Genomic DNA, 111861 nt, shown 5'->3' with positions numbered 1-111861 from the left:
TCGGAGATGAGCCAAAGATCGTGCTGGCGGCAAAGTTCGGCAATGCCTTCGAGGCATTGGCGCGAATAGACCGCACCGGTGGGGTTGTTGGGCGTGTTGATCAAGACGGCGCGCGTGTTGTCCCTGAGCGCGGCTGAGATCGCGTCGGCACGCGGCTCAAAGCCGTCGTCAGCGCGCGCCTCGACAACGGTGAACTCGGCGCCGGCGGCGCGAAAGGTGCCGGGATAGGTCGCGTAGTAGGGGGAGATCATGACCGCGTGGTCGCCCGGGTCGAGTGTGGCCTGCACGGCGGCGAACAGTGCGAGTTGGCCGCCCGGCGTGGCGATCACCTCGTCAGCAGTCGTCGCAATACCGGCGGCCTCTCCAGCCACCCGGGCCATCGCCGCGCGCAGGCTCGGCAGGCCGGCAAGCTGGGTATAATGATGATGGCCGGCGCGGGCGGCGGCGATGCAGGCCTCGACCGTGGCCGACGGGGTGTCGAAATCGTGGTCACCGACCGACAGCATGAGGATGTCGTCACCGGCCTGCCTGCGGGCCATGGCGGCGAAATGGATCTCCCAGCCGTCCTTGCCATGGGGGGTGATACCGGAGATGCGGGCTGAAGGATGGGGCATGACGGGTCTTTCCGGGCTTCGATCGGTCGGGCTCCGATCTTTCGATGGCCGCGACGAGGCACGGCCATATTGCAGCAGCATGCCGAGCGTAATCGTTTTGTCGAGTCGGGGATCGCGACATGCTGACGCGACCCGACAAGGCGCTTCAGATGCAACGGGTGCTGGCTTATCGAACTGCCGGGCGCGACGACAGTCTGAAACAACACCGCCTGTCATCAAAAGTTCAAACGCGATTGCGCGGATTGTGCTAGGAAGCCGCGCTTCGTGCGCTTCGATGTGGGGAAGCAGGCCGGATTCGACCCGCGGCGCGCAATATGCGATGGAATATCCGGGAGTTGAGCGGGGCCTGCGACCAGATTTGCCATGTCTCGGTCCGCGCTGGTAACGGTTGGTTCGCCGCCTTCGGGCTGGCGGTCGCGTAAGAGGTAGGATGGCGGGATGTTGGCGCCGGACAAGCAGAACGAGACAATACAGGACTGCGACATCGTCGACGAGGCGATCGTCTCGCGCCGTTCGGTGCGCGCCTTTCTTCCCGATCCGGTCGATGACGAGACGATCCGCGACATTCTCAGGGTCGCCAGCCGCGCGCCCTCCGGCACCAACATGCAGCCCTGGAAGGTCTATGTGACCACCGGGGAGAAGAAGCGCGAGCTTGGCGACGCGATTCTCAACTCCGGCATCCGCGCCGAAAAGGCGAAGTGGGACGAATACCGCTATTACCCGGACCAGTTTTTCGAGCCCTATCTGTCGCGGCGCCGCGCGGTCGGCTTCGCGCTCTATGGCCATCTCGGTATCGGCCGGCGCGACGTCGACCAGATGCGGGCCCAGCATGACCGCAACTTCGTCTTTTTCGACGCGCCGGTGGGCATGATCTTCACCATCGACCGGCGGCTTAACCAGGGCTCGTGGGTCGATTGCGGCATGTTCCTGCAGAACGTCATGGTGGCGGCGCGGGGCCGGGGGCTGCACACCTGCCCGCAGGCAGCGTTTGCGCCTTACCACCGCCAGATCAGGCCGGTGCTCGGCATTCCCGACGAGGAGGTCGTGATCTGCGGCATGGCGCTTGGCTACGAGGACGAAAGCAAGCCGGAAAACAAGCTGCGCACAGAGCGCGCCGCGCTCGAGGAGTTCGTCACTTTCGTCGACTGAGAAGCGCCGCGCTGCGCCGGCTAGGCATCAGGCCGGCTATGCCGGCCCATTCTCCGGCTCTGTCAGTCCCTCCCAGGCGGCCATCGCGCCATTGGCAACCGCCAGCAGGGCATCGCGACCGGCTCCGTCGCGAGCCTGAATCGACATGCCCTGCTGCACGGTGGCGTAAAAGCGCGCGATCGCCCCGCAGTCTACGGCGGGAGCAAGTTCGCCCTCGGCCACGGCGCGTTCGAGCCGGTTGCGAAGCATCGTGACGTTGTCGGCGCGGTAGCGCTGCAGCATCGCGCAGACCTCGGCGTTGCTGTCGTCGGCGTGCAGAGACCCCAGAACAATAAGGCACCCGGCCGGCTTGCCGGGGCGCGAGAAGGAAAGGGCGGTCAGGCGCAGAAAGTCGGCGATGGCCTGCCGCGCCGTCGCGGCTGCAGGAACCGCGTCCCAGATCTCGTTGCCCTCGCAGCGGGCGTAGAGCGCGAGCGCCTCCTCGAAAAGCTTCTCCTTGGAGCCGAACGCGGCGTAGAGGCTCGGCGCATTGATGCCCATAGCGGATGTCAGTTCCGCCAGCGACGCGCCGTCATAGCCCCTGGCCCAGAACAGTTCCATGGCGCTCTTCAGCGCCTCGTCGCGATCAAACCCTCTCGGGCGGCCCCTAGCCGGCATGGTCTTACCTTAATGTATTGAACGATACATAAATCGCTTGACGGCTTTGGGCAAGGCTGCCATGGAATAATGTATCAATCATTACATAATGGAGATACGACATGTCCCGACTGGAAGGGAAGGTGGCGCTGGTCACCGGCGGAAGCCGCGGCATCGGCGCGGCCACGGCGAAAAAGCTGGCCGACGAGGGTGCGGACGTGGCCTTCACCTATGCGCGTTCGCCCGAGCGCGCGGCGGAGGTGGCCCGGGTGATAGAAGCCAAGGGTCGCCGGGCTCTGCCAATTGCCGCCGACAATCGCGATGCCGCCGCCGTGGAGGCGGCGGTCGAGAGGACGGTCGCCACGCTCGGCCGTCTCGACATCCTCGTCAACAATGCCGGCATCTTCGTCGTCGGACCGGTTGACAAGCTGACCGTGGCCGATTTCGACGAGACCGTCGCAGTCAATGTCAGGGCGGCGTTCGCAGCATCGCGGGCGGCGGCCGGCCATCTCGGCGATGGCGGGCGAATCATCTCGATCGGCAGCAACCTTGCCGTGCGCATGCCGGGCGAGGGCCTCGGCCTTTATGCGATGAGCAAGGCTGCGGTCGTCGGCATGAGCAAGGCGCTCGCGCGCGACCTCGGCGCGCGTGGCATCACCGTCAACGTGGTACATCCCGGCTCGACGGACACAGAGATGAACCCGGCGGGCGGGCCCGGCGCGAGGGAACAAATCGACCTGATGGCGATTCCGCGCTTTGGTCAACCTGAAGACGTGGCCGGCCTCGTCGCCTGGATCGCGGGTCCGGAAGGGCGAAACGTGACGGGTGCCGAGTTTACCATCGATGGTGGCGCCAACATCTGACCGGCCCTGAACCGCGGTTTGGCACTCTGCAGGTGGAACGTCCGCTGCCGCAAGGCGTTCATCGCGTGGGGGGCAGACACGGACCCGTACATCATGCTTTTGCGAATGCTGCAGTTCTTCTCCATCATTTTCATCGCCGTCTACATGGTGCCGCAGGCGGCGCACCTGATCGAATATCCGGCCAAGATGGCGATGGAGCGTGAGGCCTATTTCACGGTCCAGCAGATATATGCCGGCTGGTCCTATTCCGCCTTCGCGCTCATCGGGGCATTGATCGCCACGCTGGCGCTCGCCTTCTTCAGCCGCATCAGGGTGCTGCCGGCGCTGCTTGCCTCGGCCGCCTTCGTGCTGATGGCGTCGGTGCTGATCGTCTTCATGCTGCGCGTGGCTCCGATGAACACGGTGACGGAGCAGTGGACGACGTTGCCGCAGGCGTGGGAACCCGTTCGAGCGCAATGGGAAACCGGCCACGTGATCAATGCCGTCATCACATTCGGCGCTCTGGTCTGCGCCACGCTGTCCGCCCTGGCATGGCCACGGTCTGCCGGGAGCGCTAGCTGATCTCGTAGCCGACTTCCTCACTCGCGTGGCAGAGCGCCGACCAGAAGGCGCGCGCGAAGGAGCGGAAGACATAGAGGTCGAACTGCTCCGGCCCCGTTCGCTGGATCAGTGCAAAGATGTCGTGATGGGCCGTCGAACGGCCGGCCCCGACCGGAAAGGCGGTCAGCGAAAAGTCGATGGCGAAGAATTTCGCCAGCACCCACTCCGCCCTGGCGCCGGCTATGCGGATCGCGGTGCGGCCGTGCGAGAGGTCAGTGACCGTGCCGGTTTCGGCCTTGACCGCGGCGGCCAGTGTGTCGCCGAGCCCTTCCTTCTGGTCCACGACGAGAAAACGGCCCGGCGCGAAACCGAAGGCTGCCTTGTTGTCCTTGAACACCCCGGCGCCGGCGCCGTCGGCCAGCGCAAGGCCCGAGACCTTCCCGATCGCGGCGATCAGCGCCTTTTCCTCGCCGCGCCAGGCGGCCGCCTGCACGATCGAGCCCGGGCGCGTCTCGGAAAGCGCGACGCCGGTGACACCGGCAGCGTTGGCATATGAGCCGGGTTTCCAGGCTGCGCCGAGGGGAGAGACCGGTTCAACCATGCATGCGGCTCCCTTCGGGGTCGAAGAAATGGTGACTGACGATCTCGACCGGACCGAAGCGCTTGCGCAACGGGTCGGAGACATAGGCGCGGCTGCCGTGGCGCTTCTTGCCGCCCCTGATCAGCGCAAGGCCGATATATTTGCCGAGTGCGGGGGAATAGCAGGTCGCTGTGATGTGGCCGATCGAGTCGCGGAATTCGGCCGGATCGTTGTATTCCACGATGTGGGCGCCGCCGCCGAGCGGACGGTCGTCGAGGGCGACGACGCCGACAAGACGCGCGCGGTCCTCGCCTGCGAGTCCCTCGCGGTCCATCATCATCGACCCGACGAAGGGCTTCTTCTGCGACAGCATCCAGTCGAGATAGAGGTCGCGCGCCGTGGTGCGGCCGTCGATCTCAGCGCCGGTGACGTGGCCCTTTTCGATGCGCAGCGTGCCGAGCGCCTCGAGCCCGTAGGGCACGATGCCGAAGCGCTTGCCAGCCGCCATCAGGGCCTCCCAGACGTGCACTCCGTGGCCGGCGCCGCAATAGACCTCGTAGGCGAGTTCGCCGGAGAAGGAGAGACGGCAGATCAGCACCGGCACGCTGTCGATCTCGCCGCGGACGATACCCATGAACGGCAAGGTTTCGTTGTCGACGGCGGTGCCTTTGACACAGGCGGTCAATACGTCGCGTGATTTCGGCCCGGAGACAGCCGCGCCGGCCCATTCGTCCGAGACGGAGGTCAGCGTCACCTTCAGGTCCGGCCAGACGATGTCGAGAAGGTATTCGAGATTCTGCATGACCTTGCCAGCATTGGCCGTTGTCGTGGTCATGAGGAAATCGTTCTCCGCCAGACGCCATGTGGTGCCGTCGTCATAGGCGATGCCGTCTTCACGCAGCATCAGCCCGTAGCGCGCTTTCATTACCGGCAGGGTGGAAAACTTGTTGGTGTAAACCCGGTCGAGGAAGTCGGCCGCGTCCGGGCCCTGGACCATGATCTTGCCTAGCGTGGAGACGTCGACGATCCCGACGGAGTCACGCACGGCGCGCGCCTCGCGCACATAGGCCTGTTCGACGGTCTCGCCGCGCCCGCCATAGATCATCGGTCGGTACCAGAGGCCGGCGGAATACATGGTGGCGCCGTTTTCGAGGTGCCAGTCGTGCATCGGCGTCAGGCGGTCGGGCTTGAGTTCGCCGTAGCGCTCGGCAGCCAGCGCCCCCAGCGAGACGGCGGTGAAGGGCGGGCGGAAGCGGGTCGTGCCGACCTCGGGGATGGCGACGCCGCGCGCCTCGGCCATGATGGCGAGCCCCGGCACGTTGGAGGTCTTGCCCTGATCGGTGGCCATGCCGAGCGTGGTGTAGCGCTTCAGATGCTCGACCGAGACGAAACCTTCATGATGGGCAAGGCGCACGTCTTCGGCGTTGACGTCGTGCTGGAAGTCGACAAAGGCCTTGCCGGGCTTGCCGGGCGGGTGGATCTCGAACACCGGCGCAGGCGCGATGTCGAGTTCGCCAGCCTCGACGGCGGGCGTTGCCGATTTGCGCGGCGCCTTGCCGCCGACGGCCCTGGCGCCGACCGCAAGCCCGTCGGCAAGCGCCTGGGCGGTGGTGAAATGGCCGAGAAAGGCGCCGGCGCCGAACCATTTCTGCGCCGGTTCCGGCGGCAGGAACGCCTGCAGCCTGTCATCCCATTTCGGCGCGGCCCCGGCCTGGCTGGCGAGATGGATCGCCGGCGAGAAACCTCCCGACACCAGAAGGCAGTCGGTTGAGACCGAGCGCGGCTGGCCGGTGATCTCGCCCTCGCGCAGGCGCTGGACGGAGATGCCGGCAAGCGCCTTGCCGCCCGCGGTCGCGGTGACGGCGTGGCCAGGCAGGAGTTCGCCGCCTGCCTTCGTTGCCAGTGCGCGTGCCTCTCCCGAGATTTCGGACCGTACGTCGACGATCGCGGCAACGGTCGCGCCCGCCTCGGCGAGCGCGGCGGCGGCACGGTAGGCGCTGTCGTTGTTGGTGAAGACGGTCACGGTCGAACCGCAGGCAACGCCGAACTCGCGTGCATAACGCACCGCGGCGTCGGCGAGCATGATGCCGGGGCGGTCATTGCCGGGAAAGACGATCGGCCGTTCGAAGGCGCCGGTCGCGAGGACGACAGCGCCGGCCCGGATGGTCCAGTGGCGGTGGCGCGGCTCGCCCTTGTCGGCAGCCGGCTTGTGATCTGCTACCCGCTCGAGAGCGGCCAGCGTGTTGCCGTCATAATAGCCCCATACGGTGGTGCGCGGCAGCAACCGGACATTCGCCATCGCCGCCAGGGCCTCGGTCACCTCTTTCGCCCATTCGGCGGCGGGCTTGCCGTCGATCGCTTCGCCTGACCATTTGGCCGAGCCGCCAAATTCGGGCTCGAGGTCGGCGATGATGACGCGCGCGCCGGATTCGGCGGCCTGCCGCGCCGCCATCAGTCCGGCCGGGCCGCCACCGGCGACCAGCACATCGCAGAAGGCATTCATGCGCTCGTAGCGGTCGGGATCGGCCACGTAGCCGGCACGACCGAGACCGGCAGCGCGGCGAATGAAATGTTCGCAGAACATCCAGAAGCGGGTGCCCTTGAGCGGACCGACGACCGGGCCCATGAAGGTCTTGTAGTAGAAGCCGGCCGAAAACACGCCGCCGGCCAACTGGTTGGCGGTCGCCACGTCGTAGTCGAGCGAGGGGAACCGGTTCTGGCTCTCGGCAACGAGGCCTTCGAAAATCTCGACCTGTGTCGCCGGAATGTTGGGTTCGCGGATGTCGCCTCTCAGCAGCGTGACCAGCGCATTGGGCTCGTCGACGCCGGCCGCAATGACCCCGCGCGGGCGATGGTATTTGAACGAGCGGCCGAACAGGGTCACGCCATTGGCCAGAAGGGCCGAGGCGAGCGTGTCGCCGGCATGGCCGGAAAAATCCTTGCCGTCGAAGCGGAAGCGTATCGGGCGCGCGCGGTCAATGCGGCCGCCCTGCGGCATGCGGCGCGGGCTCATGCGCCGGCTCCCTTGCTGCTGCCGCGCCGGCGCGAACGGGCGGGCGACGGCGTCTTGTCGTGGACGAAGCCCACGCTGGTGATCTCGTGGGTCAGGGTCGAACGCACGACCAACAGATGGCTCCGGCAGCCGCCGGCGTGTTGCCAGTATTCACGGTGCTCGCCGGCCGGATTGGTGCGGTCGTACACATAGGCGTTCCAGACCTGCTGGTCGGTCGAGGCGGGATCGGGCCGGGTGCGATTGGCATCGCCCTGATAGGCAAATTCGGCAAGGTCTCGCGGACCGCAATAGGGACAGGTGATTTGCATGAACGGCTCTAATGCAGCTTGGGGGTCGCGCCCTGGCCCTTCTCGTCGATGATGGCGCCGCGGTGGAAGCGGTCGAGCGTGAAGGGAGCGTTGATCTCGTGCGGGGTGTTCTTGGCGATCGTCCAGGCAAACAGCCAGCCGGATGCCGGCGTCGCCTTGAAGCCGCCGTAACACCAGCCGGTGTTGAGATACATGCCGGGCAGCGGGCCGGTGGTGATGATCGGCGTACCGTCCATCGACATGTCCATGACGCCGCCCCAGGAGCGCAAAAGCCGTACCCGGGCGAGAGACGGGAACATGGCGACCATCTCGCTCATCACCTCCTCCACAACCGGCAGATTGCCGCGCTGGGCGTAGGAATTGTAGCCGTCGAGGTCGCCGCCGAAGACGAGACTGCCCTTGTCGGACTGCGACATGTAGAGATGGCCGCCGCCGAAGGTGACGACCGTGTCGACGAAGGGTTTCAGCGATTCGGTGACGAAGGCCTGCAGGACATGGCTTTCGATCGGCAGCCTGTCGATGCCGGCGAGCCTCATGACCCGGCCGGTCGAGCCGGCGACCGCGACGGCGACCTTCTTCGCCCTGATCTCGCCGCGCGACGTCTTCACCCCGGTGACGTTATCGCCGTCACGCAGGAAGCCGGTGACCTCGCAATTCTCGATAATGTCGACGCCGCGCCGGTCCGCGCCTCGGGCAAAACCCCAGGCAACCGCGTCGTGGCGCGCCGTGCCGGCGCGCGGCTGCAGCAGGCCGCCGACGACCGGGAAGCGCGCGTTCTGGCTCAGATCGACGCCCGGCACCTTTTTCGCGATCTCGGCCGGGGTCAGCCAGACGCCATCGCCGCCGCCATGGCGCATGGCATTGCCGCGGCGGATGTAGTCGTCGGCCTGCGCGGGCGAATGCGCGAGGTTGAGGATACCGCGCTGCGAGAACATGACGTTGTAGTTGAGCTCGTGCGACAGGTTCTCCCAGAGCTTCACGGAGAAATCGTAGAAGCGGATCGATTCGGGCAGCAGGTAGTTGGAGCGCACGATGGTGGTGTTGCGGCCGATATTGCCGGAGCCGAGCCAGCCCTTCTCGAGTACGGCGACATTGGTGATGCCGTGCTCCTTGGCGAGGTAGAAGGCGGTTGCCAGGCCGTGGCCGCCGCCGCCGACGATGATGACGTCATATTCGGGCTTCGGGTCGGGCTTGCGCCACGCGGGTTTCCAGTCGCGGTTTCCCGACCATGCGTTCTTCAGAAGTGAAAGAAGGGAATATTCGGCCATCCTCGCCCGTCCGCTGCCTGTCGCGGGCGAGACTATAGCCCGACGGCGAGCGCAAAGGCCAAGAATGCGCCGTCGCTTTTCGACCAGCCGACCTCGGGCCGCTGCGCTTGCCCCACGGCAATCGCCTTACTATTGATGGCGGCGACAGTTCATCGGGCGGATCGAACGCGTGCAGTCAATTCTGGTCCACATCTTCCGCGTCGTGGCGCTCGTCGCCGTCCTTGCCGCGGTCCCGTCCTTGCCTGGCGGGCATTCCGCCGTAGCGCAGGAGGCGGCGCCGAAGACCGACAATGCTTCAACGCTGCTCGAAAAGCAGAAAGCGTTGATCGAAGGCCTGTCCAAGCAGGCCGAAGAGCTGGCCCGAAAGGTCGAGGAGAATGCCGCCAACGACGCCCGGCTGGTGGAACTGCGGATCGCGCTCGAGGAGCTGGCGGTCAAGTTCCTGCAGGCGGGCGTGCAGTTCCGGCCGCGTCTCAACGAGATCAACCTGAGGCTGGAGGCGCTCGGCCCGGCGCCGGAGGAAGGCCAGCCGGCTGAACCGGAAGTGGTTGCGCAGGAGCGCGCGGCGCTGGTGCAGGAGAAGGCGCAGATCAACTCGCTGCTGGGCCTGGCCGAAAGCGAGTCGCTGAAGGTCAACCGGCTCATCGACATGATCTCGACCATGCGGCGGGACCTGTTCACCGACACGTTGTCGAAACGCTACGACATCCTGTCGGCGCTGAGTCCGGAAACCTTTACCGATCTGGTCAGGGAGGCTGAAGACCTCTACCGGGCGGTGTGGTCGTGGCTGCGCTTCGTCGTCGCCTTCAAGCTGCAATCTGCCCTGATCGCGACTTTCCTGGCGCTGGCCGCCGCCGGGCTGCTGCTGTTCGGCGGGCGGCACATCTTCGCGGAGATGATGGACGCGGAGGAAATCCGCGAGGCCCCGTCCTACCTCTCGCGGCTCTCGGTCGCATTCTGGTCGACGTTGCTGCCATCGGCCGCGCTCGCCGTGTTCCTTGGCGCAAGCTTCTATTTCTTCGACTATTTCAAGATACTGCGGCCCGACATCAGCGCGATGCTTTCGGCGCTGTTCGAGGTCATGATCATCGTCTTTTTCGTGAACCGCCTGGCGCGCGCGGCGCTGTCGCCCAGATACCCGAACTGGCGCCTGATCCCCGTCGATTCGAAATCCGCCTTCCGCCTGTTCTGGCTTGCCTGGCTGACGGCGGTGACGACCGGCCTCGACGTGATCATGAACAAGATCAATCACGTGATGGGCTCGCCACTGTCGCTGACGATCGCCAAGAGCCTGATCGCGACGGTGATCGTCGGCATTCTGGTGATCCTGATCGGACTGGTGCGACCTTCGAGGACCGAGACGGCGGAGGAGGAGGACGCGGGCGATCATCCGGCGCGGCTGAGCTGGCTGAACTATTTCTTCCTGCTTGCCGGGAGCGTCAACATCGTGGCGGCGGTTCTCGGCTATATCGGCTTCGCCCGGTTCCTTTCGTCGCAGATCGTGGTGACCGGTGCGATCGCGGCGACGATGTATCTCGGTTTCCTGTCGGCCAATGCGATTTCCAAGGAGGGCGGTTTCGTCAACACCGCGCTCGGGCGCTACCTGCGGCGCGCGTTCCGGCTGGAAGACAGCGCGCTCGACCAACTCGGCCTGGTGGCGAGCGTAATCACCAACGTGCTCATCGTCGGGATCGGCGTACCGCTGATCCTGCTGCAATGGGGGTTCCAGTGGGGTGACATCACCAGCTGGACCTACCGGCTCGCCAACGAGATCACGATCGGCTCGTTCTCGTTCTCGCTGATCGGCATCCTGAGCGGCGTGCTGGTGTTCATGATCGGCTATTTCCTGACCCGCGGCTTCCAGGGCTGGCTCGACGGCTCGGTGCTGGCGCGTGGCCGCGTCGATGTCGGCGTGCGCAACTCGATCCGCACCGCGGTCGGCTACGCCGGCATCGCGATAGCGGCGCTGTTCGGCATCTCGGCCGCCGGCATCAGCCTCTCCAACCTGGCGCTGGTTGCCGGCGCCCTGTCGCTGGGTATCGGCTTCGGCCTGCAAAACATCGTCTCGAACTTCGTCTCGGGGCTGATCCTGCTTGCCGAGCGACCTTTCAAGGCCGGCGACTGGATCGAGGCCGGCGGCGTCACCGGCACGGTGAAGCGCATCAGCGTGCGGGCGACCGAGATCGAGACCTTCCAGCGCAAGACGGTGATCCTGCCCAATTCGGAACTGATCAATGCCGCGGTCGGCAACTGGACCCACAAGAACAAGCTCGGCCGGGTCGAGATCAAGATCGGCGTCGCCTACGGCTCCGACGTCAAGCGCGTCCACGATATCCTGCTGGAAATCGGCAAAAGCCATCCGCTGGTGCTGAAAAATCCCGAACCTTTCGTCTATTTCGCGGATTTCGGGGCGTCATCGCTCGATTTCGAGCTGCGACTCTATCTTTCCGATATCCTGAGCGGCCTGACGGTGCAGAACGAGATGCGCTTTGCGATCGTCGAGGCACTGGAGCGCGAGGGCATCGAGATTCCTTTCCCGCAGCGCGATATCCACATTCGCAGCGGCCCGCCGGAACTGGTTCCAGGAGCGGCGAAGGAGCCGCAGCCGGCCGAACCGCCGGTTGTTGCGGAGCCGGCCGGCGACAAGACGGCAAGCGAGGTGCCTACGGCGGAGCCGGCAAAGCCGAGGCGCCGACGCAAGCGTATCGATCCGGACGATTGAGCCCGCCGCCGTTCAGTTGCCGTTCAGCATCCAAGTCCTATAAGCTTGGCCAAACGGGCAAATGTGCCCGACCAGTCAACCAGAGGCGGTGGAAACACCGAACATGTCGATGAAGAGAGCGATCATGACGGCGATTGCCGTCGTCGCGGCGAGCGCACCGGCCTTCGCGGCCAGCATCGTGAACAGGGATTCCGAGCCGCGTACGATCATCGTTACCGAAGGCGGTTCGCAAAGCGAACTGGCGCTGGGCGCCGGCGAGACCGTGCAGTTCTGCCCCAGCGGCTGCTTCGTGACGATGCCCAACGGCGACCGCGAGGCGCTGACCGGCAACGAGACGATCGAAATCTCGGGTGGCCGCGGCCGCATCCGCTGATTGCATTCGAAATGAAACGCACCAAGGCCGGGCCCGTTGCCCGGCCTTTTACTTTTTGTTCTAACCCATTGTTAAGCCTGCGGTTCGAAATGCCCGCCCGGAGCCCAGGCCAGGGGCGGCGATTCAACCTTCCGTAGGGCAATCTCGTCTATGCACTGCCGCAACGGCGCCATGCCCGGTGGCGCGAGAAGATGAAGGTTGCCGGCAATGGACGCCAGGACGGACCGCAACGCCATTCCCCTTGCCGTCGATCTCGACGGCACACTGATTGCGACCGACCTTCTGTGGGAAGGGCTGTTCCTGCTTCTTCGCAAGCAGCCGCTGGCGATCTTTCTGGTGCCGTTCTGGCTGCTCAAGGGACCGGCGCGGCTCAAGGCGGAGATCGCGGCGCGCGTCGACATCGACGCGGCGTCGCTGCCCTATCGCGGCGAACTGGTCGACAGGTTGCGCAAGGAGCGCGAGGCCGGCCGGCGCATCATTCTGGCGACGGGTACGCCGCGCAAGTTTGCCGAGGCGATCGCCGCCCATCTCGGGGTTTTCGATGACGTTCTGGCGACCGAAAACGGTGTGAACCTGACCTCGTCGAAAAAGCGCGCGAAGCTGGTGGAAGTCTTCGGCGACGGCGGTTTCGACTATGCAGGCAACAGCCGGCATGACGTTCAGGTCTTCGGTGCTGCGCGCGTGGCGATCGTGGTCGCGCCGGACCGTTCCGCCACGCGCTGGCAGGCAAGACACGGTTGCGAGCTGGTCGCAGGCGAGCGTCCCGACCTGCGCACGGTCGTCAAGATGCTGCGTGTCCACCAGTGGCTCAAGAACACGCTGATCGCGGTGCCGATGGTGCTGTCGCACGAATATCTCAACCTGGAGATGGTCGTCGCCTGCATCCTTGCGTTCTTCTCCTTCAGCGCCGCCGCCTCGGCGATCTATATCGTCAACGATTTCTTCGATCTGACGCTCGACCGCCGGCATCCGACCAAGCGCAACCGTCCGTTCGCCTCGGGCAAGCTGTCGATCCGCTTCGGCATCGCCAGCGCCGGCATACTCCTTTGTGTGAGCGCCGGCCTGGCCGCCTTCCTCGATCCCGAGTTCTGGGCCGTGCTGGCGGGTTATCTGGTGATCACCACGGCCTATTCGCTGGCGCTGAAGCGCATGCTTCTGATCGACGTGCTGACGCTCGCCGGGCTCTACACCATGCGCATCCTCGGCGGCGCCACGGCGACCGGGACCGAGGTGTCATTCTGGCTGCTCGCCTTCTCGATCTTCTTCTTCCTGTCGCTGGCGCTGGTGAAACGCTTCGTCGAACTCGACGATGGCGAATTGCAGCGCGGCGTGCGCATTGCCGGGCGCGGCTATCGCGCCGAGGACATCGAAATCATCGGCCAGGCCGGCGTTGCGTCGGGCTTCGCGGCGGCGCTGGTGCTGGCGCTTTACATCGACTCCGGCAGCGTGCGCGAACTCTATGCCGAACCCTGGATGGTGTGGCCGCTGGCGCCGATCGTGCTCTACATCATCCTGCGCATCTGGGTGCTGGCGCGGCGCGGCGAAATGCACGAAGACCCGGTCGTCTTCATCATTCGCGACTGGCGCAGCCAGTTGGTCGCCGGCTTGGGCGCGGTGCTCCTCGTGATTGCGAGCATGTGATGGGGCCTGTGCTGGAAAGCTTCGGGCGCACCTTTGCCGGCCAAGGGCGGTTGCTGTCGGGCGAGCGCGCGGCCGGTCTTCTGGCTCGTGGCGAGGCCAAGCCCGCAAGCCTGCTTGGCTATGGCAACGGGCGCAGCTATGGCGACAGCTGCCTCAACGCCGAGGGCAGCCTGATCGATATGCGCGGCATGGCGCGCATCCTGTCATTCGATCCGGCTACCGGCCTTTTGGAAGCCGAGGCGGGGGCGCAGCTTTCCGACATCATCGCGCATGCCGCCCCGCATGGATATCTGCCCGCCGTGCTGCCGGGCACGCAATGGGTGACGCTGGGCGGCGCAATCGCCAACGACATTCACGGTAAGAACCATCACCGCCGCGGCACGTTCGGCGCCCATGTCGAACGCCTTACCTTGCTCAGATCCGATGGCCGAGCGCTCGACTGCAGCCCGTCGCAGAACAGTAGCCTCTTTCGTGCCACGATCGGCGGTCTGGGTCTCACCGGGCTGATCAGCCGCGCAACGGTCAGGCTGATGCGTGTGCCTTCGCTCGACATCGCACAGGGCGTGACGCCCTTTGCCGACCTTGACGCATATTTCGATCTGGCCGAAAGGGCCGACGCGGAAAACGAATACGCCGTCGCCTGGATCGACCAACTGGCCGAGGGCCGCCACGCGGGCCGGGGGCTGCTCTTGACGGGCAACCATGCCGAGGCCGGGGCGCGGAGCTACGACGCGCGGCCGGGCTGGCTTTCGGTGCCGTTGCAGCCGCCCTTCAGCCTGCTCAGCCGGCCTGCGTTGAAGCTTTTCAACGCGGCCTACCGCTACAGGACGGCGCGCAGCGCCGGTGTTGTCGGCGCGCGCGGCTTCTTTTTCCCGCTCGACGGGGTGTCGCACTGGAACCGGCTTTACGGTCCGCGCGGGTTGCACCAGCACCAGAGCGTCATCCCGCTCGAGGCGGCGCGGGAAGCGATCCCCGCGCTGCTGGCTGCGACGCGAAAGGCCGGGCAGGGCTCGTTCCTGACGGTGCTGAAGCGGTTCGGCGACAGGCCGTCGCCGGCCGCGATGTCATTTCCGCGTCCCGGCTACACCCTGACGCTCGACTTTCCCGCCCTCGGCGAACGGACGCTGGCGCTTCTGTCCGAGCTTGACCGCATCACTGTCGACGCCGGTGGCGCGGTCAACCCGTACAAGGATGCGCGCATGAGCGCGGAGGTGTTCGCCGCCTCCTTTCCGACGTGGCGGGCCGTGGAGCAATGGCGCGACCCGGCCTTCATGTCGGACTTCTGGCGCCGCACGGCGATGCGCCTTGCGGCCGATGAAGTGCCGCGGGCAGCCGCAGAGTAGATAAGATACAAAATATTAATGGTTAATGCGTGGTGTAAATCATATTTCTTCAATTTTTCAGATCAAATTCACAGATATTTCGCCATTTGATAGTATCACAAGCTCGGATGCGGTGAGGACATGAAGTATATCGTTTTCATACTGTTCACGGTGATGACCAACGCCGCGGCGCAGCTCATGCTGAAATACGGCATGATGTCGATGGGTCCGTTGTCGTTCGCGGGCGTCAATCCGCTCGTCAAGGTTCTGCAGATCGTGTTCAGCCCCTGGATATTCCTCGGACTGGCGACCTTCGTCATCTCGATGGCGTCGCACCTTTACGTACTGTCGAAAGTGGAACTGTCCTTCGCCTATCCCTTCCTGAGCCTTGCCTATGTGGCGGTCGCCGTCTTCGCCTACTTCGTCTTCCGCGAGGATTTGAACGCCTACAGGATCGCGGGCATTGCCTTCATATGCGTCGGCACGGTGCTGATCGCCCAGAGCGGTCGCAGCCACGACGAGGCTTCGCCTGTTGCCCCCCAGTCCGTACAGACCAGCGAGTTGACCCGATGAGACATGTAATTTTCGGCGGCGACGGATTTGTCGGCCGTCACCTGGCCCCCAAGCTCGTCGCCGAAGGCGAAGAGGTTATCGTTGCCGACATTTCCCGCAGCGATCTCGCCCATTATGCGAAAGCCACCTTCGTCCACTGCGACGTGACGGACAAGGCCTCGGTTGCCGCCGTCGGCATCAAGGCCGACGACATGGTCTACAACCTATCGGCCAAGATGCTGTCGCCGATCCAGGTGAGGGCCAAGCGGCACGACTTCTTCTGGCCGGTCAATTATCACGGCACCGAAAACATCATCCAGGAGATGGATGTTCGCGGCGCCATGCGGCTCGTCCATTTCACCACCGACATGATCTACGGCCACACATTCGTCTGGCCACAAACCGAGGACCATCCGGCGAATCCGCTTGGCGAATACGGTCTTTCCAAACTCAAGACCGAGGAACTGGCGGCGGAGTGGCGCAAGCGCGGCATGAAGATTTCGCTGTTCCGGCCGCGGCTGATCATCGGCCCGGGCCGGCTCGGCATCCTGGAAAAGCTGTTCAAGCTGATCGACCACAACCTGCCGGTGCCGATGATCGGCTCGGGCAGGAACCCATACCAGTTCATCTCGGTTTTCGACTGCGCCGAAGCGGCGCGGCTGGCCTGGAAGGCGGGCGTTCCGAACGAGGCCTACAATCTCGGCTCGCTCAACCCGCCGCCGGTGCGCCAGCTTCTGGGCGACCTGATCAAGCATGCCGGTTCGAGGTCGTTCCTGCTGCCGACGCCGGGATGGGCGGTCAAGCGGACGCTCGACTTCCTCGACCTGATCAACCTGCCGATCATGGACCCCGAGCAATATCTGATCGCCGACGAGATGTGCGTGCTCGACGTTTCCAAGGGCGAGCGCGAGCTCGGCTGGGTGCCGGAATACAATGACGGCGACATGCTGATCGCCGCCTATGACGAATACCGCGCCAAGCGGGAAGGGCGCCTCGCGCCCGCGGCCCTGCAGCCTGCGGAATGAGGGACAGACAGATGACCGTGATGACCAAACCCGAGATGAAGGATGCGCGCACCGTGATCGAGGCGCCGGAACTCTCGCCCGCCAGCCTGCCGAAGCCGGGGCTCTTGTCGGTGGAGGACGCCAAGGCGCTCGACCTGCCGCGCATGACGGAGCTGTTCAAGGCGCATCTCAACCCGGGCCAGCTGCATTTCATGAAGCTGCTCGGCTTCCACAAGGTGAAGGTCGAGCGCGCCGAGGGGATGCACTATATCGACCAGAACGGGCGCAAGATTCTAGATTTCTTCGGCGGCTTCGGGTCGCTGGCCTTCGGCCACAACCACCCGAAGCTTCTGGAGGCGCGCAAGAAGTTCCAGGACGAGCAGCGGCACGAGATCGCCATCGCCTTCATGTCGCAATATGCGGCCGCACTCGCGCACAATCTCGCGCAATGCTCGCCCGGCGACCTCGACATGGTGTTTCTCGGCTCATCGGGCTCGGAGGCGATGGAGGCGGCGCTGAAGCTCGCCGAGCGCGCCGCCGGGCCGAAAAGGCGGAAGTTCGTCTATGCGGAGAATTCCTTCCACGGCAAGACCAAGGGCGTACTGGCCGTCACCGACGGCCAGCTCTATCGCGCCGATTTCAAGCTGCCGGGCGAAAACGTGCGTGTGCCCTTCGGCGACATCGACGCGATCGAGGCCGCGTTCCGCGCCGATCCGGAGATCGGCACGATCGTGCTCGAAACCGTCCAGGGCGGTGGCGGCATCATCGAGGCGCCGGCGGAGTTCTGGCGCAAGCTGCGCGAGCTCTGCGACCGCTACGGCGTGATCTGGGTTGCCGACGAGGTGCAGTGCGGCTTCGGGCGCACCGGCCGCTTCTACGCCTTCGAACATTACGGCGTGGTGCCCGATATCACCGCGCTGGCGAAGTCTCTCGGTGGCGGCAAGACGGCGATGGCGGCGATGATCGCGCGCCGCGAAATCTACATGAAGGCCTATGGCACGCCGAAGACGGCGATGATCCATGCCGCCGCAACCTTCGGCGGCATGGGCGAGGCCTCGATCACCTCGATCGAGGCGATCAACCTGCTCTATGACGAGAACCTGATCGACAACTCCGCGGAGACCGGCGCCTACCTTCTCGAGCGTCTGAAGACGCTGCAGGCGAAATATCCCAAGATCATCAAGGATGTGCGCGGCAAGGGCCTGATGGTCGGGCTGGAGTTCCAGGATTTCTCGCAAACGTTGCCCGTAGTGCTGCGGCCGATCGTCGGCGTCCTCGACGACAAGCTCAAGGGGTCGCTGTCGGGCTTCGTCGGCGCGCTGCTTCTGCGCGACCACGACGTGCTGGTGGCGTTTACCGAATACAACCGCAACGTCATCCGGCTCGAGCCGCCGCTGATCTGCAGCCGGGCTGATGTCGACACCTTTGTAGACGCACTCGACCGGCTGCTTGGGCGCGGCATCATCGCGATCGTTCGGGATTTCGTGAAAAGCCAGGTGTCCTGACGCAAGGCGCACTACACAGGGCAGGGGAGTTTCGGGGATGAGCGGAGCTGAACGGGCGGAGCGCTCGATGGTCGACTGGGCGTTGGCGACGCCGGTCGCCGGTGCGGTGTTGCGCAACGTTGCCACCAAGCGGGTCTTCGACCGCATCGCGGCAATCTTCATGGTGCTCGTCATCCTGGGCACCGCGACCTATGCCTGGGTGCGGCCAGACTACAATTGGGACATGGTCGCCTATGTCGCCTCGGCGCTGGAAAACCGCCACGCCGACCCGGTGGAGTTGCACCGCGAAACGTGGGCGCGGATCGAACCGGGCGCGCGCGAATCTCAACTCTATCACCTGAAATTCTCGAATCCCTACAATCTGCACCAGTGGGAAAATCCGGAAGACTTCCAGTCACAGCTCTCGATGTACCGCGTGAAGGTCGCCTATGTCGCGTTGCTGCGCTGGATGGAGCCGGTCTTCGGGCTGGCCCGGGGCTCGATCCTGCTTTCGATCCTGCCCGCCGTGCTGCTGGGCCTGCTGGCGCTGTGGTGGCTGCGGCGTGAGGATGCGCTGCAGGCGGCCGTCCTTGTCACGCCGTTCCTGATGCTGGCCGACTACGCGCACATGACGACGGGGGTCTCGCCGGACATGTTGCTGGCGCTGGTTTCAGTGGGTGCGGTCCTGCTTCTTGCGAAGGGGCGCGATCTCGCCGCCTGTGCGCTATTGCTGGTGTCGGTCCTGATCCGGCCCGACAACATCGTCTTCATCTTCGCCCTGCTGATCGCCGCGACGCTGTTCCGCTGGCGGCTGTGGCCGATCCTGGCGACGTTCGTGGTCGGCTTCGCGCTCTGCCTGCTGGTGCAGAGGCAGGGCGGTCACCCGGGCTGGTGGGCGCATTTCTATTTCTCCTGCGTGACGATCCAGCACTCGATGACCGGCTTTTCGCCCGACTTCTCGCTGATCGACTTCGCGCGCGGCTATGCACGCGGCGTGGTCGTGGCGCTGGTGGACAATGACTGGCCGGCGCTGCTCCTGGGGCTGTCGGCGGCCTGGGCCTTGCTGGCGCGCACCGGCCGCATCGACATGCGCACCCACGCGCTGCTTTTTGCGCTGGCAATCGGCATGCTGGGCAAGTTCGCAAGCTTCCCGCTGCCCGATGACCGGTTTTACTTCGTCTTCACGGCCGGGATGATCCTGCTCCTGGCGACAAGCTGGAAGCCGCGCTTCGACCTCTCGCGCTGACCCAGGCGTCGTGGCGCGAGGTTACGGCGCGCCCGCCTTAACCTTCCGCTAGGCGAACTGCGTCATGATGCATTCGACCGCGCAGCATTCAGGTTCTGGCGTATTGCCTTGACGCGGCAATGAAAAAGGATCGGGCCGGAAGCCCGGTCACGCCGGTTGCCTTGCTGCGCGACAACGTAACCCGAAAGGGGGTCAAGCGATGGCCGTGCTTGTCACCGGCGGCGCCGGTTATATCGGCAGCCACATGGTGTGGGAACTTCTCGACCGCGACGAGGAGGTCGTTGTCGTCGACAATCTGTCGTCCGGGTTCGAATGGGCGGTCGCCCCGGAAGCGCGCCTCTGCCGCGGAGACGTGGCCGACAAGGGGCTGATCTGCCGCATCGTCGAGGAACACGGCGTCGACGCCATCATCCATTTCGCGGGTTCGGTGGTGGTGCCGGAATCGGTCGCAAGGCCGCTCTCCTATTACGAGAACAACACTTGCCGCTCACGGGCGCTGATCGAGGCTGCGGTCGAAAGCGGGGTCAAGAGTTTCATCTTTTCGTCCACCGCGGCCGTCTATGCCGGAGGTGGGGCGGCGCCGCTCGACGAGGAGGCGGTGGTCGCGCCGCAAACCCCTTACGGCATGTCCAAGCTGATGGTGGAGCAGATCCTGCGCGACGTCTCGGTCGCGCATCCGCTGAGTTTCGCGGCGCTGCGCTATTTCAACGTTGCCGGCGCCGACCCCAAGGGACGAACCGGGCAGTCGACGGCGGGCGCAACGCACCTGATCAAGGTGGTGAGCGAGGCAACGCTTGGCAAGCGCAGCCATGTCGACATCTACGGTACAGATTACGATACGCCGGATGGCACCGGCGTGCGCGATTTCATCCATGTCAGCGACCTGGTCGGCGCGCATTACCTGGCCTTGCAACGCCTGCGCGCAGGCGGCGGCAATCTGGTTGCCAATTGCGGTTACGGCCACGGATATTCGGTGCGCGAGGTGATCGCCAGCGCGCGCAAGGTCTCGGGCCGTGAGGTGCCGGTGCGCGAGGCGCCGCGGCGCCCAGGCGACCTTGCCAGCGTGATTGCCGACGCCGGACGGGCACGCAAGGAACTGAAGTGGGCGCCGAGCTTCGATGATCTCGACGGCATCGTGGAGACCTCGCTTGCCTGGGAAGACCGGCTGACACGCAAGAACTCGGCGGCCTGACGACGGGGAGTGCTGCCGGGCAGTCGCACCCATTCGCTGCGTCGCGTGGCTGGCCCATTCTTTTGGCGCCTGCCGGGCACAGAAAAGCCTCGCAGACGATGTCTTGATTCCGTAGGTTGCGGCGAGCGGAATCGAGGAGCTATGCCTTCATGCGCGCGCGTTTTCTGATTCTTGTGGCCATCGGCATGATCGCGGCCGGCTGCACGGTCACGTCCACCCTGCCAGAGCAATGCAACACCAAGGGGCCGACGGGCCGGGGCTATGGGGCCGACAAGCAGCTTCCTCCGCCATGGTGCCCGATCGGGCGCTGAGTCGCGAGCGGACCCCGACTGAGTTTCGCTGCCGCACTATGCGGCGCCGCGCGCTGCAATGCGCGTTCTTTTCGGTGGACGTTGACGAAGGCCTTGAAGCTGGTGCTGCCGGTGAGGATTGAACTCACGGCCTCTCCCTTACCAAGGGAGTGCTCTACCACTGAGCTACGGCAGCAACGGGCGCCTGAATAGACGCGATCGCCTTGCAGCGCAAGGCCATTTGCGGCCCGGTGACACACGTCTGCCACAGCGCTTTCCCTGGCGCCGATACGATGTAACCGGCATAGGGCAGTGTGTGGCTTGGAGGTTCGCCGGCGACGCGCTATCAAGGCGCGATGGATTGTTTCGAGTGGATCATCAATTGAGTGCCGGCAACAAGGACAACCACGGCCAGAGCGACATCCGAAAGGGCAGGCTGGCCGAGCAGCTGCGGGCCAATCTGGCGCGGCGCAAGGCGCAGGCCAGGGCACGGCGCGCCGGGGCGGCCGACGAGCGGCCGGACGGGCTCGATCCGATGCAGGGCGGGGGTGAGCCCGACGCGGAAACGGTGGATGGTTCTTCGGACGCCTGATTTCCGCCTTGTTGCGTGCTAGACCGGATGTTTGCCTTTCTTGCGCCGATCGCTCGGTTGACTTAGAGGGCCTTTGCAATCGAACCGGACGGGGCGCGGTCGCGCCGAAAGTGGCATCATGGACAGAATCAGGATCGTCGGCGGCAACCAGCTCAAGGGCGCCATCCCCATTTCCGGCGCCAAGAACGCGGCCTTGCCGCTGATGATCGCATCGCTTTTGACCGACGACACGCTGACGCTCGACAACGTTCCGCATCTGGCCGATGTCGAGCAGCTGATCCGCATCCTCGGAAACCACGGCGTCGACTATTCGGTGAACGGCAGGCGTGAAAGCCAGGGCGACGGCTATTCGCGCACCATCCACTTCACCGCCCGCAACATCGTCAACTCCACCGCGCCCTACGAACTGGTCTCGAAGATGCGGGCGAGCTTCTGGGTGATCGGGCCACTTCTGGCACGTACCGGCGAGGCGCGGGTTTCGCTGCCAGGCGGCTGCGCCATCGGCACACGGCCGGTCGATCTGTTCATCGACGGCCTGAAGGCGCTCGGCGCGGAGATCGAGATCGACAATGGTTATGTGGTGGCGCGGGCGCCGAAGGGCCTGGCGGGAGGCCGCTATGCGTTCCCGAAAGTCTCGGTCGGCGCCACCCATGTCCTGATGATGGCGGCCTCGTTGGCCAAGGGCGACACGGTGCTCGAGAATGCCGCGCGCGAGCCGGAAATCGTGAACCTCGCCGACTGCCTCAACGCCATGGGTGCGCGCATTTCGGGCGCCGGTACCCATACCATCACGATCGAGGGCGTGGCCGCGCTTTCCGGCGCACGGCATCGGGTGATTCCGGACCGTATCGAGACCGGCACCTATGCGATGGCGGTGGCAATGACCGGTGGCGACGTGATGCTGGAGGGCGCGCGGCCGGATCTGCTCGAAAACGCGCTGGACGTGATCTCGCGCGCCGGCGCCGAGATCCAGCCGACCAATGAAGGCATCAGGGTGACCCGCAACGGCGCCGGCATCGCGCCGGTGGAAGTAACCACCGAGCCGTTTCCGGGCTTTCCGACCGATCTGCAGGCCCAACTCATGGGGCTGATGACGATGGCGAAAGGCCGTTCGCGGATTACCGAGACGATCTTCGAAAACCGCTTCATGCATGTCCAGGAACTGGCCCGGCTCGGCGCCGACATCAGCCTTTCCGGCCAGACCGCGATCGTGGAGGGGGTGTCGAAGCTCAAGGGCGCGCCGGTGATGGCGACCGATCTGCGCGCCTCGGTGTCGCTGGTCATCGCCGGGCTGGCGGCCGACGGCGAAACCACCGTCAACCGGGTCTATCACCTCGACCGCGGCTTCGAGCGGCTCGAGGAAAAGCTGTCGCGCTGCGGCGCCGCGATCGAGCGCATCTCCGGATAGAGCCCCGTGCGGGAGGCGCGCGCATTGCGCTTGCGGGCAAGACCGCATAACACAGGCGCGACGCGCGACCCGACCGGAAACGAGCCAATATCAATGACATCCCTGAAACTCGTGGCGCTGGACGCCGAAGACCTTCAGGTTCTGTCCGCACATGTTCAGGATGCCGTCCTGAAGGTGGGTGACATCGACTATCGCCCGCGCGAAAGCCGGCTGCTCCTGGCTATGAACCGCTTCGTGTGGGAGGCGCCGAAAAAGCTGATGGTGCCGCACAATGAGCGTCGCAACTGCGTGCTGCATTTCGACCGGGTGCAGTCGGTCAAGACGCAGGCGATCGCGCGGGACAAGAAGGAGGAGGTGCTGTCGCTGCTGGCGATCGGGTTCACCGAGACGCAGGCGCCCGGCGGCACGGTCGAACTCACCTTTGCCGGTGGTGCGACGATGCGCATCGAGGTCGAATGTATCGAGGCCCGGCTGGCCGATCTCGGCGGCGCCTGGGAGGCCAGTTCACGGCCTCGCCACGACATCTGAGGCCGGCGCCATGGCGATCACCCTCGACAGCACGGCGCCGGATTTCGACGAGCGGTTTGCCGCCTTCCTCGAGACGAAACGAGAGGTCTCCGAGGATGTCGACAAGGTCGTGCGCGAGATCATCGCCAGGGTTCGCGAGGAGGGCGATGCCGCCCTTGTCGCGTACACCAACCGGCTGGACCGCAACGACCTCACCGCTGCGACGCTGAGGGTCGGGGCCGAGGCGTTCGAGGAAGCGCTGGCGGCCGCGGACCCGGCGACCGTCGAAGCGCTTGAACTGGCCCGCGACCGCATCGCGTCGCACCACAAGCGCCAACTGCCCGCCGACGACCGCTATCAGGACGCACTGGGGGTCGAACTCGGCTCGCGCTGGACAGCGATCGAGTCGGTAGGGCTCTACGTTCCGGGGGGCACGGCCAGCTATCCGAGTTCCGTGCTGATGAATGCGGTACCGGCGAAGGTTGCCGGCGTCGAGCGCATCGTGATCGCGGTGCCCGCACCGGACGGCATCCTCAATCCGCTGGTGCTGGTGGCGGCGCGGCTGGCCGGTGTGACGGAGGTCTACCGGGTTGGCGGCGCCCAGGCCGTGGCGGCGCTTGCCTACGGCACCGAAACGGTGGCGCCGGTCGCAAAGATCGTCGGACCCGGCAACGCCTATGTGGCAGCCGCCAAGCGCCAGGTGTTCGGCAAGGTCGGGATCGACATGGTCGCGGGCCCGTCCGAGGTTCTGGTGATCGCCGACGGTGACAACGATCCGGACTGGATCGCGGCCGATCTGCTCGCCCAGGCCGAGCACGACACCGCGGCGCAATCGATCCTGATTACCGACGATGGCGGTTTCGGCGAGGCGGTGGCGGCCGCGGTGGATCGTCAGCTCAAGCAATTGCCGCGCGCCGAGACTGCCTCGGCGAGCTGGCGCGACTACGGCGCGGTGATCGTGGTGCCCGAACTCGCCGACGCCGTCCGGCTCGCCGACCGCATCGCGCCGGAACATCTCGAACTCGCCTTCGATGCCGCCGAAGAGGTGGCGGCGAAGGTGCGCAATGCCGGTGCGATCTTCATCGGCCGCCACACGCCCGAGGTGATCGGCGACTATGTCGGCGGTTCCAACCACGTGCTGCCGACCGCACGGTCGGCGCGTTTTTCGTCGGGCCTGTCGGTGCTCGATTTCGTCAAGCGGACGTCGATCCTGAAGCTCGGCACCGAACAATTGCGGGCGCTCGGGCCGGCCGCGATCGCACTTGCCGAAGCCGAGGGGCTCGGCGCGCATGCGCGCTCGGTCGCCGTCCGGCTCAATCTCTGAGGCTTGCGGGTGTCGGGCGGCGAAAACAGTTCCCGGCTGATCGACGTCGTCCTCGACGAGTCGATCGGACGTTCGACGCCCGATGTCGAGCATGAACGCGCTGTCGCGATCTTCGACCTGATCGAGGAAAACGCCTTTCACCCGGTCGGGGACGAAGGCGGCGGGCCTTACCGGCTGAACCTGTCGCTGGCCGACTCGCGGCTTGTCCTGAAAGTGACGCGCGAGGACGGGGGAGATGTTGTCACACACATCCTTTCGCTGACGCCGTTCCGTCGCATCGTGAAGGACTATTTCCTGATCTGCGAAAGCTATTACCAGGCAATCCGCAGTGCCACGCCGTCGCAGATCGAGGCGATCGACATGGGCCGCCGCGGTCTCCACAATGAAGGATCGCAGACGCTGATGGACCGTCTGTCGGGCAAGATCGAGGTCGACTTCGATACCGCCCGGCGGCTGTTCACGCTGGTCTGCGTCCTGCACTGGCGTGGATGAGGGGCGCTTGATCGGGGTGGCGTCCGATCCAGAGCGCGGCGCGCCGGGGCAGGGAAGCTTACCCAACTCGGTTCTGTTCGTCTGCGGCATGAACGCGATCCGCTCCCCGATGGCCGAGCGGATCGCGCGCTCGCTGCTGCCCGCCAATGTCTACCTTGCCTCGGCGGGGGTGAGGGCCGGCGAACGCGATCCGTTCGTGGACGCGGTGCTGGCGGAGGCAGGACTGGGGACCGCGGCGCGGGCGCCGCGCACGCTCGATGATCTGGAGGACGACTATTTCGACCTGATCATCACGTTGGCCCCCGAGGCGCATCACGCCGCGCTTGAGCTGACGCGGACGATGTCCGTGGATGTCGAATACTGGCCGATGCCCGACCCTTCGACCGCGTCGGGCACACGCGAGCAGATTCTATCCGCCTATCGCGAGGTGCGAGACCGGCTCTCCGAGCGCATCCGGCGGCGTTTCGGCGTGACCGCCGCCAGCTAACAAGCGTGTTCACAAGGCGCGGATAATCATATAGGTTCCGCGCGATCTGCGGCCCGCCACGATGCCGGCCGCCTTTGTCCTCAAGAAAAGGTACCGAATGTCGAAGGAAGAAGTCCTCGAATTTCCGGGCACCGTCACGGAACTGCTGCCGAATGCGATGTTCCGGGTCAAGCTCGAAAACGATCACGAAATCATCGCCCATACCGCCGGCCGCATGCGCAAAAACCGCATCCGGGTTCTGACCGGTGACAAGGTTCTGGTGGAAATGACCCCCTACGACCTGACGAAGGGCCGCATCACCTACCGCTTCAAGTAAGGCATCTTCCGCACGGAGCGGCGCGCCCCTTGCCGACATCCACAACACCATGAGCGTTTTTCAGAAGCTGGTGCTTGCCTCGGGCTCGCCGCGCCGCATCGAGCTCCTGCAGCAGGCGGGCGCCGAGCCCGACCGGGTGTTTCCGGCCGACGTCGACGAGACGCCGGCCAGGGCCGAACACCCGCGCTCGCTCGCCAAACGGCTTTCCAAGACCAAGGCGGAAAAGGCGCTGGCAGCACTGTCGGAAGAGGAAGGGTTTGAGGGCGCCTTCATCCTGGCCGCCGATACCGTGGTGGCCGTCGGCCGGCGCATCCTGCCGAAGACCGAACTCCTCGACGAAGCCTCGAACTGCCTGCGGCTGCTTTCGGGGCGCACGCACCGGGTCTACACCGGCATCTGCCTGGTGACGCCGTCGGGGAAGCTGCGCCAGCGGCTTGTCGAGACCAAGGTCCGCTTCAAGCGTCTGTCACGCGAGGAACTGGAGAGCTATCTCGCCTCGGGGGAGTGGCGCGGCAAGGCCGGCGGCTACGCCATCCAGGGGCTGGCCGGCACCTTCGTGGTCAAGCTGGTGGGTTCCTATTCCAACGTCGTCGGCCTGCCGCTCTACGAAACGGTCAGCCTGCTGTCAGGTGAAGGCTACAAGGTCCACTTCGGCTGGCTCTCCGCCGCTCGCACGGCGTAGGCCGCGTTCTTCGCCGCCTATATCGTCTCCGAGATCGTCGCCGCGATGGCCGCGGAGGCCGCGGACATGGTCAGCGCGATCGGCAGCCATTTGCGTGGCGGTGCCGGATCGATGGCAAAGAAGTTGAGCGGGAAGAGATGTCGGTGCGCGGCCGGCTTCTGCGCAGCCCTCGGCGCCTCCATGAAGCACTCCTCGTCGAACCAGGCCCAGTCGTCGGCCCAGGTCCAGCAGCCGGCGTTCTTGTAGACGGCAGCGATCTCCTCCGCGTAGCTCTTGTCCGTGGCGAGGCGAACATAGCCGCCCGGCGCGTCGGCGAAGTAACGCATGGCCAGCGGCATGGCGCGCTCGGTACAATAGTTCGACATCCACAGCCTGAAGCCGATCCTGTCGCGTAGCTGTTCCAGAACGCGATAGACCTGGATGTGCTCCTCGTGGCCGTATTCACCCCATGGATTGTGGGAAAAGACGTTCATGCCGGGCTTGAGCCGGCTTTCGAGCGCTTCAAGGATGACCGCGTGGTTTTCCTGGTAGCTGCGGGCGACGCTGGCAGCGGCGACGCGGTCGGAATTGATGGCGCGCACCGCCGACAGTGACTTGCGTGCAATCCGCGTTGCCTCGCGCCGGCTGGCCTCGGCCGAAAAGCCGATGCCGAACTCGGTCAGTGTCGGGTCGTTCCAGTCGGCGCAGCCATAGGCTCCGGATTCGGGAATGCCGAGACAGGTGACGCGGTCGCGCGGATAGTTGCCGAGCGCCTCCGCGCGAGCTTCGCCAAGGCCCGGCTGCGCCCAGAAGTCGCGATAGACGATGATGACTTCATCGACGTCGCGCAGGATCGAATTGAACCACAACAGTTCGTCGTCCGGATGCGCGCCGATGATGACCGAATTCTCCAGAAATTCCGGTCGATTGCCCATAATGTCCCCTCCGTCGTCCCGGCCTTGTCGCAAAGGCGCCGTCAGCCGTCCTTCCTGGTCTCCCGCATGCGGCGCAACCCTTCGCGCGCCGCAAGCCCCGCGCGCGCAAGACGGCCGCGCCACGTCGCGCAGTCGCTGATCTCGTAAATGGCGGTTTCGGCGGTGCCGAACTCCTTCTTGAAGGCTTCGTCGCCGATCGTGAAATCGAAGATCTTTCCGCCACTTGCGATCCAGTCTTCGATCATCGAATCATAGAGGATCAGTCCTGGCGAATGGCGCCCGTGGGCGTCGTAATCGCAGCCGATCAGGAGGTAGTTGAAATTTCCGGCATGGGTCAGCCCGAACGCAAAGCCGATCGGTTCGCCGCCAAGAGCGATCGCATAGGTGCGGGAAAGCCCGGCCGCCGAACCCTCGGCCGCGATCCGGGCATAGAAGTCGGCCACGTAGCCAGACTGGATCAGGTCGCCTTCGAAGCGGCCGGCGCGCAGGCGGGCGATCGCGGCGATTGCGTCCCGGAGTTCTCCATCGTCCCGCAGCAGTCGCACGGAGGCGCCGTCCTGCTTCAGGAAGCGCTTCTTCTTGCGGTCGAGCATCTTTCTGAAGCTGGGTGCCAGAGCGTTTTCGCGCCATGCACCGAAATCCGGCGAAAGCATCACCGCGTGGGCGGAAAAATCCTGCCGTACCGCGTCGCCGCCTAGGAAGAATTGCCAGGCTGCGACATGTTCGCCGCGGACCGGGCGGATACGCAGCGTATCGAAGGCGGGCAGGACGGCGCGAACGTCAGGGGCGAGGCCGGCCTCTGCGCGGAAGCGCCTGTCGCAGACGGGTGCGGCGTAGTCGCTGACGCCGAGGTCGGTCGCTTCGAGCAGGATGACACCCGATTTGCGGCGTCTGAGCAGCGGCAGCAAGAACAGCAATTCGCCCGTCTCGCGATCGCGACCGGTGACGACGACCTTTTCCGCGCCACGCCGCGGCGCAAGCTGTCGGTACAAGGCATCGAGCCATATGGGATGCTGGAACGCGGTGGCGTCGGACTGATCGAACAGCCGCGCATATTCCGAAGTGCGGAAATCGAAGCTGGCTTCGAGCGCCACCACGCAGGCGCCGGCAACAGGGCGCGGATGGCCGTGCTTTGCCGCATGATCTGCCAATGCCTGCAAAGGCATGCGCACTCCCCAAGTTTCGTCCCGTCGACCCGGCGCTTTGCTAGCACAAAAGCGATACGGCCGCGTTAACAGCCGGTCGGAACGGTTAATGGGCCTCCGCCACCGAAGGGCTCGGCGCTGCAGCGTCGCGGGCCGTTTCGGCGATGTCGCAAACAGGCTGCGCCGCCGCCCGCAGCGCGAATTATAGTCCGCGCCCGAAACCCATTCCGGAGGCGCGGACCATGGCTGAATTTCCGCAACAGGCGAAGGTTGTCATCGTCGGGTTGGGCGGCATCGTCGGCGCCTCCGTCGCGCACCACCTGATCGAGCGCGGATGGGACGGTATCGTCGGCATCGACAAGTCCGGCATTCCGACGGACATCGGTTCGACGGCGCACGCCTCCGACTTCTGCTACACGACGAGCCACGATTTCCTGTCGTGCTGGACGACGCTCTATTCGATCGATTTCTACGAGAAGATGGGCCACTACGCCCGCGTCGGCGGCCTCGAAGTGGCTCGCGTCGGCGATGACGGACGCATGGACGAAATCCGGCGCAAGGTCGGCTCGGCCAAGGCCTTTGGGACCCGCGCACGGCTGATCGAGCCTGACGAGATCAAAGAGAAGTTCCCGCTGATCGAGGAGAGCCTAGTCCAGGGCGGCCTGTGGGATCCGGATGCGGGCCTCGTGATCCCGCGCTCGCAGACGGTTGCCGGCAAGCTCGTCGACCAGGGCGTGGCCGCCGGCAAACTAACAGCCTTCGCCAATACGCCGGCGCAGTCGCTTCTCATCGAGGACGGGCGCATCAAGGGCGTTGTCACCCATCGCGGCACGATTCGCGCCGACCATGTCGTCGTCTGCGCCGGCCTGTGGGGCCGGCTGATCGCGGCGCTGGCGGGTGAGGATTTGCCGGTGATGCCGGTCGACCATCCGCTGACCTTCTTCGGCCCATATGACGAGTTCGCCGGCACCGGCAAGGATATCGGCTGGCCGCTCATGCGCGATCAGGGCAACTCGGCCTATATGCGCGACACCGGCGATCCAAAGACCGCAGAGGGTGGCCAGATCGAGTGGGGGTACTACGAAGAGAAGAACCCGCGCCTGGTGCATCCGCGCGAGCTGCTTGAGAAGGAGGAAGCGCGGCTTTCACCCTCGCAGCGCGACCTCGACATGGAGCAGGTCATCGAGCCGCTCGAGCGCGCGATGGAGCTGACCCCGATCCTCGGCGAGCTTGGCTACAACGAAAGCCACTCCTTCAACGGTCTCCTGCAGGTGACCACCGATGGCGGACCCTCGATCGGCGAAAGCCAGAAGGTGAGGGGCCTGTGGTACGCGGTTGGCATCTGGGTCAAGGACGGGCCGGGCATGGGCAAGCTGGTCGCGGACTGGATGACGGACGGGCGTACCGAGATCGACCATCATGCCATCGACTATGCACGCTTCTACCCGCACCAGATGCGCGAGGATTTCATCCACGACCGCTGCACGGAAACGGCGATGAAGATCTACAACCCCGCCGTCCACCCGCGCGAGCCTTTCGGCAAGGGGCGCAATCTGCGCCGCTCGCCTTTCTACGAGCGCGAGGTCGAACTTGGCGGGCATTTCATGGAACTGGGCGGCTGGGAACGCGCACACGGCTACGCCGCCAACGAACATCTGCTCGAAAAGCACGGTAACCGGGTGCCGGTTCGCGAGAACGAATGGGACAACCGTCATTTCTGGCGCGTGTCGAATGCCGAACATCTCGAGATGAGCGAGAATTGCGGCATCGTGAACCTGTCGCATTTCGCCATGTACGACGTCGAGGGCCCAGACCATGTCGAGCTGATGGAATGGCTCTGCGCAGCCAAGATCGGCGGCGACAACATGGTGGGCAAGGGCATCTACACCCATTTCCTCGACGACGAGGGCATGGTTCGCGCCGACCTGACGGTGATCCGCATGGCGGATCGCTGCCGCGTCGTCGACGGCGCCGATGCCGGCCCGCGCGACTTCCACTACATGCGCAGGGTGGCGGCGGACAAAGGCTTCGACGTCACGATCACCGACGTGACCGAAAAATTCGTCACGATCGGCATCTGGGGGCCGAACGCGCGCACGACGCTGCAAAAGGTAGTCGAGGATCCGGATGGTCTCTGCCCCGGCAACTTCCCCTTCGCGGCCATCAAGTCACTGAAGATTGCCGGCAAGGACATCACCGCTTTCCGCATCTCCTATGTCGGCGAGCAGGGCTGGGAACTGCATATGCGCTACGAGGACGGTCTTGCCGTCTGGGACGCCCTGCGTGAAACCGGGGTGATGGCATTCGGCGTCGAAACCTACGCCAATTCGCGCCGCATGGAAAAAAGCCTGCGGCTGCAGAACGCCGACCTTCTGACCGAGTACAATCTCTACGAGGCCGACCTTGCCCGGCCCAAGGTCAAGGAAGCGGATTTCCGCGGCAAGACCAAGCATCTCGAATACCGATCGCGCGAGCACCAGCCGGCGATGCTGTGCACGCTGGTGATGACCGACAACACCGACAAGACCGGCGTCGCGCGCTTTCCGGTCGGCACGATGCCGGTCATGGACCCGGAGAGCGGGGAAACGCTGGTCGACGAGCTTGGCCGACGGTCGTTCACGACCTCGGTCGCCTACGGCCCGACGATCGGCAAGAACATCGCGCTTGCCTATCTGCCCTGGGCCTATTGCCAGGAAGGCCGTAAGCTGTCGGTGGAATATTTCGGCGAGCTTTACCCAGTCGAGGTCGCAGCGATCGGTTACAAGCCGCTTTACGATCCGGAGAATCTGAAGCCACGGACGTAGGTCGTGCTCGGATGAGAACGCGCCGCGGAAGGCTCCAAGCGATATGTCAGCGGTAACGCCGGTCGCGCAAAAGTGAAAGGCCGCGGGGCGCCACGCCCCTCGGTTTTCTTTTCAGCGGCGGCGTTTGCCCTATCATGAGGCTATGTCGTCTCGTCTGCGCCGGATAGCGGGCATGTCGGTCGGCGCCGCGCTTTCGGCGCTGGTTCCGGTCTCTCTCCTTGCGCAGGAGATCGGCGGCGAGGAACCGGTCGACGTCGAACTGGTTCTGGCCGTCGACGTTTCGAGCTCGATGACGCGCGACGAACTGGTCCTGCAAAGGGAAGGTTACAAGGCCGCGTTCCGCTCCCCCGACGTCATGCGCGCCATCCAGTACGGCCGCTACGGGCGGGTGGCGGTGACCTATGTCGAATGGGGCGCGTCGACCTCGCGCAAGGTCATCGTGCCGTGGACCCTGGTCGCGAACGTCGCGGACGCCGAGAAGGTGGTTCGCCTTCTGGACGAGGCAAAGGTGCGCAATCTTTTCCAGACTTCGATCTCGGGCGCCATACGCTACGGGGTGCGCGCCTTCGCAGAAAACAGCTACCGCGGCACGCGTCGCGTGATCGACATCTCCGGCGACGGGCCGAACAATGAGGGCGGGCTGGTGTCGACCTTTCGCGACGCGGCGGTGCGCGAGGGGATCACCATCAACGGCCTGCCGATGATCCTGGAAGGGCGCGCCTTTGGCGACGAGACCATCGCGCTGCTCGACCGCTACTATACCGATTGCGTCATCGGCGGGCCGGGTTCCTTCATTCTTCCAGTCAGCAATTGGGACCAGTTCGCCGAAGCGGTGCGCTGGAAGCTGATCCTCGAACTGTCCGACGCCGGCCCGAAGGTCTGGCGCGCTTCAGGCCGGGAAAACAGCGGCAAAGCCGCCACGACCGATTGCCGGATCGGCGAGAAGATGTGGAGCGGCATGGAGCAGGATTGATGGCAAAGACCTTCGTTCTTCCAGTCAGGCCTCGTTGTTGCGAACGCCGAGGCCGTCTCCGTACCACCGTTCTTGGCGCTTTGTTTTCCTTGGGCTGGCTGCTGGCCGGGCAGGCCGCATTCGCGCAAAGCGGGGAGGAACTCGAGCGCGACGAGGTGGTCGATGTCGAACTGGTGCTCGCCGTCGACGTGTCGCTCTCGATGTCGCCGGCCGAACTCGCCATCCAGCGCGATGGCTACGCCGCCGCGCTCGTGCACCAGCAAGTGGTGCAGGCGATCCGCGACGGGGTGCACGGCAAGATCGCCGTCACCTATTTCGAATGGGCGGGCGAGACCAGCCAGCGCCTCGTGGTGCCGTGGGCGCGGATTTCCTCGCTGTCGGAGGCGGAAGCCTTCGTCGCGCAACTCACCGCGATACCGGCCAGAAGCGCGCGCCGCACATCGATATCGGGCGGGCTGCTCTTTGCCGAAAAGCTCTTCGACGACAATGGTTTCCGCGGCATGAAGCGGGTCATCGACGTCTCCGGCGACGGCCCCAACAACCAGGGCGCGCAGGTGGACGTTACCCGCGACAGCGTCATCGGCAAGGGGATCGTCATCAACGGCCTGCCGCTGATGACGAACAGCGGCCTGACGACGGCCTTCGACGTTCCCGACCTCGACCAGTATTATGTCCATTGCGTCATCGGCGGGCCGGGATCGTTCATGATACCGGTCAACGAGTGGTCGCAGTTTCCCGAGGCGATCCGCCGCAAGCTGGTGCTCGAACTGGCCGGGACGGGCTGGCCGGAACCCGTGGCCACGGGCTTGCCTGTCCGCAAGGCCGCGACCGGCGGTGCCGGCTACGACTGCCTGATCGGCGAAAAAATGTGGCTTAACCGTTCGCGCATCTGGGACGACAACTGACCGGCTCGGAAGGCGCGTCGTGCGCTAGGCCGCCATCATGTGCTTGCGGTCGTTGCGTTCCTGCTGCGGCGAGCGTGCGTAGAGCTCGCGATAGCATTTGGAGAAATGCGAAGCCGACACGAAACCGCAAGCGACGGCGACCTCGACCACGGGCATGGAGGACTGGATCAGCAGGTGGCGGGCGCGGTCGAGACGAATCTCAAGGTAGTAGCGGGCGGGTGAGCGGCCCATTTCCTGCCGGAAGAGGCGCTCGATCTGGCGCCGCGACAGCCCGACACCGTCGGCGATCTCGACCAGCGACAGCGGTTCGGAAAGATTGGCCTCCATCAATTCGATGATGGCAAGCACCTTCGCGTTCTGTACCCCGAGGCGGGCGCGCAGCGGCAGGCGCTGGCGGTCGGTGGGACTGCGCACGCGGTCGGTCAGAACCTGCTCGCAGATGCGGTTGACCAACCCCTCGTCAAAATCGTCGCCGATCAGCTTCAGCATCATGTCGAGCGCCGCAGTGCCCCCGGCGCAGGTATAGATGTTCTGGTCGACCTCGAAGAGGTCGGCGATGACGTTGGCTTTGGGAAAACGCTCCGCGAAGCCGGGCAGATTTTCCCAATGGATGGCGCAGCGGCGGTTGGACAAAAGGCCGGCCGTAGCCAGGATGTAGGCCCCGGTGCACAGGCCACCGATGGAGACACCGCGGTTGGCTTCTTCGCGCAACCACGCGAAAGTCGAGCGATTGGCGTATTTTTCGACATTGATCCCGGAGCAGACGACAACCATCGAGGGCCTGTCCTGGCCCGACATCTTGCGGCGCTCGTCATCGAGCGAAGTATCGACCGCGCATTCGACACCGCAGGAGGCACGCACAGGCTTGCCATCGATGCTTGCCAGCCGCCAGCGATAAGCCTCGAAACCGAGCATGCGGTTGGCCGCGCGCAACGGCTCCAGTGCCGTGGCAAAGGCGAGCATCGTGAAGTCTGGGATGAGGTAGAAAACGATGGATCTCTTGACCGTGCCCCTGGCGCTCATCTGGCCCCCACGACAATCATTGTTTCCACCGGCGTCATTTGCGGGCGAAGTGTCCTCCCGAACGCAGTCGCCTGTCAACGCCGAAAACCTTACCGGCAAAGTTTATCCTCGCGTCAGCGGCCGTTCGTCGTCGGCATGCGGACCGTCAATGGCAAGACGCCCGCTCGGCGCGAACCGGCGGGCGTCTGAGGGAGGATTGGCGCGGTGCGCCGCTGAACTCAGTTGACGATGTAGCCGAGGCGGGATGCCGCGAGCGCGCCGGTCTGGCCGGGCATGGTCCTGGCGAGACGCTGGCGCTCGAAGACGGTGGTGAGGTTGCCGTTGCGGTGACCGGCGAACATGCGGGCGAAAAGCTTCATCACGTTTCTCCATGCATTCGAGGTTTCACGGGTCTGCCTTCGCGCGGTGGAGTGGGGCATCTCGTTGTGACGGATATGTAGTGATCCGTCACGGATTTTGCCGCAGAAAATGCGAAGCGAACCATGCGAAATGCGACACCGGACAAAGTAACGACATCCTGCTAAATGCCATTAAGAACAGACAGTTAACAGTAAAACGGCATCGCCATGCGAATTTCTCATATGCGTCATGTCGTTTTTGCACGGGTGGCCGGCCAAGTCACCGCCTGGCGACGCCGGTTTCCAGGGCGGCGGTTGGCCGGTCGTCCGGTGCGGGCATGGGCCATGATGTCGCTCGTCTCCGCAAGGAAGCCGCGCAGCGAGCCGAAAATGCTCATCGGAGGTCTCCTGGCTGGTACTGGAGCTTGCGGGCCGTCCGGGGGCGGCCCGCAATCGCGCCTAGTGATTGTTGAGGTGCGGGTAGCGTGCGGCCAGTCGGTCGCGCGCGTCGGGCCAGCCGATGTCCTTGCGGATCTCGTGCGGCAGCGAGTTGAGGAACTGCTCGTCACGGCTGAGACGACGCATTTCGGTGTAGGCCTGCACCATGCGGCCGATCGAGCTGAATACGGACATGACGTCCTCCTTTGGTTCGGGTTGCGGCGGAATGAATTTGATCATGCGCGCGGACGCGCGGTGATCGCTGTGGCATCGGCCAGGCTACGGCGCAGCCGGCGACGCCAGCGGACCGGCGAAGGGGCGCGCTCGGACGGCGGCAGCGGCTTTTCCTCGGCCTTGCCATGGGCGATGGCGTAACCGGCGACCAGATGTTCGAAAGCGGTCAAGGGCAACATCGGCTTTCTCCTTTCGTCCCGGGCATCGGCCCGCTTCGATATTGACTATGGGGGAGTGATGATGTTCAATCAAACGAAATGGAATGATCTGTTGGATCAAGAAATCTGAAGGAAGGCAGAATGACCGCTCCTCTCAACCATCCGCTGCCGCTGCTTGAACTCGACGTACTTCGGACGTTCGTGGCCATCGCCGAGACCGGCAGCTTCACGCTGGCAGCGTCGTCCGTGTTTCGCACGCCGTCGGCCGTTTCCATGCAGATCAAGAAGCTGGAGGAGATGCTTGGGCGCCCGGTGTTCACGCGCGACGCGCGTTCGGTCTCGCTGACCAACGATGGCGAGATGCTGCTCGGCTATGCGCGCCGCCTGCTGGCGATCAACCGCGAAGCAGTGTCGAAGTTCATCATCCCCGACATCACCGGCGTGGTGCGCCTGGGGTCGCCGGACGACTACGGCGAGCGGGTGCTGCCGGCGGTGTTGAAGCGTTTCGCCGAGACTCATCCGGCGATCGCTGTCGACGTGACCATCGACCAGAGCGTCAACCTCAAGAAACGCATGGCCGAACGCCAGCTCGACCTGATCATCATCACCTGCTGCGAGAGGACTGCGCCGTCGGAAGCGGAGGTTCTGCTGACCGAACCGGTGGTCTGGGGTGGGGCGCGGGGCGGCTCGGCGCATCTGCGCGAACCCCTGCCGGTGTCGCTGTGGGAGGAGGGCTGCATCTGGCGGGCCAATGCGCTGGAGGCGCTGGGCGAGATCGGCCGCAATTACCGCGTCGCCTATATGAGCGCCCATACCGCTGGCCAGCGTGCGGCGATTCTTGCCGATCTGGCGGTGGCGCCGCTGCCGCGCTCCTTCATTTCCGGCGAACTGGTGGCGCTGGGGCCGAAGGACGGACTGCCGGAGCTCGCCGACTACAATCTGGCAATGATGGTGGCCCCGGAAGCGAGCGCGCCGGTGCGCGCGGCGGCGGACCACATCCGCGCCACGCTGGATTCGTTCAAGGCGACCGGACGGTTCTGACCAGAAGCCGGAACCGGAGATTGGGGCCGGCGTTGTCGGCCTGAAGGTTGCAGAAGGGCATCAGGATGCCAAGCGAGATCGCCGGCGTGCGGCTGACGCATCCCGACAAGCCGCTTTTTGGCGCTGGCGGGCCGACAAAGGCTGATCTGGCGAGGCATTACGAACAGGTGGCCGCGCGCATATTGCCGTTTGTCAAGGACAGGCTGGTGAGCCTGGTGCGTTGCCCTGACGGCTGCGACCGGGATTGCTTTTTCCAGAAGCACGGCGGCAAGACGATGCCTGCCCAACTCAAGCGCAAGGAAATCACCGAAGCCGACGGCGGCCTCGACGACTATCTCTACGCCGCGGACATTTCCGGGCTGGTGGCTGCGGTTCAGATGTCGGCTCTGGAGCTCCATATCTGGGGCTCGCGAATCGACCGTCTGGAAAAGCCGGACCGGCTGGTCTTCGATCTCGATCCCGACGAGGAACTGGGTTTTTCAGACACGAAGCAAGCCGCGGTCGAGCTTCGCGACCGGCTCTCCGCGCTCGGCCTCAAGACACTGCCGCTGCTGACCGGCGGCAAGGGCCTGCATGTCGTGGCGCCGCTGGAAAGGCGGGCGGAGTGGCCGCAGGTCAAGGCTTTCGCGCGCGGCTTTGCGCAGATGATCGCGGCGGAGCAACCCGAACGTTATGTGGCGCAGGCCGCGAAGGACAAGCGGCACGGCAGGGTCTTCATCGACTGGCTGCGCAACGAACGCGGCGCGACGGCGATCGCACCTTATTCGACACGCGCCAGAAGGGGTGCGCCTGTCGCGACCCCGGTGTCGTGGGAGGAATTGCCGGGGATTTCCGCCTCAAGCCGGTTCACGCTTGCCGACATGCCGGAGCGTCTCCAGGAAGCGGACCCGTGGCAGGTAGCATCCGGCTGGCGTCAGTCGGTCACGAGCGAACTGGTCACGGCGGTCGCGTCTGCCTCCTCAGGCGGCTGAGCCGCAGCGGAGAGCCAGGCAACGATTGAATCGCGGGCGCGGCGTGCCTCCGGCATGTCGATCAGCGGCCAGACATGGATCATGCCCGGCTCGACGAGGAGCTCGGTTTCCACGCCGGCGTCACGCAAACGATCGGCAAAGACAAGCGTGTCCGGGTAGAGAAGGTCGCGGGTGCCGGTCAGCAGCAGCGTCGGCGGCAGGACAGCGAGATCCCCGTAGAGCGGACTGATGCGCCAGTCGGCCGCGTCGATGCCGGCCGAATAAAGCCGCACCGCCTCAAGCCCGCCGGGGATGTCGAGCCAGGGATCGCTCTTTGCCGCCTCAATCATTTGAGGATTTGACATGGTCATGTCTAGGCCGGGCGAGATCAGGGCCTGGCGGGCAGGGGCGGGCAGCCCTTCCTCGGCGGACAGCATGGTCAGCACGAGGGCCATGTTGCCGCCGGCCGAATCGCCGGCAAAGACAATGCGCTCGGCCGGGGTTTCGGCGAGCATGTCCCTGTAGAGTTCGAGGGCCATGCCGAACATGGCGTGGAAATCGTGCTCCGGCGCGAGCGGGTAGATCGGCACCGCGACACGCATGCCAAGGCGCTCGCAAAGCTCGGCGATCAGCTTCCAGTGATGCGCGGTGATCTCGAAGCAGTAGGCGCCGCCGTGGAAATAGATCAAGCGGGTCGCCGTGTGCTCCCCGGGCGGCTCGACCTCGTAGACCGGAAAGCCATGAACCTGCCGCTCGCGAATGCGCAGCCTGTCGGCAACTGACTTCGGCGGCCGATGGTCCTCCAGCTTGCGCGCCTTGGCGATGCGCCGGTGCATCGCATCGGCGGTGCGGAAGGATTTCTTGCGCGTGTGCCTTAGCACGAATGCAACGAGGTGGCTCTTCAGACTTGCCATGGCGCCCTTTCCACGAGGGGCGCCAGTGAAATGCGCGCCAGCCGCCGCGTCAAGTTTGGCGGCTGTTGCAATCGACCGACTGCTTCGAAAACGCGTTTCCCGTCAAGTCCTTGCGCGCCGGGCCGCACGCTCCTCGCGCGAGCGCCGGCGCGGACCGGAGCCACCGCCTTCGCCGGCGGCTGACAGCAGCTTGCGCGGCGGCAGTTCGACCTTTTCGGACAGGCGCGGGAAAGGATCGGTCTTGTTGGGCAGCGCCATCGCATCGACGAAATGGGTCTGGAAGCGGGGTTCGAGCGCGGTCTCGATCTTTTCGATACGGCGCACCACGGTCTCGATCTCGCGCCGGTAGCTGCTGTTCAAGAGCGCCATCAGCGCGCCGGTGCCGGCTGCATTGCCGACGGCCTTGACCTCGGAGAGTTCGCAGTCGGGAATGAGGCCGAGCACCATGGCGTATTTCGGGTCGATGAAGGAGCCGAAGGCACCGGCGAAACGGATCGTGTCGACCTCGTCGATGCCGATCTTTTCCATCAACAGCTTGATGCCGGCGTAAAGGGCGGCCTTGGCCAGCTGGACGGCGCGGACGTCGGTCTGGGTCACCGTGATCTGCTGGCGCCCGTTGCTGACCTGATACGACCATGTACGCCCGTCCGGGACGATGCGCGGGCTTCTTGCAGCCATCGAGCCGTCGACGACGCCGTCTTCGGAGATGATGCCGGCGAGATACATCTCGGCCACCACCTCGATGATGGCGGAGCCGCAGATGCCGGTGATGCCAAGGCGCTCGGCATCGGCGGCGAAGCCTTCCTCGTCGGACCACAGATCCGAGCCGATGATCTTGTAGCGTGGTTCAAGCGTTTCCTTGTCAATCCTGACGCGTTCAATGGCGCCGGGAGCCGCGCGCTGACCGGACGAAATCTCGGCGCCCTCGAAGGCGGGGCCGGTCGGCGACGAGGCGGCGACCACGCGATGACTGTTGCCGAGCACGATCTCGGCATTGGTGCCGACGTCGACCAGAAGCATCATTCGGTCCTGGTGGTGCGGCTGCTCCGACAGCACCGCGCCGGCGGCGTCGGCGCCGACATGGCCGGCGATGCACGGCAGGACGTAGACACGGGCGCCGAGATTGATCGCCAGGTTGAGCTCGCTGCCCCAGCTGTGGACCGCGCCCGATACCGCCAGCGCGAAGGGCGCCTGGCCGAGCTCGGTCGGATCGATGCCGAGGAACAGGTGATGCATGATCGGATTGCCGACGAAGACGGCGTCGAGAATGTCCTCGGGCTTGACGTTGCCCTCGGCGCAGACCTTCTCGATCAGCGTGTTGATGGCGGCGCGGACCGATTTGGTCATGGCCTCGCGTCCGTCCGGGTTCATCATCACGTAGGACACGCGGCTCATCAGGTCTTCGCCGAAGCGGATCTGCGGATTGGAGATGCCCGACGACGCCGCGATGCGGCCGGACAAGAGCGAGACCAAGTGCATGGCGATCGTCGTGGACCCGATGTCGCAGGCGATGCCGTAGGCTTCGTTGTGAAGGCCGGGCCAGAGCGCGATGATGGTCGGGCGCGAGGATTCCATGTCCTGGTGGATGGCGGCGGTGACGCCCCAGTTGCCCTTGCGCAGGATCGACTGGACCTTGGGGATGATGTGCTGCGAGACGAGAAGGTCTTCCCAGCCCCAGTCCTTTTCCAGCATCGCCTTCAGCCGGTCGAGATCGCCGAGCGGCTTGTGCATGTCGGGTTCGTCGACCTCGACATAGCAGAGCTGGACCGCCGGATTGCGCTCGATGATGCGTTCGATGGGCGATTTGCGCACCACCTGAGCGTTGATGACGGTATCCTGGGGCACGTCGACGACAAGGTCGCCCTCGATCGTTGCCGAACAGGACAGCCGGCGCCCTTCGGCCAGGCCGCGCTTTTCTACGTAACGCCGCTCCTTCGCCCCGACAGGCGAGATGTGGTCGAGGGTCGAGACGATCTTGTGCTTGGCGAAATGACCTTCCTGGACCTCGATCTGGCAGCGGCCGCATGTGGCGCGCCCGCCGCACACGCTCTCGACATAGACGCCGAGCTCGCGCGCGGCGTCGAGCACCGGCGTGCCCTTGGGGAACCGTCCGCGCTTGCCGGACGGCATGAAGAGCACAAGGGGATCGGTGAGGTTGGGGGGTGGATTCACTTTTCGCTACTTGTCGGTCGCATCAAAAATTACCTGGCCGTTCGTCGGATCCAAGATCTGCCGAATTTCATTGGTATAAACAAATTCCGCAGGCCCGGTGCCGCTACGATCAGATTCAAACACAAAGCGGTCGAAGTCCTCTCCGAGGTCTCGTCCGACAAAACTCATGCCAAAAACAGTCGCGACCTTTCCATTGAAGTAAACGATAGCCGTCGGGTCGAACGGCACGCGCTTCTGCAAGATCGTCAGGATGGTGACGCCTGTTTCTGGGTTCATATCAATTTTGCTTCTCCGCCTTGATTCCGCGCTACCTGTCGAGCTTGTCAATGCGAAATAAGCACCTATTCCTTCACCCCCTTGCCGACATGCGCGCCTCTCGACCGCCGCGGCGGCGTCCGCCGCCGCTTTCGCCACTGCTGTTGGCGGCCGCAGGCGCGGGAGCGGCATGGCCACCCTCGACCGGCTTGTAGTCCTTGTAGGTCCTGATCCAGGTCGCGCAGTCCTTGTCGGTGCCGGCCAGCACGTTGGCGCCACGCACCGCCTCCATTTCCTGCGGACGGCAGGGATTCATGATGGCGCTGGTCATGCCGGCGCCGATCACCATCGGAATGAAAGCGGCATTGATGCCGTGGCGGTGCGGAAGGCCGAAGGAGATGTTGGACAGGCCACAGGTGGTGTTGACCTTCAGTTCCTCGCGCAGGCGGCGCAGCAGCGCGAAGACCTGGCGGCCGGCGTCACCGAGCGCGCCGATCGGCATGACCAACGGGTCGACGACGATATCGTGCGCCGGAATGCCGTGATCGGCAGCGCGCTCGACGATCTTCTTTGCAACGGCGAAGCGGACGTCGGGGTCCATGGAGATGCCGGTTTCGTCGTTCGAGATGGCAACGACGGGGACGTCGTATTTCTTGATCAGCGGCAAGATCGCCTCGAGCTTTTCTTCCTCGCCGGTGACCGAGTTCACCAGCGGACGACCCTTTGCGACCTTGAGCGCGGCCTCGATGGCTGCCGTCACCGAGCTGTCGATGGAGAGCGGCACGTTGACGAGATCCTGCACGATCTCCAGCGTCTGCACCAGGAGCGCCGGCTCGGTGGCGTTGGGGTCGACAGCGGTGACGCCGGCGTTGACGTCCAGCATGGTGGCGCCGGCGGCGACCTGTTCGAGCGCGTCTTTCTTCACGGTCTCGAAATTGCCTTCGACCATCTCGGCGGCGAGCTTCTTGCGGCCGGTGGGGTTGATGCGCTCGCCGATGACGCAGAAGGGCTGGTCAAAGCCAATGACGATTTCCTTGCGCGCCGAGGCGACGATGGTGCGGGTCATGTGATCTCTCTCCGGGTGATACGGCCAGGGCGGTATCGATTGGTTACGTTGTCTCTCGTGGAGCCGCTCAATTGGCGGCTTCCTTGACGATCTGTTGCGGCGTTTCGGTGGTTTCGTCGTGCAGGATGTGGTCAAGCCGTTCGGCAACCATGGCGTCGTCGATGCGGGCCTCGCGCTTCCAGGGCTTGCGGCCCTTCAGCACGCCGGATTCGTGGACGATCTCGGCCACGAACTCCTCCTGCCGGTAGGCCATGACATGGATGCCGGAGACGCCTTCGATCTCCTTGACCTCGTTGATGATGTCGATGCAGATCCGCTTGCCTTCCTTCTTCTGCTCGGCCGCGCCTTCGAGGCGCTCGATGATCGCGTCGGGAATATGCACGCCAGGAACGTTGGAGCGCATCCAGCGCGCGGTGCGGGCCGAGGCGAGGGGACCGACGCCGCACATGACGAACACCTTGTCGAGCAGGCCGAGATCGCGGACCTTCTTCATGTATTCGCGGAACAGCGGCACGTCGTAGCAATACTGGCTCTGCACGAACTGGGCGCCGGCGGCGACTTTCTTGGCGAGCCGATGCGGACGGAACTCGTGCGGTGGCGCGAAGGGGTTGATCGCCGCTCCGAGGAAAACCGCGGGCGGCGTCGTCAGCTTGCGCCCCGACAGGAACTTTGCCTCGTCGCGCATCGTTCGGATGGTCTCAAGCAGCGACATGCAGTCGAGGTCGAACACGGGCTTGGCGCCGGGCTGGTCGCCCGCCTGCACACCGTCGCCCGTCAGGCAAAGGATATTGCCGACGCCCATGGCGGAGGCGCCAAGCACGTCGCCCTGAATGGCGATGCGGTTCCGGTCGCGGCAGGAAATCTGGAGGATCGGCGCGTAGCCCATGCGGGTCAGCAGCGCGCAGATGCCGACCGAGGACATGTGGCAGTTGGCGCCCGAGGCGTCGACCGCGTTGATGCCATCGACCCAGCCGTCGAAGATCGCCGCGCGCTCGTAGACATCCTGCGGATTGGCGCTGTCGGGCGGGTTGAGCTCCGCGGTGACGGCGAATTCGCCACGACGCAGAACGCGTTCGAGGCGCCCGCGCGAGGAATGGCCGGGCAGGGCATCCAGTGGCAGGTCGACGCCGGCCGGGTTTTCGTCGACCTGATGGGGGCGCTGGCCGCTCATGCCGCTTCATCCTGACGCTTGTGCTCGCGCTCGGCGGCGGCCAGTGCCGTGACGCGCAGCCAGGCCGAAGTCTCGCGCAAGGACTGATCGACCGGCTTCTGGACATTCTTGATGGCATCGCCGCCACGCATCAGCCGCGAGCCTTCCCACGCCTTGACCCACACGCAGGGCATGTCGGGCTCGACCTCGCAGTGGCCGTTGGCGCGCACCCCGCCGCAAGGGCCGTTGCGGAGCTGTTTCGGGCAGTTCATGGGGCACGACATGCCGGTCGAGGACAGCACGCACTGACCGCACATGCGGCAGTCGAACAGCAGGCCCTTGACCCGCTTTTCGACAAATTTGACCGGCGCTTCGGCGCGCTGGTAGCCGATCGTCTTCCAGACCGGGTGCAGGCGCAGGAACAGGTCCGCGAAGAGGTTGTATAGCCGTTCGAGGAAGCGCGCGTGGCGCACCGACCAGAGGCGGATCGAATAGCGGCGCTGCACCCGCCGCTGCGGCGAGACGTCGGCCGGACGATAATCGAGCCGTGCCGCAGCGCGCTTCACGCGGGTGGCGAGCGTGACCCTGCCGGAGGTGTCAGCCATTGGCATGCCCTCCTTGCTTCGCCAGAGCGACGAGGCGATCCTTGTCGAAGGCTTGCTCTATCTCGGCGACGGCCTTGTCCGCCTCGCTTTCGATATCGTCGCCGACAGGGATCGGGTCGGCCTTGCGCCATTCTTCGAGATAGCTGTCCGAATCGTGGGAGTCCGAGCGCATCGCTGCCATGTCGATGGCCGCGATGAAGCGTTCCGACAGTTCACGCTTGGCGTTCTTGCGCCCCTTGCGCACGATCACCTGAGCCGGGATATCCCGCCAGTAGACGACGATCAGATCGGCCATCGGCCGGACTCCTCAATGGAATTGGCCGAGCATTGCCGCAACGCCGAACGTGCTGCTTGTTATGAGACGACGCGCGGGCATTCAAATGCGACGTCGCGCCTAGACCAGAGCTCACAGCCGCGATGGGGCGTGAACTACCAGCCTGTCATGCCGGAATGCGCCCAGATCAGGTGCAGCACGGCGCCTGCGGAAGCGATGACGACCGCAATCACTATGAGCGAGACAATGCCGACCCCGACGCCGATGGCGAACAGGATGCCGTCGCGTTCGGAAAGGGCGAGCCCGATCAGCGCGGTAGCAAAGGCCGGCAGCCAGTTGCCGAGCGGAATCGGTAGTACCACCGCGATTGCCAGGATGAGTGCGACGATGCCGATGATCCGGTCGCCCTTCTGGCGCCAGAAGGGCCAGTAGCGTGGCCGGATCAGCCTTTCGAGCCACATCAGGCGCGGCGCCAGGCGCTCGGTGAGGTGGGCGAACTGCTCGGCGCTCAGCGATTTGCGCATCAGGAAGGCCGGAAGCCATGCCGTCTTGCGACCGAGCACCATCTGGGCCGAGACGATGATCAGCGGTGCGCCGAGGACGATCGAGGCTCCGGGCGGCAGCGGGATCAGATTGAACGCGGCGAAGAAAACCAGCAGCGCGGCAAAGGAGCGGTCGCCGAGGGCGTCGCGAATAGCTTCGATCGTCACCCGATCCTTGGCGTCGGCCGAAAGCCGCGTGAAGACCTCGGATAGCCGTCGCGGGCGCCGTCGACCGATCGGCCGGGGAACGGCCATGTCGCTTGCTGTGTCCATCTCACGCCCTTGATCCGCGTACCGTGACGCGGCGTCCCGACCCCTGCGCGTACGCATATCTTGCCCCGCCGACAGTTAACCCATTGTGACGCCGGGACAACAGCAGGGAGATGGCGGTTTCCAAGGTTGGCAGCAAGAACGCGGCACCGATGCGTGGCGGATACCTATTTCGTAGGCGCCGATTCCGGCGCTTTCGAGATCGGACGGCGGCGCTCAGGCGTTTTCGAGTGCGGCGACCAGATCGCCGTAACCGGTCGCGCGGCGTTCATAGGCAAGGCCGAGCATCGCAGCCGCCTGCTCGGCCACGCGGTCCAATGCCGGATCGTCGGTCTGGGCCAGATAGATGAGTTTTTCGTAATTGCCGAAGAAGTCCCTGGCCAGTTCAGGATGGCGGTCGAGGCCGAGCGGTTTCATGAAGAAGGTTTCGAAATGCCGGCAGAGGAAGTCGGTCATGTAGAACGACGTCATGTCGGCGTCGCCGCGCTCCTCGAACGCGGTCAGCCCCTGGTAGAAGGCGAAGCAGTGCGGCCCTGCAATACGCTCGACGCCATGCCGTTCGCAGACGCGGTCGAGCAGGCCGCCGGTGCCGCAATCGGCATAGCCGACGAAGATGTGGCGATAGCCGTCGGCCTTCGCTTCGGTGATCGCCTTGTCCATCGCGGCGGGGATGCGGTCAGGATGATAGTGCAGTTCGGCAGGCAGGCAGGTGAGTTCGAGCTGGTCAAGGCCGAGTTGGTCCTTCACCGCCAGCACTTCGCGCGCAATCATCCCGCAGCCGATGACGAGCAGGCGGTCGGCAACCGGGATTTGGGTGTTCGCGCTCATCCTGCTACGATCCCGGGCTCCGCGACAAAGGTGGATGCCATGAAAAAGCTCATCGCCTCGCTGGCCGTTGTAGTAGCGCTTGCCGGAATGACGCCATCGCTCAGCGGCTGCGCTTCGCCCGAATATGCAGATGGCGGCGGCGATTGAACGACCGCGTCTTGCCAATCAGCCCGGTCACGCCGAGGCGCGGATGTTGTGCTTGCGCTTGACCAGGTCCTTGGCAGTTTCGACCGTGACGGCGGCGTCGCGGCAATAGGCGTCGGCGCCGATCGCCTTGCCGAAATCCTCGTTGAGCGGAGCTCCGCCAACCAGCACGATAAATTCGTCGCGGATGCCCTTTTCCTTCATGGCGTCAATCACGACCTTCATGTAGGGCATGGTGGTGGTCAGGAGCGCCGACATGCCGAGAATGTCGGGCTGCTCGGTTTCCAGCGCCTCGAGATATTTTTCGACCGGATTGTTGATGCCGAGATCGACGACGTCGAAGCCCGCGCCTTCCATCATCATGCCGACGAGGTTCTTGCCGATGTCGTGGATGTCGCCCTTGACGGTGCCGATCACCATCTTGCCCTGTTTGGGCGCGCCGGTGGCTGCGAGCAACGGGCGCAAGATCGCCATGCCGGCCTTCATCGCGTTGGCCGAGAGGAGCACCTCGGGCACGAACAGAATGCCGTCGCGGAAATCCTCGCCGACGATGCGCATGCCCTCGACGAGCGCCTCGGTCAGCACCTTGTAGGGCGCCCAGCCGCGGTCGAGCAGGATCCGCGTGCCTTCCTCGATCTCCTCCTTCAGGCCGTCATAGAGGTCGTCGTGCATCTGCTGCACGAGTTCTTCGTCGTCGAGTTCGGAGAGGATGATTTCGTCGTCGGACATCGGCGGCTCCCTGCGCGCGAGCTAACGGGGAAAAGACCCCGAGCCTTCGTCCCCATGTGTATTCGGCGAGAGGTCGTGCGGAATAGCCGATTTGCGACGTTCGCCAATACGAAAACGACTGAATTCTCGGGGTGATTTCTGTCGATTTTGCGACAGGCTTTGGCGTTTGCGGGATGGTTCGGCGAAGGCCCATGAATACGATCCGGACAAAGGATCGGAAGGCTGCTTCGCCACCCGATCCGCAACCTTTTTCGGGAAGATATCCGATGGTCGAGAACCTGGCAGTCGAACAGGAGGCCGGCACCCCAAGGCGTGGGCGCAGCGATCGCGGAGGCGGCGCCTCGGCGCGCCGCGCGGCGCGCTCGGGTGGTGGCCCCGGCACCCAGCAGGCCTATATCCGCCGCAAGATCAGGCCCTACGAGGTGCTTAACGAGGAGGGCCTCGCCCTGATCGAGGCCAATGCCGATCAGGTTCTGGAAGAAATCGGCATCGAGTTCCGTGACGACGCGGAGGCGCTGAAGCTTTGGCGTGACGCCGGCGCCGAGGTGAAGGGCGAGCGGGTGCATTTTCCCAAGGGGCTGTGCCGCGAACTTCTGAAGACCGCACCGGCGACCTTCACACAGCATGCACGCAATCCCGGCCGCTCCGTGGAGATCGGCGGCGATGCCACGGTATTTGCGCCGGTCTACGGGCCGCCCTTCGTGCGCGATCTCGACGGCAACCGCCGCTACGCCACGATCGAAGATTTCCGCAATTTCGTGAAGCTCGCCTATCTGGCGCCGTCGATCCATCATTCCGGCGGCACGGTTTGCGAGCCGGTCGACGTGCCGGTCAACAAGCGCCATCTCGACATGGTGCTTTCGCACATGACGCTGTCCGACAAGCCCTTCATGGGTTCGGTCACGGCGCCCGAGCGGGCCGAAGACACCGTCGAGATGTGCAAGATCCTGTTCGGCGCCGAATTCGTCGAGCAGAACACGGTCGTCATCAACCTGATCAACGCCAATTCGCCGATGGTGTTCGACGAGACCATGCTCGGTGCGGCAAAGGTCTACGCACGCAACAATCAGGCAACCATCATCACGCCGTTCATCCTGGCCGGCGCGATGAGCCCGGTGACGGTTGCCGGCACGCTGACGCAGGTGCTGGCCGAGGTGATGGCGGGCGCGGCGTTCACGCAGCTGGTGCGCCCTGGTGCGCCGGTGGTGTTCGGCACCTTCGCTTCGTCGATCTCGATGCAGTCCGGCGCGCCGACCTTCGGCACGCCGGAGCCGTCGCTGGTCTCCTACGGCGCCGCTCAACTGGCGCGTCGGCTCGGCCTGCCATTCCGGACCGGCGGCTCGCTGTGCGCCTCCAAGATTCCCGATGCGCAGGCCGCCTATGAGAGCGCCAACACGCTCAATGCGACGCTTCTGGCAGGCACGAATTTCGTGCTGCATTCGGCCGGTTGGCTCGAGGGCGGGCTGGCGTCGTGCTACGAGAAGTTCGTCATGGATGTCGACCAGCTCGGCATGGCGCAGAAGCTTGCCGTCGGCGTCGACCTTTCGGAGAACGGGCAGGCGATGGACGCCATCCGCGAGGTCGGGCCGGGCAGCCACTATCTCGGCTGCGCCCATACCCAGGCGAATTTCCAGACCGCTTTCTATCGCTCGTCGATCGCCGACAACAATTCCTTCGAGCAGTGGCAGGCGGAAGGCGAGAAGACCGCGCCCCAGCGCGCCAATGGCCTGGCGCGGCGCTGGCTGGAAAATTACGAGGCGCCGACGCTCGATCCGGGCGTGCATGACGGGCTCAAGGACTATGTGGCCAAGAAGAAGGAGTCGATGCCCGACGCCTTCACGTGAAAGAAGCCCGAAGACGGCCGGGCTAAAGTGGCCGACATCATCCACAAGGAAGTCTGGCGCTCGACGGTGCGGGGGCCAGACCAGGGGTGAGCTATCACGACCGTGCTTATTGCAAGCGGGCGGACGTGGTGGTTGACTTGTTCGAGTAGCCGCATTTCGAGGCCCGTGCCCCATGGAACCCGCCGTCCTGCTCGTCACCGTGTTCGCCATCTTCATCCCGGCGCTGATCCTGCCGGGCCCCGATTTCGTCGCCGTGGTGCGTTCGTCGATGACGCGCGGCACAGCGGCGGGGCTGATGACGACGCTCGGCGTGACTCTCGGGCTCGGAATGTATGCCACGCTCAGTCTGGTCGGGCTGTCGGCCGTCCTCGTCGAGTTCGAATGGCTGGCCTGGGCGGTCAGGGCAGTGGGCGGCGCCTATCTGATCTATCTCGGCATCAGGCTGGTGCTCGCGAAACCGGAAACGATCGAGATCGATGATGAAAAAGGCTCGCGCGGGAATTCGCTGCTGTTCGGGTTCCTGGTCACGCTGACCAATCCCAAGGCCGTGGTGTTGTTTGCCAGCGTCTTCGCCACCTCGGTGACCGCCGAAACGCCCGGGTGGCTGATGGCGACAATGGTGGCGCTGGTCATGGCGAGCTCGGCTCTATGGTACGCCTTCGTCAGCCTGTGCATGTCGTCGGCCCCGGTGATCCGGTCATTCGGGCGCGCCCGCCACTGGATCGAGCGCGCCGCGGGCGTCTGCTTCGTGGCGATCGGCGGCAAGATCCTGGCCGACAGCCGCAATCCGATCACGCCTTGAACCTCGATCAACTGGCCGAGGCGCTCGCCGAGCATGGGCTGTCATTGCGCGGCGGTTTCGACTTCGGGACTGACGACGATACTCCGCCGGGGCCGTCCGGCAGGGGCGCGCGTTCGATCGTTCTGGTCGGCAATGCCGGCGGGGCGTTCTGGCCGCATTTTTCGCGCTGGCGCGCGGCGCTGCCGGCCGATCTTGCCGATCCTCTCGATAGCTGGTGTCAGGACGTCATCGGCGCGGTAGCGCCGACGTTTTCGGCCCGCGCGGTGTTTCCCTCCGACAGGCCTTTCCTGCCGTTCCAGCGCTGGGCAATGCGCGCCGAAGGACTGCGGCCGTCGCCGCTGGGTGTCCTCATCCATCCCGCGTTCGGGCTCTGGCATGCCTATCGCGGTGCGCTGCTTTTCGACGAAGCCATCCCCTTGGATCCGGTTCGCGCATCGAATCATCCATGCGATGCATGTATCGGAAAACCCTGCCTTTCCGCCTGTCCGGCAGGAGCGGTCAAGGAAGAGCGCTACGACCATGACGCTTGCCGGAGCCATGTGCGCTCGGCGAGCGGCCCGTCATGCCGGACGAAGGGCTGCCTCGCGCGGCAGGCCTGCCCAGTCGGCGCGGCGTGGCGTTACGGCGAGGAACAGCAGGCTTTCCACATGGCGGCGTTCGTGCGGTGAGTGCCACCGCGCGCGGCGCGGAGCCTCAGCGTGGCAAGCCGGCCTTTTGCAGGCCCTCCAGGAAGCGGGTCCAGTCGGAAGGATCCTTGTAGGGCAACACGCGCTGCTTCTGCTCGAGCGAATAGTCCGGATTGACGGCGAGCATGTCGTCCCAGGCGCGTTGCGCGTCCTCCGGCCGATCGAGATGACCATAGGATGACGCCAGGAAGGCGCGCGACAGATCCGTGTTGGGTTGCCGTGCGATCCGCTCACGGAACTCGCGGACCGCGCCCTCGTAGTCGCCCATCATGAAACGGGCATGGCCGAGGAAGTGGGTCCACATGCTCGGGTAGCGCGGATCGAGCCGCATCGCCTTTTCCATGTTTGCCACGGCGGCAGCCGGCTCGTGCAGATAGGTCAGCATGTTGCAGCGGGTGGCAAGCAATTCGGCGTCGTTCGGCGCCAGTTCCGTCGCGCGGGCCAGCTCGTCCCACGCACCGTCGAGATCGCGCTTCCACAACCGCGCGACGGCATAGGCTCGCCGGGCCAGCGGATCGACCGGGCCAAGCTTGACGGCCGTTCTGGCGCGTTCATTGGCATAGTCAAGCGACGCCTCGGGATCGTCCGACCAAGCGTTGGTGTAGGCCATGATATGGGCGAAGGCCAGGCCGACATTGGGGGCGACAAATTGCGGATCGAGTTCGCGCGCACGCTCGAACATGGCCATTGCTTCTTCGGCGCAGCCGCGATCGGCGGTCGCCATGAGCTTTTCGCGAGCACGCAAGGCGAGATCGTAGGCGTCGACATTGGCCGACGGCGTCGTGCCCAGGCGGTCGCGTTCCAGGAGGTCGAGCCGAAGCTTCAACTCGCCCACAATAGACAGCGTGATCTCGTCCTGGATGGCGAAGATATCCTCAAGAACCCGGTCGTAGCGCTCGGCCCAGACATGGCCGCCGGTGCGACCGTCGATGAGCTGCGCGGTGATGCGCACGCGGTTGCCGGCCTTGCGCACCGATCCTTCAAGCACGTGTCGCACGCCAAGTTCGCGGGCGACCTGCTTCACGTCGACAGCGCGGCCCTTGTAGGTGAACGAGGAGTTGCGGGCGATCACCAACAGTTCTGAGATCTTGGACAGATCGGTGATGATGTCCTCCGTGATGCCGTCGGAAAAATAGTCCTGCTCGGCATCGCCGCTCATATTGTCGAACGGCAGGACCGCGATCGAAGGCACGTCGGTGATCATCAGGCGGCCGTCTCCAGACTGTTTTTGCGCCGCGCCCTTGGGTTTCACCGCGTAGGTTCGTACCGGCTCGGATATGTTCTTGACTTCCCGCAGGCCACGATCCTCGAAGTCGAGGTCGAGCTTGTGGCGGACCTGGTCGTAGACGGAGGCGGAGATGCAGACGCCGCCCGTCTCGGCAATGCCCTCCAGGCGCGCAGCGACGTTGACGCCGTCACCAAGCAGGTCGTCGCCTTCAATGACGACGTCGCCGACATTGATGCCGATCCTGAGCTGAAGGGTTTCTTCCGGCGCTTCCGCCTTGCGGGCGACGAGGCCGGTCTGGACGTCGACCGCATATTGCACGGCGTCGACGGCGCTCGGAAACTCCGCCAGCAGCCCGTCGCCGGTCGACTTCACAAGGCGGCCGCCATACTCGGACAGCTTGGGGTCGAGCACGTCGCCACGCAGCCGCGACAGGCGGGCGAGCGTTGCCGCCTCGTCGGCGCGCATCAAGCGGCTGTAGCCGACCACGTCCGCGACGAGGATGGCGGCGAGCCTGCGTTGAACGCGAAGCTGGTTCACGCCGGAGGCCTTTCCATGGCTGGGCTTTCTCCGATAGTTAGCGACCGATCGGGCCTGAGTCCATTGAGCCGATTGGGGAGGGGCGCCCACGCGACAAGGCGGGAAGCCCACCGGTGATGACGTGAATCGGCCCGCAGCGGCTGCAGGGCCTATGTGGTCCTGATGGAGCATTTTCTCAAGAGCGGGAACAAGACTGGTGACACGCTGCGAACGTGAAAAGATGGCGGCCGGGGAATGGTATTGCTGTATCGACCCGGAGTTGGACCGGCTGCGCGAAACGGTGCGGGCGGCGGTTCACGCCCACAATACCATGCCGCCCGCTGAGCGCGGGCCGATGGCTCCCGAGCTTGCCGTACTGTTCGGCGCGTTGGGGCAGGGTGCGTTCATCGAGGCGCCCTTCCATTGCGCTTATGGCTTCAACCTGTTTCTCGGCGACGGCGTCTATTTCAACGCCGGCTGCGCGGTGCTCGACACGGCACCCGTCAGGGTTGGCGCCGGCAGCATGTTCGGACCGGCGGTCCAGATCTACTGCGCCGACCATCATCGTGATCCGGCATTGCGCGCCAAGGGGCTTGAGCGCGCGCTGGCGGTGACCATCGGACGTGACGTCTGGGTCGGCGGCGGCGCGATCATCCTGCCGGGTATCACCATCGGCGATCGCGCCCTCGTCGGCGCCGGTTCGGTGGTGACGAAGGATGTCGCGGCCGACGCCATCGTGGCGGGCAACCCGGCGCGGCCTCGGTAGACATTGCACTGGCTCCCAACGCATCAACGCGACGAGTGGCCGGCCGGATGTGCGTTGGCGGCGAGTGGCGACAGCCTGACGAGCCGCCAGGCGATGACGCCGACCGCGACTTCGGCGGTCAGCACCGCAGGCCATATCTCGGGGATCGCCGCGTCGAACCATTTGTGAGGCCCGTAGGAAACGAGCGCGGCCAACGCGGCCAGTGCCGAAAGCGCGGCGCCGCCTCGCGTTCGCTCGGCGCCGAGCATCATCGCAGCCGCTGCCACAGCGATTGCCGCGGCAAGGAATGGCGCCATCGCGAAGGGTGCGACCGCGAGCGGCGGATGCGGCGGCGTACGGGCGAACAATGCCGCAAGCATCACGAGTTGCAGGATAATCAGCACCAGCAGCGATGCGGTGGCGGGGTTCGCGGGACGGGTCTCGGTCATCGATTTTGCCTCCAGTTTTCGTATTGTTCTGTACGCTTTTACATTTCCGTAAACTTGTGTACTGTAAATGTCAACTGATTTGCGGAGACCAAATTGCGCGCGGAACGGCAGGAAGAACGGCAGCGTCAGATCGAGGCGGCTGCCTACGAGGTGCTGGCGGAAAAGGGCTACAAGGCGACGTCGATGCTGGTGATCGCCAAGCACGCGGCTGCCTCCAACGAAACGCTCTATCGCTGGTACGGCAACAAGCAGGCGCTGTTCGCCTCGCTGGTGCGCCGCAAGGCCCAGGCCGCGCGGACGCATCTCGAAAGGAGTGCGTCGGGTAACGCCGACCCTATCGAAGTGCTGAGAGGACTCGCGCCGATGTTGCTGGAAACGGTGACCAGCGACCGGGCCGTCGCGCTGAACCGGGCGGCCGTCGGTGACGTTCACGAAACCGCCACGCTGGGCGCCACCATCGCGGAAGGCGGGCGCGATGCGATCCTGCCTTTGCTGGCCGGGCTGATCGAGGCCGGCAGGAAGGCAGGCGCGCTCGACTGCGACGATCATGAAGAGGCGGCGGAGACCTTTATCGGCTTGCTGATCGGCGATCTGCAGATCAGGCGGGCGATCGGGGTGCTGCCGTCGCTTGAGGGTCAGGAGATCGCTGCAAGAGCCGAGCGCGCCATCAGGCTCTTCCTCAGGCTCTACGGCTCGCGCCGCTGACTGCCGAAAAAAGTTCCGGCCCGACCCAAGGAATGCGAAAGTCGCGGCGTCTCAGGGACAAAAGAAGGCGCTGATGCTGGCCGGCACGGAAAAGGATGAAGAGCGACTTGTGGCGCGCGCACGTCAAGGCGACCGCGAGGCCTTCGCGCGCCTTGTCGAGCGGCACTACGACTTCATCCACCGGGTGGCGTGGCGCTGGTGCGGCCGCCAGACGGACGCCGAGGATATCGCCCAGGAGGTGTGTATGCGGCTGGCGCGCGCTCTTCGGGACTTTCGCGGCGAAGGCCGGTTGCGGACCTGGCTTTATACGCTGACGCTGAACGCGGCGCGGGATCACGGACGAAAAACCGCTCGCGAAAAGGCCAAGACAGAGGCCTATGCCGTACAGGCCCTGACCGAGGGCGGTCCGACGGCGGAAGCCGAGGACGAGGCCGGGGCGCTCTGGGAAGCGGTTCGGCAATTGCCGACCAAGCAATGCCAGGCCGTGCTCCTCGTTTATGGCGAGGAACTCAGCCACGAGGAAGCCTCGGAGGTGATGGGATGCGCGGAGGCAACCGTCTCCTGGCACATCCACGAGGCAAAGAAGCGGCTCAAGGTCCTGATGAAGGACGGAGCCCGGGAAAACTGACATGGCCAAGGACGAACTGGACATCCTGCGAAAGGCACGCGTTCCGGCGCCGAGCGAGGAAGCGCGCGAACGCGCGGTTTTAGCCGCGCTGTCGGTCTTCGACGAAAATTTTTCGAGCCGGCCCCAAGGATCGGCTGCTCAGCAACGTCAAAGCTCCGGAACAAGAAACTTCTGGAGCCGGATCATGAACCACAAGCTGCTTTCCTCGTCCGCCATCGCCAGCCTTCTGGTGTTGCCGGTGGCTGGATACACGACCTTTTACCTGCTCAATGAACAGCCGCTGGGCCCTGGCCTGGGCGGTGGTGTGCTGAGCACCGGCGCGGGCGGCGAGGGCAGCGCCGAAAGCGACGGTGCGGGCGAGGTCAAGCGCGAACTGGCGCTCGAGTCGGCGCCGAGGCCGGAACCGAAACGGCAGCAAGAAGCCGAGGAGCCGGCCGCGGACATGGCCGTGTCGCAGCCTGCGGCGCCGATTGGCCAACTCACCAAACACCGCGACATGCGCGGCGCCGACGGCTTCAACGCGCCGCGGATCGCCGCCAGCCCGCCGCCGGCCACCGGCGTGATGCCGCCCGACCTGATGCCGGTGCCGGAAGAAAACCGCGACCGGCTCGAGGTTTTCGACACCAATCCGGTGAAGTCGGCGCTGGAAAGCCCGGTCTCCACCTTCTCGATCGATGTCGATACGGCGTCCTATGCCTTCGTGCGTTCTTCGCTGAAGCGGGGCGTGCTGCCGCAGGCCGATACGGTGCGCGTCGAGGAAATGGTCAACTACTTCCCCTATGACTGGCAGGGGCCCGAGAACGCCGAGACGCCGTTCAACTCGACCATCACCGTCATGCCGACGCCCTGGAACGACCACACCAAGCTGATGCATGTGGCGATCAAGGGTTACGATGTTGCGCCGGCCGAAAACCCGAAGTCGAACCTGGTGTTCCTGGTCGACACTTCGGGCTCGATGAACCAGCCCGACAAGCTGCCGCTGCTGAAGTCGGCCTTCCGGCTGCTGGTCGAGCGCATGGGCGCGGACGACACCATCTCGATCGTGGCCTATGCCGGAAGTGCCGGCACGGTGCTGGAGCCGACCAAAGGCTCGGAGAAAGCAAAGATCCTGGCTGCGCTCGACAAGCTCGGCGCCGGCGGGTCGACTGCCGGCGAAGCCGGCCTGCGCCAGGCCTATCGCCTTGCCGAGGAAAGCTTCGTGGAAGGCGGCGTCAACCGGGTCATGCTGGCGACCGACGGCGACTTCAATGTCGGCCAGACCTCGGACGAGGACCTGAAGCGGCTGATCGAATCCAAGCGCGAATCCGGCGTCTTCCTGTCGGTGTTCGGCTTCGGCCGCGGCAATTACAACGACCAGATGATGCAGACGATCGCCCAGAACGGCAACGGCACGGCGGCTTATATCGACACGCTCGCCGAGGCCGAAAAGACGCTGGTCCAGGAGGCGAGTTCGACGCTGTTTCCGATTGCCAAGGATGTGAAGATCCAGGTCGAGTTCAATCCCGAGGCGGTCGCCGAATACAGGCTGATCGGTTACGAGACCCGGGCGCTGAAGCGCGAGGACTTCAACAATGATCGCGTCGACGCCGGAGACATCGGCTCAGGCCATTCGGTCACGGCGATCTACGAGATCACGCCGAAGGGCAGCCCGGCGCAGGTGATCGACGATCTGCGCTATGGCGAGGCCAAGACGGACAACGCCGCCGGCATCGCCCACGCCGACGAATATGCCTTCGTGAAGATCCGCTACAAGCTGCCGGATGAGGACGTCTCGAAGCTGATCGAGACCCCGGTGACGGCCGCCGAGGAGATTGCGAGCTTCGGTCAGGCCAGCGACGACCAGCGCTTCTCGGTCGCCGTCGCCGCCTTCGGCCAGAAGCTGCGCGACACCGACCAGACGGCCGGCCTCGACTATGAGCGGATCATGGAAATCGCCACCGCCGCGCGCGGCGCCGACCCGTTCGGCTACCGTGCGGAGTTCCTCCAGCTCGTGCGCCTGGCCTCGGCGCTCGACGCCTCCAAGCGGTGAGGGCGATCGGGGCGGCCGGGCGATTTCCGCGACCGCGCGGGAAACGTGCCGCCGTCCCTTTGGGCGGGTGAGGCAGGCCGGCAGGACCTCGTTCCTGCCGGCCTTTTTCACGAAAGCGGGCCTGACGTTGCGGACACGACCGAGCGGTTCAGCCCCTTGCGCGGCGGCGTTCGCGCCGGGGCGGCGCGCTGGCGGCGCCGCTCTCACTGGCGATCTTGTTGCGCATCGGGCCGATACGCTCGATCACGGTCTCGAGCGCGGGGCGGGCGCCCTTGTGATGCGCATCGAGCGCCAAGCGCATCGCGTTCAGATGTTCGAAGGACGTGCCGCAGCAACCGCCGATAATCCTGGCGCCACCGTCGACGGCGAGCCTGACATATTCCGCCATCAGTTCCGGGGTGCCGGAATAGTGGATCTCGGTGCCACGGAATTCCGGAATCCCGCAATTGCCCTTGACGATGACGGTCGCGGCCGGGGCGGCCTCGGTCATGTCGAACAGCGAGGCGAGGATGTCGGACGCGCCGACGCCGCAATTGGCACCGACACCGAGCGGTGCTGCGGCCAGACCGTCGGTGACGGCGTGGATGTCCTTCGGCGCCAGCCCCATCATGGTACGGCCGGCGGTGTCGAAGGAGGCGGTGAAGGTGTAGGGCAGGCCGACACGGATCGCCGCCTCGGCGGCCGCGCGAATTTCTTCCGGCGAGGACATGGTTTCGATCCAGGCGACCTCGGCGCCGCCGGCCTTCAGCCCTTCGATCTGCTCGGCGAACGCTTCGACGGCATCGTCGTAGGTCAGCGCACCCAGCGGCTGCAACAGCTCCCCGGTCGGGCCGACCGAGCCGGCGACGACGACCTTGCGGTCCGCGCTGGCGGCCACGTCGCAAGCGATCTCGGCCGCAAGCCGGTTAAGCTCGAAGACACGGTCCTGGGCGTCGTGCAGCTTAAGTCGGTGGCGGGTGCCGCCGAAGGAATTGGTGAGAATGATGTCGGCCCCGGCATCGACAAAGCCCTGATGAAGCGCGGCGATCTTTTCCGGGGCAGTCTCGTTCCAGAGCTCCGGCGCCTCGCCGGAAACGAGCCCCATGTCGAAGAGATTGGTGCCGGTGGCGCCGTCGGCAAGAAGCACGCCCTTTTCGGCGAGAAGGGCGTCGATCGGATTCAGCATCGGTGGGGGCTTTCGCGTAAGAAGATCTTGCATAACGATATAAAGAAATCTTTATATCACGTCAATCGATCGAGATGCGGCGAGAAACCGGAACTCGACCTCTTTGCCAACTCAGCGGCGTAGGCTGCCGATTCGTGCGGATTGATGACGGCAGCGCGGATCAGATTGTCGAAATGACGGGTCAGCGTCTGGATCGCCGAGGTGGCGTTCAGGACCAGATACATGTCTCCGGCGAAGATTGCGGCGCGATAGGGTCCGAAGATCGTGTAGGGGATCGAATAACGCGCCAGCCCGTCATAGAGAAACAGGCGGAAGGCGGGGTAGAGTTCGTCCAGAAGCCGGGCCATGTGTTCGAGCTGAGCGCGGCGCGAGCGCTCGGGGAATTCGCGCCAAACACCCATGCCGGCGGCGAAGATGTCGAGCATGTGGCGTGGCATGCACACCTCCATGTCGGTCTCCGGGCGGCGGGTGTAGTCGATGCGGTACTGGGTTTCGTCGTACTGGCTTTCGCGGCTGCGGCTGGTGATGTTGGCCTCGTATTCGATCAGCGCGTCGGTGCGCAGGAGATCGGGCAGGCCGGCAGGCACGTAGCGGATCTTGGTTCCGGCTGCCTCGGCGTGCCATTTGGCGAGGAGCGTGCGATCAAAGCCGCCGCCGCTTTCCTCGATCTCGAAGGTCTCACGGATTTCGCCGGTCAGGCCTTCGTCCTGGCTGAGGCCAAGAAGCCAGTCGAGCGAGACGCGATAGCGCTCGGCGATGTTCATCAGCGTTTCGGCGCGCGGCAGCCGGGTGGTGGCTCCCGAGAGGAGCTGCGAGAGCGCGGAACGGTCGATGCCAACGCTCGACGCAAAGGCTGATTGATTGGCGCCGGAACGCTGCAGCAGCGCCTTGAGGCGCTCGCGGAACTGTCCGGAGAGGTCGCGCTTGTCCATCGATGACCCTTTCGCTGCCGGCTGTGATGATTACAATAGTAAACGGTAGCGTATGAAGGTGCGCGAAATCAACGCTTCGTGCGCGTTCTCGCATTGAGCAAAACGCCTGCTGCTGACAAGCTTGTGTCAGGAATCAGTCGATTCCGCAGCAAAGGCACATTGACAAGGATGACCAGGCAACACTCCCGCGGCGGCATCGGCCCCGTGGAATGGCCCACAGTGGGGCTGATTTTCATCTGCTACGGAAGCTGGTTGGCAGCCGGCTTCTACCTGTGGCCGCTTTATCCAGCCTTCGCCATTGTTGTGCTGGGTGTCATCCTCGCCCTGCAATCCTCATTGATGCACGAGGCCTCGCACGGCCATCCGACGCGCAATGCTCGTCTCAACGAGGCCCTGGTAGCGCTGCCGGTCGGGCTCGTGTGGCCGTTCCGGCGTTTCAAGGCCATTCATTTGCGGCACCATGCCGACGAACGCCTCACCGACCCGTTCGACGATCCCGAGAGCTACTACCGGGCGCTTTGGAAGCACGAGGCGCTGCCGCCGGCGATGAAGTTTCTGCTTGGCGCCAACAACACCATGCTCGGCCGGTTGCTCATCAATCCCTGGCTCGGCAGCATCGGCTTCTTCATCGCCGATATCCGGCTGATGGCGGCGGGCGAACGCTCGGTCCGAAAGGCATGGCTCCTGCATGCGGCGGGGCTGGCCGCGGTCATTCCTGTCGTGGTGCTGGTTTTCGACATGCCGCTCTGGCTCTACGTCGTCGGTCCGGTCTGGATCGGGCAGGCGCTGATCTCGATTCGCACCTATGCCGAGCACCAGTGGTCGGAACGACCCGACGGTCGCACCATCATCGTGGAACGGTCACCGCTGGCGTTGCTGTTCCTCAACAACAATTTGCATCTTGTGCATCACAAGCTGCCCAACGCCCCGTGGTACCGTTTGCCGGGACTGTTTGCCGAACGGCGCGCCGAGTGGGTCGCGCGCAACGACGGTTATGTCTATCCGAACTACCTGGCCCTGTTTCGCGCCTTTGCGCTCAAGGCCAAGGAGCCGGTCGTGCATCCCGCATTGCGTCGTGCGCCCGAGCCCGGTCGCGCTTTCCGCCCCCGTGTGCGCAGCCACGGCGTCGGCAATCTCGGCGGCACCGTGCCGGTGCCGGCAAGGCCGCCGAAAGACTGAGGCGGCGGCCCGCTTGCTCATTACCCGCCCGGGCCGGCATAAGGCTGCATGAGTTCGTTCGTCGCCGCACTGCCCATGTATGACTGGCCCGAAGTGCGGGCCGAGACCGACGCGCAGTGGGCCGCGATCCGCGACCGGCTCGTCGCGGCAGGCATCGATGCGCCGGTCGTGCTGGCTCGCCGCAACGCCGACCTGCCGGCGGTTCCCGGCGGCATCCGTGATGCGCACGGCGCGGTGATTGCGCCCGATCCGGCGACACTACCGCCGGATGAATTCGACTTCGCGACGCTGTGGCGGCATCCGGCACTGCTTTTCGGCCAGACCTGCTGGGGGCCGATGCAGGAAACCGGGCTCTCAAAGGAAGTGGCCGTCGTCGGTCAACCCGATTATGCGCCATACAAGGGCGGCCGTGGCACGTCCTATTCCAGCGCGCTGCTGATGCGGCGGGGGTCAGCCAGCGCCTGGGGCAATCGCGGCGCGCCCCGCCCGCCGGACGGCAGGCCCGTGCTACCGGTTGAAATTCTGAAAGGGCGGCGTCTGGCCTTCAACGAGCCGCATTCGATGTCCGGCATGATTGCGCTGCGGCAGGATCTCGAGGCCGCCGGGCAAGATATCGGCGTGTTTTCGGCGCTCGTCGAGACGGGGGCTCACCGGCTCTCGATCCGAGCGGTCGCAGAGGGCCGGGCCGACATCGCCGCGATAGACTGCCGGACCTGGTCGCTGGCGCAGCGTTTTGAGCCAGCAGCGCGGGAGGTCGCGGTGGTTGGGTGGACCGGATTTCGGCCGGGACTTCCCTATATCTCGTCGAGGGTAGTGGCAGACCTTCACGAAGCGATCCGGAACGCGATACAGGACCGGCCGGACGCGCGTTTGCTGCGCCGGAAGCTGATCGAGGGCGGAATCGCATCCCCGGACGAAATACGCGGTTGCACCCAGGCGGAAATCCGACAGATCGAGGATCGCTACGGCCCGCTGCCGGACGCGTACAAGGAAATTCTGCGTCTCATCGGCCACGGCGCCGGTCGGCTCGTCGACCGCATGGAGTTCTGGATCTACGCCGATCGGCTCGACGAGGTGAATCGCCACGGCCGAAGCGCGATGCAGGATTTCGAAGCTGACGGCGTGTCACTGCCGGAGACGGGACCCGTATTCTTCATTTCGGCGCGGCAGGGCGACTATCCGACATTCATCCCGGCTAGCGAGGGTTCGGACGCTGCCGTGTTCATGATGAACGGAGACCGGAACACCGTTGAGCGTATCCATGATTCGGTATGGGACTGGATCATGGAATTCGTTCGAGACGCGGAATATTTTATCGGCAAAGGCCTGCGGTAGAATGCGAGGCACTTTTTTCCTATTGCGCTAGCCCAGCCGCTCGTCGAGCGGGTAGGCGGACAACTGCTCGCAGCCCGTTTCCGTAATCAGAACCTGCTGTTCGAGCTTGACGCCTTCATGGCCGCCGAGACGGCCGGTGTAGCTTTCCACGCACAACACCATGCCCGGCAGAAGCACGTCGTCGGCCGGAATGTCGGGCTCCACATCCTGCGGATAGGGGATGGTCGGGTACTCGTCGCAAAGCCCAGCGCCGTGATAGAGGCAGCCATAGCGGTTGGGCAGGCAGTCCTCGGGAAGCAGCTTCGCGGTTTCCCAGAGTTCCCGGAAACTCATTCCGGGTTTCAGCAGCGCGGTGTTGTGCGCGACCTGATCTGCGGCAATGCCGTAGAGCGTGCGTTGTTCGCCATCTGGCAACCCGTCACCGGCCAGCCATGTACGCGAGATGTCGGCGCAAAAGCCGTAGGGCCCGATGAGGTCAGTGTCGAAGGCGACGAGGTCGCCAGCCTCGATGACGCGCGACGACGACTCCTGGAACCAGGGATTGGTACGGGGACCGGAGGCCAGCAGCCGGGTTTCGATCCATTCGCCGCCGCGCACGATGTTGCCATGGTGCAGCAGCGCCCAGAGATCGTTCTCGCTCATCCCGGGCCGCAGACCCGCCTCCATTTCACCCATGGCGCGCTCGCAGGCGGTGATCGCGCGGCGCATGCACAGGATTTCGTCGGGCGACTTGACGGACCGCGCCCGCTCGATGACCTGCTGGCCGTCATGCACCGAGATACCGCGGGCGACCAGCGCGGCGTAGGCGTCCGGCTGCAGCAGATCGAAGGCGATGCGGCGGTTCGTGCCGCATTCGGTGCGCACAAGGTCGGCGACCTCGTCGGCCCAGCGGCCGATGCGCTCGGTGATCAGGTCCCCGCCATACATGAAGATCGTCGAAAGGCATGGGCGCACCTCGTCGACCACCCCGGAATGGTCGGAAAGATGTTCGCTGTGGTGGTAGTCGTAGAGGATCACCCGGCCATTGGCGCCGACAAAGCAGAAGCGGGTGGCATTGTGCGTCACCCAGAGCTGCATGTTGGTGCTGTCGGTGGCGTAGCGGATATTGACGGGATCGTAGACAATCAGGCCGGCATAGTCGTGCCGGGCAAGCTCGGCGCGGATACGCTCGAGGCGGTATCGGCGCATGGCGCCAAGGTCGGGATCGGGAATGCCGGCGGCCGCCCATTCGGCCTCGGCCAGCGCGCCGTAGCCAAGTACGTGCTGGTTGAGCAAGCCTGCCTTTTCACGTGAGGCCTTGAGCAGTGCGGCTTCGTCGCGTGGGTCCGCGAGGTCGGGCAGGAACGGCATGATCTTGCGATGGCGGCCGAAGCCGGCTTTGGGGTCTGTGTCCATGGCGCCTCCGTTCAAGCGAGACTGGAGGCATTCCACAGGGGCGACAACGCACAAAGCCGACACGGACTTGCGGGATTCGGACGCGCCGGCGAGCACGTGCCGCTCGACCGGCTCAGTCGATCTTGGAGGCGTCCTTGTACATGACGCGGTGGCGCTGGTTGTGGATCCAGTCGTCCAGTTCGGCGTCGCTCATGTGATGTCCGGGATCGAAGCGGTTCCAGTTGGTGATCGCATCGAGGTCGCGCCGCCAGCGCTTGTAAGGCGTCTTGGCCGGCGGTCCGAAGGCCATGATGTCGAGGATAGACAGTTCCTCCGGAATGCCGAGGCGCGGTTTCATCGCCTCCTGCGCCGCCTCCTGGCCGATCGCGGTGACCCACCAGACATTGTAGCCGAGGGCTGCGGCGGCGAGGTGCGCGGACATGGTGGCGGCGGCAACCGACTGCAACAGGATGCGCTCGGCGTTTTCCCTGTACATGCGGTTCAGGTCGGATTCGTCGTCCCTGAGCACGGGGAAGGCGTTTACCCAGCGAAAATCGGTGGCAACGACGATCAGGCCGGGCGCGGTCTCGAGCCCGCGATAGTCGGGCGTCGGGAACTTCATCTTCAGCTTGGCGCGGCGGCGCTGTTCCTCGACGAAATAGCCCGAAATCTCGGCCTTCAGCGCCTTGTCGGTGACGACGATGAAATGCCAAGGCTGCGAGTTGGCGCCGGACGGCGCGTGGCGTGCAGCCTCCAGGATCAGCTCGAAATGCTCGCGAGGCACCTCGAAATCGGGATCGAAGGCGCGCACGGTGACGCGGTTCGTCACCACCTGCATCAGGACGTCGTAGCGTTCGCGCGAACCGATCGGCGGCAGGTCGACGGCGGCCTCGGCCTCGGCAAGATTGACCGCCGGTGCGTGCAAAGATGTTGTATGATTGGCCATGCGGGTTCCTCCCTGTGGCCTGTGAGAGTGGCCGCAGGCGACCCGCGGATCAAGCTGGCATCTCCGGGCGGCCGGATTGCCGGCCGCATGCGAAGGGAGGTCCTCATGTCGCATGTCCTCAAAATGCCGTTTCTCGCCGCAGCAGTGCTTACGATGATGCTCGTGCCCGGTCGGGCTGGCGCGGCGTCCGAAAATTCGGTGCCGATGACGGTGGTCGTGTTCAAAGGCGAGCGTCCGGTGCCGCCCGCGGCCGGAACGCCGCTGGTGCCTGTCGCAGGCGCCGAATGCCCGACAGGCAGCGGCGCGTATTGCTCGGACGAACTGCCTTATTGCTGCCCCGGCGTGAGCGTCGATCCCTATTGCGCCAAGAACGTCAACGGCTGCACGAAGTAGGCGTACCGAAAGGGGCGCTGCTCTATGAGCGCATCTTTTCGCCGGTCGGGTCGAACAATGGCTCGACATTGATGCGTGCCGGGCGGCGGTGGCCGAGGATCTCGATCTCGAAGAGCCCGTCTGTTTCGTTCTCGGCCAGTTCGACCGGCACGTATCCCTGCGCCATCGATTTGCCGACATGGTGCGCGTAGCCGCCGGAGGTCACCCAGCCGACCACGCTCCAGTCGCCGTCGCGGATGCCCCGCACGCTCGAGGCACCGTCCGCCGCCGCCGAACCGCGCACCTCCTTGCCGTCCCGTCCAAACCGCGGAGCGCCATAGCCGTGCGGCTTTTCCACGGTGCCGAAATCGCGGCCGTCGACCCTGGCCCAGATCGGCTCGTCGCCCATCACGTCGGCGTCGAGCGCGTCAACGACCATCGACACCCGCCTCAGTTTCGGCCCGTTGGCGTGTTCGGCTGCTGCCGCCTCGCGCCCGATGAAATCGTTCTTCTCGAGCTTGACGAAACGCTCCATCGCGCCCTCGAACGGGCCGTAGATCGGCCGGAGCTCGCGAAACCAGGTCGGGAAGTTCTTTTCGAGCCGCATCGACAGCAGCGCCCGCATGCCGAAATCGACGATGCCGAATTCCTCGCCGGCCTGCTTGATCCCCTCATAGACCAACCGTTCATAGGCTGGCTGCATCCAGATCTCGTAGCCTAGATCGCCGGTGTAGGTGATGCGGTTGACCATGCACGGCGCGCCGGCGACCGCCATCTCGCGGAAATCCATGAAGCGGAACGCCTTGGACGAGACGTCGGCATCGACCAGTTTCTGAAGCAGCTTTTGTGATTTCGGGCCGGCGATCGACAGTCCGACGAGGGTCTGGTCGAAACGATGGATACGGACGGTACCGTCATTCGGCAGGTGTTTTTCGAACCAGCGCATATGGTACTTCGCGGCCGCGGACGAACCCCAGATCATGAAGCGGTCCTCCGCGGCCTTCGCGATCGTGAAGTCGCCGATCAGCTTGCCGAACTCGTTGAGCATCGGGGTCAGCACGATGCGCCCGGCCCGCGGCATGCGATTGGTCATCAGCCGGTTGAGGAAATCTTCCGAACCGGACCCGCTGACTTCGTATTTCGCGAAATTGGCGATCTCGGTCACGCCGACCGATTCGCGCGTCCTGCGCACCTCGTTGCCGACGTGGTCGAAATCGTTGGAGCGGTGGAAGGAGACGATGTCCTTTGCCTCGCTTCCTTCGGGCGCGAACCAGAGTGGCGTTTCGAGGCCCCAGCTGTCGCCCATCACCGCGTTCTGCGCGACCATGGTGTCGTAGAGCGGCGTCGTCTGGGCCGGTCGCGCCGCCGGCAGTTCCTCGTTGGGAAAGCGGATCGAGAAACGGCGCGAATAGTTCTCGCGCACCTTGGCATTGGTGTAGCGCAGGCTCGCCCATTCGCCGAAGCGGGCGACATCCATGCCCCAGACGTCGAAGCCGGGATCGCCATTGACCATCCAGTTTGAGAGCGCGAGGCCGACGCCGCCGCCCTGGCTGAAGCCGGCCATGACTGCGCAGGCACACCAGAAATTGGTCAGCCCCTGCACGGGGCCGACCAGCGGGTTGCCGTCCGGCGCGAAAGTGAAAGGACCGTTGATCACCTGCTTGATGCCGGCATTGGCTATGCCAGGGAAGTGCCTGAAGCCGATCTCAAGTGACGGCGCGATGCGGTCGAGGTCCGGCTGCAGCAATTCGTGGCCGAAATCCCAAGGTGTCTCGCGCGGCGACCACGGCTTGCACGCCTTCTCGTAGGTTCCGAGCAGAATGCCGTTGCGTTCCTGGCGGGTATAGATCTCCCCCTTGAAATCCAGCACCCCGACCATCTCGCGGCCGGTTTCCCGATTGAAGGCCTCGACTTCCGGCATCGGCTCGGTCAGCAGATACATATGCTCCATGGCGAGCAGCGGCAGTTCGACGCCGACCATGCGACCGACCTCTCGCGCCCACAGGCCGCCGCAATTGACGACATGCTCGCAGCGCACCGTGCCCTGCTCGGTGACGACGTTCCAGGTCCCGTCGGCTTCCTGGGTGAGTTCGACGACCCGGTTGCGCAGGACGATTTCGGCGCCGAGCTTGCGGGCCGCCTTTGCGTAGGCGTGGGTGGTGCCCGAGGGATCGAGATGGCCTTCGACGGGGTCCCACATGGCGCCGACGAAATGGCTCTCGTCCATGAAGGGGAACATCGCCTTGGCTTCGGAAGGCGTGATCAGTTCGGTGTCCATGCCGAGATAGCGGCCCTTGGCGTGGGCGAGCCTGAGGAAATCCATGCGCTCGGGGCTGTCGGCCATCATCACGCCGCCGGTCAGGTGAAGCGAGCATGACTGGCCCGAAAGCTCCTCCAGCTCCCTGTAGAGCTGCACCGTGTAGGCCTGCAGCTTGGCGACGTTGGGATCGCCATTGAGCGTATGGAAGCCGCCCGCGGCATGCCATGACGATCCCGACGTGAGCTCCGATCGCTCGATCAGAACAATGTCGGTCCAGCCTGCCCGGGCGAGGTGATAGAGCACCGAACAGCCGACGACGCCGCCACCGATCACAACCACTTTTGCATGGGATTTCATGCGCTTGTACCCGTTTCTGTCAGATCTGAATCATGCGTTGCCTGCGAGCAGCGCATCTTCGAAGGGAAATTCGGAAAGGAGCTCGATGCCGGTTTCGGTGACGAGGATCTGCTGTTCCAGCTTGACGCCTTCGCTGCCGCCTTCCTCGCCGATGTAGCTTTCCACGCACAACGTCATGCCCGGCTCGATGACGCCATCATAGCCGGCGGCCGGGAAGTCCGCCCTGTGGTAGAGATAGGGATATTCACCCGTCATCCCGCAGCCATGCGCCGACAGGTAGTAGCGGTTGGCATGGTATTTTTCCGGGATGTCCCAGGCTTTTTCAGCGTAATCGCGGAAGGTCAGGCCGGGCCGGAGGATCGCCATGTTGTGCTCGACCTGCTCGCGCGCGGTCCGGTAGAGTTCGCGTTGCGCCGCGCTCGGCCGGCCTGGTCCGGAATGGAACGTTCGCGAGAAGTCGGAATAGTAGCCGTGGCAGCCGACGACGTCGGTATCGAGCGCGATCAGCTCGTTGTCGCCGATGATGCGCGGGCCAGATTCCTGGAACCACGGATTAGTCCGCTCGCCGGAGGAGAGCAGGCGGGTCTCGCAATAGTCGCCATCCTGGGCGATGACCGCCTGATGCATGACCGACCAGAGCTGGTTCTCCGTCAGGCCGGGGCGGATCGCCCCGCGCATGCGGCCGACCGCGACTTCAGTGGCACGGAGTGACGCGCGTACGCATTTCATCTCCTCGGCAGACTTGACGGCGCGCGCCATCTCGACCGGTTCCTGAGCGTCGACGATGCACACGCCGTGCTCCTTCAGCGCCAGCGCCGCGCCGGCGTTCATTCGTTCGAGCCCGACCGTTGACCTCGAGCCGACCAGTTCCTTGAGCGTCAGGGCTATCTCCCTTGCCCAGGCACGCTCGCGCGCGGCAATGCGCGGGCCGGCGGCGACGAAGCTGGCGGTCAGTGCAGGGCGCACCTCGTCGACCATCTCATAGCCGTCGGCCAGATGCATGCAGCCGGTGAATTCATAGAGGATGGTGCGATCGGCGGTCACGAGCAGATAGCGCGACGGCGTGTTGCGCGCCGAAAAGACCTGCATGTTGCGCGTGCCGGTGGCGTATCGGATGTTGACGGGGTCCGACAGGATGAGGGCGGCAATGTCGCGCTTCGCCATTTCGGCGCGAACGCGACCCAGCCGGTAGGCGCGCACGGCGACGAGGTCGATGCCACCGTCCTGCGGTGCCCGGTCCAGCGTCGCGATCGCGGCCAGGTCGCTGCGCCCGGCATGCCAGTCGAGCGTGGTCATGGCTTGCTCTCAAAAGTCCGTCGGGGCGCCGCCTTCGGCGATGCGACGCTCGACGAAATCGTTGAGTTCCTCCTCGATCGCGGGGTCCATAGGCGGCTTCTGATAGGCGGCAAGCCGCTCCTTCCAAAGCGTGTTGGCGCGGTCGATCGCTGTCGGGCTGCCGGCCAGCTGCCAGTTCTCGTAGTTGCGCCAGTCGGAAATCATCGGCTGATGGAAGGCGGTCTTGTAGCGCGATTGCGTATGTTCGGTGCCGAAGAAGTGGCCACCGGGACCGACGGCGCGAATGGCGTCCACGGCAAGCGCGTCCTCGGTCACTTCGAGCGGCGTCATGAACTCGGCCACCATCTGCAGCAGTTCGATGTCGAGGATCAGCTTTTCGTAGGAGCATTGCAGCCCGCCCTCGAGCCAGCCGGCGCCGTGCATCAGGAGGTTGCCGCCTCCCTGGATCGCGCCCCACAGCGAAAAGACGCTCTCATAGGCGGCCTGCGCGTCGACGGTGTTGGCCGCGCAGACATTGGAGGTGCGATAGGGGATATTGTAGCGCCGCGCGAGCTGGCCGCCGACAAGCTGTGCCTTCATGTATTCGGGCGTGCCGAAGGCCGGCGCGCCCGACTTCATGTCGACATTGGAGGTGAAGCCGCCATAGCCGACCGGCGCACCTTTTCTCACCATCTGCGTGAAGGCGAGCGCGGCCAACGCCTCGGCGTTCTGTTCGACCAGTGCGCCGGCGACCGTCACCGGCGCCATCGCGCCGGCGAGCGTGAAGGGTGTCACGACGACGGCTTGCCCGGCGCCCGACATCTGGATGATGCCCTCCATCATCGGGATGTCGAGCTTGAGCGGCGAGTTGGTGTTGATGATGGTGAAGGATGAGGGCTCGTCTGCCAGTTGCTCGCGCGAGACGCCGCGGGCGATGCGGGCGATCTCGATGCCGTCGACATTGCGCTCCTTGCCGAGCGAATAGATGTGGAAGGCCTTGTCGGTGAGGGTGGCGAGGTCGCGAATGCATTCCAGGTGCCTGATCGAAGGGTGGATGTCGATCGGCTCGACCGGATAGCCGCCCGTGCATTGAATGATGTTGTGCTGCTGCCCGAGTTTCAGAAGGTTGCGGTAGTCGAGCTGGTTGCCGGGCCGGCGGCCGCTGTCATTGTCGGCGCAGTTGGGCGCCGAGGCCATCAGCGAAAAGATGATGTTGTTGCCGCCGAAGCGGACATTGTGCTCGGGATTTCGGGCGTGAAGCGTGAATTCGGACGGGCAGTGGCCCATCCATTCCAGGATCATGTCGGCGTCGAAACGCACGCGGTCGTCGCCGGGTCGCACATCGGCACCGGCCTTCTTCATGATGGCACGGGCGTCGTCATGCAGGACGTCGATGCCGATCTCCTTGAGCACGCGCAGCGAGGCCAGGTGGATTGCTTCCAGTTCGTCCTCGGAAACGCCGCGTGTCGGTTCGAAAGGGATGATTAGCTGGCGGAATGGCTTCTGCTCGAAAGCGTCCGAACCTGCAGCGCGCTTGCCGGCGCGACCACCGCGGCGACCGCGATCGGCCGTGGGCGAGGGGCTCGACGTCGTCATGTCCATGGGTCCCGTGGCGCTCCCGTGAATGGTTTTCGGGCTATCGGTCCATATTGGCGCATCGGCAAAAGCCGGATAGGGGAAGCGGCGACCACAAGCGCGAGCAATGCGACATTGGCGCGCGAGGCGCCTGTCAGAAATGCGACATTGGAGGTATTAGCGCCCCCGGGGCCCACCTTTGCGAGCTTGAAACCGCGCGAACGGCTCGGCTAATCTCCCTGCATGCGCAAGCTTCAGACCCTGATGCGTTTTGCCGCCTCGACGCCGTCGCCGCGTACGCGTCACACGGAGTTGCTGAGGCTGTGCGCACGCATCGGCTACTCGCCGCCCGTTCGTGCCTGAATTAGCCCCGGCAGTTGCCGGATCGATTCAAGCAAGGACAACAAACCCATGACCTACCAAAACTATTCACTGGCGCAGCTCCGCGAGGCGGACGCAGCACACCATCTACACCCTTTCACCGATCACAAGGATCTGCGCGCCGCTGGCAGCCGCATCATAACGCGTGCCGACGGGCCGTTCATCTATGACACGGAGGGCAACGAGATCCTCGACGGCATGGCCGGGCTCTGGTGCGTCAATGTCGGCTACGGCCGCGACGAACTGGCCGATGCCGCCTACACGCAGATGAAGGAACTGCCCTATTACAATTCCTTCTTCCGCTGCTCGACGCCGACCCCGGTGCTTCTGGCCAGGAAGCTGGCCGAGATCGCGCCTTCCGGCCTGAGCCAGGTCTTTTACGGCTCGTCGGGTTCGGAGGCCAACGACACCGCAGTGCGCCTCGTGCGCCACTACTGGGCGCTTGAGGGCAAGCCGGAAAAGAACCACATCATCTCGCGCAACTGGGCCTATCACGGCTCCACCATCGCCGGCACGTCGCTGGGCGGCATGGCGGCCATGCACGGGCAGTTGCATGGCGCCGTGCCCAACATCACGCACGTGATGCCGCCCTATGCCTACGAACTGGCGGAAGACGGCGAGAGCGACGAGGCATTTGGCCTGCGCGCCGCGCGCGCGGTGGAAGAGGCGATCCTGGAAGCCGGCCCTGAAAACGTCGCCGCCTTCATCGGCGAGCCCGTGATGGGGGCGGGTGGCGTCAAAATCCCGCCGGCAAGCTATTGGCCGGAAGTCCAGCGCATCTGCCGCAAGCACGACGTGCTTCTGATGCTCGACGAGGTGATTACCGGCTATGGCCGCACCGGCGAATGGTTTGCCGCGCAGTCGATGGGCATCGAGCCCGACACGATCACAACCGCCAAGGCGCTGACCTCGGGGTACCAGCCCTTGTCGGCGCTGCTGGTCGGCGACCGCATCGCCGGCACTCTCGTCGAGAAGGGCGGTGAATTCTTCCACGGCTACACCTATTCCGGCCATCCCGTGGCCTGTGCGGTGGCACTGAAAAACCTCGAGATCATCGAGCGGGAGGGCTTGATCGAGCGGGTGCGGAGCGAGACCGGGCCTTATCTCGGCAAGGCGCTGAAGGAGCGGCTTGGCGACCACGATCTCGTCGGCGAGGTGCGCAGCTTCGGGCTCCTGGCGGCGATCGAGATCGTCAAGGACAAGGCGGCGAAAAAGCGCTTCGATCCTGTCGGCCGGGCGGCGTCATGCGTGCGGGATCATGCGATCGCCACCGGCGTGATGATGCGCGCGGTCAACGACACGATGATCCTGTCGCCGCCCTTGATCTGGACGAAGGCGACGATCGACATGGCTTGCGAGAGGATTGCCAGGGCGCTCGACCTGGCGCGAACAGAGCTACGCCACGGTTAGGGTCTGGCGGGTCATCGCATCCGGCCGATGTAAAGTCGCTGCCAAATGCGAAAACCGCGTTCTTCCGGGCGGGAAGAGCGCGGTTTTGCTTCAACTACGCAGGCATTTCGCGTCAACTCGAACGCTCGCGAAACGTACGGCTCCGGTACGCAAGACCTGATCCGGAGCGGGGGGCGGCCCTTGCGCAACCGCCTCGTTGTCCGTTCTAGCGGCACATCGTTACCGCGCGGTTAGCGAGCGCTTAAGCGATGGTAAATTCGACGGTTTTTCAGGTTAAGCGGCGGAAAAATTTTGTCAGCCCTTGTCGCCGCGCAGGAAGTTGATGATGCCGGAGAAATCGTCGCCGCCATGGCCGCGGGCGTTGAACAGCGCGTAGAGCTGCGCGGCTTCCGCCCCCATCGGCGTGACGGCGCCCGCCGATGCCGCCGCTTCCTGCGCAAGCCGCAGGTCCTTGAGCATCAACGCTGCCGCGAAGCCGGGTTTGTACTCCTTGTTGGCCGGCGAAGCCGGTACCGGGCCGGGAACCGGGCAATAGGAGGTGATCGACCAGCACTGGCCGGACGAGGTGGAGGCGACATCGAACAGTGCCTGATGCGAAAGGCCGAGTTTTTCGGCCAGGACGAAGGCCTCCGACACGCCGATCATCGAAATGCCGAGGATCATGTTGTTGCAGATCTTGGCCGCCTGGCCGGCGCCGTCGCCGCCGCAATGGACGACGCGGCCGGCCATCGGCTCCAGGATCGGTTCGGCCCTGGCAAAGGCCTTGTCCGAGCCGCCCGCCATGAAGGTGAGCGATCCGGCGGCCGCGCCGGCGGTGCCGCCGGACACTGGCGCGTCGATCGACAGCATGCCGTGTTCGGCCGCGATGGCGTGCGCCTTGCGCGCTGAATCGACGTCGATGGTGGAGGAATCAATGAAGAGCGTACCCTTGGCGGCCTTGGCGACGACATCCCCGTAAACCGAAATGACATGCTTGCCGGCGGGCAGCATGGTGACCACCACGTCGGCGCCTTTCACGGCCGCGGCCGCATTGGCCATGATCGTGACGCCGTTTTCCTTGGCGGTGGTGAGGTTGTCGGTGACGAGGTCGTAACCCTGAACCTGATGGCCGGCCTTGACCAGATTGGCGGCCATGGGATTGCCCATATTGCCGAGGCCGATGAAGGCGATGGTGGTCATTTGAGGGTCTCCTCCGCGAAAGAAAGGCAGTCGGCGCTCGATCGGCGGCCCACCATAGGTTGGCAGGGCGAGATATCTAGCGCCCAACCAGATGGCGGGCGATGATGACGCGCATGATCTCGTTGGTGCCTTCCAGAATCTGGTGGACGCGCAGGTCGCGGACCAGCTTCTCGACGCCGTATTCGTGCAGGTAACCGTAGCCGCCGTGAATCTGCAGCGCCTCGTTGGCGATGTCGAAGCCGGTGTCGGTGACGAAGCGCTTGGCCATGGCCGACCATTTGGAGGCGTCGTGGGCCTTGCGGTCGAGCTTCGAGGCGGCGGCATAAAGCATCAGACGGGCCGCGCTCAACTCGGTCTCCATGTCGGCGAACTTGAACTGCAGGGCCTGGAACTGATTGATCGCCTTGCCGAAAGCCTTGCGCTCGGCCGCATAGGCGAGCGCCTTGTCGAGCGCCGACTGCGCACCGCCGAGCGAGCAGGCGCCGATATTCAGGCGGCCGCCGTCGAGGCCAGCCATAGCGATCTTGAAACCTGCACCCTCGCCGGAGAGCAGGTTTTCCGCCGGCACCTTGCAGTCCTCGAAGACGACCTGGCGGGTCTCCTGCATGTGCCAGCCCATCTTGGCTTCGTTGTTGCCGAAGGAGAGGCCGGGCGCGTCCTTTTCGACGACGAATGTCGACACGCCGGCGGGGCCGTCCTCCTCGCCGGTGCGCGCCATGACGACGTAGACATCGTTGCCGCCGGCGCCCGAAATGAACTGCTTGGTGCCGTTCAGCACGTAGTCGCTGCCATTGCCGCCGCTGCGCACGGCGCGGGTCTTCAGCGCGGCGGCATCCGAGCCCGAACCCGGTTCGGTCAGGCAATAGCTGGCCAGCAGTTCCATGGAGCACAGCCGCGGCAGGTATTTCTGGCGCTGCTCGTCATTGCCGAACATGTCGATCATCCACGCGGCCATGTTGTGGATGGAGATGAAGGAGGAAAAGCCGGGGCAGGCATAGGCCAGCGCTTCAAAGATCAGCACCGCGTCGAGGCGGCCGAGTGCGGAGCCGCCGACGTCGTCGCGCACATAGATGCCGCCGAAGCCCAGCGGACCGGTCTCGCGGATCACGTCGGCTGGGAAATACTTGTCGCGATCCCATTCGAGCGCGTGCGGAGCAACCTTGTCGGCGGCGAAACCCTGCGCCATTTCGCGGATCGCGCGCTGGTCCTCGTTGAGCTCGAACTGGCCAGCCGCGGCGTCGACGATCGCGTCCATCTCATCCTCCCGGAAACGGTTCGACATTTCCTGGAGAGGCAATCTAGACCAATGACAAGGCCGTGCAACACGACGCTCGACAAACTGATGTGCGAAAATACGTCAGCCGAAGTGCGCGATATCGATACCGCGCACAGCGGCGGACGGCGGTCGCCGTCAGGCACGGCCGTTCTGTTCGTACCAGGCGAGGATTTTCGGCATGTTCTCCTCGAAGGTTCCGGGGATGAAGATGTTGAGCAGGCCCATGCGATATTCGGTGCGGTTTTCGAAATCGTGCACAGTGCCGGCCGGGATCATCACGAAGGAACCTTTTTCTGCGTTGATCCAGGTGTTCCCCACAAGGATCGCGGCCGTCCCCTCGACGACGTAGAAGATCTCGTCATTGTCGGCATGGCTATGGGCTCCGGGGCCGGTGCTTTGCGGTGCGACCCACCATTCGGAGACGCTGAAGCGGCCGCGGCTTTCAACGCCGTCGGCCTTGAAGACGGCGCGCATGGTCGGCATGTCGTAGCCGCGACCCTCGCCGGGACCGAGGACGATGGCGTCGGCGGCGGGGCGATCCATTCGGTTCATGGTCATTCGGCCTCTTCGTGCGCCTTGGGCCAATACGTGCCGAAGGACCAGATATTGCCCTCGGGATCCCGGCAGACGAAATCGCGGCTGCCGTAGTCGCGGTCCACCGGCTCCTCGACGATCTCCGCGCCGGCCTTGCGCGCGCGTTCGCACAGCGCGTCGGGGTCGTCGACGGCGACATAGAGCGATTTTCCGCCCAACCCATCTGGTGACCCGACGAGGTCGCCATAGGCGTTGTCGCGCTCGTCGCCGCACATGATCATGGACGAGCCGAAGGCGAGTTGGGCGTGAGCGACCTTGTCGCCTTCCACATATTTGGCGTGGACCTGGAAGCCGAACGCCTCGCAGAGCCAGTCGATCATCTCAGAGGCGTTCTTGAAGCGCATGGCAGGGAAGATGCGCGGGGCCTCGATGGCGATGTAGGTTTGCATGGAGAAATCCTTTCTCGTCTGATGTCCCCATCATGCTCGGGAAAGGTGAGACGGTATTGAAGAAATGTAACCCGCGGGCTTTCGCCAGGAGTGGCGTCAGGGAAAGGCGGGTAGTGCGCCCGGTGAGGATCCCGCAAACTCGCGGAACTCGCGCACCAGATGGGCCTGGTCGGCGTAGCCGCAATCAGCGGCGATCGCCGCCCAGCCGTCATTGCCTTGCGTCCTTGCGATCGCCAGTGCCCGGTTGAAGCGCACCATACGCGCGACCGCCTTGGGGCCGAGCCCGATTTCGGTCTGGAACCGATGGTTGAGATGCTTGCGGCTCCAGTCGAGCGCCCTGGCCAGGTCGGCGACACGCACCTTGCCCTGGCCGCGCAGGATGGCCTCGTAGGCCCAGGCGACAGGCGCGCTTTCGCGCCGGGCGCGGAGAAGGCGCGCGCGCAGGAAGCGCTCCACGAGGATAAAACGCCGGTGCCAGTCGGCTTCCTCGCCGAGCCGCAGCCGCAGCTCGATCACGGCACGATCGCCAAGATCGTCAAGCGTGACCATGCGGCTGGCGATCTCGGTCATCGGCATACCGAAGAAACGGAAAGCGCCGAGCGGCGTGAAGTCGACCTGGATGCATTCGGCGTGCCCGGTCGAATTGATCATCACGTAGCCGGGGTAAAGGCCGGAGGTGAAGCTGTTGTAACGGTCATTTTTCGTCGGCTCGCGCCCGAGAGCGATCTCGAACGCCTCGCCGAAACCGATGATCAGCGGGACGACCAGCGGCGCCATCTCGAGCGCATGGTGCAGACGGCAGCCGTTTTCGCGATAACCGGCGATCCCGAAAACGTCTGGGGCGAGGTCGGGCGCCACGGCGCGCCGCAGCAGGAAGGGGTCATAGCCCGCCGGCACCGAAGAGTTGGGTTTCAGTTGCAGCGCGTCGCGTGGCTCGCTCATGTCGCGACACTAGGACGGTTTTCCTTTTGGCGGAAGGCCGTCGTGCCGGCAGGCGTCGCTTGCCGCGGCAGCTACGGCTCAGAAGTCCGTGGAGAAGGTTGCTGATCGCCTCGGGCAGATTTGCAGGCGCGGGATTCCGGGCTAGTTTCGCTAACGGGCGATCGCAGGAGGGGCGGGCGATGTCGGAAGGGTTCCTTGCGAAACTGAGAATGCTGTTCGAAGGCGATCCGGCCGTTCGTCGCGTCGCCGATGACCCGGTGCTGTCGGCCGAGTTGCTGCTGCTGTTCAGGATGATCCTCGCTGACGGGGCGGTAGACGAAAAGGAACTCGCGACGTTCCGGCGCATCTGTCGCGACGCGTTCGGGATCGGCGAGGAAAGCCTGAAGGGCGTCATCCGCTATCTGCAGGATTTCGGCTACGAGACCAGCGGCTCCCAGGCACTCGCGGTGTTCCGGACACTCGATCGCCAACGCCGGATCGAACTTGCCCGCCACCTCGCCGAGATCGCCAAGTCGGACGAGGATCTGAGCGAGTACGAGGTGCGGTTGCTGAAGCGGACTCTCGACGTGCTGGAACTGGAGCCCGCCGACCTTGTCAGCGGCCCGCAATAATCACGGTCGGAGCGGCGTCCGTCACTAGCGCGGCGGCTCGAACCAGCCCGGACGCAGATTCGCGCTGGCGCCTGACATCTGGCAACGCCAATCGCCGAACGTGGTTCGATAGCAGATGCCGCTGCCGTTGGTCTTGTCGAAAACCCTACAACTCGCCGGCGCGGCCCCCGGGAAGGTCTTGATGTTGGTGCACTGATGCTCGGTCCAAGCTCCGCGGATCGGGAATACCGCCAGAGCACGGTCGATCTCAGGGTAGTTGTCGCCGTCCTGGAAAGGGCGCGACTTTCCAATCTGCAACCTGACGTCGTCGACTAAGAACAGGTGCGACGCCTCGATCTCGTTTGTGCATCGGAAAAGCTCCACTGCTTCATCTAGGGTGGGACCTGCCCCCTCGACCTGCGGGCACGCTACAGGATCCCGGCTGCCGTAGTTTTCGCCAACACCCGCTTGTCCTGCCGCCGGCAACGCAAGCGTCAAGACCGCACCTGACACGAAATGAATCGCGCGCATGGACCATCTTCCCCAAAAAAACAGGCCGTGCCGCATCTGCCCCGCATCGTGAATCTACGCCCGCGTCGGGAGCGCGGCAAGCAGGACAGTGGCTCTCCGCCGAGACATCGATTGCCGTTTGGCTGGGCCTCAGGCCGGAGGTCACCCTTGCTCGACCAGCCTGCGGCGGATGGCACGCCTCAAGTCCGGCGCGGCCGCTACCAGCGCCTTCGCGGCCTCGGAGCGCGGGTTGTCGAGCACCGCGTCGGTGCGACCTTCCTCGACGATCCTTCCGTCATGCATCACCATCACCTCGTCGGTGATGGCACGGGCAACGGTCAGATCGTGGGTGATGAAGAGATAGGCCACGCCGAGACGCTGGTTGAGGTCGGCGAAGAGGTCCAGCACCTGCGCACGGATCGACACGTCAAGCGCGGAGACCGGCTCGTCGGCGACGATGAGCTTCGGCCGGGTGATAAGCGCCCGGGCGATCGAGATGCGCTGGCGCTGGCCGCCGGAAAATTCGTGCGGATACTTGTCCATGTCGTCGGCACGCAGGCCGACTTCGGTGAGCGCCTGCGCAACCATCTCGCGGCGTTCGGCGGAGGAGGGCGCCTTGTCCAGGAGATGCAGCGGCTCCGCCACCAGCCGCACGACCTTGTGGCGCGGGTTGAACGAGCCGTAAGGGTCCTGGAACACCACCTGCATGTTGCGGCGGGCCGGCTTCAGTTCCTCCTCGCTCCTGGCGGTGAGCGTTTCGCCCAGGAAGCCGATTTCGCCAGCCGTCGGCCGGTCGAGCGCCAGGATCATGCGGGCGAGCGTGGACTTGCCGCAGCCGGAACGGCCGACCAGCGCCACGGACTGGCCGGGCTTCATGGAGAACGAGACGCCGTCGACGGCGCGGAAGGGCTCCGGCGCCTTCAGGAGCGACACGCGGCGGCCAGGATAGTCACGCACCACGTCGCGCACCTCCAGCAGGTTGGCCGCGTCGGTCCTGGCGGCGTCGCGATGCGGCCGCGCCGGCACATGCATGGAGGCCTCGGCGAGCTGGCGTGTGTAGGGATGGACCTGCGCCGACAGCGTCGGCGCCGTCTCGCCTTCCTCCATGACCTCGCCATGGCGCATGATGGTGACGCGGTCGGCCATGTCGGTGACGACGGCAAGGTCGTGGCTGATCAGCAGCAGCCCCATGCGGTTTTCGGCGACGAGATCACGCAAGAGGTCGAGGATCTGGGCCTGCAGCACCACGTCGAGGGCGGTGGTGGGTTCGTCGGCGATCAGGAGTTTCGGCTTGAGCGCGCAGGCGATGGCGATCACGACACGCTGGCGCTGGCCGCCTGAAAGCTGGTGGGGATAGCGCGACAGCGGGAACTGCCTTTCCGGCAGGCCGACGCGGTCGAGGATTTGTCGTGCCGAAGCCTCCGCGTCGGCGCGGTTGGCTCCGGTGTGCCAGCGAATGCCCTCGGCAACCTGCTCGCCGATGGTCTTGACCGGATTGAGCGCGGTCATCGGCTCCTGGAAGACCATGCCGATGTCGTCGCCGCGAAGGCGGTTCATGGCGGCTTCGGGGGCAGACAGGATGTCGATGCCGTCAAAGGTGACCCGGCCCTCGGCCCTGGCCGCATTCGGGAGCAATTGCATGACGGTGAGTGCCGTCATCGACTTGCCGGAGCCGGATTCGCCGACCAGCCCCATCGTTTCGCCGGCGCCGATGACGAGGTCTACATCCCTGAGGATAGGCGTGTCGCCGATCGACAGGCGCAGATTTTCGATCTCAAGCAGCGCCATGTCGTCAGCGTTCCCGCCGCAGGCGCGGGTCGAGGACATCGCGCAGACCGTCGCCGAGAAGGTTGAGCCCGAGAACCGTGATGACGATCGCGAAACCGGGGAAGAGAGCCAGATGAGGGGCCACCATCATCCGGGTCTGGGCGTCGAAGAGCATGCGGCCCCAGGACGGCATCGGCGGCTGGGTGCCGAGTCCGACATAGGAGAGCCCGGCTTCGGCGAGCACGCCGAGCGCGAACTGGATCGTGCCCTGAACGAGCAGGATCGAGGCGATGTTGGGCAGGATGTGCTCGATGGTGATCAGCGCCTTGCCCTTGCCGGCGGCGCGGGCGGCAAGGATGAATTCGCGCGGCCACAGCGATAGCGCGCCGGCACGTGCCACGCGGGCAAAAACCGGGATGTAGAAAAGGCCGATGGCGATGATCGCGTTGACGGCGCCAGGTCCGAAGATGGCGGTGATCAACACGGCCGACAGCAGGGCCGGGAAGGCGAAGACGAGGTCGTTGAAGCGCATCAGCGCCTCGTCGACCAGCCCGCCACGCGCGGCCGCCCAGCAGCCGAGCGGCACGCCGATGCCCATGCCGATGCAGACCGCGACGATGGCGACCGCGATCGAGTTGCGAGAGCCGATCATGATCATCGACAGGATGTCGCGGCCGAAATGGTCGGTGCCGAAGAGATGCGTCCAGGACAGCCCCTGCATCCGGTTGGCCGGCTCGAGCCTGGTGACGTCGAACGGGGTCCAGAAGAAGGAGAGGAGCGCCATCGCCGCGATCAGGGCGGTGATGACGAACCCGGCGAGGAAGGACCGATTGGCAAACGCCGCGGCAAGGAGCCCCTTTTCGGGCTGTGGCAGGTCGAGGGATTCGCTCGCCATCAGCGTGTCCTCAGCCGCGGGTCGACCATCGCGTAGCAGATGTCGACGAGAATGTTCACGATCACCACGCTGGCAACGAGCAGCATGACGACCCCTTCGACCACGATCAGGTCGCGCTGGGTGATGGCCTGAAAGACGAGCCGTCCGAGCCCCGGCAGGTAAAAGACATTCTCGATGATGATGGTGCCAGCGAGCAGGAAGGCGAACTGGAGGCCGAGGATGGTCAGCACCGGGATCATGGCGTTTCTGAGCGCATGGCGCCAGAGCACGTAGCGGCGCGGCATCCCCTTGGCGCGCGCCGTGCGGATGTAATCCTCGCCGAGCACTTCCAGGAGCGCGGAACGGGTCACGCGGGACAGGATCGCGGCCTGCGGCAGGGCGAGGGCAATCGCAGGCAGCAGCAGGGACTTGATCCCGGGCCACAGCCCGGCTTGCCAGCCGGGGAAGCCGCCGGCGGGCACCAGCCGCAGCCAGACCGCAAAGATGTAGATCAAAATCAGCGCGAACCAGAAATTGGGCACGGCAACGCCGAACTGGGCCGTGCCCATCGCGACCGTATCGGCGGCGCGACCGCGGCGCGAGGCGGCAAAAAGGCCGACAGGAATGGCAATGACGGTCGACAACACCAGCGCCATGACCGCCAGCGGCAGGGAAACCACGGCGCGCTCGCCGACCAGTTCGATGACCGGGCTCGAATAGGTGAAGGAGCGTCCGAAATCGCCGACCAGCAAGCCGCCCACCCAGTCGAGATAGCGGGTCAGTAGCGGCTTGTTGAGCCCCATCTGCTCGCGCAGCGCCTGCAACGCATCCTCGGTCGCGTTCATGCCCAGCATCAGCTGCGCGGGATCGCCGGGCAAGATCTCCAGCACCGAGAACACGACGATCGAGGCCAGCAACAAGGTCGCAAAGCCGATGGCGAGGCGTTTGAGGAGGAATGCGGTCATCGTATCAGGTGATTCCCCTCCCGCAGGGGAGGGAGGCCAAGGGCCGAAGGCGATCGGAACCGGCAGCGAGTTCAGCGGCCATGCTCGGCCGATGCCGGTCCCACTGCATCAAGCGGCTTCCTCCCCGCGAAGGGGAGGAAGCCCGGATCCGGTCAGTCCGTCCACTTCACCCCGGTCAGGTCGGTCGCCTGCACCGGCGAGTTCTCCCACATGCCTTCCAGCTTGGCGTCCCAGACGCCGATCTTCGGCAGCTGGAACATGAAGCCGTTGACGGCGTCCTTGGCGATGATCTCCTGCGCCTTCTTGTAGAGCTCGTTGCGCTTGGCCTGGTCGGAGGTCACGTCGAGCTCGGCGATCACGGCGTCGAAGTCGGGGTTATCGTAGGCGAAATAATAGTCATCGCGCGCATAGATGCCGATGTCGTTCGGCTCGGTGTGCGAAACGATCGTCAGGTCGTAGTCCTTGGCCTTGAAGACCTGGTCGAGCCATTGCGCCCATTCGACCGGGATGAGTTCGAGCTCGATGCCAACCTCGCGCAACTGCGAGGCGACGATCTGGCCGCCGTCGCGGGCATAGGACGGCGGCGGCAGCTTCAGCGTGGCGGAAAAGCCGTTCTCGAAGCCGGCTTCCTTCAACAGCGCCTTGGCCTTCTCGACATCGTGCGGATAGGTGCCGGTCAGATCGACATAGGCTTCGTTGCCGGGCGAGAAATGCGAGCCGATCGGCGTGCCGTAGCCGGAACCGTTGCCGGCGATGATGGCTTCCCGGTCGAGCGCGTGGGCGATCGCCTGGCGCACCTTGAGATTGTTGAAGGGCTCTTTGCCGTTGTTCGTCGAGAGGATCGTCTCGCCTTCCGTCGAGCCGATCACGACCTCGAAGCGGGGATCGGCCTGGATCTGCGGCAGTGCATCGCCTGCCGGCATGTTCGGAAAGGCGTGCACGTCGCCGGTCAAGAGCGCGGGCACGGCGGCCGCGGCATCGGGAATGATGCGGAACTCGACCTTGTCGAGCGCCACGGCATCACCCCAGTAGCCGTCGGCCTTGGACAGCCTGATCGCCGATCCCTTGGCCCATTCGTCGAACTTGAACGGGCCGGTTCCGACCGGCTTTTCCTTGTTGCCTTCGGCCGATTCCGGCGCAACGATCACGGCGTCGCCCCAGCCCATATTGTAGAGAAACGACCCTTGCGGGTTCTTCAGCATCACCTTCACCGTGGTCGGGTCGACCACCTCGACGCTGTCGATCGCCGCGAACAGGCCCTTTTGCGCATTGGTCGACTCCTCGGCCATGGCGCGGTCGAGCGAGAATTTCACGTCGTCGGCTGTAAAGTCGGTGCCATCGTGGAACTTCACGCCGGAGCGCAGCTTGAAGGTGTAGGTCTTGCCGTCGTCGGAAATCTCCCAGCTCTCGGCGAGCGCCGGACGAACCTCGCCGCCGGAGCCGATGCGCGTCAGGCCCTCGAAGACGTTGGCATAAACCACCTCATCGATCGCCGCGGCGGCGCCCGCGGTCGGGTCGAGATGCGGCGGCTCGAGCACCACGCCCACCACGATATCGGTGCGCGCGGCCAGCGAGGCGGTGGTCGAAGCCAGCGCGAACGCCACGGCCGCCAGCACGGATTTTGCTGTTTTCATTGTTGTTGCTCCCACTCTCGGTTCGGATCGGCTGCGATCAAAGCGCGAATCCCATCGCGAGTAAATCGCGATTGTTCCGCTGGCCCAAATCTATCGTGGCCGCGGCGCAGGGGATATGAAATGCGCAGGGTTCTGGCGAGCACGGGAGAAAAGAAATGTATGCAAGCTTTGGTATATGGATCGCCGTCGTCGCCGCGGGCGTCGGCGGATGCCTCGGGCTGTGGGTGATCCTCTATCTCACCAAACGCGTGCCGTTTGCCATGCTCGCCGGCAAGCCCGGCAAGCATCTCTGGTCGGTGATCTATATGATCCCGGTGCCGGCGATCCTCGCCGTCGGCGGCTTGGCCGGCTGGCTTCTGGCCTTCATCTGGCTGACGGTGGCGCCGAGTGTAGGCCTGAAATACTACTTCGGACCCAAACGATTGCCCTGGGCGGACGTGCTCACCTCGAACGCGATGTTTGCGGTCATCGCGCTCGTCACCTACCGGCTGATGCTGATGATCGTCTAGGGCGCCGTCAGCGGCGGACCATAACCATCATGTTCTTCAACCCTTCGCGCTGCACGAGGCGGAACAGGATCGCCGCGTTGGACGGGTGCAGGCGGATGCAACCGGCCGAAGCGGGACGACCCAGGCGCTTGACCTGGTTGGTGCCATGGATGGCGTAGTTGCCGTTGTAGAAGATCGAGTAGGGCATCGGCGCGTTGTTGTAGCGGCTCGAGCGATGGTGGCGCGACAGCCATTTGGCGCGCCATGTGCCGACCGGCGTCACCTTGCCGCGCCGAGCTGTCGAAACCTTCCAGCGATATTTGACCTGGCCGCGATGCACGACCGTCATTGTCTGCGACGACAGGTCAACCTTGGCGATCAACCTCGCGGCGACAGCATCGACTGGCGTGGAAACCACAAAAAAGCCCAGCAGGGCAAAAGCAACAAGCAAACGCAACATCGAACCAACCCCCAATCCACGCACCGGTATCAACACAGGCAGCCTATACCGGCCGGTCATTTCTTTCCCGTTACGAGCCCTTCAACTTTTCGTCAGGCACGCCGCATCCTTAACGGTTTGACCGCCGACGATGTGTAATGCTGTTCACTTACCGTTCAGAAAGGCGATCATAAGCTTACGTTACAGGGCGTAACAAGGGTTGAGAATATGAGAAACTGGCTGATCGGGTTCATGTCGGCCGCGGCCGTGCTGCTGGGGTCCGTGCAAACCGGGCTGGCGGCGAGCATCGTTGCGAAGGTCAACATTGCCGAGCAGACCATGACCGTGACGAAGCATGGCCGTGTCATCCATACCTGGAAGGTGTCGACCGCGCGCTCCGGCTACATTACGCCGCCGGGAGAGTTCCGACCGTACCGGATGCACAGGATGTGGCATTCGCGCAAATACGACATGTCGCCAATGCCGTATTCGATCTTCTATCACGGTGGATATGCCATCCACGGCACCAATGCCGTGAGCCGCCTCGGTCGTCCCGCGTCGCATGGCTGCGTACGGCTGCATACAGACAATGCCAGGCGTCTCTTCGCGCTGGTCAGGCAGGCCGGACCCGGCAATACGCGCATCATTGTAGAGAACTGACCGTTTGGCGGCTTGGCGACCCTGCGCGGCATGACTGCGCGCTGGTCGCAATCGTTGCCGAATCCAGCGCATTCGTCCATTTCCTACCGCCTGAGTCTTCTATAGGACTCGGGCCGGAAGGGAGTTTTGCATGAGTCGCGAGCCGCGCCTTGCGCTGTCGGAGCCGGTCGGCGACGAGGTGCGCAAGACCACCTGCTACATGTGCGCCTGCCGGTGCGGCATCAACGTTCACCTCAAGGACGGCAAGGTCCGCTATATCGAGGGCAATCGCGACCATCCCGTCAATCGTGGCGTATTGTGCGCCAAGGGCTCGGCCGGGATCATGCAGCATTATTCGCCGGCGCGGTTGTCGGCGCCGATGCTGCGCACCGGGCCGCGCGGTGCCGGCCAATTCCGGCACATCTCGTGGGAAGAAGCGCTTCAGCTTGCCACGGAATGGATGGGCGAGGCGCGCCAGAGGGACCCGAAGAAGCTTGCCTTCTTTACCGGCCGCGACCAGAGCCAAGCCCTGACCAGCTTCTGGGCGCAGCAGTTCGGCACGCCCAATTACGCCGCCCATGGCGGCTTTTGCTCGGTCAACATGGCGGCCGCCGGCATCATGACCATTGGCGGTGCGTTCTGGGAGTTCGGCGCACCCGACTGGGAGCGAACGAAGCTGTTCATCCTGTTCGGGGTGGCGGAGGATCATGATTCCAACCCGTTGAAACTGGGCATCTCGAAGCTGAAGAGCCGTGGCGCGCGCTTCGTCTCGGTCAATCCGGTGCGCACCGGCTATTCCGCGATCGCCGACAACTGGATCGGGGTGCGGCCCGGCACCGATGGGCTCCTGATCCTGTCGCTCGTGCACGAACTCCTGAAGGCGCGCCGGATCGATGTCGACTATCTGCTACGTTATTCGAACGCGCCCTGGCTGGTCATCGACGCGCCGGGAACCGGTGAGCACGGCCTCTTCGCGCGCGACCGGGAAGGAAGGGCCCTGGTCTGGGAGACCGTGACCGAGCAGCCGGTCCGTCATGACCAGAAAGGCGCGCGGCCGGCGCTGTCGGGGCGTTTCGAACTTGCCGACGGGCGCTTCGCGGTGCCTTCGTTCCAGCTTCTGGCGGAAAAGTACCTGGATGAGCGTTATGCGCCGGAACGGGTCGCGGAAGAAACCGGGGTGGCCGCCGACACCATTCGCGGGCTTGCCGCCCAGATCGCACGCGTTGCGTTCGATGAAGAAATCTTCATCCATCAGCCTTGGACCGACATGCAGGGTCGGCGCCATGACGGGTTCGTCGGCCGTCCGGTTTCGTTTCATGCCATGCGAGGCATCTCGGCCCATTCCAACGGCTTCCAGACGGCGCGCGCGCTGCATCTCCTGCAGGTGCTGATCGGCGCGATCGACTGCCCCGGCGGCTTCCGCTACGAGCCGCCTTATCCGAAGCCGGTCGAGGCGCATCCGCGCCCTCACGGCAAGGCCGAACATTTCGGCTCGTCGCAGCCGCTCGCGGGACCACATCTGGGCTTTCCGCGCGGTCCCGAGGACCTTTTGGTCGACGAGCAGGGGTACCCGGCGCGCATCGACAAGGCGTTTTCGTGGGACGCGCCGATTTCTGCCCACGGCCTCATGCACATGGTAATTTCCAACGCGCACGCGGGCGATCCGTATCCGGTCGACGTCTTGTTCCTCTACATGGCCAACATGGCCTGGAATTCTTCCATGAACACCGGCGGCGTCATCGCCATGCTGGAGGACAAGGACGAGGCGACCGGCGAATACCGCATCCCCAAGATCATCGTTGCCGACGCATACGCTTCCGAGATGACGGCCTATGCCGATCTGGTGTTGCCCGATACCACCTATCTGGAGCGCCATGACTGCATCTCGATGCTGGACCGGCCGATCTCGGAGCCCGATGCGGTGCAGGATGCGATCCGCTGGCCGGTGGTCGATCCAGACCGTGACGTGAGAGGCTTCCAGTCCGTGCTGCTCGACCTTGGCGCGCGGCTGAAGCTGCCGGGCTTCGTCGACAATCGCGGCACCGCACTCTATCGCGACTACGCCGACTACATCGTGCGTCACGAGCGACGGCCGGGGATCGGACCGCTGGCCGGCTTTCGTGGATCGGAAGGCGACCGCACGGGACGTGGGGCCATCAACCCCGACCAGCTGGCGCGCTATGTCGAGAACGGTTCCTTCTTCGTCCACCACATTCCGGAAGAGGCGCAGTTCTTCAAACACGCCAACCGCGCCTATCAGGATTTCGCGGTGCGGTTGGGCTTTTTCGACCAGCCGCAGCCGGTGACCTTCCAACTCTACCAGGAGACGCTGCAAAAGTTTCGCCTGTCGGCAGAGGGCGCGCGGGAGCCGGTGGCGCCGGAAAGCCATCGCGCGCGCATACTGGCAAGCTTCGACCCGCTGCCGTGCTGGTACCGACCGCTGGAGGAGGAAGCGATCGACAGGAAGAGCTTCCCATATCATGCCATCACCCAGCGGCCGGCGGCGATGTATCATTCCTGGGGCTCGATGAACGCCTGGCTCCGGCAGATTCACACCTCGAATCCGCTCTACGTTCCCGGTCCGGTCTGCGATGAAGCCGGCCTCGTCGACGGCGACTGGGCCTGGCTGATTTCGCCGCACGGGCGCATCAAGGTGCCGGTCGCGCGCATGGAAGCGGTCAACGCCGCGACGATCTGGACCTGGAACGCGATCGGCAAACGCAGGGGAGCCTGGGCGCTTGCTGCAAACGCGCCGGAGGCGAAGGAGGGCTTCCTGCTCAATCACCTGATCCACGAATTGCTGCCGCCGAAGGGCGACGGCCTCAGATGGTCGAACTCCGATCCGGTCACGGGGCAGGCTGCCTGGTACGATTTGCGGGTCAGGATCGAGAAGGCCGAACCAGGCGAGATGTCCGAACCGCAGTTTCCGCCGGTCGAGCGGGCGGCCGAGGGACCCGCAGAACTGCGCTACGGACAGGAGTGGAGCAAATGACGTCGCTTCCTTCCTCGTCGACAGCGAAGAAGCTCGGGCTGGTCATCGATCTCGACGTCTGCGTCGGCTGCCATGCCTGCGTGGTGAACTGCAAGGAGTGGAACACCGGCGGCTACGGCGCTGCCCTCTCCGATCAGGAGCCCTATGGCGAAAACGTCTCCGGCGCCTGGCTGAATCGCATCCACACCTTCGAGGTGACACCGGAAGGCGCCGACATCGTCGGCGAGGCCGGCGACGCGCGCATCGTCCACTTCCCCAAATCCTGCCTGCATTGCGAGGAGGCGCCTTGCGTGACCGTGTGCCCTACGGGCGCGTCCTACAAGCGCGCCAGCGACGGAATCGTGCTGGTCGACGAGGACAAATGCATCGGCTGCGGGCTGTGTGCCTGGGCCTGTCCCTATGGCGCGCGCGAGATGGACCTGGCCGCCGGCGTGATGAAGAAATGCACGCTATGCGTCGACCGCATCTACAACGAGACCTTCGAGGAGGCCGACCGCGTGCCCGCCTGTGTGCGGACATGCCCGGCCAATGCCCGCCATTTCGGCGACCTCGGCGATCCTGATTCGGATGTCTCGCAAATGGTTGCGGCTCGGGGCGGCGTCGACCTGATGCCGGAGCAAGGCACGCGCCCGGTGAACAAATATCTGCCTCCCCGTCCGCGCACGAGCCTGGCGTCGCGGGCACCCGGGCGCGTGGGAGAAGATACGAGCGGCGCTGCGGGCTTCTTCGCCTGGCTGGACGGCATGCTGGACCGGCTCTGAATGCATCCCGCGCTGTCGATCATCGTTTTCACCACGTCGTCCGGGCTCGGCTACGGCCTTGCGTTCATGCTCGGCCTCGGGCTGCTCGATCCCCAAACCTTGGCTGCAAAGCTGGCGCATCTGATGGCGCTCGCCCTGATCGCCGGAGGGTTGCTTTCGTCGACACTTCATCTCGGCAACCCGCAACGGGCGTGGCGGGCGCTGTCGCAATGGCGTTCGAGCTGGCTGTCGCGGGAGGGCGTGATGGCGATCGTCAGCTTCGTGCCGCTTTGCGTCTCGGCGTGGCTGGCGCTGTTCGAGGGGCGCTATTCGTTGCCGGTAGGGCTCGCAGGTTCGGCCTGCTGCGTCGTCACGGTCTACTGCACCGCCATGATCTACGCCTCGCTACGCACCGTCGAGGCCTGGCATACGCCGCTGACGCCGGCGGCGTTCCTTTGCTTTGCGGGTGCCGGCGGCGCGGTGCTTGCCACGTTGTTCGCAGCGGCGGGCGGCGGTGCGGCCGGAGTGCCGGCCTTCCTCGCGCTTATCCTCCTGGTCGTGGCATGGGCGATCAAGCTTGTCTGGCGAACGCGGATGCGCCGCCTAGTATCGCCGTCGAGCCCGGAAAGTGCCACCGGACTGGGGAACATTGGCCGCGTGCGCCTTCTGGAACGGCCACACATGACCGAGAACTACCTCACCCGCGAGATGGGTTTTCGCGTCGCCCGCAAGCACGCGGCCAAGCTGGCCGTGATCGCGGTGATCCTTGGAGGCGTGCTCCCGTTGCTGCTGATCGCGCTCCTGGCCTCGGTCGTGCCGGCGCCTGGTGCAGGTGCCGCGGCATTGGCCTTCCTGGCCGCCCTGTCGCATGCCGCCGGCATGCTTGTTGAGCGCTGGCTCTTCTTCGCGGAGGCGCGCCACGCGGTCATGAATTATTATGGCGGCTAGGCCCGCACCGGAGGCTGCTTCTTCCAGCTTTTCATCTCCCAGCGGCGGTGGAACCACATCCACTGACCGGGATCGTCGCGAACCCAGGCTTCCACGATGTCGTTGACCATCTGGGTCGCGGCCTGGACGTCGACGCGGCCCTTTGCGGTGCGGGGCAATTCGATTGCTTCCTCAAGTTCGATCCGGAAACGGTTGCCGGGCAGCCGCGTGCAGCGGGCAGGGTGCACGTCGCAATCGAACTGACGCGCCAACCTCGCCAGCACCGGGCTTGACTGGCACTCGCGCCCGAAGAAGGTGGTCGGAACGCCATCGACGAATTTCTGGTCGACAAGCAGCCCGATATTGCCATTGCCTTCAAGCACGCGGGCGAGCGCGAAGACAGAGCCCTGGCGCGAGGCAATCAGGTCGCCCATCGAGCCTTCGCGGTTTTCGAGTAGCTCGGCTGCCAGGAAGGGGTTGTTGGGCGCGCGAAAGAGTGCGCTGACGGCGAGGCCGTAGCGGGCCGCCATGATCGGCAGCAGTTCGAAATTGCCGAGATGCGCGGTGAAGATGATGCGCGGCCTCGGGTCGTCGCGCAGTCTGAGGAAAAGCTCGGCGCCGACGACCTCCACGCGTGCAGGCAGTTCGTCTCCGTCCTGTTCGCCGAGCAGCTTTTCGATAAAGACATACTCGCCGGCCAGCCGCGCCATGTTGGCCCACATGTCGGATGCGATCCGTTCAAGTTCCGCGTCGGGCTTGTCCGGATAGGCGGCGCGCAGGTTGCCGATCGCGGTGCGATGGCGACCGGCTAGCGGACCGACCCGCCGCGCCGCCCGGTCGACGAAGTTCAAAGCCCGTTCGGCGGGCAGCAGCCGCAGCAGGCGCAGAAAACCGAGCGTGACCTGGGCGATCAGCCAGTAGTTGGCGATCCGGGTGCGGTTGCGCAGGCGGGCGAACAGCTGGCGCGAGAGGCTTTTGAACGTGGTCGTCACTGTTCGTTCAGGGTCAGGCAACGCGCAGGATGATCTTGCCGAAGACGTCGCGGCTCTCCATGCGTTCGAGCGCGTCGCCGATGCTGTCGAAATCGACTTCCGTGTCGATCACCGGCCGCACGAGGCCGGCAGCCAACTTCTGCATCGCGTCGGCCATGTTCTCCATGCGGCAGCCAAAGGAGCCGAGGAGCTTCAATTGCTGCTGGAAGAGCTGCATCAGGTTCATGCTTGTCGAGACGCCCGATGTCGAGCCGCAGGTCACGAGGCGGCCGCCGCGCTTCAGGCACAGCATGGAGCCGGCCCAGGTGTCGGCGCCGACATGCTCGAAGACGACGTCGACGCCCTTCTTCTTGGTAAGCTTGCGCACAACGCCTTCGAAGCGATCACTGCGGTAGTTGATGACATGGTCGGCACCGAGGGCACGCGCCTTGTCGGCCTTGTCGTCGGATCCGACGGTGGTGATGACGGTGCAGCCCATCCTGCGGGCAAGCTGGATCGCGGCCGAGCCGATGCCGGAGCCGCCGGCATGGACCAGGATGGTCTCGCCCGGCTCGAGCTTTGCATTGTCGAACAGCATGTGTTCGACAGTGCCGAAGGTTACCGGAGCAAGGGCTGCGGCGACATCGTCGACGCCGGGCGGAGCAGGCACCAGAAGCCGCGCCGGCAGATTCATGCGTTCTTGTGCAAAGCCGTCGAGATGGAAGCCGTGAACGCCTGACACGTGCTCGCACAGATTGTCGCGGCCCTCGCGACACGGCCGGCAAAGCCCGCAGGTGCGCGCGCCATAGATCGAGACGAGTTGGCCGGGCGCGAGATTGCCCACGCCCGAACCGACGGCATCGACCACGCCGGAGGCTTCCGCGCCGATGACCAGCGGCATCTTGCGCTTGGCGAAGGCCATGCCGCGCCAGCCCCAGACGTCGATGTGATTGAGCGCCACCACCTTGATCGCGACGGTGACCTCGCCGGCCGCGGGCGGGGGCGGGGGCGGCAGGTCGACCTGTTCGAGCCTGCGATCCTCGACGAGCTGCAATGCGCGCATTTTCTGGCCGATCTTGTTCGCGGAAAGGGGTCCGCTTAGACCGGTTCGCGGGACATGACAAGGCAGGTGTTCTGGCCACCGAAACCGAAGGAGTTCGAAAGGACGCTCGCCACGTCGGCCTCGCGCTTGACGTTCGGCACGACGTCCAGGTCGATCGCCGGGTCGGGATTGTCATAGTTGATGGTCGGCGGAATGACGCCTTCGCGCATGGTCATCAACGAAAAGGCGGCCTCGATCGCGCCGGCGGCCGACAGCGTATGGCCGATCATCGACTTATTGGAAGAGATCGGAATGCTGCGCATGCGCTCGCCGAAAACGGTCGACAGCGACAGATGCTCCATCTTGTCGTTTTCCGGCGTCGAGGTGCCATGGGCGTTGATGTAGGCGATCTCGCCGGCATCCATTCCCGCATCGGCGAGTGCTGCCTTCACCGCCGCGATCGCCGGCGAGCCGTCAGGCTTGGAGCGCGTGCGGTGGAAATCGTCGGCTTTCTCGCCGCAGCCGCTGATCACGCCGAGGATTTCGGCGCCGCGAGCCTTGGCGCTTTCAAGCGATTCCAGCACGAGTGCGGCCGAACCTTCCGAGATGACAAAGCCGTCGCGGTCCTTGGAGAACGGCTTGGAGGCCTTCTCGGGGGGGTCGTTCTGCGTCGACAGCGCCGAAAGCAACGAAAAGCGGATCAGCGCCTCGGCAGTGGCCGAACCGTCGGCGCCGATTGCCAGCGCGCGATCGCATTCGCCGCGCCGGATCGCCTCGACGCCCAGCTGGATCGCCGTGGCGCCGGACGCGCAGGCCGTCGACAGCGTCACCGGCAGGCCGCGCGCGCCGAAAAGGTCGGCAAGCCGTTCGGCAATCACTCCGAATTGGGTTTCTTCGTACGCTTTCGGCGTCTTGTAGTCGCGGGCGACACCGAGCAGGCGCTCGTAGCCTTCCTGCCCGGGCCGTCCGTCGCGATAGAGCTCGAAACGCCGGTGCCAGTCGAGTTCGACAGGCGGCGCGGCCAGGAAAAGCGGTCCGCCGAGATCGTCGCCGATACCGGCTTGCGACAGCGCCTCGCGACCGGCGGTTTCGGCGAGTTCGTCGGTCAACGCGCTGGCGCCGACCTTGCTCGATGGCAGGAAGTCGACCATGCCTGAAATACGGGTGGAAAGCTGATCGACCGGAAAGCGGGTGATAGCGTGAATGCCGGAGCGGCCGGCAGTCAGGGCCTGCCAGTTCTCCGTCTTGCCGACGCCCAGCGCGGTCACCACACCGATGCCGGTGACCACCACCGTTTGCCTGCCGTACCGGTCCTTGCTCATGGCCTGCTCCAGAATCTCGATCAGGCGGGATCGATCCGCGCCACTCCCTCGGCGCGGCGATGCCCCACGGTCGTCACTAGGACGCTGTCGAAGCCATCGACGGCGGACTCATTCGCCGCATCGATGGCCGCAAAGGCCTCTCCCCGGTCGACGGCCATCGCCGCCAGCGCCACCGCAAAGGGAAACTGCGTTTCCTTGAGATGGCCGGTCAAGGAGGAGATGCCGCGGAAGGGCCGGCCGCGCTTGCGCAGCGCTTCAAGTTCCGCCCCGGTGGCAAAGGGTGCGCCCGATGCCGTCGATAGCACCATCGGCTTGCCGCCGTCCGCGGCCTTGTCGACCAGGCCGGCGATGCGTTCGGCGAAGCTTTCCGGATCGCGGCGAGCGCCTTCGCTCGCCACGGCCCCGATCCTGGCGTAGGCGCGCCGGCCGCGCTTTTGCACGTGGGCGCGCGATTCGATGACGAGAAAGGCGGCGCCGGAGCCGGTGATGATGCCGCCATCCTCGCCACGCGACCAGACAGGCGTCCAGTCGCCACGATGCAGCAGGCCACCGAGTTCGTAGGCCAGCAGATAGTCGGGATGCTCGGTCTGATAGGCGGACCCGACGAGCAGATGCGAGGACTGGCCGGATCGGATGCGGGCGACGGCTGTCTCCAGCGCCGAGATGCCGGCGCCTTCCTCGCCCATGAAGGTGCGCGAAGAGCCGGTTACCTTGTGCACGATCGAGATGTTGCCGGCGAGCAGGTTGGAAAGCTGCGCCAGGAACAGGGTCGGGCGGAGCTCCGTCGTCAGCTTCTCGTTGAGCAGCACGTCCTGATCGTTGCGTGAAAGCGACGCCTCCAGGATGGCGGCGTCGACGCCGGCGTCGCGTTCACCGCCGCCGGCGGCCACGATCATGTCCATGGTCGCGCACAGCGCCTCATCGTCCTTGACGCCGGCGTCGTCGAGCGCCAGGCCGGCCGCGTAGGTGCCGAGCCGCTGCCAGGTTTCCATCTGGCGCTGGTCGCCGCGCTTGGGAATCTGGGCGCCCCAGTCGATCTCCGGCAGCGGATGCACGGTGTAGGGAGGAAAGCGTTCGCGGTCGATGACCGGCCGCGGCGAGGGAGCCGTCAGGGCCGACCAGTGCGCGTCCTTGCCTTCGCCAAGGCAGGAGACGATGCCGATCCCGGTGATGACAGCGTCGAGGTCGCTCATGCCGGTCGCGCTACGTTGGAGGCGGTATCGCCCGTCACGCCTTTTCGGCGACGAGGCTGTCGATCTTGGCGCACAGGTTCTTCATGACGAAATATTCCTCGGTCGGAACCTTGCCGTCATTGACCTCCTGCGTCCACTTCTCGAGCGGGATCTTGATGCCGAATTCCTTGTCGATCGCGAACACGATGTCGAGGAAGTCGAGGCTGTCGATGCCGAGATCGTCGATGGTGTGGCTTTCGGCGGTGATGGTGTCGCGGTCGATCTCGCTCGTCTCGGCGATGATGTCGGCGACTCGGTCGAAGGTTGAGGGCACGTCTTTTTCCTCGGAGGATCGCAGGGCAATGTCGGTCGGGGTGTCTAGTCTGTTTTTGGACCGAGGGGAAGGGCGAAATCCAGCCCCATGACGCGGAAAGGGCGGCCTTTCGACCGCCCTTTCACATGGTTTCGGGCCGTGCGGCTCAGTCGTCGCGCAGCCGGACAAGGTCGTTCATGAGGCCGCCGGTACCGTTGTGGACCGTAAGCCGCTCGACCTTGCCGGCGATCGCCTCGAGCGTCTCCAGCTCCTTGAGGCGCAGCATGACCGGGTTCTCGGCCATCACCTTCGCCGTGTTGAGGAGCGAACGCGTCGCGTTCGTCTCTTCGCGACGGCGGATGACATTGGCCTCGGCCTGCTTCTCGGCGGCCACGACCTGATTGAGGATGTCGCGCATCTCGCCCGGCAGGATCACGTCCTTGAGGGCGATATCGAACACCTCGATGCCGATCGCGGCCATGTCGGCGCGCACCTTCGCCGCGGCGTCCTCATCGACCGAGACCTTCTTTTCGAGGATCTGGTCGAGCGTCATGGCGCCGAGCGTCTTGCGGAAGGCAAGCTGCAGGGCACGGTAGAGCGCCTCGGCGAAATCCTTCACCGCGGTCACCGCCTTGACCGGGTCGACGACCTGATACTCGGCGGCGATGTTGACGCGGATGGTCACGCGATCACGGGTCAGGAGTTCCTGGCCCGCAACGTCGAGCGACTGACGCTTCAGGTCGACAACCTTGACTTGGACCATCTTGCCGACGTTCCAGAAGGCATGGACGCCCGGCTCGAGCGTTCCGGCGAGCGTGCCGTCGACGAAGAGCAGGCCGGCCTGGCCGTCCACCACAGGGTGTACAGTCATCAGTTCGGCCTTCCTCGCCTGACCGAGCCGGCGCATCAGCGCCGGGTCGACCGCAAGGTTTTCGCTAGCATCGACGCGGGTCGACGTCCACGGACCGGCATCGGTCCAGACGGTCAGACGCCGGTCCGGCGCCAGTGCGGCAAAGACCTGGCCGTCGCGTTCGACCACCTCGACCTCGTTACGGCCGGTACGGAATACCGTCAGCTGACGTGCCGCCTCATCCGGGAGCCTGTCGAAGATCGCCTTCTCGATGTTCGAGCTGAAAACCGGGTTCGTCAGGTCGTGACGGATGGTCTCCAGGCGTCCGCGCCGGTTCGGCAGCATGTGCTCGCCCGGTTCGAGGATGGCCAGGATCGCGCCCTTGTAGAGGGCGACCACACGTTCGTTTTCCTTCACGAGGACGCGCTGGCGCCCAAGAATTGTCTCGAGAATGCTCATCATCTTTGTGCTCCTTCGTCGGCATGGCTAAATCATGCTGCGATGTTCCTTTCCGTCGTTTCGTTCACTTTCAGGCTTCCCGGCAAAATGACCCGGGGACCGGTGGCATCGGCGCGAAGCGGGCACGCGGGAGCGGGCCGTTCGACATCCGGGCGGGCGTGCGACGCCATGGCGCTGCTTGCCGACCCGGATGCGTCCCGGCCTTCACCGCTGGCCGGCCGCACGCAGATGGCATCCGGTTTCCACCGCGCTTCCTTGCCCGCAGGCTCGGTCGTGTGGCTTCCGCCTTCCGCCTTCCGCATTCCGGTCCCCGGGCCGTCGTTTCGGTGGACACCTTAGGAGGGTGTTGGAGGGGGATTCGAACCCCCGCCGTCAGAGCCAAAGTCTGATGCTCTACCACTGAGCTATCCATGGAGCAGATAACGGGAATCGAACCCGCGACCTCCCGGCCAGATGCCGGGCGCTCTACCACTGAGCCATATCCGCGACCCCGATTTCCGGTACGGCGTCCGCATACAGCGCTGGCAGAGCCGCCTGCACGGGCGGAGGCGAAAGCTCCGGCCGCTGACATCCGAACCGGTTCGACGACCGGGAGCGCGCCAATAGCCCCTGCGGCGGGATGTCGCAAGCGGCAATTTCGTGCCCACATTGGGGCGCACGATTGATGTGGCATTTACGCAACGTCAGGTGATAGCGACGTGCCATAGAGAAAGCGGTTCTCCGGTTAGGCGGACGGCCCTTCAGCAGCGGGTCGAAGTTCACTCTTGTATCTTATATAAGACTTGCTAGGTTGGCGTCGCCGCATGGCCGAAACCCCTGAACCGAAACCGCGCGACATGACCAGGATCCTGATTGCCGGCGTCGCCGTGGTCGACATCGTGATGTCTATCGACGAATTGCCGCGAAAGGCCGAAAAATTCCGTGCGCGCGATGCCGCCATCGTCGGGGGCGGTTGCGCCGCAAACGCGGCGGCCGCGGTGGCGCGTCTGGGAGGGGAAGCGCTGCTTGCCGCGCGCGTCGGCCGCGATCCGATCGGGGAGATGATCGTCGCGGGTCTGGAAGCGGAAGGGGTGGATTGTGCACGGGTGCGGCGGCTGGAAGAGGGGCGTTCCTCCTTCTCCTCGGTCTATGTCGATGCCACAGGTGAACGCCAGATCGTCAATTTTCGCGACATGCAACTGAGCTTTGATGCCGGCTGGCTGGAAAACGATATTCCTGGCGATGTCGACGCCATCCTGGCCGACACGCGCTGGCCGCAGGGCGCGGCGGTGGCGATGCAGGCCGCGCGGCGCCTTGGTGTTCCCGGTATCATGGACGCCGAGGCACCGGTGCGCGAAGCCGGTGAGGCATTGGCGCGGGCGTCGCATATTGCGTTCTCGGCCCAGGGACTGCGCGATTTCACAGCAATCGATGATCTTGACGAGGCCCTCGAAGCGGCCGAGCGCGAGACCGGCGCCTGGGTCGGCTACACCAACGGGGCGAAGGGTGTGAGCTTTCGAAACGGTGGTGAAGCCCATCGCATCCCCGCTTTCAAGGTCGATATCGTCGATACGCTTGGTGCTGGAGATGTCTGGCACGGCGCGTTTGCGCTGGCGCTCGGCGAAGGCGAGACGGAGATGGCTGCAATCCGCTTCGCCAACGCCGTCGCCGCCATCAAATGCACCCGTTTCGGCGGGCGCGCGGGAACGCCCGGACGCGACGAGGTGGCAGAGTTCCTGAGGAAGGCCGCATGATCGAACTTTCACCCGGAAAGCTCTGGGGGCTGAGGCGCATGGCTGACGCCGGCGGGCGCTTCAAGATGACAGCCGTTGACCAGCGTCCGCCGATCAAGAACCCGATCGCCAAGCATTACGGGCTCGCCGAGGCGCCTTATGACGATGTCGGGCGCTTCAAGGCGCTGCTGGTCGAGACATTGCAGGCGGAATCGTCAGCGATGCTGCTCGATCCGCATTATGCGATCCCGCGCGGCTTGCGATTCCTGTCGCCGCAGAAGGGGTTGATCGTTACGCTCGAGGATTCGAACTTTCGTGAGACCGATGACGGTCGCCTGTCGTCGGAAATCGACGACTGGTCAGTCGAAAAGATCCGCCGAATGGGCGGCGATGCCGTGAAGGTGCTCGCCTGGTACCGGCCGGATGCCGGCGAGGCGGTGAAACAGCATCAGCGAGACTTCGCAAAGAGAATCGGGGAAGCCTGCCAGCGCTTTGATATTCCATTTGTTTTCGAGCTTCTCGTCTATCCACTTGCCGCCGATCAACACCAGACCAAGGACTATGTCGAACTGAAGGGCAAGAAAGCCGACGACGTGTTGAAGTCGGTCGAGACCTTCGCGGCGCCCGACTACGGCGTCGATCTCTTCAAGCTCGAAAGCCCGGTCAACGCCGACGATGTGCCGGGCGTCGAAGGGCAGAACGCCGGGGAGGTGCAGGCGCTTTTCGACGAGATGGGGCGGCTTGCCGGGCGGCCGTGGGTGATGCTGTCGGCCGGCGCCGGCAAGGCGGCGTTCGAGCGGATATTGGCCCACGCCTACCGGGCCGGGGCTTCAGGCTATCTGGCCGGGCGCGCCATCTGGCTGGAAGCGTTTTCGCGTTTTCCGGACTGGACGGCGATGCGCGCCGGCCTTGAAGGCGAGGCGATCGGCTACATGCGCCGGCTCAACGACCTCACCGACGCGGGCGCCACACCGTGGCATGAACACGTCGCTTACGGGCCGGAAGGCGCGCATTTCGTACCGGCCGACCAGCGCTTCCGGCATGTCTATCAGGGAATGTCGTGATGGGCCGCCTAGTTGAATACGATGCGGCCAAGCACCACCAGGCTTTCCTCGTCAGGCGCGACGATCAGTGCCTCGCCCTCGCGTGCCGAGCGCCCGGTCAGCGCCTTGATATTGGCCAGGTCGGTAACGAGCACCATGTTGCCGGATCCGCCATAGGCGCGCACGGCCTCGACGGTCTCGAGCAGCGACGCCCTGGCCGCGACCTCGTCTTCCGGCGGCGGGTCGAGCGGCACAAATTCCTCCACCGCGCCAGTGCCAAAGGCAAGGCGGGCCGTATCCAGCGCCCGGCACAGGCGGCTCGAAAGCACCTTTTCGACCGGCGCGCCGCGCGCCGCGATCAGCGAGCCGATGCGCCGTGCCTGATGTCGGCCTCGTTCGGAAAGATTGCGCTGGGTGTTGCATTTCTCGATGTCGAAATTGGGCGGCTCGACGGTGCCCAGCGCATAGGCGTGGCGCAGCAGGACGACTTGGCCGCCGCCGCGAAGCAGCGCCCAGCCGGCCTCCGTCGCCGGGGCGGGTGCGGCAAGCAAGGTCGCGGCGAGAATGATGAAGGTGCGAAGCATGCGTCTTCCTGTGTGAGACCTTGGATATAGGGATACGGGATGGGAAGCAAAGTCAAAGGAGCGAATGAAGGCGTGGTCGGCATCCTGCCGCTGGCCCGGCCGACATTCGACGTCGGCTTTGCCGAAGAGCGGCTTGAGGCGATGCTGGCCGTGCTGGATCGCGTTGGATGGCAGATTGCCGGTCCGCGGTCGCTGCTTTTCGACGCCGAGGCGACGCGGGCGGCGATTGCCGACCTGCAGGCGCGCCAACCCGCGCATATCCTCATCCTCCAGGTGACCTTCACCGACGCCGCCATGACGAGCGAGGCGGCGAAGGCCTTCGACCAGGCGCTGTCGATCTGGGCGATCCCCGAGCCGCGCAAGGGCGGCAGGCTGCGGCTCAATTCCTTTTGCGGGCTGAATCTCGCCGCTCATGCCCTGGGTCTCGTCGGACGCGACTTCGGTTACCTTTATGCCGATCCGGCGGCGCCGGACATCGACGACAACCTTGCCGAACTGCTCTCCGGACGGCGGCGGGCGCTGCCGATCGCCACACGCGCGGCCACGGGCGATGATCCGCGCGGGGTCGCCGCTGCCCGTTCTCTCAAAGGTGTGCGTATCGCCCGCATCGGACGCCACCCTGACGGTTTCGACACCTGCGCCTACGATCCCGGCAGGATCGCCGACCTCGCCGACGTCCATGTCGACGAGCTTGAACTGGCGGCGATGTTCGATGGCGGCCGGGGCGCAGACGCCGCGGAGGTGGCGGCGTTGCGCGCGACCGCGTCGGGGCGACTGGCCAAGCTCGACGCTGTCGATCAGGAGCAACTCGACCGTTCGCTGCGGCTGAAGCTCGCGCTTGACGGGATCAGGCGTGCTGGCGGCTATGACGCCTTCGCGATCCGCTGCTGGCCCGAAACCTTTACAGAATACGGTGGCGCGGTCTGCGGTCCGGTGGCGATGTTGGGCGAGGCGAAGACGCCCTGCGCCTGCGAGGCCGACGTCTACGGTGCGCTGTCGAGCCTGCTGTTGCAGAGGGTCGCCGACGCGCCGGCGTTCCTGACCGACCTTGTTGACCTCGACGGGGAAGACGACACGGGCGTGGTCTGGCATTGCGGTCAGGCGCCACTTTCGATGGCCGACCCGGATTTTGCCGCCGAGGCCACGATCCACACCAACCGCAAGATGCCGCTGCTCTATCAGTTCCCGCTCAAGCCGGGGCGGGTCACCTTCTTCCGCATCAGCCAGGCGCGTGGGGAGACGGTCGCTGTCATCGGCGGCGGCGAGATGCTGAAACGACCGATGGCGTTCACCGGCACCTCCGGGGTCGTGCGCTTCGATACGCCGGCCAAAGACATGCTCGATCGCGTCATGGGCGCGGCGCTCGAGCATCACATGGCGCTCGCCTATGGAGACCACCGCGATGCTCTCGGAGCCGCAGCCAAGACCCTCGGCATCCCCGTCCTTGACCTCTGAATCTCGTCCAGCGACGGTGCGCTACGCCATTATCGGCGCAGGGATGATGGGCCGCGAACACATGCGCAATATCGGCCTTCTCGACGGCGCCGAGATTGTCGCGATCGCCGATCCAAATGCCGAGAGCCGGGCGGGCGTGTCTCAAGCAGGCTTTGCTGGCGTGCAGTTTCCCGACCACAGGGAATTGCTGAGTGCCGGCGGGTTCGACTGCGTGGTCATCGCCAGCCCCAATGACACCCACGCGGCGATCCTGCGCGACGTCCTCGTTGCGGGAAAGCCGGTGCTTGTCGAAAAACCGCTCTGCGCGACCGTCGAAGATTGCCACGACATCCTGCGCATTGCGGAAACGGCGAAGGCGCCGGCTTGGGTGGCGATGGAATATCGCTACATGCCGCCGGTCGAGCGGCTGATTTCGCGCCTGCAGGCAGGCGACGCGGGACGGCTGCGCATGATCGCGATCCGCGAGCATCGCTATCCGTTCCTGGACAAGGTCGATGACTGGAACCGTTTCGCCGTTCGTACCGGCGGTACGCTGGTCGAAAAATGCTGCCATTTCTTCGATCTGATGCGGCTGATGGCGGGCGGCGAGGCGGTACGCGTCTACGCTTCGGGCGCCATGGACGTGAACTTCGTCGGCGAGAGCTATGATGGCCGTGCCGCCGATATCCTCGACAATGCCTTCGTCGTCGTCGATTTCGACAATGGCGTGCGCGCGATGCTCGACCTGTGCATGTTCGCGGAAGGCTCGTACTGGCAGGAACAGATCGCGGCAACCGGCGACCTCGCGCGCGTCGAGGCCTTCGTGCCTGGTCCCGCGCGGTTTTCCCCGGATGGGCGCGAGCGCCTTTCCGAGATTGTCTTTTCGCCTCGCGCCAGCAAGGTGCCGGTCCGCGAGGAGATCCATGTCGACGCCGACATCCTTGCGGCCGGCGATCATCACGGCTCGACCTTCTTCCAGCACCGAAAGTTCCTCGACATGGTGCGCAATGGCGGAAATCCCGAGGTTTCGCTCGAAGACGGGATGCGCGCGGTGATGATCGGCGCAGCAGCCGAGGAAAGTGCCAGGACCGGGCGGGCGGTCGAGTTGTGACATCGGTCAGCGATGCCTTGCCGGTACGCTGCGGCTCGCCTATCAGGCGTTGATGTCTCCCCAGGTCGAAGCCGTCCTTTTCATCTTCGGGCTCGTTGCCGTCGGCTATCTCGCCGGCATCACCGGCTATCTGAAGGCGGAGGCTGGCGACGCGTTGGCCGAATTCGCGGTGTCGGTGGCGCTTCCGCTGCTCCTGTTCCGCACCATGCAGAGCGCGGATTTCCACGGTGCGGCGCCCTGGTCGCTGTGGGGCACCTATTTCGCGTCGGTCGCCGTCGCCTGGACGCTGGGCCATCTCGTCACCACCCGCGTTTTCGGCCGTGACGCGCGCGCCGGCGTCGTTGGAGGTGTGTCGGCCTCCTTCTCCAACACGGTGCTGCTCGGTATCCCGCTGGTGCTGGGCGTCTTTGGCCAGAAGGGGTTCGAGATCCTCGCCCTGATCGTTTCGGTGCATCTCGCAGTGATGATGGCGGCCTCGATCATTATCTTCGCCATCCTCGACGGCAGCGGCGAGGGTGGCGTGCAGCCACTGGCCCTGGCGAAGGACTTTGTGGCCAAGCTGGTGCGCAACCCGCTGTTGATCGGCATCGCCGTCGGACTAACCTTCCGCCTTGCAGGGCTTGAACTGCCGGCGCTCGGGGTTCGTTTCGTCGATGCGCTCGCGGGCATCGCCGGGCCGCTGGCGCTGTTTTCGATCGGGCTCTCGATGCGCCGTTACGGCATTTCGGGGAACGTCAGGGCGGGGATGGCGCTTGCCGGCCTCAAGCTTCTGGTGATGCCGGCGGTAACACTGGCGCTGGCGCTTCTGTTCGGCCTGTCGCCGCTCGCCGCCCAGGTCGCTGTGATCACGGCGTCACTGCCGACCGGCGTCAACGCCTACCTGATCGCGGTGCAGTTCGGCACCGGCCACGCCATTTCCACCAATGCGATGATGATCGCCACGTCGAGCGCGGTGCTCACGGCCTCGTTCTGGCTGTTCGTGCTGCAGGTCGTGTTCGGCTGAAACGCGTTCATCGCAGTTCCGACGTGTAGTGCGTGGTACGGGTGAGACAGCGCGAGACACGCAGTTCAACCGGCTTGTTCTCCAGATCGTAGGCGATCCGCGTGATCTCGAGTAGCGGATCGCCCCTGGCGCAGCGAAGACGCGCGGCGTCACCGGCGGTCGCTCCTACCGCCTTCAGCCTTTCGCTGGCGCGCGCGATGGTGATGCCCCAACGCTGCGAATAGAGCCCGTAGACGTTGTTGGGAATCTGAGGAAGATCGCCGAAGCCCGGGAAACGGTCGGCGGGCAGCCGGATCGTCTCGACCAGCACCGGCTCGTCGCGGATGGCGCGCACCCGCTCGAAGCGCCAGAGATCGTCGCCTTCCCTGATACCGAGGGCCTCGGCTTCCGTGCCCTCGGCGACAGACCTCGCGCTGGTCAAAACGCGCGAGTCCGGAAACGTGGTCTCGCCGCTGTCTGGGACGATCCGGAAGAACTGGAACAGGATGCGGCTTTCCTCGGGGCTGGCGACGAACGTGCCGCGGCCCTGGCGCCGGATCAGCAGGTTTTCCGTTGTCATGGCGTCGAGCGCCTTGCGGATGGTGCCCTGGCTGACGCCGACCTGGCGCGCAAGCTCCATCTCGGAGGGGATGAGCTGACCGGGCTGCCATTCGCCATCGATCATCCGGCGGACCAGCTGGTCCTTCACCTGCACATAAAGGGGCTTGTAGGCGAATGCTGCCGGGGCGCTTTCGTTCATCGCCGAATCCCTGTTTCGGACCGGGTTTTTCTAGCCAGTCGCGATTGACTTTGCCAGATTTTTATATCTTATGTCTTATATAAGACTTCATCCGCCAGATGTCCGACTACCGGGGGACCGCATGCCGATTCCGCAGCTTCTCGTGCACGACCGCAAGGACAATGTCGGTGTGGTAGTGGTCGAGGGGCTTAAGGCCGGAACCCGTATGCTCGCGGTCGTCACGGAGGACGATTCCAGCTTCGAGATCGAGGCCAGGGACGACGTCCCGATCGGTCACAAGGTGGCACTCAGTGACCTCAGCAACGGCGATACGGCAATCAAATACGGCGAGGATATCGGGCGTTTCGTCGCCGACGTGGGCAAAGGGGGACATGTCCACGTCCACAATCTGAAGACGAAACGCTGGTAAGCCCGGGGCGCGCGGCGCGTTAAGCGCGCCCCGGCATTTCTTTGTTCAGGACAGGGCGGTTATGGCCTCGAAATATTCCAACATGACCTTCAATGGTTACCGGCGCGACAATGGCCGTGTCGGGGTGCGCAACCATGTCGTGATCCTGCCGGTCGACGACATCTCCAATGCCGCCTGCGAAGCGGTCGCCAACAATATCAAGGGCACGCTGGCGCTTCCGCACGCTTATGGGCGCCTGCAGTTCGGCGAGGATCTCGACCTGCATTTCCGTACCATGATCGGCACTGGCGCCAACCCCAACGTCGCCGCCTGCGTGGTGATCGGCATCGAGCCCGGCTGGACTCAGAAGATCGTCGACGGCATCGCGAAGACCGGCAAGCCGGTCGCCGGCTTTTCGATCGAGCAGAATGGCGACCTGAAGACGATCATGGACGCTTCGCGCAAAGCAAAGGAGTTCGTGCACTACGCCACCGAACTGCAGCGCGAGGAATGCTCGGTGTCGGAACTCTGGGTCTCGACAAAGTGCGGCGAGAGCGACACCACCACCGGTCTCGGTTCGTGCCCGACCGTGGGCAACATGTACGACAAGCTTCTGCCCGAGGGCATTTATGGCTGTTTCGGCGAGACCTCGGAGATCACCGGGGCCGAGCACATCTGCAAGCAGCGCGCCGCCACTGCGGAAGTCGGCGAGCGCTGGTACCGGATGTGGAAGGCCTATCAGGACGAGGTGATCGAGGCCAACAAGGTCGATGATCTCTCCGAGAGCCAGCCGACAAAGGGCAATATCGAGGGCGGCCTGACCACGATCGAGGAAAAGGCGCTGGGCAATCTCGAAAAGATTGGCCGCACCTCGCGCTATATCGACATTCTGGAACCGGCCGAGGAGCCGAAATCGGGCCACGGGCTCTATTTCATGGATACGTCATCGGCGGCCGCCGAGTGCGTGACGCTGATGGCGGCGGGCGGCTATGTCGTTCATACCTTCCCGACCGGGCAGGGAAACGTCATCGGCAATCCCATCGTTCCGGTGATCAAGATTACCGCCAATCCGCGCACGGTCCGGACCATGGGCGAGCATGTCGACGTCGACGTCTCGGGTATCCTGCGCCGCGAGATGACCATCGACGATGCCGGCGACGCGTTGATCGACATGATCGTCAGGACCGCCAACGGCCGCAACACAGCCGCCGAAGCGCTCGGCCATCGCGAATTCGTCATGACGAAGCTCTATCGGAGCGCCTGACATCAAGGCGTGGCCTCAGCTCTGGGGCCTGCGGTGCTTGAAAGTCCATCCTCCTCCGCCGATAAGCTAAGCGGCAGCGGTACGCGGTTGCTCGGCAAACGACAAAGGCACTTCATGCCGGATATCGTCATCTCCGAGTTCATGGACGAGGCTGCGGTTCAGCGCCTGGGAGAGCGGTACGCGGTTCTTTACGACGCCGACCTCGTCGACCGCCCGCAAGACCTAGCGGCGTCTGCCAGCGATGCCCGCGTTCTCGTGGTGCGCAATCGCACCCAGGTGCGGGGCGATCTGCTGGCCGCCTGCAAGGCACTGACCTTCGTCGGCCGGCTTGGGGTCGGCCTCGACAATATCGACATGGGCGCCTGTCAGGCACGCGGGATCGAGGTCGTGCCGGCGAGCGGCGCCAACGACCTGTCGGTGGCTGAATATGTTGTCACCTCGGCGATGAGCCTGCTACGTGGCGCATATGCGGCGACCGCCGCGGTGGCCGCCGGCGAGTGGCCACGCCAACAGCTGGTCGGGCGCGAGCTTTCGGGAAAGCTCCTGGGCCTGATCGGCTACGGGGCAATCGCCAGGGATGTCGCCAGGCGGGCGCGGGACCTCGGCATGACGGTGGCCGCGTACGACCCTCATCTCGATGCGTCAGATGCGGCCTGGGACAAGACAGAGCGCCTCGAACTGGACGAGATGCTGGCGCAAGCCGACGTCATCAGCCTGCATGTCCCGCTGACCCCGGCGACCCGCCACATGATCGCCGAGCGTCAACTCGATCTGATGAAGCCCGATGCGGTGCTGATCAACGCCGCGCGCGGCGGAGTGGTTGACGAGGCTGCGCTGGCGGCGGCGCTGCGCGGTGGCCGTATCGGTGGAGCGGCCCTCGACGTATTCGAGACCGAACCGCTGACGGCGGCAGCCGGCGCGAAGTTCAAGGGCCTTGCCAACCTGATCCTGACGCCGCACATCGCAGGCGTGACGCGCGAGTCGAACGTGCGCGTTTCCGACCTGATTGCATCTGCCGTGCTGGCGCATCTGGATGGGGATAGATGAACGAACGCACACTCCCGGTAGCCGATGCGCGTGCCCTGTGCGTGGCGGCGTTCTCGGCCTCACGCACCTCGCCGGACAACGCGACCGCCGTAGCTGACGCGCTGGTGGCGGCTGAACTGGCCGGGCAGGGAGGGCATGGCCTGCGCCGGGTGCCGGCCTACGCGGCGCAAGCGCGCGTGGGCAAGGTCGACGGCTTTGCAACGCCGGGCGCGACACGTCCCCGTCCCGGCGTGGTCCATATCGATGCCAATCTCGGCTTCGCCTATCCGGCGCTGAACCTTGCCATCGATGAACTCGCCGCAATGACCCCGGTGCAAGGAATCGCATGTGCCGGCATCTTTCGCTCGCATCATGCCGGCGTTGCGGGCCTTACCGTGGAAACGCTCGCCAAGCATGGCCTGGCGGCGCTGATGTTTGCCAACGCGCCGGCCGCAATGGCGCCCTGGGGTGGCCGGCGGCCGCTGTTCGGCACCGACCCCATCGCCTTCGCTTGCCCGGTAGCCGGAGATGAGCCGATCGTCGTCGATATCTCGTTGTCGAAGGTGGCGCGCGGCAAGATCATGGCCGCAAACCAGAAGCAGGAGCCGATCCCTGAAGGCTGGGCGCTCGACAGACACGGGCAACCGACGACGGACGCCAGGGAAGCGCTGGCCGGCACCATGATCCCTCTGGGCGATGCAAAGGGAACGGCGCTGGCACTGATGGTCGAACTGCTCGCCGCCGGATTGACGGGTGCGAACTTCGCCTATGAGCAGAGTTCGTTCTTCGACGCCGAGGGTCCGCCGCCTGCCAACGGCCAGTTCCTGATCGCCATCGACCCGGCGGCTTTCGGAACTGCCGGCGCGGTCGCCCGTTTTTCGGAGATGGCGCAGGCAGTCACCGATACAGAAGGGGCGCGGTTGCCAGGCAGAAGGCGGCAGGCTATTCGTGACCGCCTCCGGCGCGACGGCATCCCGGTCGATTTGGCGCTCATTCAGGACATCGAGAACATCGCCGCCGGCAAAGGCGGCTAGGAGGCGTTTCCATGTTGCAGAAAACCAGCCATTTCATGCGTCAGGCCAACCTGATCGGCGGCGAGTGGGTTGAGGCCGATTCCGGCGCAACGCTCGATGTGACGAACCCCGCCAACGGCCAAAAGATCGGCACCGTGCCGAAATCCGGCAAGGCGGAGACGCGGCGCGCCATCAAGGCGGCGGAAAAGGCTTTCCATTCCTGGAAGAAGACCTCGGCCAACGACCGCGCCAAGCTGCTGCGGAAGCTGCACGATGTCATCATGGATAATCAGGACGCGCTCGCCGAACTCCTGACGATGGAGCAGGGCAAGTCGCTTGCGGAGGCGAAGGGCGAGGTGGCGATCTCGGCCGCCTACATCCTCTGGTTCGCCGAGGAAGGCCGCCGCACCTATGGCGACGTCGTGCCCAGCCCCTGGGCCGACCGGCGTATCCTCGTGACCAAGGAGCCGGTAGGCGTGATCGCTGCGATCACGCCGTGGAATTTCCCGTCCTCCATGCTGGCCCGCAAGATCGGCCCGGCCCTCGCCGCCGGCTGCACCAGCGTGGTCAAGCCCGCCTCGCAGACGCCCTATTCGGGACTCGCTTGGGGCGCGTTGTGCGAGGAAGCAGGCTTTCCGAAGGGCGTCGTCAACATCGTCACCGGTTCGGCCGGCGAGATCGGCGACGAGCTTTGCACCAATCCCCTGGTCAAGAAGATCACCTTCACCGGCTCCACCGAGGTCGGCAAGCTGCTGATCGAGAAGTCGGCCTCGACTGTCAAGAAGGTTTCGATGGAGCTCGGCGGCAATGCGCCGTTCATCGTTTTCGACGACGCCGACATCGACCGCGCAGTCGAGGGTGCGATGGTCGCCAAGTACCGCAATTCCGGTCAGACCTGCGTCTGCACCAACCGGTTCTTCGTGCAGTCCGGCGTCTACGACCAGTTCGTCGACAAGCTTGCCGCGGCGTCGAAGAAGCTGAAGGTCGGGGCCGGCCTCGACGAGGGCACCCAGCAGGGGCCGCTCATCGACGTCAAGGCCGTCGAGAAGGTCGAGGAACTGATCGGCGACGCCACCTCGAAGGGCGCCAGGGTTGTCACCGGCGGCAAGCGTCACGAACTCGGCGGCTCATTCTTCGAGCCGACGGTGATCTCCGGGGCGACGACCGCCATGCGGGTCATGAAGGAGGAGATCTTCGGCCCGGTCGCTCCGGTCTTCCGTTTCGATAAGGAGGAAGAGGCCGTCGCCATGGCCAACGACACCGAGTTCGGCCTCGCCTGCTATTTCTACTCCGGCGACCTAGGTCGCGTCTTCCGGGTCACGGAAGCGCTGAAATACGGCATGGTTGGCGTCAATGAGGGGTTGATCACTACGGTCGAGGCACCGTTCGGCGGCGTCAAGGAATCGGGCCTCGGCCGCGAGGGCGGCCATCAGGGCATCGACGACTATCTCGACACCAAATATGTCTGCATCGGCGGCCTTGGGCTGTAGCTGACCAGTGCGGGCGTGGGCCGGCGACCTGCTACCGCAGCCACGGAGCGGAAATGAGCGAGGTTGAGGATTTCGGGTCAACGGCCGATGGCGAGGCGGTGCGCCGCGTTGTCATTTCGGGTGGCGGCCTGACGGCGAAAATCCTCAACTGGGGCGCCGTTCTCCAGGATTTGCGGCTTTCCGGTCATGATGCGCCTTTGGTGCTCGGCTTCGAACGGTTTGCCGACTATCCGGCACATTCGCCCTATTGCGGGGCGATCGCCGGACGTTGCGCCAACCGCATCCGCGACGGGCATTTCACCATCGAAGGGCAGCGTTTCGAGGCTGACCGCAACTTCCTCGGCAAGCATACGTTACACGGCGGCACCGGCGGCACCGGCAAGCGCGTCTGGCGTATCGAGGCCACCGGCGACGATTTCGTCACCCTTGGCCTCAGCGACAGTGCCGGTACGATGGGCTTTCCGGGCAATCTGGAGATCGTCTGCACCTACCGGCTGAAGCTGCCCGGCACCCTTTCGGTCGAACTGAGCGCAACCTGCGACGAGCCGACGCTCTGCAACCTCGCGCATCATTCCTACTTCAACCTCGACGACGGCGGCACCACCGACATTCTCGACCATCGGCTGATGATCGCGGCGTCGGCCTACCTGCCGGTCGACGAGGAGATGATCCCGACCGGCGTCGTCGAGCCCGTCGAGGGCACGGAGTTCGATTTCCTGTTGCCGCGCCCCGTCCGCTCCGACGCCGAGGCGGCGCAACTCCCCTACGATCACAATTTCTGCCTTGCCGCGGCGCGCGGACCGCTGCGTCAGGCGGCCTGGGTCCAGGGCGCCCATTCAGGCGTCGAGATGGAGGTCTGGACGACTGAGGCCGGCGTCCAGTTCTATGCCGGTCACAAAGTCGCACCGAAGGCCGATGGCCTCGGCGGGCGCCGCTACCAGCCCTATGCCGGCTTCTGCCTGGAGCCGCAGGTGTGGCCCGATTCGCCCAACCGGCCTTACTTCCCGCAGGCGCTGCTTTACCCGGGCGATCGCTACCGGCAGCTCACCGAGTACCGGTTCAGGTAGTCCCGAAGGCCTTTCGCAGAACATCGAACGGCGCCAGCGCGCCACGCACTTGGACGACGGCGGCGGCGACCCGATGCGCCCGGCGGACGGCCTCGGCCGGTTCAAGGCCGGCCAAACGGGCGGCGAGATAGCCACCGTTGAAGGAATCGCCGGCCCCTGTGGTGTCGACCGGCGCTTCGACGGTCACGGCCGCAATGCTCTCGCTGCCGTCCCCCCAGACGGCGAGGGCGGGGGCTGCACCGTCCTTGACGATGATCTCGGCAACACCGGCGCTTGAAAGTCTGCCGGCCGTCGCCTCCGGCGTCGCGTCTCCATGCAGCATCTGCTCGTCGGGAAAGGTCGGCAGCGCGATGTCCGTGACCGCCAGCGCCTCGTCGATCGCCGCCTGTGCGACCGATGGCGCCGGCCACAACCGCGGCCGATAGTTCGGATCGAAGGCGATCGTGGCACCGCTCGCCTGCGCCGCCGATAGCGCCGCAAGCAGGTTATGGCGCGCGGTTTCCTCCAGAATTGCCAGCGTGATTCCGGAAAAATAGACAAGTGCCCGGTTTTCCAGACTTTTTGCCAGTCGGGCCGGATCGTCGGCGAGGCGCCGTGCAGCCGAGTCCGAGCGCCAGTAGGTAAAGGAGCGCTCGGCGCCGTCCAAGGTGATGGCATAAAGCCCGGGACGGGCACCGTCGATGGCAGGGCTTGCCGCGGTGCCGATGCCGTTTTCCTTCATGAACGCCATTTGCGCCGCGGAGAAAGGGTCGTCACCGAAGGCGCTGACATAATCGGCGCCTTGACCGGGATCGGTCAGCGCCCGGAGCGCCCACAGCGTGTTGAAGGTGTCGCCGGCATGGCCCATGCGCCAGGCATCGTCGCCGATCCCCGACAGTTCCAGCATACACTCGCCGATCGAGGCCACGTTGCCCGCTTTCATGCCGTCTCCCGCATTTTTGACGCCGACCGCTCTACACGGTGTCGGCAAGCTTGGCGACTGCCAGGCTGTTCATCATTGGCGATTTCCCGAGGGCTGCTGGGCGGTATGCGGTTGTGCGGGCGCGGGAAAGGTCCGATGGTCGGCGCCATGTTCAGAATTATTGCCTTCGTTCTTTCCGCTGCGGCGCTTGCCTTTGCCGCGATCTTCTTGCTCAATCCGGGAAGCGAGCCCGCGGCGACGCGTGACCTTTCCCGTTCCAAGGCTTCCGACAACGGGCTCTACGTTGTGGAGATCGCGCCGGAAAAGGACCCGATCGAGCAAGGGGTGCTGCACGGCTGGGTCGTGACGCTGACGACCCCTGCGGGCGAAGCGGTCGAGGGGGCTGCGATCGCGGTTGGAGGAGGCATGCCGGATCATGGCCACGGGCTTCCGACCAGTCCGGAGATGACCGCGGAACTTGGCGAGGGCCGCTACCAAGTCGAGGGCGTGCGTTTCAATATGGGCGGCTGGTGGGTGCTGGAATTCGAGATCGACGCGGGCCCCGGCAAGGACAGCGCAACCTTCAACCTGCAGCTTTAGGATTACGATGTCGCGGGCTGGCTCGGTCCTCATTTCGGCGGCGCTGGCGGCCTCGATTGCCGCGCTGGCCGGCTGCGGCGACGACCTGAGCCGGTCCGAGAAGGAAACGATCGTCTCGCTGTCCCTGGCGGAGCTGCCAGATGTGCCGCCGTCGCGCTCCAATCGGGTTGCGGATGATCCGCGAGCGGCCGCGCTCGGCGAGAAACTCTTTCACGATACCGGTCTCAGCGGGCCGGGCACGGTCGCCTGCGCGACCTGCCACGATCCCGCGCGTGGCTTCCAGGACGGTCTGCCGCGCGGCGTCGCGGTCGGGACCACCGACAAACGCACCATGCCGCTTGCCGGCGTGGCGTGGAACATCTGGTTCTTCTGGGACGGGCGCAAGGATTCGCTTTGGAGCCAGGCACTGGAACCGCTCGAAAACCCGCGCGAACATGCGGCGACGCGGACCGGGATCGTCCGCCACGTCGTGCAAAATTACCCGGACGACTACGAGGCCGTGTTCGGCCCTGTGCCTTCGCTGACCGACGTCCCGGACGCGGCAAGTCCGCTCGGCAATGAGAGCGAGAAGGCGGCATGGCGCGCAATGAGCGAGGATAAACGCTTCGCGGTCGACCTCGCATTCGCCAATGTCGGCAAGGCAATCGCAGCCTTCGAGCGCACGCTACGCCCGGAGGAGACACGGTTCGACCGGTTTGCGGCACCGATCGCCAGGGACGAGACACCGCAGGGTGAGGCGGCGTTTTCCGAGCTCGAACGGGAGGGGCTGAGGCTTTTCATCGGCAGTGGCAACTGCCTTGAATGCCACAACGGGCCACGCTTTACCGACGATCATTTCCACAATACCGGGGTGCCTGACCCGGAAGGCGCAACGGCGGGGCAAGGCCGAGCGGAAGCGATCGACAAGCTGCTGGCCGACCCGTTCAGTTGCACCGGCCCCTTCAGCGACACGACGCCCGATGAATGCGACGAAATGCGTTTCATGCTGCGCGAGAGCCCGGAACTCGTCCGCGCCTTCAAGACGCCCTCGCTGCGCGGCGTGGGCAGCCGTGCGCCCTATATGCATGCCGGCCAGTTCGCGACGCTGGAGGAGGTTGTCGATCACTATGCGTCGGCACCGCGGTCACCGGACGGCGAAAGCGAGTTGCGGCCGGTGCGGCTCACGGAGCGTGGCCGACAGGCCCTGGTCGCCTTCCTGGAAACGCTTTGAAGCGCTAGTTGGCGCCCTCCACGGCGGCGGCCAGCGCCGGTGCCAGGTCACCAGCGGGTTCCACAGACACGCGGTCGAGTCCCAGCCATGCCGCCATCAGGTGCAGTTCCTGCGCCAGTTCAGCGGCGGTGTCGTCCGGCGCATTGGGTTCCGAATAGGCGGCAACGACACGCAACACATTGCCGGCACGATCGGACTTGACGTCGATGCGCGCCACGATCGCCTCGCCGAGCCGGAACGGCAGCACGTAATAGCCATGCGTTCGCTTGTGGGCGGGGGTATAGATCTCGATACGGTAGCGGAAGCCGAACAGGCGTTCGGCGCGGCTGCGCTCCCAGACCAGCGGGTCGAACGGAGCGAGCAGCGCGCGTCCGCCAACCTTGCGCGGCATGCGCGCATCACGATGCAGATAAGCCTGTTTCGGCCAGCCTTTGACCGCTACCGGCAGGAGCGCGCCTTCCTCCACCAGTTCGTCTATGCGCGGATAGCAGTCGGCGGGCGCAAGACGGAAATAGTCGCGCAGGTCGCTCGCGGTCGCGATGCCAAGCGCGCGGGCGGATAGCTCGACAAGTTGGCGTTGCGCATCGGCGGGTGACGGGACCGGTTCGGCCAGAATGGTCTGCGGCAGGACACGTTCCGGCAGGTCGTAAAGGCGCTCGAAGCTCGGCTTGCGCGAATGCGTCGTCACCCGACCGGCCCAGAACAGCCATTCGAGTGCGTGCTTGACCTCGCTCCAGCCCCACCAGCCGCCGGTGCCCTGGTGCCCGTCGAAATCGGAGGCGGCCAGCGGGCCGCGTGCGTCGACTTCGGCGAAGACCCGTTCGATGAATTCGCGCTTCTCGCGGCCGAATTTGGCAAGCCCGGAATAGATGCCGTGGCCATCCGCGGCGCGCGCCATGCGCCACTGCACCAGCGGCCAGGTCTCGACCGGCAGCAATGACGCTTCATGGGCCCAATATTCGAACATCCTTCTGGGCCGCTTCGAGGCGGCCTCGTCGATCAACGACATGCGGTAGGGACCGAGCCGCGAGAAGGCAGGCATGTAATGTGCGCGCACGACGGCGCTGACCGAATCGATCTGCAGCAGGCGGGTGTGCCTGAGCACGCGTTTCAGATGCCGCTGATTGCATTCGCCGTCAGGCCTGCGGTCGGTGAAGCCCTGGGCCGCAAGCGCGATACGCCGCGCCCTGGCGAGGGAAATGGTGTCGGCCATGGAGCTCTTCGTCTGGTGCCGGCGCGGCCCTGCGCTGAAAGCGCGACCGCCATTCCGGCTTACGAGAAAGCGCGGCGCGGCCAGCGTCAACCCGAAACGAAACGCGTCCGCATGCGTTCCTGACAAAGCTGTCACGATGGTGGATGCTGTCGGGCAGAAACCTGCGGGGATTGTCGCGGCGGATGCCCCGATTTGGCCAAGGTTTGACTTGCGTCGCCCGGATGGCTGCGCTAACCGTCGCCGCGTTGCAACATGAGCACGGTCCGCGGCATTTTCTGCCAACATGTCGCGTATTCTTCGCGCGGACAGGTGATAGGAT

General features: G+C 64.9%; 109 protein-coding genes, 3 tRNA genes and 1 pseudogene (1 of these 113 running past the window's edge). 57 read left to right on the top strand and 56 right to left on the bottom strand.

Annotation, left to right across the window (positions count from 1 at the left end; genetic code table 11):
• A protein-coding gene (locus FQ775_RS09145; protein WP_146301601.1) for a pyridoxal phosphate-dependent aminotransferase crosses the window boundary here: on the bottom strand, positions 1-614 show its 5' portion. 577 nt of this gene lie to the left of the window's left edge; only the first 614 of its 1191 coding nucleotides appear in the window; it begins with the start codon at positions 612-614; its stop codon lies beyond the left edge, outside the window.
• A 438-nt stretch (positions 615-1052) separates the two neighbouring features.
• Here FQ775_RS09145 and FQ775_RS09140 point away from each other — a divergent pair, with 438 nt between their 5' ends.
• A complete protein-coding gene (locus FQ775_RS09140) occupies positions 1053-1763 on the top strand; it encodes a nitroreductase (RefSeq protein ID WP_146301600.1) in 711 nt (236 codons plus the stop codon).
• 36 nt (positions 1764-1799) lie between these two features.
• Here FQ775_RS09140 and FQ775_RS09135 read toward each other — a convergent pair whose 3' ends face one another.
• Positions 1800-2420 carry a TetR/AcrR family transcriptional regulator gene (locus tag FQ775_RS09135; protein WP_146301599.1) on the bottom strand — a complete coding sequence of 207 codons (621 nt, stop codon included), beginning with the start codon at positions 2418-2420 and terminating at the stop codon, positions 1800-1802.
• Between the two features lie 101 nt (positions 2421-2521).
• Here FQ775_RS09135 and FQ775_RS09130 point away from each other — a divergent pair, with 101 nt between their 5' ends.
• Positions 2522-3262, top strand: a complete 741-nt coding sequence (locus tag FQ775_RS09130; RefSeq protein ID WP_146301598.1) for an SDR family oxidoreductase — start codon at positions 2522-2524, stop codon at positions 3260-3262.
• 93 nt (positions 3263-3355) lie between these two features.
• Positions 3356-3823, top strand: coding sequence for a DUF1772 domain-containing protein (locus FQ775_RS09125; RefSeq protein WP_146301597.1), 468 nt, complete (start codon positions 3356-3358; stop codon positions 3821-3823).
• Here the strand turns inward: FQ775_RS09125 and soxG are convergent.
• The 4 genes from soxG to FQ775_RS09105 are packed head-to-tail and all read right to left on the bottom strand — an operon-like array spanning position 3816 to position 8971.
• Positions 3816-4403, bottom strand: coding sequence for a sarcosine oxidase subunit gamma family protein (gene soxG / locus FQ775_RS09120; protein WP_146301596.1), 588 nt, complete (start codon positions 4401-4403; stop codon positions 3816-3818). The genes FQ775_RS09125 and soxG overlap by 8 nt on opposite strands.
• Positions 4396-7395, bottom strand: coding sequence for a sarcosine oxidase subunit alpha family protein (locus FQ775_RS09115; RefSeq protein ID WP_146301595.1), 3000 nt, complete (start codon positions 7393-7395; stop codon positions 4396-4398). Before FQ775_RS09115 ends, soxG begins: the two co-directional genes overlap by 8 nt.
• A complete protein-coding gene (locus FQ775_RS09110) occupies positions 7392-7703 on the bottom strand; it encodes a sarcosine oxidase subunit delta (RefSeq protein ID WP_146301594.1) in 312 nt (103 codons plus the stop codon). Before FQ775_RS09110 ends, FQ775_RS09115 begins: the two co-directional genes overlap by 4 nt.
• Before the next feature lie 8 nt (positions 7704-7711).
• Positions 7712-8971: a sarcosine oxidase subunit beta family protein gene (locus tag FQ775_RS09105; RefSeq protein WP_146301593.1), complete on the bottom strand. Its 1260-nt coding sequence runs from the start codon at positions 8969-8971 to the stop codon at positions 7712-7714.
• Positions 8972-9140: 169 nt separating this feature from the next.
• On the opposite strand from FQ775_RS09105, the gene FQ775_RS09100 reads away from it, so the two are divergent.
• From FQ775_RS09100 to FQ775_RS09055, 10 genes are all read left to right on the top strand, one after another.
• Positions 9141-11693, top strand: coding sequence for a mechanosensitive ion channel family protein (locus tag FQ775_RS09100; protein WP_246730310.1), 2553 nt, complete (start codon positions 9141-9143; stop codon positions 11691-11693).
• Between the two features lie 109 nt (positions 11694-11802).
• On the top strand, positions 11803-12066 hold the full coding sequence (locus FQ775_RS09095) for a hypothetical protein (protein ID WP_146302118.1): 264 nt from the start codon (positions 11803-11805) through the stop codon (positions 12064-12066).
• Positions 12067-12273: 207 nt separating this feature from the next.
• Positions 12274-13707: a UbiA family prenyltransferase gene (locus tag FQ775_RS09090; protein ID WP_146301592.1), complete on the top strand. Its 1434-nt coding sequence runs from the start codon at positions 12274-12276 to the stop codon at positions 13705-13707.
• Complete coding sequence (locus FQ775_RS09085; protein ID WP_146301591.1) at positions 13707-15050, top strand: FAD-binding oxidoreductase; 1344 nt, start codon at positions 13707-13709, stop codon at positions 15048-15050. The genes FQ775_RS09090 and FQ775_RS09085 overlap by 1 nt, the downstream gene beginning before the upstream one ends.
• A 120-nt stretch (positions 15051-15170) precedes the next feature.
• Positions 15171-15602: an EamA family transporter gene (locus FQ775_RS09080; RefSeq protein ID WP_146301590.1), complete on the top strand. Its 432-nt coding sequence runs from the start codon at positions 15171-15173 to the stop codon at positions 15600-15602.
• Entirely contained in the window at positions 15599-16606 is a 1008-nt protein-coding gene (locus tag FQ775_RS09075) for an NAD-dependent epimerase/dehydratase family protein (protein ID WP_146301589.1), read from the top strand. Before FQ775_RS09080 ends, FQ775_RS09075 begins: the two co-directional genes overlap by 4 nt.
• A gap of 35 nt (positions 16607-16641) precedes the next feature.
• Positions 16642-18090: an aspartate aminotransferase family protein gene (locus tag FQ775_RS09070; RefSeq protein ID WP_246730362.1), complete on the top strand. Its 1449-nt coding sequence runs from the start codon at positions 16642-16644 to the stop codon at positions 18088-18090.
• Between the two features lie 37 nt (positions 18091-18127).
• Positions 18128-19315 (top strand): hypothetical protein, encoded by a 1188-nt coding sequence (locus tag FQ775_RS09065; RefSeq protein WP_146301587.1) that lies wholly within the window; start codon positions 18128-18130, stop codon positions 19313-19315.
• A gap of 199 nt (positions 19316-19514) precedes the next feature.
• Positions 19515-20507 (top strand): UDP-glucose 4-epimerase GalE, encoded by a 993-nt coding sequence (galE, locus tag FQ775_RS09060; protein WP_146301586.1) that lies wholly within the window; start codon positions 19515-19517, stop codon positions 20505-20507.
• A 149-nt stretch (positions 20508-20656) separates the two neighbouring features.
• Positions 20657-20818 (top strand): hypothetical protein, encoded by a 162-nt coding sequence (locus FQ775_RS09055; RefSeq protein ID WP_167812872.1) that lies wholly within the window; start codon positions 20657-20659, stop codon positions 20816-20818.
• A gap of 100 nt (positions 20819-20918) precedes the next feature.
• Here the strand turns inward: FQ775_RS09055 and FQ775_RS09050 are convergent.
• Positions 20919-20993: transfer RNA gene (locus FQ775_RS09050), tRNA-Thr, on the bottom strand.
• Positions 20994-21179: 186 nt separating this feature from the next.
• Between FQ775_RS09050 and FQ775_RS09045 the strand changes: the two genes are divergently transcribed.
• From FQ775_RS09045 to FQ775_RS09010, 8 genes are all read left to right on the top strand, one after another.
• On the top strand, positions 21180-21389 hold the full coding sequence (locus FQ775_RS09045) for a hypothetical protein (RefSeq protein WP_146301585.1): 210 nt from the start codon (positions 21180-21182) through the stop codon (positions 21387-21389).
• 118 nt (positions 21390-21507) lie between these two features.
• The gene (murA, locus tag FQ775_RS09040; RefSeq protein WP_146301584.1) at positions 21508-22797 is read left to right on the top strand and encodes a UDP-N-acetylglucosamine 1-carboxyvinyltransferase; all 1290 of its coding nucleotides are present in this window, start codon (positions 21508-21510) and stop codon (positions 22795-22797) included.
• Between the two features lie 93 nt (positions 22798-22890).
• Positions 22891-23325 (top strand): DUF2948 family protein, encoded by a 435-nt coding sequence (locus tag FQ775_RS09035; protein WP_146301583.1) that lies wholly within the window; start codon positions 22891-22893, stop codon positions 23323-23325.
• Positions 23326-23335: 10 nt separating this feature from the next.
• Entirely contained in the window at positions 23336-24628 is a 1293-nt protein-coding gene (gene hisD / locus FQ775_RS09030; RefSeq protein ID WP_146301582.1) for a histidinol dehydrogenase, read from the top strand.
• A 9-nt stretch (positions 24629-24637) separates the two neighbouring features.
• Positions 24638-25120, top strand: coding sequence for a UPF0262 family protein (locus FQ775_RS09025; protein ID WP_146301581.1), 483 nt, complete (start codon positions 24638-24640; stop codon positions 25118-25120).
• A 16-nt stretch (positions 25121-25136) separates the two neighbouring features.
• The gene (locus tag FQ775_RS09020) at positions 25137-25607 is read left to right on the top strand and encodes an arsenate-mycothiol transferase ArsC (RefSeq protein ID WP_256378216.1); all 471 of its coding nucleotides are present in this window, start codon (positions 25137-25139) and stop codon (positions 25605-25607) included.
• 97 nt (positions 25608-25704) lie between these two features.
• Positions 25705-25923, top strand: coding sequence for a translation initiation factor IF-1 (infA, locus tag FQ775_RS09015; RefSeq protein WP_146301580.1), 219 nt, complete (start codon positions 25705-25707; stop codon positions 25921-25923).
• A gap of 49 nt (positions 25924-25972) precedes the next feature.
• A complete protein-coding gene (locus FQ775_RS09010) occupies positions 25973-26605 on the top strand; it encodes a Maf-like protein (RefSeq protein ID WP_146301579.1) in 633 nt (210 codons plus the stop codon).
• A 17-nt stretch (positions 26606-26622) separates the two neighbouring features.
• Here the strand turns inward: FQ775_RS09010 and FQ775_RS09005 are convergent, their stop codons facing one another.
• Both FQ775_RS09005 and FQ775_RS09000 read right to left on the bottom strand, forming a co-directional pair.
• Positions 26623-27519 carry a hypothetical protein gene (locus FQ775_RS09005; RefSeq protein WP_146301578.1) on the bottom strand — a complete coding sequence of 299 codons (897 nt, stop codon included), beginning with the start codon at positions 27517-27519 and terminating at the stop codon, positions 26623-26625.
• 41 nt (positions 27520-27560) lie between these two features.
• Entirely contained in the window at positions 27561-28685 is a 1125-nt protein-coding gene (locus FQ775_RS09000) for a GNAT family N-acetyltransferase (RefSeq protein ID WP_146301577.1), read from the bottom strand.
• Between the two features lie 221 nt (positions 28686-28906).
• Between FQ775_RS09000 and FQ775_RS08995 the strand changes: the two genes are divergently transcribed.
• The 3 genes from FQ775_RS08995 to FQ775_RS08985 all read left to right on the top strand — a co-directional run bounded on the left by FQ775_RS08995 (position 28907) and on the right by FQ775_RS08985 (position 33346).
• Entirely contained in the window at positions 28907-31468 is a 2562-nt protein-coding gene (locus FQ775_RS08995) for a GcvT family protein (protein WP_146301576.1), read from the top strand.
• Positions 31469-31640: 172 nt separating this feature from the next.
• Entirely contained in the window at positions 31641-32441 is an 801-nt protein-coding gene (locus FQ775_RS08990) for a DUF1194 domain-containing protein (protein ID WP_167812870.1), read from the top strand.
• Between the two features lie 89 nt (positions 32442-32530).
• A complete protein-coding gene (locus FQ775_RS08985; protein WP_432420054.1) occupies positions 32531-33346 on the top strand; it encodes a DUF1194 domain-containing protein in 816 nt (271 codons plus the stop codon).
• A 24-nt stretch (positions 33347-33370) separates the two neighbouring features.
• Here FQ775_RS08985 and FQ775_RS08980 read toward each other — a convergent pair whose 3' ends face one another.
• The 5 genes from FQ775_RS08980 to FQ775_RS08960 all read right to left on the bottom strand — a co-directional run bounded on the left by FQ775_RS08980 (position 33371) and on the right by FQ775_RS08960 (position 35558).
• Positions 33371-34369 carry a GlxA family transcriptional regulator gene (locus tag FQ775_RS08980; protein WP_146301573.1) on the bottom strand — a complete coding sequence of 333 codons (999 nt, stop codon included), beginning with the start codon at positions 34367-34369 and terminating at the stop codon, positions 33371-33373.
• A gap of 218 nt (positions 34370-34587) precedes the next feature.
• Positions 34588-34728: a hypothetical protein gene (locus tag FQ775_RS08975; protein WP_167812868.1), complete on the bottom strand. Its 141-nt coding sequence runs from the start codon at positions 34726-34728 to the stop codon at positions 34588-34590.
• 227 nt (positions 34729-34955) lie between these two features.
• On the bottom strand, positions 34956-35105 hold the full coding sequence (locus FQ775_RS08970) for a hypothetical protein (protein ID WP_167812866.1): 150 nt from the start codon (positions 35103-35105) through the stop codon (positions 34956-34958).
• A 61-nt stretch (positions 35106-35166) separates the two neighbouring features.
• Positions 35167-35340, bottom strand: coding sequence for a hypothetical protein (locus FQ775_RS08965; RefSeq protein WP_167812864.1), 174 nt, complete (start codon positions 35338-35340; stop codon positions 35167-35169).
• Positions 35341-35381: 41 nt separating this feature from the next.
• A complete protein-coding gene (locus tag FQ775_RS08960) occupies positions 35382-35558 on the bottom strand; it encodes a hypothetical protein (protein ID WP_167812862.1) in 177 nt (58 codons plus the stop codon).
• Positions 35559-35678: 120 nt separating this feature from the next.
• Here FQ775_RS08960 and FQ775_RS08955 point away from each other — a divergent pair, with 120 nt between their 5' ends.
• Positions 35679-36578: a LysR substrate-binding domain-containing protein gene (locus tag FQ775_RS08955; RefSeq protein ID WP_146301572.1), complete on the top strand. Its 900-nt coding sequence runs from the start codon at positions 35679-35681 to the stop codon at positions 36576-36578.
• Between the two features lie 65 nt (positions 36579-36643).
• Entirely contained in the window at positions 36644-37549 is a 906-nt protein-coding gene (gene ligD / locus FQ775_RS08950) for a non-homologous end-joining DNA ligase (RefSeq protein WP_146301571.1), read from the top strand.
• On the opposite strand, the gene FQ775_RS08945 is transcribed toward ligD, so the two are convergent.
• From FQ775_RS08945 to FQ775_RS08900, 10 genes are all read right to left on the bottom strand, one after another.
• Positions 37492-38442 (bottom strand): alpha/beta hydrolase, encoded by a 951-nt coding sequence (locus FQ775_RS08945; RefSeq protein WP_146301570.1) that lies wholly within the window; start codon positions 38440-38442, stop codon positions 37492-37494. The two genes, ligD and FQ775_RS08945, sit on opposite strands and share 58 nt — an antisense overlap.
• A gap of 102 nt (positions 38443-38544) precedes the next feature.
• Positions 38545-40572, bottom strand: a complete 2028-nt coding sequence (locus FQ775_RS08940; protein ID WP_146302116.1) for an ASKHA domain-containing protein — start codon at positions 40570-40572, stop codon at positions 38545-38547.
• A 48-nt stretch (positions 40573-40620) separates the two neighbouring features.
• Positions 40621-40890, bottom strand: a complete 270-nt coding sequence (locus FQ775_RS08935) for a hypothetical protein (RefSeq protein ID WP_146301569.1) — start codon at positions 40888-40890, stop codon at positions 40621-40623.
• 73 nt (positions 40891-40963) lie between these two features.
• Positions 40964-41935: a methyltetrahydrofolate cobalamin methyltransferase gene (locus FQ775_RS08930; RefSeq protein WP_146301568.1), complete on the bottom strand. Its 972-nt coding sequence runs from the start codon at positions 41933-41935 to the stop codon at positions 40964-40966.
• Positions 41936-42002: 67 nt separating this feature from the next.
• Positions 42003-43106, bottom strand: a complete 1104-nt coding sequence (locus FQ775_RS08925; protein WP_146301567.1) for a methylenetetrahydrofolate reductase — start codon at positions 43104-43106, stop codon at positions 42003-42005.
• Positions 43103-43690 carry a methylenetetrahydrofolate reductase C-terminal domain-containing protein gene (locus tag FQ775_RS08920; protein ID WP_146301566.1) on the bottom strand — a complete coding sequence of 196 codons (588 nt, stop codon included), beginning with the start codon at positions 43688-43690 and terminating at the stop codon, positions 43103-43105. Before FQ775_RS08920 ends, FQ775_RS08925 begins: the two co-directional genes overlap by 4 nt.
• Positions 43683-43985, bottom strand: a complete 303-nt coding sequence (locus FQ775_RS08915) for a virulence factor (protein ID WP_146301565.1) — start codon at positions 43983-43985, stop codon at positions 43683-43685. Before FQ775_RS08915 ends, FQ775_RS08920 begins: the two co-directional genes overlap by 8 nt.
• A gap of 134 nt (positions 43986-44119) precedes the next feature.
• A complete protein-coding gene (locus tag FQ775_RS08910) occupies positions 44120-44779 on the bottom strand; it encodes an exopolysaccharide biosynthesis protein (protein WP_146301564.1) in 660 nt (219 codons plus the stop codon).
• Positions 44780-44992: 213 nt separating this feature from the next.
• Positions 44993-45604, bottom strand: coding sequence for a DUF1638 domain-containing protein (locus FQ775_RS08905; RefSeq protein ID WP_146301563.1), 612 nt, complete (start codon positions 45602-45604; stop codon positions 44993-44995).
• Positions 45605-45778: 174 nt separating this feature from the next.
• Positions 45779-46477: a corrinoid protein gene (locus tag FQ775_RS08900; RefSeq protein ID WP_146301562.1), complete on the bottom strand. Its 699-nt coding sequence runs from the start codon at positions 46475-46477 to the stop codon at positions 45779-45781.
• 266 nt (positions 46478-46743) lie between these two features.
• On the opposite strand from FQ775_RS08900, the gene FQ775_RS08895 reads away from it, so the two are divergent.
• From FQ775_RS08895 to FQ775_RS08885, 3 genes are all read left to right on the top strand, one after another.
• Positions 46744-48321: a trimethylamine methyltransferase family protein gene (locus FQ775_RS08895; RefSeq protein WP_146301561.1), complete on the top strand. Its 1578-nt coding sequence runs from the start codon at positions 46744-46746 to the stop codon at positions 48319-48321.
• Between the two features lie 172 nt (positions 48322-48493).
• Positions 48494-49123, top strand: coding sequence for a LysE family translocator (locus FQ775_RS08890; RefSeq protein WP_146301560.1), 630 nt, complete (start codon positions 48494-48496; stop codon positions 49121-49123).
• The gene (locus tag FQ775_RS08885) at positions 49120-49791 is read left to right on the top strand and encodes a hypothetical protein (protein ID WP_146301559.1); all 672 of its coding nucleotides are present in this window, start codon (positions 49120-49122) and stop codon (positions 49789-49791) included. The genes FQ775_RS08890 and FQ775_RS08885 overlap by 4 nt, the downstream gene beginning before the upstream one ends.
• Before the next feature lie 25 nt (positions 49792-49816).
• Here the strand turns inward: FQ775_RS08885 and FQ775_RS08880 are convergent, their stop codons facing one another.
• Positions 49817-51574: an adenylate/guanylate cyclase domain-containing protein gene (locus FQ775_RS08880; RefSeq protein ID WP_349291505.1), complete on the bottom strand. Its 1758-nt coding sequence runs from the start codon at positions 51572-51574 to the stop codon at positions 49817-49819.
• Between the two features lie 196 nt (positions 51575-51770).
• On the opposite strand from FQ775_RS08880, the gene FQ775_RS08875 reads away from it, so the two are divergent.
• Positions 51771-52319 (top strand): sugar O-acetyltransferase, encoded by a 549-nt coding sequence (locus FQ775_RS08875; protein ID WP_206064854.1) that lies wholly within the window; start codon positions 51771-51773, stop codon positions 52317-52319.
• 23 nt (positions 52320-52342) lie between these two features.
• Here FQ775_RS08875 and FQ775_RS08870 read toward each other — a convergent pair whose 3' ends face one another.
• Entirely contained in the window at positions 52343-52747 is a 405-nt protein-coding gene (locus tag FQ775_RS08870) for a hypothetical protein (protein ID WP_146301557.1), read from the bottom strand.
• Between the two features lie 93 nt (positions 52748-52840).
• Here FQ775_RS08870 and FQ775_RS08865 point away from each other — a divergent pair, with 93 nt between their 5' ends.
• The 3 genes from FQ775_RS08865 (at position 52841) to FQ775_RS08855 (ending at position 56109) form a co-directional block, all read left to right on the top strand.
• On the top strand, positions 52841-53452 hold the full coding sequence (locus tag FQ775_RS08865; protein ID WP_146301556.1) for a TetR/AcrR family transcriptional regulator: 612 nt from the start codon (positions 52841-52843) through the stop codon (positions 53450-53452).
• Positions 53453-53525: 73 nt separating this feature from the next.
• On the top strand, positions 53526-54080 hold the full coding sequence (locus tag FQ775_RS08860) for an RNA polymerase sigma factor (RefSeq protein ID WP_146301555.1): 555 nt from the start codon (positions 53526-53528) through the stop codon (positions 54078-54080).
• 184 nt (positions 54081-54264) lie between these two features.
• The gene (locus FQ775_RS08855) at positions 54265-56109 is read left to right on the top strand and encodes a vWA domain-containing protein (protein ID WP_432420053.1); all 1845 of its coding nucleotides are present in this window, start codon (positions 54265-54267) and stop codon (positions 56107-56109) included.
• 148 nt (positions 56110-56257) lie between these two features.
• On the opposite strand, the gene bmt is transcribed toward FQ775_RS08855, so the two are convergent.
• Entirely contained in the window at positions 56258-57274 is a 1017-nt protein-coding gene (bmt, locus tag FQ775_RS08850) for a betaine--homocysteine S-methyltransferase (protein ID WP_146301553.1), read from the bottom strand.
• Between the two features lie 56 nt (positions 57275-57330).
• Positions 57331-58206, bottom strand: a complete 876-nt coding sequence (locus FQ775_RS08845) for a helix-turn-helix domain-containing protein (RefSeq protein WP_146301552.1) — start codon at positions 58204-58206, stop codon at positions 57331-57333.
• A 168-nt stretch (positions 58207-58374) separates the two neighbouring features.
• Between FQ775_RS08845 and FQ775_RS08840 the strand changes: the two genes are divergently transcribed.
• The 3 genes and pseudogenes from FQ775_RS08840 (at position 58375) to FQ775_RS24155 (ending at position 60720) form a co-directional block, all read left to right on the top strand.
• Positions 58375-59385 carry a fatty acid desaturase gene (locus tag FQ775_RS08840; protein ID WP_146301551.1) on the top strand — a complete coding sequence of 337 codons (1011 nt, stop codon included), beginning with the start codon at positions 58375-58377 and terminating at the stop codon, positions 59383-59385.
• Between the two features lie 48 nt (positions 59386-59433).
• Positions 59434-60234, top strand: a pseudogene (locus FQ775_RS23930) (phosphate/phosphite/phosphonate ABC transporter substrate-binding protein); the annotation flags it as partial.
• Positions 60235-60255: 21 nt separating this feature from the next.
• Complete coding sequence (locus FQ775_RS24155; RefSeq protein WP_349291511.1) at positions 60256-60720, top strand: SMI1/KNR4 family protein; 465 nt, start codon at positions 60256-60258, stop codon at positions 60718-60720.
• 27 nt (positions 60721-60747) lie between these two features.
• On the opposite strand, the gene FQ775_RS08830 is transcribed toward FQ775_RS24155, so the two are convergent.
• Together FQ775_RS08830 and FQ775_RS08825 are read right to left on the bottom strand one after the other, a co-directional pair.
• The gene (locus FQ775_RS08830) at positions 60748-62115 is read right to left on the bottom strand and encodes a M24 family metallopeptidase (protein ID WP_146301549.1); all 1368 of its coding nucleotides are present in this window, start codon (positions 62113-62115) and stop codon (positions 60748-60750) included.
• Between the two features lie 112 nt (positions 62116-62227).
• Entirely contained in the window at positions 62228-63040 is an 813-nt protein-coding gene (locus FQ775_RS08825) for a nitroreductase family protein (RefSeq protein WP_167812860.1), read from the bottom strand.
• 27 nt (positions 63041-63067) lie between these two features.
• Here FQ775_RS08825 and FQ775_RS08820 point away from each other — a divergent pair, with 27 nt between their 5' ends.
• The gene (locus tag FQ775_RS08820) at positions 63068-63433 is read left to right on the top strand and encodes a hypothetical protein (RefSeq protein WP_167812858.1); all 366 of its coding nucleotides are present in this window, start codon (positions 63068-63070) and stop codon (positions 63431-63433) included.
• 22 nt (positions 63434-63455) lie between these two features.
• Here the strand turns inward: FQ775_RS08820 and FQ775_RS08815 are convergent, their stop codons facing one another.
• Genes FQ775_RS08815 through FQ775_RS08805 form a run of 3 tightly spaced genes read right to left on the bottom strand, consistent with a single transcriptional unit; the run spans position 63456 to position 68900 of the window.
• Complete coding sequence (locus tag FQ775_RS08815) at positions 63456-66029, bottom strand: GcvT family protein (RefSeq protein WP_146301547.1); 2574 nt, start codon at positions 66027-66029, stop codon at positions 63456-63458.
• 30 nt (positions 66030-66059) lie between these two features.
• Entirely contained in the window at positions 66060-67325 is a 1266-nt protein-coding gene (locus FQ775_RS08810; RefSeq protein ID WP_146301546.1) for a M24 family metallopeptidase, read from the bottom strand.
• Between the two features lie 9 nt (positions 67326-67334).
• Positions 67335-68900, bottom strand: coding sequence for a trimethylamine methyltransferase family protein (locus tag FQ775_RS08805; RefSeq protein WP_146301545.1), 1566 nt, complete (start codon positions 68898-68900; stop codon positions 67335-67337).
• Positions 68901-69290: 390 nt separating this feature from the next.
• Here FQ775_RS08805 and FQ775_RS08800 point away from each other — a divergent pair, with 390 nt between their 5' ends.
• Positions 69291-70670 (top strand): aspartate aminotransferase family protein, encoded by a 1380-nt coding sequence (locus FQ775_RS08800; protein ID WP_146301544.1) that lies wholly within the window; start codon positions 69291-69293, stop codon positions 70668-70670.
• A 294-nt stretch (positions 70671-70964) separates the two neighbouring features.
• On the opposite strand, the gene mmsB is transcribed toward FQ775_RS08800, so the two are convergent.
• The 5 genes from mmsB to FQ775_RS08775 form a co-directional block, all read right to left on the bottom strand.
• Positions 70965-71936, bottom strand: coding sequence for a 3-hydroxyisobutyrate dehydrogenase (gene mmsB / locus FQ775_RS08795; protein WP_349291504.1), 972 nt, complete (start codon positions 71934-71936; stop codon positions 70965-70967).
• A complete protein-coding gene (locus FQ775_RS08790; protein WP_146301542.1) occupies positions 71926-73104 on the bottom strand; it encodes an isobutyryl-CoA dehydrogenase in 1179 nt (392 codons plus the stop codon). The genes mmsB and FQ775_RS08790 overlap by 11 nt, the downstream gene beginning before the upstream one ends.
• A 156-nt stretch (positions 73105-73260) precedes the next feature.
• Positions 73261-73683 carry a cupin domain-containing protein gene (locus FQ775_RS08785; protein WP_246730309.1) on the bottom strand — a complete coding sequence of 141 codons (423 nt, stop codon included), beginning with the start codon at positions 73681-73683 and terminating at the stop codon, positions 73261-73263.
• Positions 73680-74108, bottom strand: coding sequence for a VOC family protein (locus tag FQ775_RS08780; RefSeq protein ID WP_146301541.1), 429 nt, complete (start codon positions 74106-74108; stop codon positions 73680-73682). The genes FQ775_RS08785 and FQ775_RS08780 overlap by 4 nt, the downstream gene beginning before the upstream one ends.
• A gap of 96 nt (positions 74109-74204) precedes the next feature.
• On the bottom strand, positions 74205-75050 hold the full coding sequence (locus FQ775_RS08775) for a helix-turn-helix domain-containing protein (protein WP_146301540.1): 846 nt from the start codon (positions 75048-75050) through the stop codon (positions 74205-74207).
• A 179-nt stretch (positions 75051-75229) separates the two neighbouring features.
• Between FQ775_RS08775 and FQ775_RS08770 the strand changes: the two genes are divergently transcribed.
• Positions 75230-75661: a TerB family tellurite resistance protein gene (locus tag FQ775_RS08770; protein WP_146301539.1), complete on the top strand. Its 432-nt coding sequence runs from the start codon at positions 75230-75232 to the stop codon at positions 75659-75661.
• A gap of 24 nt (positions 75662-75685) precedes the next feature.
• Here FQ775_RS08770 and FQ775_RS08765 read toward each other — a convergent pair whose 3' ends face one another.
• The 5 genes from FQ775_RS08765 to FQ775_RS08745 all read right to left on the bottom strand — a co-directional run bounded on the left by FQ775_RS08765 (position 75686) and on the right by FQ775_RS08745 (position 81390).
• Positions 75686-76171: a hypothetical protein gene (locus tag FQ775_RS08765; protein ID WP_146301538.1), complete on the bottom strand. Its 486-nt coding sequence runs from the start codon at positions 76169-76171 to the stop codon at positions 75686-75688.
• Positions 76172-76312: 141 nt separating this feature from the next.
• The gene (locus FQ775_RS08760; RefSeq protein WP_146301537.1) at positions 76313-77938 is read right to left on the bottom strand and encodes an ABC transporter ATP-binding protein; all 1626 of its coding nucleotides are present in this window, start codon (positions 77936-77938) and stop codon (positions 76313-76315) included.
• Between the two features lie 4 nt (positions 77939-77942).
• Positions 77943-78812, bottom strand: coding sequence for an ABC transporter permease (locus FQ775_RS08755; protein ID WP_146301536.1), 870 nt, complete (start codon positions 78810-78812; stop codon positions 77943-77945).
• A complete protein-coding gene (locus FQ775_RS08750) occupies positions 78812-79756 on the bottom strand; it encodes an ABC transporter permease (protein ID WP_146301535.1) in 945 nt (314 codons plus the stop codon). The genes FQ775_RS08755 and FQ775_RS08750 overlap by 1 nt, the downstream gene beginning before the upstream one ends.
• A gap of 152 nt (positions 79757-79908) precedes the next feature.
• Positions 79909-81390: an ABC transporter substrate-binding protein gene (locus tag FQ775_RS08745; RefSeq protein WP_146301534.1), complete on the bottom strand. Its 1482-nt coding sequence runs from the start codon at positions 81388-81390 to the stop codon at positions 79909-79911.
• 155 nt (positions 81391-81545) lie between these two features.
• Here FQ775_RS08745 and FQ775_RS08740 point away from each other — a divergent pair, with 155 nt between their 5' ends.
• Entirely contained in the window at positions 81546-81899 is a 354-nt protein-coding gene (locus tag FQ775_RS08740) for a hypothetical protein (RefSeq protein WP_146301533.1), read from the top strand.
• Between the two features lie 7 nt (positions 81900-81906).
• Here the strand turns inward: FQ775_RS08740 and FQ775_RS08735 are convergent, their stop codons facing one another.
• The gene (locus FQ775_RS08735; RefSeq protein ID WP_146301532.1) at positions 81907-82338 is read right to left on the bottom strand and encodes a L,D-transpeptidase; all 432 of its coding nucleotides are present in this window, start codon (positions 82336-82338) and stop codon (positions 81907-81909) included.
• A gap of 207 nt (positions 82339-82545) precedes the next feature.
• On the opposite strand from FQ775_RS08735, the gene FQ775_RS08730 reads away from it, so the two are divergent.
• From FQ775_RS08730 to FQ775_RS08715, 4 genes are all read left to right on the top strand, one after another.
• Positions 82546-82977, top strand: a complete 432-nt coding sequence (locus FQ775_RS08730; protein WP_146301531.1) for a L,D-transpeptidase — start codon at positions 82546-82548, stop codon at positions 82975-82977.
• Between the two features lie 130 nt (positions 82978-83107).
• A complete protein-coding gene (locus FQ775_RS08725; RefSeq protein WP_146301530.1) occupies positions 83108-85948 on the top strand; it encodes a molybdopterin oxidoreductase family protein in 2841 nt (946 codons plus the stop codon).
• Positions 85945-86709 carry a 4Fe-4S dicluster domain-containing protein gene (locus FQ775_RS08720; RefSeq protein WP_146301529.1) on the top strand — a complete coding sequence of 255 codons (765 nt, stop codon included), beginning with the start codon at positions 85945-85947 and terminating at the stop codon, positions 86707-86709. The genes FQ775_RS08725 and FQ775_RS08720 overlap by 4 nt, the downstream gene beginning before the upstream one ends.
• The gene (locus tag FQ775_RS08715; protein WP_146301528.1) at positions 86710-87636 is read left to right on the top strand and encodes a dimethyl sulfoxide reductase anchor subunit family protein; all 927 of its coding nucleotides are present in this window, start codon (positions 86710-86712) and stop codon (positions 87634-87636) included.
• On the opposite strand, the gene FQ775_RS08710 is transcribed toward FQ775_RS08715, so the two are convergent.
• The 8 genes from FQ775_RS08710 to FQ775_RS08675 all read right to left on the bottom strand — a co-directional run bounded on the left by FQ775_RS08710 (position 87633) and on the right by FQ775_RS08675 (position 94230).
• Entirely contained in the window at positions 87633-88607 is a 975-nt protein-coding gene (locus FQ775_RS08710) for a lipid A biosynthesis lauroyl acyltransferase (protein ID WP_246730308.1), read from the bottom strand. The two genes, FQ775_RS08715 and FQ775_RS08710, sit on opposite strands and share 4 nt — an antisense overlap.
• A gap of 13 nt (positions 88608-88620) precedes the next feature.
• Entirely contained in the window at positions 88621-89649 is a 1029-nt protein-coding gene (locus FQ775_RS08705; protein ID WP_146301527.1) for a zinc-binding dehydrogenase, read from the bottom strand.
• Positions 89650-89684: 35 nt separating this feature from the next.
• A complete protein-coding gene (locus FQ775_RS08700; RefSeq protein ID WP_146301526.1) occupies positions 89685-90950 on the bottom strand; it encodes a beta-ketoacyl-ACP synthase in 1266 nt (421 codons plus the stop codon).
• Between the two features lie 20 nt (positions 90951-90970).
• Positions 90971-92143, bottom strand: a complete 1173-nt coding sequence (locus FQ775_RS08695; protein WP_146301525.1) for a beta-ketoacyl-ACP synthase — start codon at positions 92141-92143, stop codon at positions 90971-90973.
• A 34-nt stretch (positions 92144-92177) separates the two neighbouring features.
• Positions 92178-92456, bottom strand: a complete 279-nt coding sequence (locus FQ775_RS08690) for an acyl carrier protein (protein ID WP_146301524.1) — start codon at positions 92454-92456, stop codon at positions 92178-92180.
• 145 nt (positions 92457-92601) lie between these two features.
• Complete coding sequence (locus FQ775_RS08685; protein ID WP_146302112.1) at positions 92602-93744, bottom strand: slipin family protein; 1143 nt, start codon at positions 93742-93744, stop codon at positions 92602-92604.
• Positions 93745-94091: 347 nt separating this feature from the next.
• A tRNA-Gln gene (locus FQ775_RS08680) sits at positions 94092-94154 on the bottom strand.
• A 1-nt stretch (position 94155) separates the two neighbouring features.
• Positions 94156-94230: transfer RNA gene (locus FQ775_RS08675), tRNA-Arg, on the bottom strand.
• Positions 94231-94547: 317 nt separating this feature from the next.
• Here FQ775_RS08675 and FQ775_RS08670 point away from each other — a divergent pair.
• The gene (locus tag FQ775_RS08670) at positions 94548-95477 is read left to right on the top strand and encodes a PfkB family carbohydrate kinase (protein ID WP_246730307.1); all 930 of its coding nucleotides are present in this window, start codon (positions 94548-94550) and stop codon (positions 95475-95477) included.
• Positions 95474-96520 carry a tagatose 1,6-diphosphate aldolase gene (locus tag FQ775_RS08665; protein ID WP_146301523.1) on the top strand — a complete coding sequence of 349 codons (1047 nt, stop codon included), beginning with the start codon at positions 95474-95476 and terminating at the stop codon, positions 96518-96520. Before FQ775_RS08670 ends, FQ775_RS08665 begins: the two co-directional genes overlap by 4 nt.
• Before the next feature lie 8 nt (positions 96521-96528).
• Here FQ775_RS08665 and FQ775_RS08660 read toward each other — a convergent pair whose 3' ends face one another.
• Entirely contained in the window at positions 96529-97083 is a 555-nt protein-coding gene (locus FQ775_RS08660; protein WP_146301522.1) for a histidine phosphatase family protein, read from the bottom strand.
• A gap of 39 nt (positions 97084-97122) precedes the next feature.
• Between FQ775_RS08660 and FQ775_RS08655 the strand changes: the two genes are divergently transcribed.
• Genes FQ775_RS08655 through FQ775_RS08645 form a run of 3 tightly spaced genes read left to right on the top strand, consistent with a single transcriptional unit; the run spans position 97123 to position 100631 of the window.
• Complete coding sequence (locus FQ775_RS08655) at positions 97123-98538, top strand: L-fucose/L-arabinose isomerase family protein (RefSeq protein ID WP_146301521.1); 1416 nt, start codon at positions 97123-97125, stop codon at positions 98536-98538.
• Positions 98528-99628 (top strand): Gfo/Idh/MocA family protein, encoded by a 1101-nt coding sequence (locus FQ775_RS08650; protein ID WP_256378213.1) that lies wholly within the window; start codon positions 98528-98530, stop codon positions 99626-99628. The genes FQ775_RS08655 and FQ775_RS08650 overlap by 11 nt, the downstream gene beginning before the upstream one ends.
• Positions 99629-99680: 52 nt before the next feature.
• Positions 99681-100631 (top strand): AEC family transporter, encoded by a 951-nt coding sequence (locus FQ775_RS08645; protein WP_146301519.1) that lies wholly within the window; start codon positions 99681-99683, stop codon positions 100629-100631.
• A 7-nt stretch (positions 100632-100638) separates the two neighbouring features.
• Here the strand turns inward: FQ775_RS08645 and FQ775_RS08640 are convergent, their stop codons facing one another.
• Positions 100639-101370: a GntR family transcriptional regulator gene (locus FQ775_RS08640; RefSeq protein ID WP_146301518.1), complete on the bottom strand. Its 732-nt coding sequence runs from the start codon at positions 101368-101370 to the stop codon at positions 100639-100641.
• A gap of 121 nt (positions 101371-101491) precedes the next feature.
• On the opposite strand from FQ775_RS08640, the gene FQ775_RS08635 reads away from it, so the two are divergent.
• From FQ775_RS08635 to FQ775_RS08610, 6 genes are all read left to right on the top strand, one after another.
• The gene (locus tag FQ775_RS08635) at positions 101492-101779 is read left to right on the top strand and encodes a UxaA family hydrolase (protein WP_146301517.1); all 288 of its coding nucleotides are present in this window, start codon (positions 101492-101494) and stop codon (positions 101777-101779) included.
• Positions 101780-101840: 61 nt separating this feature from the next.
• Positions 101841-103022 (top strand): UxaA family hydrolase, encoded by a 1182-nt coding sequence (locus FQ775_RS08630; protein ID WP_146301516.1) that lies wholly within the window; start codon positions 101841-101843, stop codon positions 103020-103022.
• 114 nt (positions 103023-103136) lie between these two features.
• Positions 103137-104069, top strand: coding sequence for a hydroxyacid dehydrogenase (locus FQ775_RS08625; RefSeq protein ID WP_146301515.1), 933 nt, complete (start codon positions 103137-103139; stop codon positions 104067-104069).
• Positions 104066-105082 carry an Ldh family oxidoreductase gene (locus tag FQ775_RS08620; RefSeq protein ID WP_146301514.1) on the top strand — a complete coding sequence of 339 codons (1017 nt, stop codon included), beginning with the start codon at positions 104066-104068 and terminating at the stop codon, positions 105080-105082. Before FQ775_RS08625 ends, FQ775_RS08620 begins: the two co-directional genes overlap by 4 nt.
• 11 nt (positions 105083-105093) lie before the next feature.
• Positions 105094-106551, top strand: a complete 1458-nt coding sequence (locus FQ775_RS08615) for an NAD-dependent succinate-semialdehyde dehydrogenase (protein WP_146301513.1) — start codon at positions 105094-105096, stop codon at positions 106549-106551.
• 53 nt (positions 106552-106604) lie between these two features.
• On the top strand, positions 106605-107618 hold the full coding sequence (locus tag FQ775_RS08610) for an aldose epimerase family protein (RefSeq protein WP_146301512.1): 1014 nt from the start codon (positions 106605-106607) through the stop codon (positions 107616-107618).
• Here FQ775_RS08610 and FQ775_RS08605 read toward each other — a convergent pair.
• Positions 107611-108540 (bottom strand): sugar kinase, encoded by a 930-nt coding sequence (locus FQ775_RS08605; protein ID WP_146301511.1) that lies wholly within the window; start codon positions 108538-108540, stop codon positions 107611-107613. The genes FQ775_RS08610 and FQ775_RS08605 overlap by 8 nt on opposite strands.
• Before the next feature lie 135 nt (positions 108541-108675).
• Between FQ775_RS08605 and FQ775_RS08600 the strand changes: the two genes are divergently transcribed.
• Together FQ775_RS08600 and FQ775_RS08595 are read left to right on the top strand one after the other, a co-directional pair.
• The gene (locus FQ775_RS08600) at positions 108676-109119 is read left to right on the top strand and encodes a FixH family protein (protein ID WP_246730306.1); all 444 of its coding nucleotides are present in this window, start codon (positions 108676-108678) and stop codon (positions 109117-109119) included.
• Positions 109120-109126: 7 nt separating this feature from the next.
• Positions 109127-110329, top strand: a complete 1203-nt coding sequence (locus FQ775_RS08595) for a cytochrome-c peroxidase (protein ID WP_146301510.1) — start codon at positions 109127-109129, stop codon at positions 110327-110329.
• Between the two features lie 4 nt (positions 110330-110333).
• Here FQ775_RS08595 and FQ775_RS08590 read toward each other — a convergent pair whose 3' ends face one another.
• A complete protein-coding gene (locus FQ775_RS08590; RefSeq protein WP_146301509.1) occupies positions 110334-111542 on the bottom strand; it encodes a winged helix-turn-helix domain-containing protein in 1209 nt (402 codons plus the stop codon).
• Positions 111543-111861: the final 319 nt, after the last annotated feature.

Source organism: Nitratireductor mangrovi (assembly GCF_007922615.2).
GTDB classification, from domain to species: domain Bacteria; phylum Pseudomonadota; class Alphaproteobacteria; order Rhizobiales; family Rhizobiaceae; genus Mangrovimarina; species Mangrovimarina mangrovi.
Note: the sequence above shows the minus strand (reverse complement) of the source record. Positions and strands in the feature narration are given on the sequence as shown.

Excerpts from the sequence above, each read along its gene's own strand:
- FQ775_RS09125 (WP_146301597.1), top strand. The coding sequence starts at position 3,356 with ATGCTTTTGCGAATGCTGCAGTTCTTCTCCATCATTTTCATCGCCGTC.
- FQ775_RS08935 (WP_146301569.1), bottom strand. The coding sequence starts at position 40,890 with ATGAACCCAGAAACAGGCGTCACCATCCTGACGATCTTGCAGAAGCGC.
- FQ775_RS08735 (WP_146301532.1), bottom strand. The coding sequence starts at position 82,338 with ATGTTGCGTTTGCTTGTTGCTTTTGCCCTGCTGGGCTTTTTTGTGGTT.
- FQ775_RS08785 (WP_246730309.1), bottom strand. The coding sequence starts at position 73,683 with ATGACCATGAACCGAATGGATCGCCCCGCCGCCGACGCCATCGTCCTC.
- FQ775_RS08770 (WP_146301539.1), top strand. The coding sequence starts at position 75,230 with ATGTCGGAAGGGTTCCTTGCGAAACTGAGAATGCTGTTCGAAGGCGAT.
- FQ775_RS08800 (WP_146301544.1), top strand. The coding sequence starts at position 69,291 with ATGACCTACCAAAACTATTCACTGGCGCAGCTCCGCGAGGCGGACGCA.
- bmt (WP_146301553.1), bottom strand. The coding sequence starts at position 57,274 with ATGCTGAATCCGATCGACGCCCTTCTCGCCGAAAAGGGCGTGCTTCTT.
- FQ775_RS09000 (WP_146301577.1), bottom strand. The coding sequence starts at position 28,685 with ATGCCTTTGCAGGCATTGGCAGATCATGCGGCAAAGCACGGCCATCCG.
- FQ775_RS08955 (WP_146301572.1), top strand. The coding sequence starts at position 35,679 with ATGACCGCTCCTCTCAACCATCCGCTGCCGCTGCTTGAACTCGACGTA.
- FQ775_RS08740 (WP_146301533.1), top strand. The coding sequence starts at position 81,546 with ATGTATGCAAGCTTTGGTATATGGATCGCCGTCGTCGCCGCGGGCGTC.
- FQ775_RS08905 (WP_146301563.1), bottom strand. The coding sequence starts at position 45,604 with ATGAGCGCGAACACCCAAATCCCGGTTGCCGACCGCCTGCTCGTCATC.
- FQ775_RS08900 (WP_146301562.1), bottom strand. The coding sequence starts at position 46,477 with ATGTCCGACGACGAAATCATCCTCTCCGAACTCGACGACGAAGAACTC.
- FQ775_RS08980 (WP_146301573.1), bottom strand. The coding sequence starts at position 34,369 with ATGAGCGCCAGGGGCACGGTCAAGAGATCCATCGTTTTCTACCTCATC.
- hisD (WP_146301582.1), top strand. The coding sequence starts at position 23,336 with ATGGCGATCACCCTCGACAGCACGGCGCCGGATTTCGACGAGCGGTTT.
- FQ775_RS08730 (WP_146301531.1), top strand. The coding sequence starts at position 82,546 with ATGAGAAACTGGCTGATCGGGTTCATGTCGGCCGCGGCCGTGCTGCTG.
- FQ775_RS08915 (WP_146301565.1), bottom strand. The coding sequence starts at position 43,985 with ATGGCCGATCTGATCGTCGTCTACTGGCGGGATATCCCGGCTCAGGTG.
- FQ775_RS08600 (WP_246730306.1), top strand. The coding sequence starts at position 108,676 with ATGGTCGGCGCCATGTTCAGAATTATTGCCTTCGTTCTTTCCGCTGCG.
- FQ775_RS08755 (WP_146301536.1), bottom strand. The coding sequence starts at position 78,812 with ATGGCGAGCGAATCCCTCGACCTGCCACAGCCCGAAAAGGGGCTCCTT.
- FQ775_RS08910 (WP_146301564.1), bottom strand. The coding sequence starts at position 44,779 with ATGGACACAGCAAGCGACATGGCCGTTCCCCGGCCGATCGGTCGACGG.
- FQ775_RS08655 (WP_146301521.1), top strand. The coding sequence starts at position 97,123 with ATGGGAAGCAAAGTCAAAGGAGCGAATGAAGGCGTGGTCGGCATCCTG.
- FQ775_RS08970 (WP_167812866.1), bottom strand. The coding sequence starts at position 35,105 with ATGAGCATTTTCGGCTCGCTGCGCGGCTTCCTTGCGGAGACGAGCGAC.
- FQ775_RS08665 (WP_146301523.1), top strand. The coding sequence starts at position 95,474 with ATGATCGAACTTTCACCCGGAAAGCTCTGGGGGCTGAGGCGCATGGCT.
- FQ775_RS08945 (WP_146301570.1), bottom strand. The coding sequence starts at position 38,442 with ATGGCAAGTCTGAAGAGCCACCTCGTTGCATTCGTGCTAAGGCACACG.
- FQ775_RS09135 (WP_146301599.1), bottom strand. The coding sequence starts at position 2,420 with ATGCCGGCTAGGGGCCGCCCGAGAGGGTTTGATCGCGACGAGGCGCTG.
- FQ775_RS08610 (WP_146301512.1), top strand. The coding sequence starts at position 106,605 with ATGAGCGAGGTTGAGGATTTCGGGTCAACGGCCGATGGCGAGGCGGTG.
- FQ775_RS09010 (WP_146301579.1), top strand. The coding sequence starts at position 25,973 with ATGAGCGTTTTTCAGAAGCTGGTGCTTGCCTCGGGCTCGCCGCGCCGC.
- FQ775_RS08625 (WP_146301515.1), top strand. The coding sequence starts at position 103,137 with ATGCCGGATATCGTCATCTCCGAGTTCATGGACGAGGCTGCGGTTCAG.
- FQ775_RS08975 (WP_167812868.1), bottom strand. The coding sequence starts at position 34,728 with ATGAAGCTTTTCGCCCGCATGTTCGCCGGTCACCGCAACGGCAACCTC.
- FQ775_RS08685 (WP_146302112.1), bottom strand. The coding sequence starts at position 93,744 with ATGAGCATTCTCGAGACAATTCTTGGGCGCCAGCGCGTCCTCGTGAAG.
- FQ775_RS09140 (WP_146301600.1), top strand. The coding sequence starts at position 1,053 with ATGTTGGCGCCGGACAAGCAGAACGAGACAATACAGGACTGCGACATC.
- FQ775_RS08725 (WP_146301530.1), top strand. The coding sequence starts at position 83,108 with ATGAGTCGCGAGCCGCGCCTTGCGCTGTCGGAGCCGGTCGGCGACGAG.
- murA (WP_146301584.1), top strand. The coding sequence starts at position 21,508 with ATGGACAGAATCAGGATCGTCGGCGGCAACCAGCTCAAGGGCGCCATC.
- FQ775_RS08595 (WP_146301510.1), top strand. The coding sequence starts at position 109,127 with ATGTCGCGGGCTGGCTCGGTCCTCATTTCGGCGGCGCTGGCGGCCTCG.
- FQ775_RS08605 (WP_146301511.1), bottom strand. The coding sequence starts at position 108,540 with ATGAAAGCGGGCAACGTGGCCTCGATCGGCGAGTGTATGCTGGAACTG.
- FQ775_RS08840 (WP_146301551.1), top strand. The coding sequence starts at position 58,375 with ATGACCAGGCAACACTCCCGCGGCGGCATCGGCCCCGTGGAATGGCCC.
- FQ775_RS08660 (WP_146301522.1), bottom strand. The coding sequence starts at position 97,083 with ATGCTTCGCACCTTCATCATTCTCGCCGCGACCTTGCTTGCCGCACCC.
- FQ775_RS08640 (WP_146301518.1), bottom strand. The coding sequence starts at position 101,370 with ATGAACGAAAGCGCCCCGGCAGCATTCGCCTACAAGCCCCTTTATGTG.
- FQ775_RS08890 (WP_146301560.1), top strand. The coding sequence starts at position 48,494 with ATGGAACCCGCCGTCCTGCTCGTCACCGTGTTCGCCATCTTCATCCCG.
- FQ775_RS08715 (WP_146301528.1), top strand. The coding sequence starts at position 86,710 with ATGCATCCCGCGCTGTCGATCATCGTTTTCACCACGTCGTCCGGGCTC.
- FQ775_RS08635 (WP_146301517.1), top strand. The coding sequence starts at position 101,492 with ATGCCGATTCCGCAGCTTCTCGTGCACGACCGCAAGGACAATGTCGGT.
- FQ775_RS08815 (WP_146301547.1), bottom strand. The coding sequence starts at position 66,029 with ATGAAATCCCATGCAAAAGTGGTTGTGATCGGTGGCGGCGTCGTCGGC.
- FQ775_RS09095 (WP_146302118.1), top strand. The coding sequence starts at position 11,803 with ATGAAGAGAGCGATCATGACGGCGATTGCCGTCGTCGCGGCGAGCGCA.
- FQ775_RS09130 (WP_146301598.1), top strand. The coding sequence starts at position 2,522 with ATGTCCCGACTGGAAGGGAAGGTGGCGCTGGTCACCGGCGGAAGCCGC.
- FQ775_RS09110 (WP_146301594.1), bottom strand. The coding sequence starts at position 7,703 with ATGCAAATCACCTGTCCCTATTGCGGTCCGCGAGACCTTGCCGAATTT.
- FQ775_RS08930 (WP_146301568.1), bottom strand. The coding sequence starts at position 41,935 with ATGACCCGCACCATCGTCGCCTCGGCGCGCAAGGAAATCGTCATTGGC.
- FQ775_RS09075 (WP_146301589.1), top strand. The coding sequence starts at position 15,599 with ATGAGACATGTAATTTTCGGCGGCGACGGATTTGTCGGCCGTCACCTG.
- FQ775_RS08750 (WP_146301535.1), bottom strand. The coding sequence starts at position 79,756 with ATGACCGCATTCCTCCTCAAACGCCTCGCCATCGGCTTTGCGACCTTG.
- FQ775_RS08760 (WP_146301537.1), bottom strand. The coding sequence starts at position 77,938 with ATGGCGCTGCTTGAGATCGAAAATCTGCGCCTGTCGATCGGCGACACG.
- FQ775_RS08860 (WP_146301555.1), top strand. The coding sequence starts at position 53,526 with ATGCTGGCCGGCACGGAAAAGGATGAAGAGCGACTTGTGGCGCGCGCA.
- FQ775_RS08705 (WP_146301527.1), bottom strand. The coding sequence starts at position 89,649 with ATGCGCGCATTGCAGCTCGTCGAGGATCGCAGGCTCGAACAGGTCGAC.
- FQ775_RS09080 (WP_146301590.1), top strand. The coding sequence starts at position 15,171 with ATGAAGTATATCGTTTTCATACTGTTCACGGTGATGACCAACGCCGCG.
- FQ775_RS09065 (WP_146301587.1), top strand. The coding sequence starts at position 18,128 with ATGAGCGGAGCTGAACGGGCGGAGCGCTCGATGGTCGACTGGGCGTTG.
- FQ775_RS08645 (WP_146301519.1), top strand. The coding sequence starts at position 99,681 with ATGTCTCCCCAGGTCGAAGCCGTCCTTTTCATCTTCGGGCTCGTTGCC.
- FQ775_RS08775 (WP_146301540.1), bottom strand. The coding sequence starts at position 75,050 with ATGAGCGAGCCACGCGACGCGCTGCAACTGAAACCCAACTCTTCGGTG.
- FQ775_RS09105 (WP_146301593.1), bottom strand. The coding sequence starts at position 8,971 with ATGGCCGAATATTCCCTTCTTTCACTTCTGAAGAACGCATGGTCGGGA.
- FQ775_RS08630 (WP_146301516.1), top strand. The coding sequence starts at position 101,841 with ATGGCCTCGAAATATTCCAACATGACCTTCAATGGTTACCGGCGCGAC.
- galE (WP_146301586.1), top strand. The coding sequence starts at position 19,515 with ATGGCCGTGCTTGTCACCGGCGGCGCCGGTTATATCGGCAGCCACATG.
- FQ775_RS08780 (WP_146301541.1), bottom strand. The coding sequence starts at position 74,108 with ATGCAAACCTACATCGCCATCGAGGCCCCGCGCATCTTCCCTGCCATG.
- FQ775_RS08925 (WP_146301567.1), bottom strand. The coding sequence starts at position 43,106 with ATGAGCGGCCAGCGCCCCCATCAGGTCGACGAAAACCCGGCCGGCGTC.
- FQ775_RS08810 (WP_146301546.1), bottom strand. The coding sequence starts at position 67,325 with ATGACCACGCTCGACTGGCATGCCGGGCGCAGCGACCTGGCCGCGATC.
- FQ775_RS08995 (WP_146301576.1), top strand. The coding sequence starts at position 28,907 with ATGGCTGAATTTCCGCAACAGGCGAAGGTTGTCATCGTCGGGTTGGGC.
- FQ775_RS08990 (WP_167812870.1), top strand. The coding sequence starts at position 31,641 with ATGTCGGTCGGCGCCGCGCTTTCGGCGCTGGTTCCGGTCTCTCTCCTT.
- FQ775_RS09005 (WP_146301578.1), bottom strand. The coding sequence starts at position 27,519 with ATGGGCAATCGACCGGAATTTCTGGAGAATTCGGTCATCATCGGCGCG.
- FQ775_RS08830 (WP_146301549.1), bottom strand. The coding sequence starts at position 62,115 with ATGGACACAGACCCCAAAGCCGGCTTCGGCCGCCATCGCAAGATCATG.
- soxG (WP_146301596.1), bottom strand. The coding sequence starts at position 4,403 with ATGGTTGAACCGGTCTCTCCCCTCGGCGCAGCCTGGAAACCCGGCTCA.
- FQ775_RS09115 (WP_146301595.1), bottom strand. The coding sequence starts at position 7,395 with ATGAGCCCGCGCCGCATGCCGCAGGGCGGCCGCATTGACCGCGCGCGC.
- FQ775_RS08940 (WP_146302116.1), bottom strand. The coding sequence starts at position 40,572 with ATGCCGTCCGGCAAGCGCGGACGGTTCCCCAAGGGCACGCCGGTGCTC.
- FQ775_RS08700 (WP_146301526.1), bottom strand. The coding sequence starts at position 90,950 with ATGAGCAAGGACCGGTACGGCAGGCAAACGGTGGTGGTCACCGGCATC.
- FQ775_RS08965 (WP_167812864.1), bottom strand. The coding sequence starts at position 35,340 with ATGTCCGTATTCAGCTCGATCGGCCGCATGGTGCAGGCCTACACCGAA.
- FQ775_RS08790 (WP_146301542.1), bottom strand. The coding sequence starts at position 73,104 with ATGGACGCGATCGTCGACGCCGCGGCTGGCCAGTTCGAGCTCAACGAG.
- FQ775_RS08745 (WP_146301534.1), bottom strand. The coding sequence starts at position 81,390 with ATGAAAACAGCAAAATCCGTGCTGGCGGCCGTGGCGTTCGCGCTGGCT.
- FQ775_RS09035 (WP_146301583.1), top strand. The coding sequence starts at position 22,891 with ATGACATCCCTGAAACTCGTGGCGCTGGACGCCGAAGACCTTCAGGTT.
- FQ775_RS08895 (WP_146301561.1), top strand. The coding sequence starts at position 46,744 with ATGGTCGAGAACCTGGCAGTCGAACAGGAGGCCGGCACCCCAAGGCGT.
- FQ775_RS08845 (WP_146301552.1), bottom strand. The coding sequence starts at position 58,206 with ATGGACAAGCGCGACCTCTCCGGACAGTTCCGCGAGCGCCTCAAGGCG.
- FQ775_RS08720 (WP_146301529.1), top strand. The coding sequence starts at position 85,945 with ATGACGTCGCTTCCTTCCTCGTCGACAGCGAAGAAGCTCGGGCTGGTC.
- infA (WP_146301580.1), top strand. The coding sequence starts at position 25,705 with ATGTCGAAGGAAGAAGTCCTCGAATTTCCGGGCACCGTCACGGAACTG.
- ligD (WP_146301571.1), top strand. The coding sequence starts at position 36,644 with ATGCCAAGCGAGATCGCCGGCGTGCGGCTGACGCATCCCGACAAGCCG.
- FQ775_RS08590 (WP_146301509.1), bottom strand. The coding sequence starts at position 111,542 with ATGGCCGACACCATTTCCCTCGCCAGGGCGCGGCGTATCGCGCTTGCG.
- FQ775_RS08825 (WP_167812860.1), bottom strand. The coding sequence starts at position 63,040 with ATGGCCAATCATACAACATCTTTGCACGCACCGGCGGTCAATCTTGCC.
- FQ775_RS08870 (WP_146301557.1), bottom strand. The coding sequence starts at position 52,747 with ATGACCGAGACCCGTCCCGCGAACCCCGCCACCGCATCGCTGCTGGTG.
- FQ775_RS08960 (WP_167812862.1), bottom strand. The coding sequence starts at position 35,558 with ATGTTGCCCTTGACCGCTTTCGAACATCTGGTCGCCGGTTACGCCATC.
- FQ775_RS08920 (WP_146301566.1), bottom strand. The coding sequence starts at position 43,690 with ATGGCTGACACCTCCGGCAGGGTCACGCTCGCCACCCGCGTGAAGCGC.
- FQ775_RS08620 (WP_146301514.1), top strand. The coding sequence starts at position 104,066 with ATGAACGAACGCACACTCCCGGTAGCCGATGCGCGTGCCCTGTGCGTG.
- FQ775_RS08695 (WP_146301525.1), bottom strand. The coding sequence starts at position 92,143 with ATGAGCGACCTCGACGCTGTCATCACCGGGATCGGCATCGTCTCCTGC.
- FQ775_RS08855 (WP_432420053.1), top strand. The coding sequence starts at position 54,265 with ATGAACCACAAGCTGCTTTCCTCGTCCGCCATCGCCAGCCTTCTGGTG.
- FQ775_RS09090 (WP_146301592.1), top strand. The coding sequence starts at position 12,274 with ATGGACGCCAGGACGGACCGCAACGCCATTCCCCTTGCCGTCGATCTC.
- FQ775_RS08805 (WP_146301545.1), bottom strand. The coding sequence starts at position 68,900 with ATGACGACGTCGAGCCCCTCGCCCACGGCCGATCGCGGTCGCCGCGGT.
- FQ775_RS09070 (WP_246730362.1), top strand. The coding sequence starts at position 16,642 with ATGAAGGATGCGCGCACCGTGATCGAGGCGCCGGAACTCTCGCCCGCC.
- FQ775_RS09055 (WP_167812872.1), top strand. The coding sequence starts at position 20,657 with ATGCGCGCGCGTTTTCTGATTCTTGTGGCCATCGGCATGATCGCGGCC.
- FQ775_RS08615 (WP_146301513.1), top strand. The coding sequence starts at position 105,094 with ATGTTGCAGAAAACCAGCCATTTCATGCGTCAGGCCAACCTGATCGGC.
- FQ775_RS09085 (WP_146301591.1), top strand. The coding sequence starts at position 13,707 with ATGGGGCCTGTGCTGGAAAGCTTCGGGCGCACCTTTGCCGGCCAAGGG.
- FQ775_RS08765 (WP_146301538.1), bottom strand. The coding sequence starts at position 76,171 with ATGCGCGCGATTCATTTCGTGTCAGGTGCGGTCTTGACGCTTGCGTTG.
- FQ775_RS08670 (WP_246730307.1), top strand. The coding sequence starts at position 94,548 with ATGGCCGAAACCCCTGAACCGAAACCGCGCGACATGACCAGGATCCTG.